We start from the raw sequence: 115343 nt of genomic DNA, 5'->3' as shown, positions 1-115343 counted from the left end.
TACTGGCGTTGAGCAGGTTGAGCGACCGTGGGGCCGCGGCCATCGAGGCTGTGGCGCCCGGGATCCGGGTATTGAGGGCTGATACCAGGGAAGCGGCAGAGCAACTGGTCGAGGAGGCAGACGTGATCTACGGTACGCGCCTGAGCGGCCCGGCTGCAGCCCGGGCCCGGCGCCTTAAATGGGTGCACGCGCCTGCCGCCGGGGTGGACCGGCTACTCACTCCCGAACTGGTATCCAGCCCCGTGCTGGTTACCTGTTCGCGGGGTCTGCATGCGCACTCCCTGTCGGAGCACACCTTCGCCCTCATGCTCGCTCTGGCCCGCCGTTTGCCCGACTTCTGGGAGGACCGGCGCTTTCGGCGCTGGGAAAGGCGGGAAGGCCGGGTCCTGGCAGGCGGGACGCTGCTGGTGCTGGGTCTGGGGGCGGTGGGGGTAGAGGTAGCCCGCAAGGGCGTCGCGTTCGGCATGCGGGTCCTGGGCATCAGGCGTGCACCGGGTCCCGTCCCCGGCGTGGAAGAGGTAGCGGGGCCGGACTCCCTGCACCGCATGCTGGGCCGCGCCGACTGGGTGGTCCTGTGCGTGCCTCTTACGGCGGAAACCCGGAAGATGATCGGGGAACGCGAACTGAAGGCCATGAAGCCCTCCGCCTGCCTGATCAACGTAGCCCGGGGAGAGGTGGTGGACGAACCCGCCCTGGTGGCGGCCCTGAAAGCAGGGTGGATTGCGGGGGCGGGGCTGGACGTATTCGCCACCGAGCCCTTGCCTCCCCAGAGCGAGCTCTGGGGCCTGCCCAACGTGGTCCTCACGCCCCACATGGGCGGCAGCATGGAGGATTACGAGGAGCGGGCCCTGGAGATATTCGTGGATAACCTGCGCCGTTTTCTCGCGGGAGAGCCCCTCTTGAACGTGGTGGACAAGCAGCGTGGCTATTGAGGGCGGTTGTGGGCGCCGCTGTCCGGGTGGTAAGATATGAAAGACTGTGGACTCGGATGTTCGTCCGGGGGGTGGGTATTTGCCCATAAGCGTTCGGGAAGTGGAGCACGTGGCCTGGCTGGCGCGGCTGGAGTTGGCCGGCGAGGAGAAGCAGGCGATGGCCGAGCAACTGGGCCGCATCCTGGACTACATGCAGAAGCTGAGGGAGGTTAGCACGGAGGACATTCCTCCCACGTTCCATGCCCTGCAGGGGATGACCACTCCCCTGCGGGAAGATCGACCGGAGCCCGGGCTTCATCCCGGCGAAGCGCTGGCGGGTGCTCCCGACCGGGTGGGCGAACTGTTCCGGGTTCCCCGGGTGGGTGACGCGGATGGTGATGGGGCGTGATCGCGCAAGCGGCGGACGCCATCCGGAAAGGGGAGTTGCGCGCTCGCGAGTTGGTGGAGTCGTGCCTGAGTCGTATCGCCGGGCTTGATGGCCTGCTGGGCTGCTTCTTGAGCCTGGACGGCGAGCGGGCCCTTGAGCGGGCGGCTCGGATCGACGAGGAGCTGGCGCGGGCCCGGCAACGGGGTGCGGGAGCGGCCGGTCCTGGCGGGATGCGGGCGGGGACGCGTGAGGCCGCGGCGGAGGCGGACGGGGTGCTGGCCGGGGTGCCGTACGCATGCAAAGACAATATTTGCACCCGGGGTTTGCGCACCACCTGTGCCTCGCGCATTCTGGAGGAGTACGTGCCCCCGTACGACGCCACCGTGGTGCACAGGCTGGCCCGGGCGGGTGCCATCCTGGTGGGTAAGACCAACATGGACGAGTTCGCCATGGGTTCCTCGGGTGAGAACTCCGCCTTCTTCCCCACCCGTAATCCCCGGGACACCACGCGGGTACCGGGTGGGTCTTCCAGCGGTTCGGCGGCGGCGGTGGCCGCCGGCCTGGTACCCTTTGCCCTGGGGTCCGACACCGGGGGTTCGGTGCGGCAGCCGGCTTCTTTTTGTGGAGTAGTGGGTATGAAGCCCACCTACGGCCGGGTGTCCCGCTACGGGCTGGTGGCTTTCGCCTCGTCCCTGGATCAGATAGGGCCGCTTACCCTCACCGTCGAGGATTGTGCCCTGGTGATGGAAGTCATCGCCGGTCACGATCCCCGCGACGCCACCTCGGCTCAAGTCTCCGTACCCAACTATCGGGAAGCGCTGGGGCGAGACGTGGGGGGATTGCGCCTGGGGGTGCCCCGCGAGTACATGGGAGAGGGGATTGAGCCCGGGGTGCGGGAAGCTGTCAACGCCGCCCTCCGGGTGTTCAGCGACCTGGGCTGTGTGGTGGAAGAATGTTCCCTCCCCCACACCGAGTACGCCCTGGCCGTGTACTACCTGGTGGCCCCGGCGGAGGCGTCGTCCAACCTTGCCCGTTACGATGGGGTCCGCTACGGGCTAAGGGTGGATGCCGGCGACATCACCGCCATGTACTCCCGCACCCGCCGGCAGGGGTTCGGACCCGAGGTGCGCCGCCGCATCATGCTGGGTACGTACGCCCTGTCCGCGGGTTACTACGACGCCTATTACCTGAAGGCCCAGAGGGTAAGGACCCTGGTCAAACGTGACTTCGAACAGGCTTTCTCCCGTTACGATCTGTTGCTTGCCCCCACCTCGCCCACGGTGGCATTCAGGCTGGGGGAGCGCACAGAGGATCCCCTGAGTATGTACATGGCTGACGTGTGCACCATTCCTGTGAACCTGGCGGGCATCCCGGCCATATCCATCCCGTGCGGGGAGAGCGAGGGTCTCCCGGTGGGACTGCAGATCATGGGACCGCCCTTCGCCGAGGTCACCATCCTGCAGGCGGCGCATGCGTTCGAGCAGGCCACCGCCGGGGCTCCCTGGCGGAAACGGGAGGGTGAGCGGCGGTGAACGAAGTCAGCGTGCGTCCCCGGGAGACGGGAGTGCCGGCGGGCTGGGAGGCGGTCATCGGCCTGGAGGTTCACGTCGAGCTTTCTACTGCCTCCAAGATGTTCTGCCCGTGTTCCACCCGGTTCGGAGCCCCGCCCAACAGCCAGGTCTGCCCGGTGTGCCTGGGCCTGCCCGGGGTCTTGCCCGTCCCAAACCGGCAGGCGGTGGAACTGGCGGTGAAGGCCGCTCTCGCCCTTAACTGCCGGGTGGCCACTTACAGCAAGTTCGACCGCAAGAACTACTTCTATCCCGACATGCCCAAGAACTACCAGATATCCCAGTACGACCTGCCTCTGGCCGGGGACGGGTACCTGGAGATTCCGGCCGGGCAAGGGTCCAAGCGGGTACGCATCCGGCGCCTGCACCTGGAGGAGGATACGGGCAAGTCCATGCATGCCGCCGATGACATTGTCACGGCCCGCTACTCCCTGGTCGACTTCAACCGGGCAGGGATCCCCCTGGTGGAAATCGTGTCTGAGCCCGATATGAGTACTCCGGAAGAGGCCCGCCTGTACCTGGAGAAACTCAAGGCCATCATGCAGTACTGCGGGGTATCCGACTGTCGCATGGAGGAAGGATCCCTGCGGTGCGACATCAACGTTTCCGTGCGGCGGCCCGGACAGGAGGCCGGGACCCGCACCGAGATAAAGAACGTGAACTCTTTCCGGGGGGTGGAGAGGGCGCTGGCATACGAGATCGCCCGCCAGGTGGAGGTTTTGGAGTCCGGCGGGGAGGTGGAGCAGGAAACCCGCCACTGGGACGAGGGGGCGGGGCGCACTCACACCCTGCGCACCAAGGAGTACGCCCACGATTACCGCTACTTCCCGGATCCCGACCTGCCGCCCCTGGTGCTGGATCCGGCCTGGATAGAAGAGATCAGAAGGTCATTGCCCGAGTTGCCAGATGCCAGGCGGGAGAGGTACATCCGGGAATTCGGTCTGCCACCTTACGACGCCGCCGTGATCACCGCCTCCCGGGCCCTGGCCGAGTTCTTCGAAGAAACGGTACGTGTCTATCCCCAGCCCAAGACGGTGTCCAACTGGGTGATGGGGGAAGTGCGCCGGTACCTGAACGAGAGTGGCCTGGAGCCCGAGGAGATTCCGCTGCAGCCTGCGGCCCTGGCCGAACTGCTGGCCATGGTGGAGCGGGGTGCCATCAACATGCGGGTGGCCAAGCAAGTTTTCACAGAGATGTGCCAGACCGGGCGCCTGGCCCCGGAGATAGTGCGCGAGAAAGGACTTGAGCAGGTGAGCGATGAGGCCCTCATCGAGAGGGCTGTGGAAGAGGCCATCGCGGCGAACCCGGCCGTGGTGGCAGACTACCGCAAGGGAAGGGAAAAGGCCCTGGGGTTCCTGGTGGGGCAGGTGATGAAGGCCACCCGGGGTAAGGCGAACCCCCAGGTGGTGAACCGCCTGCTCCGCGACCGCCTGGGACTGCCCGGGACGGAGGGGGTATAGATGGCAGGGCTCCTTACGCCGCTGGAATACAGGGGACTCGTGCTGCGCAACCGCATCGTCATGCCCCCCATGGCCTCGGACGTGGCCACCCCGGAGGGCGAGCCGACCGGGCGCCATCTCGACCATTACCTGCCCCGGGCCCGGGGGGGCGTGGGTCTGGTCATCGTCGAACACAGTTACGTGGAACTCCGGGGGCGGCTCACCCGCACCCAACTGGGCATCCACCACGATGGGCTGGTGGACGCCTTCCGCCCGCTGGTGGATGCCATTCACGAGACGGGGGCGAGGGTGGCCATTCAGATTACCCATGCGGGGGGTGCCACCACGGAAGAGGTGTGCGGCACCCGGCCCGTGGGTCCCTCGGAGGTTCCCCACCCCAGGTCGGGATGCGCTCCCCGGGCTCTGGGTGCGGAAGAGTTGCCTTCCCTCGTCGAGGCGTTCGGTGCTGCGGCCCGCCGGGCGCGCCTGGCCGGGTTCGACGCCGTGGAAATCCACGGTGCTCACGGTTTCCTTCTGAACCAGTTCCTTTCTCCCCTCACCAACCGCCGTCAGGATGGATACGGCGGTTCCCTGGAGAACCGGGCTCGCTTTCCTCTGGAAGTGGTGCGGGCCGTGCGCCGGGCCGTGGGGCCGGACTTCCCGGTGCTGTACCGGCTGGGGGCCGCGGATAACGTTCCCGGTGGTCTTACCCTGGAGGAAAGCCAGGTGGTGGCACCCTGGCTGGTGGAAGCGGGCGTGGACGTGCTGGACGTCTCCGGAGGCCTGGGGGGATCACGGCCGCCCGGGGCCCCGCCCGGATATTTCGTGCCCCTGGCGGAAGGAATCAAGAGGGTGGTGGAGGTCCCGGTGGTGGTGACGGGCGGCATCACCGATCCCTTCTTCGCCGACGGGATCGTGCGCGCGGGCAAGGCCGACCTGGTGGGGATCGGCAGGGCGCTCCTGGCTGATCCCGATTGGGCCCGCAAGGCCATTGCGTCCCTCGGCAGTTCCTGACGGTGTATGGGTGAGGGAGCGGGGGAATGGGTTGACCGGGAGGGAGGAGATGACCATGACCTTTCCCAAGGCCGATCTCTTCAAGCGTTTCCTCGCGTCACTTATTGACAGCATCATTGCCGGTGCCCCCGGATTCATCCCCGTTGTGGGTGCCCTGGTGGGGGCAGCTTACACGCTGACCAAGGACGCCCTGGTGTACGAGATCACCAGAGACGCCCAGTGGAAGAACCGTAGCATCGGCAAGAAGCTGCTCGGGCTCGAGGTCGCGAATCTGGGAGGCGGCGACATCGACCTGGTTACTTCTGCGAAACGGAACATTACCCTGGCCCTGGGGACCCTCCTCGGCGTGGTCCCCCTGGTAGGATGGGTGGCCGGTGCCGTGGTGGGATGCATCCTGGGGATCATCGAAATCGTTCTGGTACTCGTCGATCCCCAGGGCAGACGGTTGGGTGACAGGCTGGCCAACACGCAGGTGGTGGAGACGGAAAAGCTGGCACTCGCCCAAACCCAGCAACAGCAGGGTCCGCGCACATGATGGGTCGGTGCCCGCCGCCGCTGGGTGGAGCCCCTGGCGTTGCGGGCAGGGGACGAGGTGGGAGGCACGGGATTGTCCACGAGGTACTGTCTGGTATACGTCACGGCGGGCAGCGAAGAGGAGGCGGTCCGGCTGGGTGAGGCGGTTGTTTCCGCCCGCCTGGCCGCCTGTGCGAACGTCTTTCCCGGCGTCAAATCCGTCTATCGCTGGGAAGGTAACCTCGAGCACGCCACCGAGGCGGTGCTGGTTTTGAAGACCAGGATGGATCTCGTTCCCGCCCTGCGGGATGAGATCAAGAGCCGCCACAGCTACCAGGTGCCCGCCTTCCTGGTGATCCCCCTGGATCAGGTGGAGCTGGCATATGCCTCCTGGATGAACTCCGAGCTGCGGCCCACCTGAGCGCAGGCGGTGAGGGTGAATTCGGTCCCGTCGTCCATGCGCACCACCAGGCTACGCCCGTCCGGCATGGATTTCACCTCCGCGATTTCTTCTTCCTTGAGGGTAACGGTTGTGCCGGCCTGGGGCGAAGAGAGGGTGAAGGTCAGGAAGGGAGCCTGGATCGCAGGCGCAGCAACGTGGTCCACCACACAGGTGAGGTTGCTTTCCAGATTGGCCAGCCTGGCCTGCAGGTGGGCCGACCGCCCCTCCAGAAATTGCAATATGCGCTGGTAGCGTTCGCCCACGGCGGACGCCTCCTTTCGTACCGGAGAGCCTGACGGTCACTGAAGAGCTGCTGCAGCGTTGCGGATCGCCAGTCCCATCTCTCCTGTACTTTGAGCCGCCATGGGCTCCCTTATCCGTGCGGGCGGGTAGTTAATGCTGTCCGACCAGCCCCTTCACGCCGCGGAATGCGCGCACGAGCACGGCACCCAGGACCACGCTGGCGAGCCCTTGCAGGCCGTTCTCGGGTATGGTGGCGAGTGCCGGCGCGAATCCCTGGAGTACCACTACGGAAGCCAGGTAGTATCCCAGTACCATCCAGATGGCACCGGCCACCATGGCACCCACCGTGCGCGGCGACAGTGCCTGCCGGCGCACGAAGGCGCGGTGGGCGAGCAGGCCCACCAGGAGTCCTTCTGTGCCCTTTATGATCAGGGTCCACGGCGCCCACACGGCGTATCCCGTCAACACGTCAGCCAGCGCCGATCCGAGTCCCCCCGCGATGGCGCCCGTTCGGGGCCCAAACCATAGAGCTGCGCAGAAGATCACGGCTTCTCCCACGTTGAGATAGCCCTGTGTGGCCCCGGTAGGGATCTTGATGGCCATGGTGGCTATAGCCACCAGAGCCACGAACAGGGCGGTGAGGACCACTTCTTTCAACAGACTCCTGGACATGGGAAACCGTTCCTCCCCTTCCTTTGCCTTATTGGGGAGCCCGGACGGGGCTGCTAACTGAAGGGCCCCCTCCGCTGCGAGGGAGCCCTTCGGGGAAGAAGCCAGGCTAACGTGCACCTATGTGCTGCCCCGTATTCCTGGTGCCCTCTCCCATTCAGACTTTACTGTCGGCCCCGGATTCTCACCGGAGTCAACCGCTGGGGCTGATGGGCTCGTCCCCTGCCATCTGGCAGGAGCATCACCACCGGTTGGGAATTGGGAAGGCTGCTTCCCTCACCCAGCCCCGAAGGCTACCACCCGGCTGCATTATAGCACAATGATGAGCCCGGGGGGCTGCAGCAAGCAGCGCAGCAAGCAGCGAAGTTGACCTCGCGCGGCCAGGCTGTTAGGATGCCATACGGGGTGAGCGTATGTGGCCGCGTAACCATCTGTTGCTGGTCGAGGTGGGCCGGCCAGGCGGGCGCCGGTTCCTCATCCCGGTCGCCCTGGCTGTGGTGGAAGATCTGGTGCGGTCCTGGCTCGATCTGGTACACCTCACCGGCGGGGTGATCCTGCACCTGGGACTTCGACGCCTGCTCGGGCGGGGGCCGGGATGGATGTTCTCTTTGCTCGGTGACACCCTGCGGTCACGCCCCGGCAGGCCGGGCCTGGACGGGTTATGGCGCGTGTGGAGCGATGTCCGGAGGAGCGGCAGGCGCACGCTGCTGGAGTTGCGACCGGGAGGCGTGGAGGTTTCCGTGCGGTTATGGTAGAGGATCGGACTGCTCCGTGGCGACTTTTTCTTCCCTGTATTCGGGATACCTGAGCCCGTATGTGGCGGCGGAAGTGGGGTGCCTGGCCGTACGCAGGCGGGAGGCCCTGGATCTGCTGGACGACATGTTGACGGGGCTGGTGCTGGGGGGATGGATGTGGACTTGCGTGGAGTGCGGGTGCTCCTGTTTGACCTGGACGGCACGCTGCTGGGCCTGGACATAGATGCTTTCGTGCCCGTGTATTTTGGGGCACTGGCGCGCCGCTTCGATGGCATCCTGCCGGCGTCCACCCTGGTGGATGCCATCCTCGCTTCCACCCGGACCATGATTTCCGACCGCGACCCCACCCGTTCCAACCAAGAGGTGTTCTGGAGCGACTTCTTGCCCCGGGTGGGTCTTGGCCGGGAGAGACTGGATCCAATATTCACTGCCTTTTACCGGGACGAGTTCCCCTCACTGGCACACATGGCTCGTCCCCTTCCCGAAGCCCGGAAGGTCCTCGAGCATGCCGTATCCCGAGGCTACACTCTGGTACTGGCCACCAATCCCCTGTTCCCCCGGGTGGCCATCCGCGAGCGCATGCGGTGGGGAGGAATAGACGACATTCCCTTCGCCTTCATCACCGCATACGAGGACATGCACGCCTGCAAGCCGCAGCCCGAGTACTACCGGGAGATCCTGGACGTGGTGGGTGCGCGTCCGGAGGAATGTCTTATGGTAGGGAACGACGTGCAGGAAGACCTGGCTGCCTCCCTGCTCGGGATCAGGACGTTCCTGGTGGAAGGGCCTTATCTGCGCGACAAAGGGGAGCCGCGCTACCAACCCGACGCCCGCGGCAAGCTGCTCGATCTGATCCACCTGCTGTAGGCAGGCCCGGGGTGGGTTGCTGAGGGTCAGAACCGGCAGGGTCCGGGGGGAGGAGCTTTGCTTCGGGTGCCGAACTCTTACCGGGCCCCGCCATCCCGGCGCGGGCGAAGACACCTTCTGGGGGGAACCGCAGATGAAGGTCATAAAAGGCGGAAAAGTGCTAACGATCACGCGGGGAACCATCGACGGGGGCGTGGTCCTCATTGACGGGGGCAAGATCAAGGCGGTCGGCAAAGACATTCCCATTCCGCCCCAGGCGGAAGTGATAGATGCGAGCGGGTGCTGGGTCACTCCCGGCTTCATCGACGCTCACAGTCACATAGGCCTGTTCGGGGAGCCCCACGTGTGGGCTCACCAGGATGGCAACGAGATGACAAATCCGGTTACTCCCCACATGCGGGCCATCGACGCCATCAACCCGGCCGATCCCTCGTTTGCCGACGTGGTGGCGGCGGGGGTCACGGCGGTGTTCACTGGCCCCGGCAGCGGGAACGTCATCGGGGGCCTGGGGGTGGCCATCAAGCTGGTGGGGCGCACGGTGGAGGAGATGGTGATCCCCGGCACCGAGGCGCTCAAGATGGCATTGGGCGAGAATCCCAAGCGGGTATACGGGGAAGGCAAGAAGCAGCTTCCGTCAACGCGGATGGGGAACGCGGCCGTGATGCGAGAGGCCCTGGTCTCCGCTCAGAATTACATGCGCAAACTGGAACAGGCGGCCAACAAGGAGGATGCTGCACCCCCCGAGCGCGACCTGCGCTGGGAGACCATAGCCCGCGCCCTGCGCCGGGAAATCCGCGTGCGCATCCACTGCCACCGGGCCGACGACATGATGACTGCCATCCGCATCGCCGAGGAGTTCGGGTTGCTTTTCTCCCTGGAGCATGCCACCGAGGGGTACAAGATCGCGGATATCCTGGCGGCAAAGAATGTCCCGTGCGTGGTGGGGCCCCTGCTCATGAGCCGCAGCAAGATGGAGTTGAACGAGGTGACCATGAAGAACGCGGGCATTCTGGCCAAAGCGGGCGTGAAGGTGGCCATCCAGGTGGATTCCGCCTCCTCAACGCGCTGGCTGCCCGTGCAGGCGGGCCTGGCGGTACGTTACGGGATGCCCGAGGACGACGCCTTCCGGGCCATCACCATCAATGCCGCCGAGATCATGGGGGTGGCCGATCGGCTGGGAAGCCTGGAGCCGGGCAAAGACGCCGATATCGCCATCTTCAACGGGCATCCCTTCTGCACGTTCACCCAGGTGGAGAAGGTGTTCATCGACGGCAAGCTGGTCTACGAGAGGCCGGCCGACCTGGCATCGGGCCACACCGGCCCCTGCAGGTAGGGGCTGGTGGGGAAGGAGGAAGGGGTTTCAGCAATGGTGGCGGGAGTGGTGGTGGCATCCGCCAACGGGCGGGTGGGTATCATGCGGGCAGTAGAGGTGCTGCGCCGGGGAGGTTCGGCACTGGATGCGGTGGAGGCCGGGGTGCGAGAGGTGGAAGCCAATCCTGACGACCATACGGTGGGATACGGCGGTTTGCCCAACCTGCTGGGAGTGGTGGAACTGGACGCCGCCGTCATGGACGGGCGCACCCTGGCCACGGGTGCGGTAGGGGCGGTGAAGGGGTTCGCCCATCCCGTCTCCATTGCCCGGCGCGTCATGGAGGAGTTGCCCCACGTGTTCCTGGTGGGGGAAGGCGCGGAGCGCTTTGCGCGGGAGGTGGGATTTGCACCTACCGAGCTGCTGACCGAGGAAGCCCGTCAGGTCTGGCTGCGCATGCTGCGGGAGGAGGGGCAGGTGGAGGATCCCTCCCGCCTGCCCTACCTGGAGAAGATGCGCCAGTACGTGGGATGGGCCATGGATCCCGAGAAGGCGTCGCCGGGGACGGTGAATTTCCTGGCCCTTGATCGGGCAGGAAACCTGGCCGCCGCCACCTCCACCAGCGGCTGGGCCTGGAAATACCCGGGACGCCTGGGTGACAGCCCGGTGGTGGGGGCGGGACTTTACGCGGACAACCGGTACGGTGCCGCGGCCTGCACCGGGCGGGGGGAGATGACCATCAGGGCCTGCACCGCGTACAGCCTGGTGCGGTACCTCCGGGAGGGGCTGACCCTGGAAGAGGCGGGTAGACGGGCCATGGAAGAACTGGGCCACCTGGTAGATCGCTACTTCAGCACGGTGAGTGTGGTCGCTATGGACCGGTGGGGCAACCACATGGCGTTCTCCAACCGGTCAGGCGCTACCTACGTATTCATGACCGAGGATATGGAAACTTATCAGGAGAGGGAGAGAGTGTACGTTCCCGTGACCCGCGGGCGCTCACTGTGAAATTGCACACTTCTTTGTTGACATACCGGTCCGCCCGGGTGTAAGCTTGCCTGTGGATGTTGCTGAACCCTAACGGCGTCATTGCAGGAAGGTTGCGGCAAGGATGGGGGTGGGGGGCAGGTGGACAGTTTTCTGGAAGTCGTCATCTTCGTGGCGGCTGGTTTTCTTTTTGTGCCCGTTACCATGCTGGTGGGGAAGTTGCTGCGACCCCACCGTCCTTATCCGGAGAAGCTCACCACCTACGAGTGCGGCGAGCCGTCGGTCGGTAATGCCCAGATAAGGTACCACGCACGCTACTACCTGTTCGGTCTGCTTTTCCTGGTGTTCGACATCGAGACAGTCTTCCTTTATCCGTGGGCGGTGATGGTCAGGCACCTGGGAGTCTGGGGCCTGGTGGAAATGGTCGTGTTCATAGCCGTGTTGGTGATCGGCCTGGTGTACGCGTGGCGCAAAGGGGTGCTGGAATGGGTATAGCGGAGAGCGAACACCTTCCCGGGATCATCACTACAAACGTTAAGCGGGTCCTCAACTGGAGCCGCAAGAACTCGCTGTGGTACCTGCTGTTCGGCCTGGCCTGCTGCGCCATCGAGACGCCCATGGCTGCCGGTGCGGCCCGTCACGACCTGGACCGCTTCGGCATGTTTTTCCGGGCCTCGCCCCGGCAGGCAGACCTCATGTTCGTGGCGGGCACAGTTACCGAGAAGATGGCCCCCCGGGTAAGGGTCCTGTACGACCAGATGGCGGAGCCCCGCTGGGTGGTCGCGGTGGGGGCGTGCGCATGTTACGGCGGGCCCTACCGGGACGGTTACAACGTGGTTCCGGGCGTGGACAAGATCATCCCCGTGGACATCTATGTACCCGGATGCCCTCCCCGCCCGGAGGCGGTGCTGTACGGCATCCTGCAATTGCGGGCCAAGGTGTTGCGAGAAGGACTGCCGCCGGATCCCCGGTTGCTGCAGAAGGCTCGGGCAGGGAAGGTGGTATGAGTTGCCGACGCAGGTGAACGCAGAAGAACTGGCAGCCTCCCTGGGCGAGCGGTTGGGTGTAGAGGCAAAGGTGGCGGGGACGGACCTGGTGCTGGACGTGCCCCGCGAGCGGTGGAGCGATGTGGCCCGGCTCCTGCGGGACGACCCTGCCGTAGATGCCCGCTTCTTTTCGTTCCTCACCGCTGCCGACGGTAAGGATTCCATCAGCCTGGTGGTTTACCTGCGTTCGTTGAGCAGGAAGCTCTCGCTGGTGATGAAGACGACCCTTTGCCGGGAATCACCACAAGTGGCCAGCCTCTGCGGGGTGTGGGCGGGGGCCAGCTGGCACGAGCGGGAAGCGTGGGACATGTTCGGTATCCGGTTCCAGGGTCATCCGGACCTGCGCCGCATCCTGCTCTGGGAGGGGTACCCCGGACATCCCCTGCGCAAGGATTTCGTCGACCCCCGGCCGGCCCGGGAGCGGGTGGGGCCGCAGGACCGGCCCGCACTGCTGGCTCCCTGGGGGAATGTCTCCGGAGCCGGCGGTGCGGCTGTTCCCGTGGCGGGGGTCCCTGACGGTGCCCGGCCTGCCGCCGGGGCTGGGGAAGCCAGTGGCGAGGCCGAGCCGGAAGTGCTGGAGGTAAATATGGGGCCCCAGCATCCCAGCACCCACGGGGTGTTGCGGGTGGTCGCCCGCTTCGACGGTGAAGTGGTCAGGAGCGTAGAGCCGGTCATCGGCTACCTGCACCGTTGCTTTGAGAAGGTGTGTGAGGGCTGGAACTACGCTCAGATAGTTCCGTTCTGCGACCGCAACGACTACCTGGGCGCCATCACCAACGAGTGGGCGTACTGCCGCGCCGCCGAGGCACTGCTGGGCATCGAGGTGCCCGAACGGGCGGAGTACCTGCGGGTGATCACCGCCGAGTTGCAGAGGATATGCAGCCACCTGCTCTGGTTCGGTACCTTCTCCCTTGACCTGGGTGCCACCACCCCGTTCATCTATGCCTTCCGGGAACGGGAGATACTGTACGACCTGTTCGAGAGCCTCTGCGGCGCCCGGCTGCTCTACGGGTACCTGCGCCTGGGGGGTGTACGGAACGACGTGCCGCCCGGGTGGTTCACCGAGGTGGAGCGCTACCTGCGCATGCAGGAGGAGAAGCTGAAGGAGTACTACGACCTCCTCATCGACAACGCCATCTTCCTCAGCCGCACCAAGGGGATCGGGGGCATTTCCGCCCAGGACGCCATCGCCTACGGCGTTTCCGGGCCCATGCTGCGGGCATGCGGCGTCAACTGGGACCTGCGCAAGGACGAGCCCTACTCCGTCTACCCGCGCTTCTCCTTCGATGTCCCCCTCGGGGAGACGGGCGACCTGTACGACCGCTGCATTGTGCGCATGCGGGAGATCGAAGAGAGCATCCGCATCGTCCGGCAGGCCGTGGCTTCCATCCCCGAAGGGGACGTGGTGGGGAAGGTGCCTCGGGCCCTGCGCCCGCCGGCGGGAGCCGAGGTGTACGGCCGGGTGGAGGGGCCGCGGGGCGAGGTGGGCTGCTACCTGGTGTCCGACGGTTCCCCCAAGCCCTGGCGCCTGAAGTGGCGGGGACCGTGTTTCTCCAACCTGCAACCTCTTGACCTCATGGCCCGGGGACATAAGGTGGCAGACCTGGTGGCCATAGTGGGGTCTACGGACATCGTGCTGGGGGAGGTGGACCGGTGAGCATTATTTCCTCCCTCAATGCCCTGGTGGGGTCGTTGCCCGGGTTCTGGTCGCCCCTGGTGTCGGCCCTCATCAAGGTGCTCCTGGTGCTGGGCTTCGTGTTCGGCAACGAGATCATGCTCATCTGGATGGAGCGCAAGGTGTGCGGGCGCTTCCAGCGCCGCAAGGGACCCATGTACGTGGGCAGGCCCGAGGGTTGGTTGCAGAGTCTCCCGGACGTGGTCAAGCTCCTGGCCAAGGAAGACGTCATTCCGGCCCGGGCTGATCGCTGGTTGTTCGTGCTGGCGCCCATGGTCATTATGGTGCCGGCAGTGGCCCTGTTCGTTGTGATTCCCTTCGGCCCCGGCTGGGTGCCGCGGGACCTGAACATCGGGATTCTCTACCTGGTGGCCCTGGGGTCCTTCACCATCCTGTCCCTGTTCATGGCCGGGTGGGGTTCGGGAAACAAGTGGTCCACCCTGGGTGCCATGCGGGCGGTGGCCATGTTGCTGGGGTACGAGGTACCCCTGGCCCTTTCCCTGGTTGGGGTGGCCATGGTGGCGGGATCCCTGAGCCTGGTAGACATCGTGCACGCTCAGGAGCGGGCCTGGTTCATCGTGCTGCAGCCCCTGGGCTTTGCGGTCTTCCTGGTGGCGGCGGCCGCGGAACTGAACCGCACCCCCTTCGACCTGGCGGAAGCCGAGCAGGAGTTGGTGGCCGGGTACCAGGTGGAATACAGCGGCATGCGCTGGGCCATGTTCTTCGTGGCCGAGTATGCCAGCCTGATCGCCATCTCGGCCATCGCCGCGACCTGCTTCCTGGGAGGGTGGCTGGGGCCCGTGGCCTCCGGGCCCTGGTGGTTCCTGGCCAAGCTGTACTTCTTCATCTTCTTTTTCATGTGGGTGCGGTGGACTTTCCCCCGCATCCGGATCGACCACATGATGGAGCTGGGCTGGAAATTCCTGCTGCCGGTGGCCCTCCTGAACATAGTTCTCACCGGCATCGGCCTGGCTCTGTGGGGGTAGGGCCGTGGAACTGCTGGTAGACACCTGGAAAGCTGCCCGCAGCATGTTCAAGGGTCTGGGCGTGACCATACGCGAGTTCTTTTCGCCTCCGGTGACCGTACAGTACCCTGACCAGCGCCCCCGCATTTCCCCGCTGTTCCGGGGCCATCCCGTGCTCCTCTCCGACGAGCAGGGGAAGCTCAAGTGCACGGCCTGCATGGCCTGCGCCCGCGCGTGTCCGGTAAATGCCATTTCCATCGAATCGGCCCGGGGTGAGGACCGCAAGATGTACCCCAAGGTCTGGAACCTGAACATGGGGCGGTGCCTGCAGTGCAACCTGTGCGTGGAGGCCTGCCCCTTCGATGCCCTGGGGATGGCCACCCGTTTCGAGGTGGCGGCGGACAGTCCGGAAGGTCTGGTGTACGACCTGCCCTCTTTGGCCGAACTGGGTCGCACTCACCCGTATTCCCGCGTCATGGTAGGCCAGAAGCTCGGTGAGCCGGCCGTGGCAGGCCAGGCGGCGAAGGGCGGTGAGGGGAATTGAACTGGGAGCTGGTGGCTTATTACGTCCTGGGCATCCTCATTCTGTCTTCTGCCTACCGGGTGATTACCACCCCGCGCATAGTCCACGCTGCCCTGTACCTGGCCCTGACTTTGACCGGGGTAGCGGGGATATTCCTCCTGCTGGGGGCCGACTTCCTGGCGGCCACCCAGGTGCTGATTTACGTGGGGGCAGTGACCACCCTGGTCGTGTTCGCCATCATGCTCTCGGCACCACCCGAGGTGCGGGGCGCAGGCGGTCGCGGGGAGCCGGGAGCCGGGAAGAGATGGGTGGGGGCGCTGGCTGCCCTGGCGGCTCTGGGATTTGCCGCCGTGATGCTCCGTGTTTACCGGGTGGCGGGATGGCAGGTTCAGGCGGCCGCACCCATGGGCCGCACCACCGCTCCGCTCGGCCGGCAGATTTTCACCACCTACGTCATCCCCTTCGAGGTGGCCTCCGTGGTGTTGCTGGCCGCCCTGGTGGGGGCCATTTACCTGTCCACCCGCGCGCCTGCCGCGGACAGCGCTAGCCAGCCGGCGACAGGGGCGGCGGGCAGGGGCGAGCGGGAGGTCGGCGGAGTCCAGGGTGCAGAGGAGAAAGGAGGAGCGAGCCGCGGTGGTACCCCTTGAGTTTTACCTGGGCCTGGGGGCTGCCCTGTTCGCCCTGGGGCTTTTCGGGGCCCTGGCCCGCCCCAACGCGGTGCGGATTCTCATGGGCATAGAACTCATGCTCAACGCGGCCAACATTAACCTGCTGGCATTCAACCGCTACCTGCACCCGCAGGATCTGGCGGGGCAGGTGCTGGCGGTGTTCGTCATCACGGTGGCAGCGGCGGAAGTGGCGGTGGGCCTGGCCATCATCTTCCTGCTGGCGCGGCGCCGTCACGGCATCGACGTGGACCGCATCACGCTTCTGCGGGGGTGAGAGGGTGCTGGGCTACGCCTTTATCATAGCGCTGATACCGCTTCTCTCCTTCCTCGTCATAGGGTTCTGCGGGCGCCGCTTCCGCGACGGCGGCTCTCTCCTGGGCATCCTCAGCGTGGGCCTCTGCTTCCTGCTGGCGGTGGCCGTGCTCTTATCCTTCGTGGGTGCCAGGGCCGGGACGGAAGGGGAAGTGGCCTTCGACTTCAGTTATCCCTGGACGCCGGTGGGGGAGGTGACCATCCCCCTCGGTTTCCAGGTAGATGCCCTCACTGCCCTCATGCTGGTCATGGTTTCCCTGGTCAGCCTGATGGTGCACATTTACTCGGTGGGTTACATGCACGGGGATACCCGCTACACCAGGTTTTACGCCGTGCTCTCCCTGTTCACCGCGGCCATGCTGGGCCTGGTGCTGGCGGACAACTTCCTGCTCCTGTTCATCTCGTGGGAGATCATGGGGCTGTGCTCTTACCTGCTCATCGGCCACTGGTACGAGAAGCCGGCCGCTTCCGCGGCGGCCATGAAGGCGTTCATGACCACGCGGGTGGGCGACGTGGGCCTGCTGCTGGGGATCATGACCCTTTTCTCCGCCACGGGCACCTTCTCGTTCCGCGAACTGGCTGAGGCCCTGGGGGCGGGGCACCTGGATCCCGGGCTGGTGACGGCGGCGGCGCTGCTGGTATTCATGGGGGCGGTGGGCAAGTCCGCCCAGGTGCCCCTGCACGTTTGGCTCCCCGATGCCATGGAGGGCCCCACTCCCGTGTCCGCGCTCATCCACGCTGCCACCATGGTGGCGGCGGGGGTGTATCTGGTGGCACGGTCCTACGTCCTCTTTGAACACGCTCCCCTGGCGCTGACCGTGGTGGCGTACGTGGGCACGGTCACTGCGTTCCTGGCCGCCACCATCGCCACCGTCACCACCGACATCAAGCGGGTGCTGGCCTACTCCACCATCAGCCAGCTCGGCTACATGATGATGGCCCTCGGCGTGGGGGCTCCCGCGGCAGCGGTGTTCCACCTGATCACCCACGCCTTCTTCAAGGCTCTGCTCTTCTTGGGGTCGGGCAGCATCATCCACGCCACCGAACGCCAGGAAATGCACCAGTTGGGGGGTCTGTACCGGCACATGCCGGTGACGGCGTGGACCTTCTTCGCCGGCACGGCCGCCCTGGCAGGCATCCCACCCTTTGCCGGTTTCTTCAGCAAGGACGAGATCCTGGTGGGCGCCTACCACTCCCACCTGCCCGGTGTGTTCTTGCTGGGAGTGGGTACGGCCTTCCTCACCGCCTATTACATGACGCGGGCCTGCCTGCTCACCTTCTTCGGCCAGCGGCGGTCGGAGTACCACGCCCACGAATCGCCTCCGGTGATGACCGGGCCGCTGGTGGTGCTGGCTACCCTGGCCACGGTGGCAGGGTTGGGGGGCAACTTCTTCGTGCGCCTTTCCGGGATGGAAGCCCACGAGCACGCCGCCCCGGGCGTGATGGCCCTGGCCCTGGGGGCCGGCCTGGCGGGCATCGCCGCTGGTGTGGCCATATACGGGTTGCGGCTGGTGGATCGGCGCCGGGCGATTTCTGCTCTGTGGCCGCTCTACCGCCTGTTCAAAGAAAAGTGGTACTTTGACCGCATCTACTACGTCACCCTGGTGAAGCCGGCCCTGGCCCTGTCCGGGCTGCTGGCCCGCTTTGACCTGGGGGTGATCGACGGGATGGTCAACGGGGTGGGATGGGGTTCCGTGCAGATCAGCCGGGCCTCTGCCACCTTCGACCTGGTGGTGGTGGACGGAGCCGTCAACGGGGTGGCCGCGGGAACGGTGGCGGCCGGGCGGGCCGTCCGCCGCACTCAGACCGGACTGGTGCGCTGGTACGTGCTGGTCTTCGTGCTCAGCCTGGTGGCCGGTCTCTTCACCTTTTACCTGATGGGAGGGTTCTAGAGCATGTTGCTCACGCTGGCCATATTCATCCCCCTGGCGGGTGCTGCGGTGGTGGCCCTTTGGCCGCGCCATGACGAAAGGGGATTCAAGGTGGCGGCCCTCATCACCACTGCCATACCCCTGGCCATCTCCATCTGGATGGCGACCACGTTCCAGCCGGGCGGCGGCATGCAGTTTGTGGAGAGGGCGGCCTGGGTGCCCAGCCTGGGAATCAACTACATCCTGGGTGTGGACGGCATAAGCTTCCCCATGGTCTTCCTGACTGCCCTGCTCACCTTCCTGGCCTGTCTGGCCTCCTGGCAGATTTCCCCCCGGCCGAAAGACTACTTCGCCCTCCTCCTTCTGCTGGAGACGGGCATGATGGGCGTGTTCTGCGCCCTTGATTACGTCCTGTTCTACGTGTTCTGGGAACTGGTGCTGGTCCCCATGTACTTTCTGATCGGGATCTGGGGCGGCCCCCGGCGCGAGTACGCGGCCATCAAGTTCTTCATATACACCTTGCTGGGCAGCGTGGTCATGCTGGTGGGCATCCTGGCCATGTACTTTGCGGGGGCGCAGGCCCTGGGGCGTCCCACCTTCGACATGCTGGCCCTGCAGAAGGTCCAGTTCCCCTTCCGGTTCCAGCTCTGGGTGTTCCTGGCCCTCTACTTCGGTTTTGCCGTCAAGGTGCCAGTATTCCCGTTCCACACGTGGTTGCCTGATGCCCACGTGGAGGCACCCACCGCCGTGTCCGTGTTGCTGGCCGGCATCCTGCTGAAGATGGGCACTTACGGCTTCATGCGGGTGAGTCTGCCCACCTTCCCCGACGCGGCCGCTTACTTCTCCTACGCCATCGCCGTCCTGGGTGTCATCAGCATGATCTACGGGGCCTTCGTGGCCATGTGGCAGGCCGACCTCAAGAAGCTGGTGGCCTACTCCTCCGTAAGCCACATGGGTTACGTCATGCTGGGGATTGCCTCCGGCACCCCCATGGCCCTGAGCGGGGCCGTCTTCCAGATGTTTTCCCACGGCATGATCACGGGGATGCTGTTCTTGCTGGTGGGGATGATATACGACCGTGCTCATACCCGGGAGATCGCCAAGCTGAGCGGCCTGTACGCCACTCTGCCCGCTTACGGCATCATCCTGGCCTTCGCCTCCTTCGCTTCCCTGGGATTGCCCGGGCTCTCCGGCTTCGTGGCGGAGTTGTTGGTGCTCCTGGGATCTTTCCCCGTCTACCGCACCCTGGTGATCATCGGTGCCGCCACCATCGTGATCACCGCCGGGTACATGCTGTGGATGATGCAGCGGGTGCTCATGGGCCGGTCCAGGCCGGAGCTGGAATCCTTGCCCGACGTGACTGGCCGGGAACTGGCCACGGTGATCCCCCTCATCGTGCTCATCGCGGTGCTGGGCGTCTACCCGCGCCTGCTTCTGGACTTCACCAATCCCGCCCTCATCCAACTGGCGGCCCGGGTAGGGGGGATGTAGGGTGGCCTGGGCTGCTCTGGCACCCGAACTGATCCTGGCCGCAGCCTCATTGCTGCTCCTCCTGGCTGTCAGCGCCGGCGGCCGGGCCGCCGGGGAGGTCCAGATCCGCTGGGGCGGGGCGACTGCGTTTATCTTTGGGGTGGCCCTGCTTGCCCTCGTCCCCGGCCTGGGGGTGCGGGCCGACCTCTGGTCAGGGATGCTTTCCCTGGATCCCTTCGCCGCCCTCTTCCGGGGTATGTTCCTGGCGGCCGGGCTGCTGGTTGCCCTGGTTTCGATGGATTTCCTCCGCCAGCGCGCTGGCGGCCGGGGCGAATACTGGCCCCTCCTGGTGTGGGGCGTCCTGGGCATGATGCTCATGGCCTCCTCCCGCGACCTGCTGATGATATACCTGGGCCTGGAACTGGTTTCCCTGTGCTCGTACGTCCTGGCCGGCTACCTGAAGGAAGATGCCCGTGCGGTGGAGGCAGCCATCAAGTACTTCCTCGCCGGCGCGGTGGCCTCGGCGGTACTGCTCTTCGGTATCTCCCTCCTGTACGGGGTCGCCGGCAGCACGTCGCTGGATGCCATCGCCCGCGCCATTTCCGGGGCCGGCGCGGCAGCAGCCGGGGGGGCCGGGGCGGCTGCCCTGGGATATGCTGCCCTGGTGTTCCTGGTGGCGGGATTCGGATTCAAGGTGGCGGCCGCGCCCCTGCACATGTGGGCGCCGGACGCCTACGAGGGGGCTCCCACCCCCATCACTGCCTTCTTTTCGGTGGGTCCCAAGGCTGCCGCCTTTGCCGCCCTGGTGCGGGTGTTCTTTACCGGCCTGGGCGACTTGCGGCAGGAATGGGCCTTCGCCTTTGCTGTACTGGCCGTCCTGAGCATGTTCGTGGGCAACCTTTCCGCTTTGCCCCAAAAGAACATCAAGCGCATGATGGCATATTCCGCCATCGCCCACGCCGGGTACATCCTGGTGGGTCTGGCGGTGGGTACTCCCATGGGGAGCCGGGCCGTGGCCTACTACCTGCTGGCCTACCTGTTTGCCAACCTGGGGGCGTTCGCGGTCATCGTGGCCGTTTCCGCCCGGGGAGAGGAGATAGCGGACTACACCGGCCTGGCCCGCCGCTGGCCGCTTTTGGCCTGGGGGATGGTGGTGTACTTCCTGTCCCTCATCGGCATCCCGCCCACCGCGGGCTTTTTCGGTAAGTTCTACCTGTTTTCCGCTGCCCTGGAGAAGGGGCAGGTGTGGCTGGCCCTGGTGATGGTGGTGAACAGCGTCATCTCGGTGGGGTACTACTACGGTGTGGTGCGCCAGATGTTCCTGGCGGGGGAGGCCCCCGGCGCGGCACCCGTGGGCGGTGGCACCGGGCCTGCGGGGCCGGCCTGCACCGTCCCGGTCACCGGTGATGCCGGGGTCATGGGCGGGGGGCCCGCTGCCGCCGGGCGGCCCTGCCCGGCGGTGAGTGCCGTGGTGGTGGCGACCGCCATCCTTACACTGATCATCGGCATCGGATTTGAGCGCTTTCTGGCCTGGGCAGCCGTCGCCACCGCTGTCCTGCCTTAGCCTGAGTCGCTCGAGGCTGATCGCTCTACGGGCGGCGGCGGGGGCGGGAGCCGAGCAGGGCGGATAACAGCACGGCCAGGGCCAGGAGGATGACGACGGTACCCGCCCCGGACACGAAGAAGGGGCTGAGCATCCAGGCCGGGAATTTCAGGCTCCCGGCTGCGGCGCCTGCCACGACCAGGCCCGCTACCAGGACGGCGGTGCCCAGGAACAGTATGGCTAGAGACAGGCGGGTGGCCATGCGTTCCAGGCGACGCACCATTTGCTCATCTTCGAGAGTGAACCGGATGCGCAGGGAGTCGCGGTCCAGCTTGGATATCACCCGGTCCAGGCGGCGGGGGAGGCGCCGGAATACCGACCACCAGGCGCCCAGGTCGCGGCGGGCGCGGCGGAAGGCTACCCGGGGCGAGGTGCGCTGACGCAGGATCTCGCGGGCGGTGGGGCGGGCGATGTCCAGGATGCTGATCTGGGGATCGAGGTTGGTCACCACCGCTTCCAGGGTGCCCAGGCTCTTTCCCAGCAGGGCGAAGGCGGGGGGTATCCGCACCCGGAAGTGACGGGCCAGGTCAAGGGCATCCCTTATTGCCGCGACGGGGTTGACCCGTCCCAGGGAGCAGGTCACGTACTTTTCCACCAGGCTGTCCACCCGCGCGGCGAATTCCTGCTCGTCGAGTTCTGTCGCTGTCCCCAGATCGAGGACCACCTGCACCATGGTGCCCACGTCGCCCCGGACCAGAGCCAGAACTCCCTCCTGCAGCAGGTCCTGCTGGTGTGGGGTGAAGTGCCCCACCTGGCCGAAGTCCATGAAGAAGATCACTTCCCCGGGGAGCACGGCCAGGTTGCCCGGATGGGGGTCGGCGTGAAAAAGCCCGTGTTGGAAGATCTGGCGCATCATGGCCCTTACCAGCTTGCGGGCCACTTCTTCCGGCCGGTAACCGGCACTGCGGAGGGCCTCTACGTCCGAGATCTTGATCCCGTTTTCGTACTCAAGGGTGAGCACCCGGCGGGACGTCAGTTCCGAAACTACGGCGGGGATGCGCACGTCCGGGTCGCGGGCGAAGTTCTCGCCGAAGTGCCGGCAGTGTTCCGCTTCCACCCGGTAGTCCAGTTCCGCCCGGATGGTGCGGGCGAACTCCCGCATAAGGTCGCGGAGCCCGTATTCCTTGCCCCAGGTGGTGCGGGCCTCGATGATACCGGCCACTTCCTCCAGGATGGCCAGGTCCGCTTCTACCTGCTCTTCGATTTTCCACCGCTGCACCTTCACCGCCACCGCCCGCCCGTCGGGGGTGTGGGCCAGGTGCACCTGTCCGATGGAGGCGGCGGCCAGGGGCTCGGGGTCGAAGGAGGCGAAAAGGGCCTCCAGGGGTTCCCCCAGCTCCTGCTCGATCACCTCCCTGGCCCGTGAGAAGGGCATGGGCGGAGCCCGGTCCTGCAGGCCCTCCAGGTCCTGGATGATGTCCGCGGGCAGCAGGTCACGCCGGGTGCTCAGGGCCTGACCGAGCTTAATGAAGGTGGGGCCAAGTTCTTCCAGGGCGGCCCGCAGGCGATATCCGCGTGTGGCCGGGCGACGATGGGCGCGGGGGACCAGGTTGGCCAGCCCAGCCTGAACAAGGAGAAATCCCAGGCCATGACGCAGCATGACCCGGGAGATCTCGCGTAGCCTGGCCAGTTGTGCCCGCCGGGAGGCCACCCGGATCAGCTTTCCCCCCGGGCTGCCTTTTCCAGGGCGCTGATCCTGGCCTCCAGGCGCTCGATGTCGGCCCGTGTGACCAGGAGGGTTCCCAGTCGATCCAGGTTGGACCGGGTGGCCAGGCGCAGGCGCCGGCCGCGCTCGGCCAGGAGGTTCAGGCGGCGCCCGATCTCCTGGCGGCGCCGGGTCCCCTGGCCTGCCAGCTGGGTGCTGAGCCGGCGGGCGGCATCCAGGGCGTAGTCGGCGGCGCCCAGGGCCAGGTCGGCCGCCTTCAGGGCGGCTTCCGTGATCCTGTCCGCCACCCCGGTCCTGCTGGCACCTGTGCCCTCGGCGGCCGGTGTGTCGGTCCTGCCGGTGGCCGGGCCCTCGGTTGCTCCGGCTCCACCTGGCTTTTCCTCTGCCATCACGTTTCCCCTCCGTGGGCGACGGCTATCCGCTGCTCCTCATGTTCCCCGGTGCAGGCGGGGCAGGCGTCCGGTGCGGGGGGTGCGGGTCGGGTGCGGGCAAACTCCTGCAAGCGTTGCTGGATCAGGGCTGCCCTCTCGCCCCAGCGGCGGGAGAGGTCGTCCAGGTGGGAGGCGATGGGGTCCTGCAGTACGGTTTCCGCGCCCGGGTGGGTGGGATGGGCCCCCGACTCGGCCACGATCTCCCGCAGGGCCCGGGGGTTGTCGATGATGGGACAGGGCAGCAGGTAGTTGGAGTTGAAGGGCTGCCGCTTCTGGTAGGCGCGGAAGAGGGGGTTGGCCAGTACCTCACGCAAGCTCTTGTTCTTGATGTTGTCCACGGAGAAGTGGGCGAAGGCACAGGGTTCCACGTCTCCGGAAGCGGTGATGTGGAAATAGCGCCGCCCGCCCGCAATGCATCCCAGGGTGAGGTAGCCGTCGTTCCAGAAATCGGCCATCAGGTACGGTTTAGTGGTGCGGATCTCCCGCACCCTCCACACCAAGTATTCCCGCTGTTCGGGGCTGACCATCAGGTTGACGTCGGGGTCCCGTCCAATGGGGACGTAGTGGAAGCTCCAGCCGAAGAAGGCACCCTTGTTTATGAGCCAGTCGATGAAGGCGTCGGAGGTAATCTCCTCCACGTTATGCCGGGTAATGGTCACCGAGGTCCCGAATATCAGTTTCCTCTCCTTCAGCCGGTCCATGGCCGCGGAGATCTTGTCGAACACCCCGGCTCCGCGCCGGGCGTCCGTGCTCTGGCGGAAACCTTCCAGGCTGAAGCAGGGGACGAAATTGGCCACTTCCAGGATGCGGTCTGCCACCCGGTCGTCGATGAGGGTGCCGTTGGTGAACGCCATGAAAGCCACGTCCTGGTGCTTGGCGAAGAGATCAAAAAGACGCTTGTAAACGAGGGGTTCGCCCCCGGACATCACGATCCAGTAGATTCCCAATTCCTTGGCCTCGGTCACGATGCGGTCGAGGAGCTCGAAGTCCATGGTGTGGTGCTGGGCATACTCCCCTGCCCAGCAACCCGTGCAGCGCAGGTTGCACGCCTCGGTGGGGTCCACCAGGATGAAGTTGGGGATGCCGTGCCCCAATCTGCCCGCCAGGGCGTACTGGGTGGGCACACCTAAGAGGATGTTGTTTACGAACCAGTTGAAGACGATCCCCCGGTGCTGGTTGGGATGGACCTCCAGGGCCAACCGGCGTACGAACTGCATCATGGCCGGGTTCCGCCGCAGGGTCTCCGCTATTTCCGCTATCTGCCGGCGATGGGCTTCCATTATCGCCAGCCGGGTGCCCCACGACAGGATGGTGTCGACCGCCCGGTCAGGGTCTCGCCGCAAATACCCAACCAGCCACTCCATGGCCCGGCGGGCTGCGTACCGCTTGGCGCGAGTGGACAAATTCGCCCGGGCCGGTGTACTCATGACCGTTCGCCTCCTCGTTACTCCTGGTAATAAGCCACTCCCAGGACCCCCGGGCCCGCATAGGTGCCCATGACGGGGGTGAGCCCCGAGATGATCAGCTCGTCAGGCTGGAAGCGGTTTTTCACCTCCTCTGCCAGGCTACCTGCCTCGTCGGGCGAGTTGGCGTGGATGACGCCGGCGTGTAGTGGTCTGCCCGGCCTGATTTCCTCCTGCAGGCGTCCCAGGATGAACTCCAGTGCTTTAGCCCGGGTACGCAGACGGGCTACCGGTGCTACCTCTCCCCCGTCCAGGGTGATCACGGGTTTGATCTGGAGCATGGCCCCCGCCCAAGCCGCTGCCCGTCCGATGCGCCCGCCCCGGCGCAGGTACTCCAGGGTGTCCAGGGTGGCGTAGAGGCGCGATTTGCCCGCCACCTCGCGGGCCACTCGGGCCGCCTCCGGAAGGCTGGCCCCCTCGTTTGCAGCCCGGGCCGCCGCCGAGGCGGCGAACACCTGTGGCACCGAGGCGGTCAGGGAATCCACTACCTCCACCGGGACCCGAGTGAACTCCCGTGCTGCCTGCAGCGCCGACTGGTATGTACCGCTCAGCTTGTGACTCAGGGTGACCACCAGGATGCCTGCGGTGTCCTCCTGTTCGGCCAGGCGCCTGAATGCCTCGAGGAATTCTGCCACCGACGGCTGGGATGTCTTGGGTAGTTCCCGTGCCGCCGGCAGGCGGCGATAGAACTCCTCCGCCGTCATGTCGACGCCATCGCGGAAGGCTTCGTCTCCGAAGTGCACAGTGAGAGGGATGACTGTCACCCCGTGGGCGGCCGCCAGTTCGTCCGGGAAACAAGAGCAACTGTCGGTTACCACCTTAACTTTCCCCACCGATCTCCCCCCTTAGCCCTCCGGGCATCCCCAAAAGACCCAATTTTGTCTGGGGCCATCATATATCCCCTGGAAGCCGGTGTCAAGGTGGGGGATTTTCGGAGTTGCGCACGCGTGCCCCACCCGGAGGACTGCACGCGGGTGATGACGGTGGATTTGCGTCGGCGGTATAATTGCCGCAGACGGGGGGCGAGGGTATGAAGATTTGGGAGCATACGGTGCGGCGACCCGTGGCCACCACCATGCTGGTGCTGGCGGTGGTCTTGCTTGGGGTTGTCGCCCTTACGAACCTGAGGCTGGAACTTCTGCCCCGGTTGAACGCGCCCGTGGTGGCGGCCATCACCTCCTACCCGGGGGCCTCTGCCCGCGAGGTGGCTTCCCTGGTCACGGAGCCCATCGAGGCGGCAGCGGCCACTACCCCGGGGGTTACGCATTGCCGGTCGATTTCGCAGGAAGGCGTGTCGGTGGTCATCCTGGAGTTCGCCTGGGGTACGGACATGGCCGAAGCGCGGGCCAGCGTGGCGGAGCGGGTGGATCAGGTGAACCTGCCCGAAGGTGCCCGGCGGCCGGTTCTGGTCAAGTTCGACCCTACCCTCTTGCCGGTGATGTCGTTGACAGTAGCGACGGAAGGCGACCTGGGGGAGGCCACCACTTTTGCCCGCCAGGTGCTCAAGCCGCGCCTGGAGAGCATCGAGGGCGTGGCAGCCGTGGACATATTCGGAAGCAGCGAGCCGGAAATCCAGGTGGAGCTTGACCCGGCGGCCCTGGATCGCTATGGACTCACCCAGGATCAGGTGGCAAATGTGATCAGGGCTTCTAACCTGGATTGGCCCTTGGGATCGGTGCGCCAGGACGGGCGGGAGCTGGGGGTGAGGCTGTCCGGGCGCCTGGAGAGCCTGGACGACCTTCGTGATCTGGTGGTGGGATACTACCCGGCCACCCCTGCTCCCCGCAGCGCTGCCCCCCGGCCCCCGCTACTGCCTGTCAGGCTGCGTGACGTGGCCACGGTGGAACGGGGGTTTGCCCCGTCCAGCTCCGTGTCCCGGACGGGCGGGAATCCCAGCGTGGAGCTTTCCATCCAGAAGGAGGGAGATGCCAACACCGTCCAGGTAGCCCGCCGGTTGCGGAACGAACTGGACGCGATCAGGGAGGACTACCCCCAGGCGCGGATATTCGTGGCCATGGACCAGGCCCGTATCATCGAGATGTTTCTCAGCACTCTGCGCGACAACCTGCTCATCGGGGGCGTCCTGGCGGTGGTGGTCCTGTTCCTGTTCCTTCGGCACCTGGCCAGCACCTTTGCGATTGCGGTGGCTATACCCTTTTCCGTGGTGGCCACTTTCGTGCTGTTGCACTTTTCCGGCCTCACCCTCAACATCATGACCCTGGGGGGCCTGGCCCTGGGGGTGGGGATGCTGGTCGATAACGCCATCGTGGTCATCGAGAGCGTTTTCCGCCACCTGGAGCAGGGCGAGGACCCGCGGCACGCCGCCATTACGGGGACGTCCGAGGTGGCCATGGCCATCACCGCCTCCACCCTCACCACCCTGGCTGTCTTCCTGCCCGTCGTGTTCGTGGGAGGGATCACGGGCCACCTGTTCCGGGAGCTGGCGCTCACGGTGAGCTTCGCCCTTGCCGCCAGCCTGGTGGTGGCGGTGACGCTGGTGCCGGCCATGGCTGCCTACCTCTTCCGTCCCCGGCGGGGCCGGCGCGGTGCCACCCGCAGGGAAGGCGCATATGCTCGCACCCTGCGCTGGTGCCTCGGACACCGGGCCGTGGTGGTGCTTGTCGTGCTTCTTTGCCTGGGCGGTGCTGCCCACCTGGCTCCCCGCATCGGCACGGAATTCCTGCCCGTCACGGACGAGGGGGCCTTCAGTATCGACATCGCCATGCCGGCGGGAACGGGCCTGGAAGCCACCAGCGCCAAGGCAAGGGAAATCGAGCGCATCCTGGACGGGTTCCCGGAAGTGGAGCTGTATACCACCACGGTTGGTACCGGCGAGGGATTCGGGGTGGTGGCCCGAGGTGTCACGGGTGGGACTTCGGTGGCGCAGATCCTGGTGAACCTGGTACCGGAAGAGGAGCGGGAAGCCACCACCGCCGAGGTCATGGATCGGGTGAGAGAACGCGTGGAGCAGGTCAAGGGCGCCGCCAACGTCACCTTCAACATGCAGTCCTTCGCCAGTAACGCCAGCGGCATGGCCTGGAACTCCATACAGGTCTACGTGAAGAGCCTGGATCCTGACCAGCTCCCGGCTGCGGCGGACCGGGTGATGGCTGCCCTCCGAGACGTGGAAGGATTCCGTAACCCTGAGTGCAACCTCCAGGAGGCAAAGCCCGAACTGGACGTTTCCGTGAACCGGGAAAAGGCCTTGTCCCGCGGATTTACCCCCGCCCAGGTGGCTGCCGCTGTGAGCAACGCCATCAAGGGACAGGTGGTCACCAGGGTGGAACTGGGTGCTGAGTCCCTGCCCGTGCGGCTCCGCCAGGATTTCGGACGCTTCCCCACCCCCGAGGATGTGGAATCCCTGCGCATTCTGGCGCCTACCGGCCAGGCGGTAAGGCTTGCGGACGTGGCCAGTCTGTCGGAAGCACGGGGGCCGGTGAGCGTGACGCGGGATGGACAGCGGCCTTCTGCCCTCATCACCGCCCTGGTGGAGGGACGCGACCTGGGCAGCGTGACCGCCGATGTGCGGAAGGTCCTGGGCCGGCTCGACCTCCCCCCAGGGGTCACGGTGGAAATCGGCGGTGCTTCCGCCATGATGGAGGAGGGGTTCAGCGGGCTGAATCTGGCCCTGGCCCTCTCTGTAGCCCTGGTTTACATGGTCATGGCCGCCCAGTTCGAATCGGTGCTTCATCCCCTGATCATCATGTTTACCATTCCCCTCGCCTTCGTGGGGGTGGTGGTCATCCTGTACGCCACCGGGACTTCGCTGGGCATCACTGCCTACATCGGTGGCATCGTCCTCGCTGGCATCGTGGTCAACAACGGCATCGTCATGGTGGACTACATTAACCAGCTCCGGCGCAGCGGACTGGGAGCCCGGGATGCCATCGTACAGGGGGCGAACGTGCGGCTGCGCCCGGTGCTCATGACTGCCCTGACCACCCTGCTCGGGCTGCTTCCCCTCGCCCTGGCCTGGGGCGAGGGTGGTGAACTGAACGCTCCTCTGGCCCGGGCGGTGGTGGGCGGACTGACGACCTCCACCGCACTCACCCTGCTGGTGATCCCGGTCGCGTACAGCCTGCTCGCGGGGTCCTTGCGCCGCGTACCCGCCGTGGACGTTGCCACTGCCCCCTCTCCTGCCGGGGAGATGGCCGCCGCCCCTGCGCCTGCCGCCGGGGGGATCGCCGCCGGCCCCGCGCCTGCCGCCGGGGGGGTGGCTGCCGGCCCCGCGCCTGGGGCGGTTGCGGCGCCAGCTGCAGCGCCGGTTGGCCCGGACCCGTCTGCTTCTTCCACAGCGGCAGGTTTGACCCCGGTGCCAGGCGAGGCACACGCGACATCCGGCCCCGGGCAAGTGGCGTTGCGTACGGGCGAGCAGTTGACGATGGAGGAATTCTCTCAGCTCCTCGAAATATTGGGAAAGCTATTCCTGCTGGTGGCGAAAAGGGGGAACTGCACCGAGAAGCGCGGAGTCTAAACGGATAGACACGCCGTGGGGTGGGGACGCCGAGGTGCGGAGCGCGCGGTATGGTTTGGTGGCGCTGCTGGTGTGCCTGATGCTCCTGGCAGGGCCGATGTGGCGGCTACAGGCCCAGGCGGGCTACGGGCGTTTGCTTTATTTCGCCTTCCCCCGGGAGCAACCTGCCTGGCTGTTGCCGGTCAGAGTGGTCCTGGTGGAGGGCGCCAGCTCGCAGCGGGATGTGCTGGAGGCTCTCTGCCGGGGGCCGCAGCCCGGCAACGGCGTGGTGGATGCTGTCTTGCCCCGGGGCACCCGGGTGGAGCGCCTCAGCGTGGCGGGAGGCACTGCCACCGTGGATCTGCAGCTGGGGAAGCCCGAGCCACAGGGAAATCGTGTCACCCTGGCGGCGCAGGCCATCGTCCACAGCCTTTCCCAGTTCCCCCAGATAGCGAAGGTTGTGGTGCGAGTGGGGGGACAGCCCTGGCCCCGCGCCGGCTCGCGCGACAGGGATACTTCCGGGCTACACCCCGACCCCCATTTGATATTTGCAGGCTTTCCCGACCTGGAGGGTGAGCCGCGGGACGGCGCCATTTTGGCCCTGGCCCTGCGGGGGGTGTTCACCGGTTATCCGGACGGCAGTTTTCGGTCCTCGCTGGCGGTGAGCCGGGCAGAGGCGGTTAAGTCTCTGGTCGAGGCCCTTCCTGGACGCGGTCTGCCCGTCGGGATGGCGGTAGCCCCGTCGGAGTCGGATTGGTTCTCTGACGTCCCCCGGGGGCACTGGGTGCTTCCCTACCTGCGGGAGGCGGTTAGGAAGGGGATCGTGCCGCAGCCCGGCCCTGAGGAAGAATTCTCTCCGGATGCCCCCCTGGACGGAGCCACCCTGGTCCGCTGGCTCTACCGGGTGGCCGGCCCGGTGGCCGGCGGGATGACCGGGTCACAGGGGTGTGCGGAACCTGGCGGGGATGCGGCCGGGGCTTCCCAGGAGGAGGCAGAGGCGTGGCTGGTTTCCCAGGGCATCCTTGATCGTGCCCTGCATTCTTGGGCCGGCCGGGAGGCGATCTCCCGGGGGGATTGGGCCCTTATGCTGGCACGTATGTTGCGCCTGGGTGGTCCCGACCTGTACCTGGTCAGTCCCGTCTCCCAGGAGAGCCTGGAAGGCGAGGTGCTGGTGACCGGTGCGGCCCGGTGGCCGGACGGGCAGGTTGTCGTAGCCTTGCTGGATTCCCGCGGCCGGGAACTGGCAGCCCGGGTTGCCCTGGTATCTTCCGGGAAAGCCGGCACCGGATGGGGCTGGTTTGCCGAGTGGTTGCATTTCCCGCGTCCACTGACCTCCAGTGCGGGAATCGTTCAGGTGAGCCATCTGCCTCCTAGGCACGAAAATGCGGCAGGAGTGGTCGTGCGCATCCCCGTATTCATCCGTTAGAGAGGAGGCATTCCTGATGGGAGGCTGGTGCGGACGGCTGCTCCGGGTGGACCTGACCCGGGGGCGGGTACATACTGAACCCCTGGACGAGAAGCTGCTGCGCAAATTCATGGGAGGGCGGGGCCTGGCCACCTATCTCCTCCGGCAAGAGGTGCCGCCCAAAGCGGACCCTCTGGGGCCTGAGAACAGGCTGGTTTTCGCCCCCGGTGTGCTCACCGGGGTGCCGGCTCCGGGGTGCGGACGAAACGGTGTGGCTGCCCTCAGTCCCCTTACCGGGCGTCTGGGGAGTGCGGAGGCAGGCGGATTCTGGGGAGCGGAACTGAAGCGGGCTGGCTTCGATGCCCTGGTGGTGCAGGGACGCTCCCCCGTCCCGGTGTACCTGTGGATTCACGAGGGCGGGGCGGAGATAAGGGATGCCCGCCACCTGTGGGGTCTTGAGACGGCGGAGGTGGATTCCCGCCTGCGGGAGGAACTGGGTCCCCGCATCCGGGTTTGCCAGTGCGGACCGGCAGGGGAGAAGCTGGTCAGATTCGCATGCGTGGTGAATGACCTCACCCATTTTGCCGGACGCACGGGCCTGGGGGCGGTGATGGGGGCCAAGAGGCTGCGGGCCGTGGCAGTGCGCGGCGACACGCCCGTGCCCGTGGCCGACGAGGGGGTCTTCCGCCGGCTGGTGCGGGAGATGGGTACGACCTGGAGGGAAAGCGCCCGCGGACTGCACGAGCACGGCACGGCGGGGGGGACGGCCGCCCTTTCTGCCCAGGGCGGGCTACCTACCCGCAACTTTCGCGAAGGGTCCTTCCCGGGCGCGGAGAAAATCGATGGCCGCACCATGACCGCCACCCTGCTGGTGGGCCGGGAAAGTTGTTTTGCCTGCCCCATCCGGTGTAAGCGGGTGGTGAAGGCTGCCTCCCCGTATTCCATCGACCCACGTTACGGAGGGCCCGAGTACGAGACGGTGGCCGCCCTGGGGTCCTGCTGCGGGGTTGACGATCTGGCTGCCGTGTGCAAGGCCAACGAGATATGTGCGGCCCAGGGCCTCGATACTATCTCCACCGGGGTGGCGGTGGCGTTTGCCATGGAGTGCGTCGAACGGGGCGTGCTTGACGCCTGGCAGGGACAGAGCCTGCCCGGGTTCGGCGATGCAGAGGGGATGGTCGATCTGGTGCGGCAGCTTGCCACCCGCAACGGGGTCGGCGACCTGCTGGCGGAGGGGACCCTGAGGGCGGCCCGCTTCCTCGGGCAGGGGTCCGAATCCTGGGCCGTACAGGTCAAGGGGCAGGAGGTCCCGATGCACGAACCTCGCCTGAAGCACGCCCTGGGCCTGGGGTATGCGGTTTCCCCTACGGGAGCTGACCACTGCCACAACCTGCACGACACTGCCTGGGTCAGGGAAGAGTCGTCGTCCGTGAAGGAAGCCGGCGTATTGGGGGTGACCGGGCCCCTTCCCCTGCACGACCTCGGGCCCGACAAGGTGCGCCTCTTCACCTATGTGACCAACTGGCGGCATTTTCAGGATTCCGCCGTGGTGTGCTACTTCGTCCCCTGGACGTACAACCAGTTGGTGGAACTGGTGCGGGCCGTGACCGGCTGGAACACCTCCTTGTTCGAACTGGAGAAGGTGGGCGAGCGGGTGGCCACCCTCGCCCGTCTCTTCAACCTGGGCCACGGCTGGAGCCGGGATGAGGATGTGCTCCACCCCCGCTTCTACGAGCCCTTCGTCGGCGGCCCCCTGGACGGAGTGCGCGTACCGCAGGACGAATTGCTCTGGGCGCAGCGGCTGTATTACGGCATGATGGGATGGCACCCGGAGACCGGCATCCCCACCGAAGCCAAACTGGCCGAACTGGGCCTCTCCTAGCGGCGTGGCTGCAGGCCGGGTGGCAGGTATGCGGCGTGGGCGGCCAGGAGGCGATCGAGGAGTTGCCGGGCTACCTGGGCGGAGGGGACCAGGGGGTGGGAAGCGAGGGCGAGGTAGGCGAGGGGGCGGGATCCCTTGACTGCGGCTTCTATGGCCAGTAATTCGCACTCCTTGACCGTGCGTACCAGTCCGGCTGTGCCCGGCGGCAGGCCCCCTTCCACCGCCGGGGTGATCTGGTCGCGGTCCACGTGGCAGGTCAGTTCGGCCACCGCATCGGGGGGGAGGTCGGACATCCTTCCTTCATGCGGTACGGAGACCACGTGCTCCCCCGGCCGTATCCCGGCCAGAGACAGCATCAGTTCCACTGCGGCGAGGGCATAGAAAGCGCCTCCCCGCCTGTCCAGCTCGGGAGGGCGTTGGCGGACGGCGGGATTCCTGTATATCTCCAGGAGGTGCCTTTCCAGGTCGATGACCTCCTCTGCCCGGGTGCGAGCGGACGCCTTCATCTCGGCCAGCACACGGTCAGGGTGGCAATAGTAACGCAGATAGGGGTTGGGTATGGCTCTCCAGGCGGTGATCAGGTCGGAGTCCACCCTGGTGTGTTCTGCCACCTGTTCCAGGTAGCGGGACAGAATGATCGGCATGAGGTCCCGGCCGTGGCCGTCCCGGACCCCCACGAACCACCCCAGGTGATTCAGGCCCCGGTAGTCCACGTGCAGCCTTCCTGCATCTACTCCTGGCTGGTCGACCTGCAGGCTTTCCCCGTCTCTGCCTTCAGGGGGCGCCTGCTGGCCTGTCGCATCCACGCCTGCGGTGCCGGCCAGGGCCTTCGTCATGGTGATGGGGACGTTGCACAGGCCCACCGCCCGTACGTCGGCGTGGCGGTACAGGGCCTCGGTGATCAGCCCGGAGGGATTGGTGAAGTTGATGAGCCATGCCGCGGGACAGAGCCGCTCCACCTGGCGGGCGATGTTCAGGATCACCGGGACGGTACGCAGGGCACAGGAGATCCCGCCCGCTCCCACCGTCTCCTGCCCGATGCAGCCGAGTTCCAGCGGGAGGCGCTCGTCCAGCATCCGGGCTGTCATCCCCCCGACCCGCACCTGCACGATTACGAAGTCTGCACCTGACAGGGCTTCCTCGAGGGTGCTGACAAGACGGAGGGCATTTCCCAGGCCGGCGTCCTCAAGCATGCGCCCCGCCAGTCCTCCCACCGCCTCCAACCGTGCATAATCGGGGTCCATGAGGGCAAGCTCGCGCAGGGGGAAGGCGTCCCTGGCTTCCACCAGTCCTGATACCAGTTCGGGAGTGTATGTGCTCCCCCCGCCTACCACCGCCACCTTGAGGCCTCGCTCCGCCCTCGGCCCATCCAGGGTGCGGGCCTCCGCGCTGCCGTTCGTCCCCGGCAGCGGCTGGGGGCCATCTGCAGTCCCGTTTGCGCCGGCGCGGGACCGTGTGCGGCTCGCCCAGGTGGACTGCAGCGTCCGGGAGAGGGAGTCGTCAACCTGTACTCCGGCCAGTTCCAGCGCCGCTATCACCGCACCCAGCGCGGGTTCCGTCTGCAGGACGTGGATCTCCGCCTGGGGACAGGCGCTAGTGATCATACCGGTCATAATGGGGACCAGCAACCGGCCCGGTTCGCCCTGCAGCAGTGCCCCGGCCAGGACTACCGGCACGCTGGGGAGGGTGTGGAGTCTTGCCCGCTCGATGGCAACCTTTGTGGCCAGGGCCATCTCCTCGGCCGTGCGGTGCAGGATCTCGTGCGCCACCGGATCGCCTGCGGCGGCGGCCCGGAAGGCCAGGGGAGCCAGTTCCCCCGGGTGCAAGGAGCGGGTTGCTGCCCCGTACATCATGGGTGCCAGGTCGGAGGGGTCGTCCAGGTCAATTTGCTGCCTGAGGAGATCGAGCAGGGCGGTGGCCGGGCCCCGCCCGTCGTATGCCCGGGTGGCTGCCCGGATCACTTCGGCGCCGATCTGGCCTGCCCCCGCGAAGTCGCCGAAGATGTAACCCAGTCCCCCCACCTGCAGGCGGGTCCCGCCGGGGTGGAATGCCAGGCAGTTGAATCCGGTCCCGCATGCCACCACCACGCCCAGGCGGCGCCGGGTGGCGGCAACGAGGGCGATGGTGGCATCGTTCTCCACTTCCCAGCGCGGGGCAGGGTTGATGGGTTCCAGGAAAGAATGGATATAGGCAAAGTCGGCTGGCCGGTCCGCCCCTGCTATGCCGTAGTAGGCGGCGACTACGTGGGAAGGCCCCGCACCGGCCATGGCCAAGGCCCGGCGGATGGCCCGGCTTATCTCGCGGGGTGCCCGGGTCCCGGTTACCTGAAAGTTCCCGCATCCTGCCCGGCCCCAGCCCCTGACCTGGCCGGCCAGGTCAGCCACCACCGCCAGGGTCTTGGTAGCCCCCGCGTCGACGCCCAGCACCAGTCGCATCGGCGCCACCTCCATTTCCCCCGCGGCAGGCGCTCACGTGCGGACCCGGGGGCGATATGCATGCTTGGGACTTCGCCCCTCTGACACCGCAGTCCTGCTCCGGGTGCCGATTTTGCCTGTGGTGCGCCTGGGCTCCGGCGGCTCCCATTCCGCATCGGAAAGGAGGTCTGCCCATGGTGGCAGGAAAGGTCGAACTGGAAGTGGGTACCTGGCTGTTTCCCCTGCCCGTGGTAGTGGTTTCGGTGGGGGACATGCAGAATCCCAACCTGGTGACGCTGGCCCTGGTGGGGACCCTGTGTTCACGGCCTCCCATGGTGGGCATTTCTGTGCGCACCGATCGCCATTCCTACCGCATCCTGGCCGACCGGGGGGAGTTCACCGTCAACATCCCCCGGGCAGACCAGCTTCACCTGGCTGACTTCTGCGGTACCAGGTCCGGGCGCGACGTGAACAAGTTTTCCGCCCTCGGGCTTACTCCGGTGGCCGGTTCCCGGGTGGCGGCCCCCCTGGTGGCAGAATTCCCCGTGAACCTCGAGTGCCGGGTGGAGCAACGGGTTCCCTTGGGGAGTCACGAACTATTCGTGGGGCGGGTGCTGGCCGTCCGCGCCGATCCGGACGTAGTGGTAGAGGGGCTCATTGATCCGGCCCGGGTGGCTCCCCCGGTCTACGCCCTGGAAGGGTATTACGCCCTCGGCCCCCTGCTCGGCGAATACGGATTCACCCGGCGGCCGCGGTCTTCCGGATGAAACTTCCTCCCCACCTTTTGCCCGGCCAGTTTATCGAACGTACTTCGCGGTTTTCCGCCCGGGTCAGCGCAGGCCATGGGATCATACCGGTGCACGTCCCCAACAGCGGACGGCTGCTCGAATTGCTCGTCTCCGGTGCCCGGGTCTGGCTGGCTCCACCGGGCTGGCTGCATGCAGCGGCAGGCATTGGGCGCCGGGCGGTAGCGGGCTCCGTTCGGGCTGAGGCGTGGCCGCCTGCAGGTGCTTGGCAGGATACCCCGCCTGAAAGTGGAGGTAGGCGAACTGCGGCGGACCTCCTCCTGGTTGAGTCCAGGGGAGGACTGGTTTGCGTGGACGCCCGCCTGCCTCCCCTGCTGGTGGCGGAGGCGCTGGGCGCGTCCGGGTGGGGGAGGCTGGTCAGGGAACCCACCTGGGGCCGGGGACGGTTCGACCTGGCGGTGGGCGGCTGGATGATCGAGTGCAAGTCGGTGACGCTGGTGCGGCACGGCGTGGCCTTATTCCCGGATGCACCGACTGTACGGGGCAGGCGTCACCTGGAGGGACTGGCCCGGTTGGCACCGGCGGCGGCAGTGGTATTTGTGGTTCAGCGCGCCGATGCATGCTGCTTTGCCCCCAACCGCGATACAGATCCCGCCTTTGCTGCTGCCCTGGTCGATGCTGCTGGTCGCGGCGTCCTGGTCCTGGCGGGAAAATGCCGCGTCTCCCGGAAGGAAATCGTGCTGGCCGAGCCCCTCCCGGTTTGCCTGTCCGCGGTGCCGCCTGCCGGCTGACCGCGTCGGCACCGGCATCGGCCGGTTCCCCGGTATCCGGCGCCTGCCATGCAGTCAGCTAGCTGACCGTATTCCTGCGTTCCGGACTGTCAGCCGGCTGACGGTGTGCGGCAGTTGGGCGCCATACCCGGGGACATAACCTGGGGGACCGGTTTTATGTAAAGCATACAGGGGTGTAGTGTCACCTGGGTGACGGTGTTTTGCCGGACAACACAGTTACCGGGCTGACGGTCTGGACGGTGTGGGAGGAAAGGGCAGCGCCTGTGTTAAATTATGGGAGGCAAGGAGGGGTGTGCCAGGTGCACAACTGGGTGTATGTGCCAGTTGGTTTGGTGAGGGATCCGGCGTTGCCACCCGAGGCCAAGGTTACTTACCTGGTGCTGGCCAGTTTCTGCTCTCGGGCAAACAGGCGGTGTTCACCTACGCGCGAAGAACTCATGAAGATGGTCGGCGTCCGTAGCCCGACCAGCATGCGCAGTTACCTGCGGATGTTGGCGGAGCGGGGCTGGTTGGAGTTCGAATATGTGCGGCGCACGAGGCGAACGGTGTTCATCCTGCACGACGTCGAGCTGGATCGCATCCGCCGGGATCTGGACCTTATTCGGAGGCGGCTCGACCGCGCGGAGTTCAAGGGAGAGGCCATCATGAAGGAATGGCTCACTCTGACCGTTGATTCGGATGATTACACCGACAACGCCCGCCCCGGTTTCCTGGTCAACCCCCTAACAGGCGAAAGGATGGAATATGATAGATGGTACACCTGTGGCGTGGCCTTCGAATTCAACGGCCCGCAGCACTCCGGCCCGACCGAAGCGTACCCGGATACTGACAAGGCCAGGCAAACGATGGCACGGGACCTCATGAAGAGGGGTCTTAGCGAGCAGCACGAGGTCAAACTGGTGACCATCCGCCCGGAGGATCTGAGTTATACTGGCATCAGGCGGAAAGGAGAGGGATTATTGCCCCTCCGGGACATCCCCGAGGATGATCCCCGGGTGGTATTCCTGAACGAGGTCAGTGCCCTGTACCTCCGCAAGTCCGTAAAGCACGGCTGAGTTGGCAGCCGGGGGATGGAAGCATGGAGTTCATTGGCAGGCCGGTGGGCGTGGAATGGGTTCAGGAGCCGGGGTGGAAGCGGCCGATCAGCTTTACCTGGGCGGGCCGGCAGTACCGGGTGAAGGCAGTGGTGGCCCGGTGGGACGATTACGGTTTTGGTGTGGCGGCTCCGACTCGGAAGAAGTGGTATCAGAGGAGGCACCGCACCTGCTACGAGGTGGAGACCGAGGACGGGGAGCGTTTTCGGCTGTATCTGGATCGCGGGGCCGGGCGCAGGCAGTGGGTGCTGCTGGGGAGAGTGTGCCTGAGGGAACGCGGGAAACGCCAGGACGAACCCGAGCGAGCCTGACCCCTCACGGTGCAGCGAGGTGCCGCTGGTTGCGCTTCGCTGGCCGAGCATGTCCCTGGCGGGGGCTTGCCAGCCCCAAATATGGTGGTATAATGTGTGTGCCGGGTCAACATATGGGTGAAACTTTAGTGCGGTAGTATGGCTCGCCAGGCCGGATACCGCCGCGCGTCCCTGCGTCACGCAACCAGATTTGCTGCCCTGAGGTGTTTACCGTGAAGTGTCCGTACTGCGGGTTTCCCGAGAGCAGGGTTCTGGACTCTCGCCCCACCGAGGACGGGACCGTCATCCGGAGGCGGCGGGAGTGTGAGGATTGCCACCGCCGCTTCACGACTTACGAGAAGGTGGACGAGCCCCCCCTGGTGGTGGTCAAGAAGGATGGACGCCGGGAACGCTTCGACTCCGGCAAAATCCTGGCCGGTTTGCTGAAGGCGTGTGAGAAGCGCCCGGTGCCTTCGGAGCGCCTGCATGCGGTGGTCCAGGATATCGAGAAGGAATTACGCTCCCGGGGGGAGCGGGAGGTGGAGTCAAGGGTCATCGGCGAGATGGTGATGGAGCACCTGCGGGAGCTGGACGAGGTGGCCTATGTGCGTTTTGCCTCCGTGTACCGGCAGTTTGCCGACCTTAGGCGGTTTGCCGAGGAGGTGCAGCGCCTGCTGCGGGAGCGCGAGTGCGGACAGGAAGCGCCCGGTCTTGGGGGCAGCGGGAGCCACGGCAGCGGGGTCCACGGCAGCGGCGGCGGGAGTGGGGGCGGCGGCAGCGGGGCCAGCGCGCACGGCGGGGGGCCCGGCAGTGGCGATTGCGGGCGTGGCGCGGGCGGGGGGTAGGGTGCGGAAGAAGGGGGTGGATGAGGCAGGCGAGTTGGGCCCGGACGGGGAGGGGAGATGAAGTGGCAGAACTGCAGTTGAGTGAGAACGGCCTGGTGGTGTTGCGGAAGCGGTACCTGGCCAAGGATGCCAGCGGGAAGGTGGTGGAGACTCCGGAGCAGTTGTTCCGGCGGGTAGCACGGAACATCGCACTGGTGGAAGGTCTGTATCTGGTTGAGGTATATGATCCCGAGGGAGGTCAGACTCCCCATGGCGAACCGGGGACTCCGCCGGCGGGGTGGCCGGAGCGGCTGGGAGTACTGGAGGGACTGACCCGCTGGGATTGGGAGATGTTGCAGCGCGCCTACATATGGCTGGACAGGCACGGGCACATGAGGGTGCCTTTTGACGAACTGGCCAGGGTGATGGAGCGAGAAAGTGCCGGCATCCGCTCTTTCCAGGATCGGCTGTACGACGCCATGACGGAGAAGAGGTTCATGTTCAACTCGCCCACCCTGATGAATGCGGGGCGGGAACTGAGCCAGTTGTCGGCCTGCTTCGTCCTGCCCGTGGACGACTCCCTGGTGGGGATTTTTGAAAGTATCAAACATGCTGCCCTCATCCACCAATCGGGGGGCGGCACGGGCATGAGCTTCTCGCGGCTTCGCCCCAAGAACGACGTGGTGCGTACCACCGGTGGCGTTGCCTCCGGGCCGGTGTCCTTCATGCGGGTATTCAACGCCGCCACCGAAGCCATAAAGCAAGGGGGCACGCGTCGCGGAGCGAATATGGGTATCTTGCGGGTGGATCACCCCGACATTATGGAGTTCATCACCTGCAAGCAGGACAACGCCGACATCACCAACTTCAACATCTCGGTGGGGATTACGGAAGAGTTCATGCGTGCGGTGCGGGAAGACCGTGAGTACGACCTGGTCAACCCCCGTACCGGGGAGGCAGTGGGTCGCCTGCGGGCGCGCGATGTTTTCGACCGTATCGTGGAGGGGGCGTGGCGGAACGGGGAGCCGGGCATCGTCTTTCTGGATCGCCTGAACCGGGACAACCCCACCCCCGAACTGGGCGAGATCGAGAGCACCAACCCCTGTGTCACCGGTGATACCTGGGTGATGACGGGTGAAGGCCCGCGCCAGGTGCGGGAACTGGTGGGCCGGCCTTTCGAAGCAGTTATCAACGGCGTGTGCTACAAGACCGGGAAAGAGGGCTTTTTCAGGACAGCGACCAGGCCGGTCGTGAGGCTATCCACCCGGGAGGGGTACAGCGTCCGGCTCACCGCCGACCATCGGGTCCTGCGCTTGGTCGACCGTGCGCGCTACCGTATTGGCTGCGAGTGGGTCAGGGCGGGGGAACTCAAGCCCGGCGACCGGATCGTCCTGCACGACCATCGGTCGCTTCCCGGCTGGACCGGAGAGTTGAGCGAGGGTGAGGGTTATCTGCTCGGCCTGCTGGCCGGCGACGGAGTGCTCAAGAAAAATGCAGCTGTCCTGGCTGTGTGCTCCGGGGAGGAAGCGTCTGGCGGCGTGGCGGCAGGAGGGGGAGCGGTGTGGGAAGCGGTCGACGGCCCGCCCGCGCATGGGGGAGCGTCCGCGGCCATGCGGCTTGCGCTGGGGTGCGCGGAGGCAGTGCCGCACCGCATGGACTTCACCGGGTGGGTACCGCTCACCGGTTGCGGGGACTTCCGCCTCAATTCGGCTGCTTTGGAGGTGCTGGCGGGGCGGATGGGGATGCGTCCGGGCGCCAAGGCGGTTTCCCCGGAGATCGAACGCGCTTCGTCAGAGGGCTACCGGGGCTTCCTGCGCGGCCTCTTTGACTGCGCCGGCTCGGTCCAGGGGAGCCAGGAAAAGGGCGTGAGCATCCGCCTGTCCCAGAGCAGCCTTGATCTTTTGCGTTTGGTCCAGCGCATGCTGCTCAGGCTGGGCATGGTGAGCACCATCCATGAGGAGCGGCGGCCGCCTGCTGCCCGGCTGATGCCGGATGGCAAAGGACGGGCCAGAGAGTACAGGGGCACGACCCGGCACGAGTTAGTCATCAGCGGCGATAACGTGGCCGTGTTTGCGGAACGGATTGGCTTTGGCGATAGCGTCAAGGCGCGGAAGCTCGCATTGCTCCTCCGTGCCTGCCGGCGCACGTTGAACCGCGAGCGGTTCGTGGCCACCGTCCTGGCGGTCAAGGAGGACGGTGTCGAGGAGGTCTACGACGTGCGGGTCCCCGGCGTCAACGCCTTTGACGCCAACGGGATATGTGCCCACAACTGCGGGGAGCAACCTCTGCTCCCGTACGAGGCGTGCTGCCTGGGGTCCATCAACCTTTCGCTTGCGGTGAGGCCGGGCGCGGAGTCATGGGAAAAACTGCGGGTTTGGGATTTGAGGGGCGAGGAACTGCTGGCCTACGCCAGGGAGGCGATAGATTGGGATGAGCTTTCCCGGATTACCCGTCTGGGCGTCCGTTTTCTGGATAACATCATAGACGCAAACAAATACCCCCTGCCCGAAATCGAAAAGATGGCCCGGGGCAACCGCAAGATCGGCCTGGGCGTGATGGGCTGGGCGGACATGCTCATCAAGCTGGGGATCCCCTACGATTCCTCCGAGGCACTGCGCCTGGCTGACGAGGTGATGGGGTTCATCCACCGCGAGGCACGGGAGGCAACTCGCCAGCTGGCACGGGAACGGGGGGCGTTTCCAAATTTCTCCCACAGCGTGTTCCGGGACGGTCCTCCCGTGCGGAACGCCACCCTCACCACTATTGCACCCACGGGCACCATCAGCATCATCGCGGGTTGCTCTTCCGGTATCGAGCCCCTGTTCGCCCTGGCCTTCTTCCGCAAGGTTTTGGAAGGCCAGCAACTGGTCGAAGTCAACCCGATCTTCGAGGAAGTGGCCAGGAGAGAGGGGTTTTACAGCCCGGAGCTGATGCGGCTGGTGGCGGAGCGCGGCTCGGTCCGGGGGCTACCCGGCGTCCCCGAGCGGTGGCAGCGGGTGTTCGTCACCGCCCTGCAGATCGATCCCGAATGGCACATCCGCATGCAGGCCGCTTTTCAGACGCACACGGACAATGCCGTCTCCAAGACGGTGAATATGTGCAACGAGGCCACGCGCGAGGACGTGGCGAAGGTTTACTTCCTGGCGTACGAACTGGGGTGCAAGGGCGTGACCATATATCGTGACCGGAGTCGGGAGGAGCAGGTGCTGAACGTGGGCACGGTGCGGAAGGGAGAGGAGCCGCCCGGGGAGCTGCCGCGGCAGGCGGAACTCGGGCGCTCTCAGGCTGTTTCGGGCGGTGTTCCGGGCCAGGTGCGTGTGGCGCCCGAGGAGCCCGTGCGAGCCGGGGGAGAGAGCGCGGAAGAGCGCCCGGCCGTCGGCCCGGTGGTGCGGGAAGGCGCGGCAGAGCCCCGGCTTGCGGCGGCGCCTGCGGGGGGCCGGGGAGGGATTACGCCAAGGGCCAGGCCATCGGTCACCCACGGCAGCACCGAGCGCATAAGGACGGGCTGCGGGAACCTGTACGTGACCATCAATGAGGACGAGTACGGCCTGTGCGAGGTGTTCGCCTCCATGGGCAAGTCGGGCGGCTGTGCGTCATCCCAGTCCGAGGCGGTGGCCCGGCTCATATCGCTGGCGTTGCGTTCGGGAGTCCGGCCGGAGTCTGTCGTGAAGGAATTGCGGGGCATCCGCTGCCCGTCGCCTGCCTGGGTGGAAGGCGGTGGAATGGTGCTTTCCTGCCCGGACGCCATCGGCATTGTGCTGGAGCGCTATCTGAAACGGAAGGCTGCGGCCCGAGAGAATACGGCCCGGGAGAGCATTTCTCCCAACCCCGGCAGTGTCGGCCAGCATTCCTGGGATCAGATGGCAGTGAGTCTCGATCCCGTCGACAACCACATGGGTGCCTGCCCCGAGTGCGGTGGCCACCTCACTCACGAAAGCGGGTGCCTGGTCTGCCATTTCTGCGGTTTCTCCCGTTGCGGCTAACCGGGCTGCGTCGTGCAAACTAGCAGGGGGTGGTGCAGGTGGCGAGAGTCCTGCTGGTACAGCCCCGCCCCGCGGGGGGGGTGGGCTTCGGAAGTACTGCGGTGGTGGAGCCGCTGGGTCTGGAGGCAGTGGCCGGGGCCCTCCTTGACCGGCGCTGGGGTCCCCCTCACGAGGTGAACCTGGTGGACCTTTTGGCGCCGCGGTGGCTCGATCGCGCCCTGGCAGAGTTCGAACCCCAACTGTGCGGGATCAGCTGCGGGTTTACCATGGACGTTTACCGCACCAGAGCGGTGGCACGGCGGGTGAAGGAACGGCGGCCCGATTGCTTCGTGTTCGTGGGCGGGCACCACGCCTCCCTTTGTCCGGAAGACTTCTCCGGGACCGAGGTGGACGCCGTGGTGGTGGGCGAGGGTGAACTCACGGCCCGGGAGTTGGTGGACACGGTGGCCCGCGGCGGGTGCCTGCGGGACGTATCGGGCCTGGTGCTGAACACCTCCTCGGGACAGGTGTGGACGGGCGAAAGGCCCCCGGCGGCCCTGGATGATCTGTCTCCGGTGGCCCGTCAACTGACGGCTCCTTACCGCCGGTTCTACTACCTGGGTCTGCAAAAACCCATGGCCTCGGTGGAAACGGCCCGGGGCTGCCCCTACCGGTGCACCTTTTGCTCGGTCTGGAAGTTCTACCGGGGAACGGTCCGGGTCAAGAGTCCGGCCCGGGTGGCGGAGGAACTGGATGGGGTGCGGGAAGAGTATGTCCTTATCACCGATGACAACTTCCTGCTGAGCGTCCCGCGGGCGGAAGCCATCGCCCAGGAGTTGAAGCGTAACCGCATCCGCCACCGCTATACCGTCCAGGCCCGGAGCGACACGGTGGTCAAGCACCCCGACCTCCTGCGCCTGTGGAAGGAAGTCGGGCTGTACCGGGTGTTCATCGGCATGGAAAAGGTGGATGACGAAGAACTGCACGTCCTGAACAAGAAGAATACGGTGGAAAACAACGTGCGAGCCCTGGACGTGTTACGGCGCCTGGGAATAGCCGTGACCCCGTCCTTCATCGTGGATCCGGATTACACCCACCGTCAGTTCGAAAAGCTGCGTGCGTTTCTGCGCAAGTACCGGATTTCGGCGCCCTCCATTGCCGTGCTGACTCCCCTGCCGGGAACCGAGCTTTACCGCAAGTGGAGAGACCGCCTGATCACCACTAACTACGAGTTGTACGACCTGTTCCACAGCGTTATCCCAACCCGGCTCAAGCTGGAGGATTTTTATCGGGAGTTCACGTCGCTTTACCGTACTGCCGTGCGCAGCAGTTGGTACCTGATCCCCAACCTGTTCATCCTATTGCGGAACGTGATGGCGGGCCGGGTGTCCCTGCCCCACATTTGGCGTATCGCTTCGGGCGTCAGGTGTAGCCTCAATCCCCGTTTTTACCTGCGTGGCCACCTGGCCGATTTGCGCGGCCGCTCGTGAAGGTGCACAGGAGCAAGAAGGCGCGGGCGGCACCGGAGGGTTGGCGGGGCGCCGGTTGTCCTCCGGTACTGCTGCGCCTTTCTTGCGGGTGCCAGGCCGGAACCTGCAGTCCGATAGCAGGTAGCGGCCACCGGTACAGGGCTGCGGGGCGGATCGTTTGCCGGTAGGCCGGGTTGCCTGCCACCCGATGTATAGACGGGCCGGCTGGGGCAAGCGTTGCACAGCGACGGAGGAAACGGGGCCCCCCGAGAAGAACTGGTTAGGCTGGCAGGTCCGGGCGGCTGGGCAGCAGCGCCCTGTTATTCCGGGCTAGGGGGTAGCGGTGCCCTGCTGCGCTTGGGGTGCATCTGCAACGTTAGTGCGTCGCGAGGCGTCATTATGAGTAGGAACGGCGCGCCGGGAGCGGGCGGGAAGATGGTGCCCGAGGCGGCGGAATGGCTGAGGGTGTACCGGTGTGATCCCGCCCGGGCAGTGGAGCAGGCTATGCAGCGGTACGGCGACTATATCCTGCGCCTGGCGTACCTTACTCTGGGAGACCGTCACGAGGCGGAAGACGTGGCCCAGGAAACGTTCCTGCGGGCCCTGGCGAAGGGGGGTCAGTTCAGGGGAGAATGTCAATTGGGGGCCTGGCTGGGTCGCATTTGTCTCAACCTGTGTCGTGACCGGCGGCGGACGGCCGGCCGGACCATGCTGCTGGCAGATCCCCTTCCTGCCGTGGGAGAGGACGGGGAGGGGGGATGGCGCCGGGTGCAGCAGCAGCGGATGCTTGCCATGGTGAGAAGGTTGCCGCCCGTATACAGGGACGTGGTCATGTTGCACTACTGGAGTGGCTACGACACCGTGGAGATCGCCCGGGCCATGGGGGTAGTTCCCGCCACGATACGATCCCGGTTGCACCGGGCCAGGTTGATGCTCAAGACCCTGCTGGAGAAAGAGGGCTGGACCTCATGATGGGGGAGCGGGGCCAGGAATTCAGGAAGATTGAGAGCCCCTGCTCGGGTTCGTGCGAGGAACTCCTTGAGCACATGCGGGTATGGGCCGACGGGCTGGTGCCCCCGGACCTGGTTTTCGATGTTACCATGCGGCGCCGCGTGCTGGCTCAGGTGCCGGCCATTGTGGCCCGCGAGGGGCGACGCCGGGTGGTACGCGCCCTCCGGGTGGCGGCGGTTGCAGCCGCAATCCTGGTCATGCTGGGGGGTGTGGTGGTCGACCTGCGGGCCCAGGTGCCACCGGTGGTGGAGGATCCCGGGGGCCAGGGAGGCTTGGTCCTGACCGCCCGTGCTCCTGTACCGTCCGTGCGCGATGAGGCTGTTGCAGGTCGCGCCGGGTTGGCCCCGGCGCCGGAAGGGAAGGCCCAGGCAAGTTACTACGCCAAAACAGCGCCTGCCCGCGTGCGCCTGCTTCGCGTGCTGGGCACGCCGGCGGCTGCCCAGGCACGGTCCGCACTGGCGAAGGAGGACGGGAACACCGTCTGGGCGCGGGGGACGGCGGAGCCGGCGGGCCTGACCGCAGTGCCGGAAATGGAAGAGGTCCGCTTTTCCGAACCCCTGACCTATGCGGGCGAGGTATCCGGACAGGCCGTGGTGGTGACGGCCACGGGCAGGGTGTGGCGCTACGTGGGAGGTTCGCTCGTGGGCGGGGAGAACCTGCTGCCCGCCGCCGGCCGGGCGGGCAGTCTGGTACTGCTGCCTGGGAAAGAGACTCCCGTGGCCCTGTGGGTGGATTCCCAGGGGGGCTTGCGGCTGAACGGGGACCCGGCTGCCCTCAGCTTGCCCGCCCAGGTGCACCGCCTGTGCCCGGTACCGGGGGGTGGCACGGTGACGACCCTGCTCGCCGCAGGCGCCCTGCGGCAGAGGGGCGGTTACGAGGTTCAGGTGTGGTTGCTTGCCTGGCAGCAGGGAAGCCTGAGTTTCGAGGGGGTGGGTGGGCGGCCCTACCTGGCGCCCGAGCATCCCGACGTGCTGGACCTGGCGGCGTGCCGGGGTGACAGGGGCCTCACCGTGTATCTGGCGGTGCGAGCGGGGCAGCAAGAGGTGTCCTATCTGGGGGAGGGGCGGGACGGCCAGTTGCGCTGGCGGCGGCTGCCGGCACCCATCTTCCGGCCCGGGACGGCGGTGGCTTCCGCCGCGGGTACCCTGGCGGGCGTGCACCCGGAGGGGAACGACGTGGCGGTCGTGGAATGGACCCCTTCACGGGGGATGGCTGCCTGGTTCCGCCCGGGTGTCTACAGGGTGCGGCGGCTGAGCTTTCCCGAACTGGGGGACCCCCTTCGGTCCGTGTACTTCTTTGACCCCGAGGATACGGGCCAGGAGGGCCTGTTGCTGGTGGGGCAAAGCGGTACGGTAGGTTACGTGGACCCGGCCCTGGTCTCCCGGCGGTAGCCTGGGGGGTTAACTTACCGTTTGCTGCCGGGTATAATGGGTACGATGGAGATGATCCATCGTACTTTTCGTATCCGGTGGTGATTTGTCTTGGGGAAGAAGGTCGGGCACCTGCCGGGTGGCAGGTTCTACGGCTCATCCACCGTTGGGGAGCGCGGGCAGGTGGTGATCCCGGTCGAGGCGCGCAAGGAACTGGGCCTGGAGATCGGGGACAAGGTGATGGTTTTCGGAAGCCATCACGGCAACGGGCTGATCCTGCTCAAGGCGGACCTGGTCACCGAGTACTTGCAGGACCTGTTGCGGGCGGTGGGCCTGCGTGTCCTCGAGCAACCGGCCGGCCCGGAACAGCCGGGAGGGCGGGAACGCACCGGGGACGGGCCCGGAGAGCGACCGGGCCGGGAGGGTCGGGAATAGATGCGAGGGCTGCGGCGGCTGGTACCGTTCTTGCGCCCGTACCGCAATCTCCTGGCCTGCGGCGTGGTCATGATCCTGGTAGTGCCCGCCGTGGCCGCCCTTTCCCCCTGGGTGCTCATGTGGGTGGTGGACGCCATCCTGGAGCAGGGGCGTTGGAACTTGCTTCCCTGGGGCGCCGTTGCCCTGGTGGCGGTGGCGGGTGCGCAGGGGGCAGCCAGGTTCCTGCAGCGATATTCCATGCAATACGTGGCCCAGCGGGTTACATACGATCTCCGCAACCGGCTCTTCGGGCATCTGCAGCAACTTTCCTTCGGGTTTTACGACCAGGCCCAGACGGGCCAGATCATGTCCCGGCTCACCATCGACGTGGAGACGGTCAATCGCTTCCTGGCCATGGGCATCATGGGCACGGGGAACAGCCTGTTGCAGGTGATCGTCACCCTGGGCATCCTGTTGCGACTCAACTGGAGGCTTACCCTGGTATGCATGGCCGTCTTCCCCCTCCTGGTCCATGCGGTGATACAGTTCGGCAGCCGGGTGCGTCCCCTGTGGCGCCAGATTCACCAGCAGGTGGCCGTGCTGAACGCCTACCTGCAGGAGAGCCTGGCCGGCATCAGGGTGGTGCAATCCTTCGCCCGCGAGGACCTGGAGAAGGAGAAGTTCACTGCCCAGAACCGTCGCTACATGGAGATTACCATGATGGCCCTGCGCGGGCAGGCATTCTGGGGACCGTACATGAACTTCCTGGGTGCAGCCGGCACCGCGCTGGTGCTCGGATACGGAGGCCGGGAGGTGATGCTGGGCCGGCTCACCGTCGGGGGCCTGGTGGCGTTCACCTCGTACCTGGGGCAGCTCATGATACCCATCCGGCAACTGGGCTTCCTGGTCAACCTCGCCTCGCGGGGGACGGCCGCCGCCCAGCGCTTGTTCGAGTTGCTGGATACCCCGGCCGAGGTTAGAGAGAAGCCGGGGGCCCGCAAGATGCCTCCGTTCCGCGGCCACGTCCGCTTCGAGAACGTTTCCTTCCGTTACCGTTCGGGATTCCGGGCCCTGGAGCACGTCGATCTGGAGGTGCAGCCCGGACAGACGGTGGTGATCCTGGGGCCCACGGGTTCGGGCAAGAGCAGCCTCATCCACCTGATCCCGCGCTTTTATGACGTGGACGAGGGACGCGTGCTCATCGACGGGGTGGATGTGCGGGACATGACCCTGGACAGCCTGCGCCGGCAAATCGGAGTAGTGACTCAGGAAACCTTCCTGTTTTCGGCGTCCATCCGGGAGAACATCGCGTACGGGCGCCCCGAGGCCACGCTGGACGAGGTGATCAGGGCAGCCCGGGCCGCCCACATCCATGACTTCATCATGTCTCTTCCCCGGGGATACGACACGGTGATCGGGGAGCGGGGAGTGGGACTGTCCGGTGGTCAGAAGCAACGGGTGGCCATCGCCCGGGCCCTTCTCATGGATGCCCGCATCCTGCTCTTCGACGAGTCCACCTCCAGCGTGGACGCCGAGACCGAGTACCGCATCCAGCAAGAATTCACCCGGCTGTTGCGTGACCGCACCTCGTTCATCATCGCCCAGCGCCTGTCCACCGTGCGCGCTGCCGACCTGGTGGTGGTTCTCGATGAGGGCCGCATTGTGGCCCGTGGCGGCCACGACGAACTCCTCCGGTCGTGCCCGCTTTACCGCAAGATATATGAGACCCAGCTGGGCGGTTCCGAAGGGGTGCCGGCCTGATGTGGTTCGGACCTCATGATGCCCTGGATGCCGACGCCCGCCTTTCCCAGGTCAGCCGCCGTGCCTACCGGGAACTGGGGCGCTGGCTGCGGCCGCACCTTTCGTCCCTGGCGGCAGCCACGGTGCTGGTGATCCTGGTGGCTGCCCTGGGGCTCCCCGGGCCTTACCTGGTCAAGCTGGTCATCGACCGCTATATCCCGGCCCGGGATATGCGCGGGGTGCTGGGCGCCGGCGCGCTCTACCTGGCTGCTCACCTGGCCCAGTGGCTGGCCCTGTACGCCCAGGTGTACATCATGTCGCGGGTGGGCCAGACCGTCGTGTTCGATGTGCGCCAGCGCCTGTTCGCCCATCTCCTGGGCCTGGGCCCGGACTTCTGGGACCGCACCCAGGTGGGTCGGGTCATGTCCCGGGTCACCAATGACGTGGATGCCCTCAGTCAACTGATCACCTCCGGCCTGGTGAGCACGCTGGGAGACCTGGTGAGCATCGTGGGCATCATCTACGTCATGCTGCGTATCGACGCGCCCCTGGCCCTGGCCTCCTTCTCGGTGCTTCCCCTGCTGTTTCTGCTTACCTGGGGATTCCAAGGGAGGCTGGTCCAGGCCTTTCACCGCGTGAGGCGGCGCATAGCCGATGTGAACGCTAACCTGCAGGAGTCCATATCAGGTGTGCGGGTGACCCAGGCCTTTTCGAGAGAAGAGGTTAATGCGGAACGCTTCGACGAAATCAACGCTCGCAACTTGCGGGCCAACGTGCAGGCCGCCGCCCTGGAGTCTGCCTTCTACCCGGCGGTGGAACTGGTGGGAGCGGTGGGGTCGGCGGTGGTGGTCTGGTACGGGGGTTACCTCATCTCGCTGGGGGAGGTACCCCTCGGCACCGTGGTGGCCTTCCTGAGCTACCTGGCTCGGTTTTTCATGCCCATCCGGGAAATCACCCAGGTTTACAGCGTGTTCCTCTCCGCAGGGGTTTCCACCGAGCGCATCCTGGAGATCCTGGGCACCCAACCCGCGGTGAGGGAGGCCCCGGACGCGGTCGAACTGCCCAGGGTGCGGGGCGAGGTGAAGTTCGAGGACGTCAGCTTCTCCTACGAGCCCGGCCAGGAGGTGCTGCACCGCATCAACCTGGAGGCGCGGCCGGGAGAAACCGTCGCACTCGTGGGCCCGACCGGGGCGGGCAAGACCACCGTGATCAACCTGCTGGCCCGCTTTTACGACCCCCAGGAGGGGCGCATCACCATAGACGGCCATGACATCCGCCGCGTGACGCTGGCCTCGTTGCGTCGCCAGATGGGAGTGGTGCTGCAGGACAGCTTCGTTTTCTCGGGTACCGTCCGGGAAAACATCCGGTACGGCAGGCCCACCGCTAGCGACCACGAGGTGGAAGAAGCCGCGCGAGCGGTGGGGGCGGATGCCTTCATCCGCCGGCTCCCTCAGGGCTACGACACCGAGGTGGGGGAGAGGGGGGCCCGCATTTCCGTGGGGCAGCGGCAGCTCCTGGCCTTCGCCCGCGCCCTGCTGGCCGATCCCGCCATCCTGGTGCTGGATGAGGCCACCTCCAGCGTGGACCCGTACACGGAGGCCCTGATCCAGGAGGCCCTGCGCCGCCTGCTCAGGGGCCGCACAGCGGTGGTGATTGCCCACCGGCTTTCCACCGTACGGGACGCTGACCGCATCTACGTGCTGGACGAGGGCCGCATCGTGGAAGCAGGCACCCACGATGAGCTCCTGGCCCGGGGCGGCATGTACCGGCGCCTGTATGACATGCAGTTCGCCGCCGCCGCGGGGGGTGGTGCCGGTATAGCGACACGGCGCTGGAGGCCAAAATAAGCGGGACCGGGCCGGGCGGTGGTGCAGGTTTTGAGCGTCAGGAAGGAAGATCCCCTGGCTCCCCTCAAGGAGGCCATTGCCAGGGAGTTGGGGCTGTGGGACAAGGTACGGGCGCGCGGATGGGGCGGTCTGAGTGCTGCGGAGACGGGCCGCATTGGCGGTCTGCTTTACCATCGCACCCGGGCCGCCGCGCTAGAGCACGAACAGGATGACGAAGTAGGCCGCGAGCAGCACCAGGCCGAGGGGGATGCCGGTGCGGGCCCAGTCGCGGCTGCCGATGCCGAGCTTCCCCGCCGAGATGATGTTGGGGATGTTCCCGGGGATGAGCATTCCGCCGGAAATGAGGAGGCCCATCAGGATCGCCCGCACCTGGGCGTCCGTCATCTCCCGGGTGATCTCCGCCGCGGTCAGGGTAGCGTTGTCTAAGACGGCAGAGACCATGTTAATCCAGTACAGGATCTGGGGGGACAGCTTGAGCACGTACATGTCGATGACCGGCTTGAATCCTTCCCCCAAGAGGACCAGCGCCATCACGAACAGGTAGACCTTCAACGCTCTTACGATGACACCGGGGACGGTTTCACCCCGGATTTCCCGCCGCTCACCCCCGGGCGTCACTGCCCGCCCCCGCAGCAGATAGGCGGACAGGACACCCAGCGCGAGGATCCCCGGCACTATGAACTTTGCCAGCAGCCCGGCCAGGTACCAGAATCCCTGGCCCATTTTGGATGTGGCGATGGTAGAAAGGGGTTCTCCCACCGGCGTGAGCGCAGCCCCCAGGCCGATGGCAAAGCAGGCGGCCACGGTGAAGGGCACCCGGCGTTGCCTGTCGACGGGCAGGGAGTTGACGATTTCCACCAGTACCAGGGAAGCGATGATGGCGGTGATTATGCTGGACACCATGCCCAGGGCCACCACCACCAGGGCCCCGAAGAAGGGCAGGGACAGTTTGCGCACGGCCCCTTCCACTGTGGCCCCCACCTGCTTCTGGAGGAACCGGAACAGGAGCCCGGCTACCAGGACGGCGCCGGTGATCATGAGGGGTTCGCGGAGCGCGTGCAGGAAGAGGTGCACGCTGAGGGTGCGGGAAACCAGGGTAGCCGCCACCCCCATCACAAAGAGAAACGCCTCCAGGTTGTGCTCGACGGGACGGAAAACGAAAGGAAGTACCAGGACCAGAATCAGGATGGCTACGAGCCCTGCTACCACGGTGTTCGTTCACTCCCCCAAAAAAGTTTGTGCCGGCGGCCCCGTCTCGGGATCGGGCTTGCCCCCTAAATGATTATGATCCCCACCGCTCGTGTCAAGGGACCGATCCGCGACAAGAGGGGGGTCGCCGGACTGTTGCATGGGACCGGGCGGCTTGGCTAGAATACCGGTGGCTGTCCTGCGGCCCCCGGTAGCCGCCTGGGACGATAAGGGAGTGGGTGGAACTGGATCTGGCCAGGTTACAGGAGACGTTACGGGAGGCGCTGGTTCGGGCGGTGGCCGAACTGGGTGCCCGCATCGCGCCGGAGGAGGTGGGCCTGGAAACCCCGCCACGGGAGGAGTTCGGGGACCTGTCCTCCCCCGTGTGCCTGACCCTGGCCCGCACGTTGCGGCGGCCTCCCCTGGACATGGCCCGCGAGGTGGCGGAGAGCATAACCGCGCGCGTTTCGCGCGGCGAACTGCCCTGGGTGCGGGAGGTGACGGCCACCGCCCCCGGCTACGTGAACTTCCGGCTGGCAGCGGGCAACCTGGCCCTGGAGTTCCTGAGCCAGGTGGCCGAGCGGGGAGAGGCGTACGGTCGCAGCGATCCCGGCACCGGGCCCAAGGTGGTCATCGAGCACACCAACATAAATCCCAACAAGGCTGCCCATATCGGTCACCTCCGCAACGCCTGCCTGGGAGACACCCTGGCCCGGTTGTACCGGGCGCGGGGGTATCAGGTGGAGGTGCAGAACTACATCGACGATACCGGCGTGCAGGTGGCCGACATCGTGGTGGGGCTGCACCGCCTGGGTTGTCGTCCCCGGCCTGACGAGCCCTTTGACTACTTCTGCTGGGATCTTTACACCGAGGTGCAGGACCTGTACGAGCGCGACCCGGGTGCGCGCGAGTACCGCCGCCAGGTGCTCTCCCTGATCGAAGAAGGGGATAATGAGGTCGCGCGCACCGCCCGTGAGGTGGCGGAGGCCATTGTGAAGGAGCACCTTCACACCATGTGGCCGCTCGGGATTCGCTATGACCTCCTCACCTGGGAGTCTGACATCCTGCGGGCCGGGTTTTTCCGCCACGCCTTTGAAATGTTGCGGCAGGAAGGCACGTTGGTCAAAGAGGAGACGGGTCCCAACGCCGGCTGCTGGGTGGTCAAGCTCTCCGACCTGCCTGAGTTCGCCCACCTGGAAAACCCGGACAAGGTCCTGGTGCGTTCGGATGGCACCGCCACCTATACGGGCAAAGACATCGCCTACCAGTTGTGGAAGTTCGGCCTGCTGGGGAAGGACTTCCGTTATCGCCCTTACGTGCGGCAACCGGACGGGACCGTCCTGTGGACGTCCACCACCGCCGATGGCCAGGAGGGTGAATTCGGGCGGGCCTGGCGTGTGATCAACGTCATAGATGTCAGGCAAAAGTACCTGCAGGACGTCCTCCGTTATTCCTTGCGCCGGCTGGGGTTCGAAGAGGCGGCCCGCAACTCCATCCACTTCGCCTACGAAGTGGTGGCCCTCTCGCCCCGGGCCGCCCGGGAGCTGGGCCTTGAGGTGGAAGAAGACGCCGGGGCGGTGGCCATGTCCGGGCGCAAGGGGGTGGGAGTGAAGGCAAAGGACCTGCTGGCCGCCGCCGAGCGCCTGGCCCTGCGCGAAGTGGAGGCCCGCCACCCGGAATTGGAACCCTCCCGCCGGGAAGAAATCGCCCGCTCCATCGCCTGTGGCGCCGTGCGTTACTACATGGTGAGGTTCCACCCCAACACCCTGGTGGCCTTTGACTTCGACGATGCCCTGAGCATGCAGGGGAACAGCGGTCCCTACCTGCAGTACTCCCATGCCCGGGCGTGCAGCATTCTTGCCCGTGCGCGCGAACGGGGCCTGCTGGCCGTGCCCGCGGGAGAGCAAGGTTTCGGCAGGGAGCCGCAGGTGGGGCCTGCGGAAAAGGCCCTGATCCTGAAGATGATGGAGATGTCCCTGGTGCTGGGCAAGGCCTGTGACCTCAACCTGCCCTCACTGTTCGCCGATTATGCTTACGGGCTCGCCCAGGTGTTCACCGACTTCTATGAGACCACTCCCGTCCTGGCTGCGGAACCCGAGGAGCGGCGGTTTCGTCTGGCACTGGTGGACGCTTTTCGCCGTGTGATGGCCGGGGTGCTGGACATCCTGGGCATCCCGGCGCCCGTCGTCATGTAGGTGAAGGTTGTGATCCCGGCCCGGCTGCCGGGAGATCAGCGGGGCGTTCTGCCTGTGCTGTCGGGTGAGAAGCGGAGGGAGGAGCATGCGACTGACGGTACTGGGGGTTTGTGGCGGGTACCCGGCGGCGGGGAGAGCTTGTTCGGGGTACCTGGTGCAGGCAGGTCCGATCTCGGTGCTGGTGGACTGCGGCAGCGGGGTGATGGCCAACCTGGCCCGCCACGCCGACTTCCGCGGCCTGGAAGCCGTCGTCTTTTCTCACCTGCACGGAGACCACATGTCCGACTTGCTTGTGCTACGGTATGCGGTTCAGCGTGCCGTCGCTGACGGCACGCGCTCGCGGCCGCTCACGCTGTACGCCCCGCCCCTGCCCGAGGAAGAGTTCGAGCGCCTGCGCTACAAGCAGGTGCTGGATCCCCGGCCCATCGACCCCGACGAGAAGCTTGACCTGGGAGGGCTGGTGTTTCGGTTCCTGGCCGTGCCCCATACCGTGCTTACATACGCCATGTCGATAGAACAGGGGGGCAGGAAGCTCGTATATACGGGGGACACCTCCTGGCACGACCCCCTGGTGGAATTTGCCCGGGACGCCGACCTCTTGCTGTGCGAGGCGACCCTGCTCGAGGACGAGCCACGGTCGCCCGGACACCTCACGGGGCGCCAGGCCGGAGAACTGGGCCGGCGGGCAGGGGCCAAGCGCTTACTCCTCACCCACCTCTGGCCCACCGCGGATTGGGCGAAGGTGCTGGAAGAAGCCCAGGCAGTCGTGGGGGAAGCGGGCCTCCCCGTGGAACTTGCGGGTGAGGGCAGCCGTTACCAGATCTAGGGATGTCCAGGTGCCGGCACCGGAGAGATCCAGGCGTGCGGATGGCTGCCCCATGAGATCAGGAGTTGCGCGTGGCGGTACGGGGGAGGGGAGTCGCGGGCACGCCGGGGACGAATGTTGCCGTAGACTGAGTTCAGAGAGGGATATTCTTGCCTGCGTCGAATGAGCACGGAGAAACCATCGGGGGGCTAACATACCGTTGGACAAGAAGGAAAGCGCCCGGGCAGCAAGCAAAGGCGAGACGAATAAGAGGAGGGTAGCTCGCCTCCTATCCCGGGCGGCAGGTCATCTGGCACGCGGTAACCATCGTTACGCGGCCCGAGCCCTTTACCAGGCTATGGACGAAGATCCCCACAACCCGGAGATCCGTCGTCAACTGGCAGAGGTCCTCCTGGATTCCTGCGAAGACTGGATGGTGGGAGGGGCACTGGGGCGGGAGTGGACGGAGCAGCGGATGGCGGCCGTGATCGATCCCCTTCGCCCGCTCCTGAGGGGGAACGCCGACCCTGAAAGCCTGAAGTTGCTGGGGCGCATATATGCCCGCTTCCGCCGTTATGACCAGGCGGCCGAAGCCCTCAACCGCGTCATCGCCACGGGCAACGAGGACGCCGAGGCCCATGACCTCCTGGGACGCGTGTACCTGCAACTGGGCAGGCTCGAACTGGCAGCCGAGCATTTCCAGCGGGCCATGTCCGTGCAACCGCGCAACGCCTCCGCCATGGTGGGAGCGGCCATGGTGGAGATGCAGCAGGGTAGATACTCCCAGGCGGTCAGTTGCCTCCGTCAGGCGGTGGAGGCCGATCCCTCTTGCGCGGAGGCGTACTGCCGTCTGGGGGAACTGTACCTGTATCACCTGGGCAACCTGCGGCGGGCTTCCCTCATGGCCCGGCAGGCCCTGCTCGCCGATCCGCAGTATCCCATGGCCCGCCACCTGCTGGGGATGGTGCACTACCTTAGCGGCGATGTGGAACAGGCCGTGCGGGAGTGGCAAAAGACGGTTTCCGGCCTGAATGCTTACGGTCCCTCCCTGCACACCCTGGCCAACGTGGCCCTCGAGCAGGAGGATTACCAGGCGGCACGCGGGTACCTGGAGCGTCTCCTGTTCGCCTATCCCGACGATGCCGAAGCCAAGGTGAAACTGGGACTGGCCAACGCTGCCATGGGTGACTATTACGGGGCTTCCCGCCTTTGGGAGGAGGTCCGTCGTCAGGACAAGCAGGAAGGATATGCGCGGGTGTTCCTGGCCGACCTGTATGCTTCCCTGCACCGCTGGCAGGAGGCATGGGAGGTACTGGAGGAGGCGCTGGCCCTGGACTTGCCTGCCGACCTGGACGAGCAGCTGCACGATTTGCTGCTGGAGGCATACGCTCACTGCCCCATCTATGAACTGGCCGCCCGTACGGTCGATGCGGCGGTGCGCCGTTACCCCAGCGACCCGGCCATCCTGCTGGCAGCGTCCCTGGTGCACACCGGAGGGAGGAGCTTCGCCCTGGCCCGTGAGTATGCGGAACGGGCACGGCGTCTGCAGCCCGCCGACCCGGGTGTGTACCGGGTGCTGGGGGTCTGGCACATGGAGCGGGGCGAGCTGGAACAGGCCCGAGAAGTCCTGGAACGCGGCCACGCCCTTGACCGCAACGACCCCCGGACGGCATGCGACCTGGGGGAACTGCACGCCCGGCGCGGGGACTGGGAAGAAGCGGTGCGCTGGTGGGAGGACGCCTGCCGTCTCGACCCGGAGGATATGGGGTACCTGCGCCGCCTGGCCCTTGCCTACCAGCGCACGGGGAGGGCGGACAAGGCTCGCGAGGCGTGGGAGCGGTACCTGGTGGTGGTTCCCGAGGACATTGTGGCCCAGATGTTGTACGGACAGGTGTGCCTCCGCCAGGGAGACCTGGTTACGTGTGAGGCCGTGTGCCGCCGGGTAATGGCGCGCGAGCGCTCCCACCCGGTGGCGCTGACCCTGCTGGGAGCATGTGCCCTGCGGGCCGGGGATGCCAGGCAAGGTCTGCGGTACTTCAAGGCGGCCTGGAAGCACGGGCGGGACGTGTTTCTCGCCACGTGGCCCGCCCTCGACCTGGGGGGCGAGGAGACGCTCCCCCGGCTGGTTACAGCGTTGCGCAGGGGACGCTACGACCAGGCGTTCAAGGCCGACATGATGGGCCTTTTGAGCGAGGCAAGCTATACCCGGGGGTGAACGATTGCACCTCGAGGGTAAGAAGGTGGCGGTAGTCGGGCTGGGGGTTTCCAACCTGGCCCTGGCGCGCTTTCTCGTGCGCCAGGGGGCGCGGGTGACCCTCCTGGACCAGAAGCCGGCCCGGGAACTGGGCGAGCGCCTGCAGGAAGTGGCGCAGTGGCCCGTGCGCACCGTACTGGGTCCCGGGTACCTGGACGTCCTCTCCGAGGGGTTCGACGTGGTGTTCCTCACCCCCGGCATGCCCAAGCACCTCCCCCAGGTGGAGGAGGCCAGGCGGCGGGGTGCCGTGGTTTCGGGGGAAATTCCCCTGTTCCTGGAACTGTGTCCCGCTCCCGTGGTGGGCATCACCGGCAGCGCCGGCAAGACCACCACCTCCACCCTGGTGGCCCGCATGCTGGAGGCATCCGGCTACCGGGTGTACCTGGGCGGGAACATAGGAGCCCCCCTCATCGACCGGGTGCACGAGATCCCCCCTTCCGCACGGGTGGTGCTGGAGATTTCCTCTTTTCAACTGGAACTGACCGAGCGCAGCCCGCACGTGGGGGTGCTGCTCAACCTGTTCCCCGATCACATGGACGTACACTCCTCGTGGGACGAGTATGTGGCGGCAAAGCGCAGGATTTTCCTGCATCAGACCCCCCAGGATTATGTGGTCCTCAATGCCGAGGATGATGTGGTGGCGAGTCAGGCCGAAGACGCCAGGGGAAAAGTCCTGTTTTTTGGTGAGCAGGGTCCCTTCCCCCGGGGGGCATGGGTGGAAGGGCAGGGTGAGGGGCGGAAACTGGTTCTGCGCCTGCCCCGAGAAGAAGCGGCACCCGTGTGCCCGGTGGCGGCCCTGCGCCTGGTGGGCCGACACAACCTCCTCAACGCCCTGGCGGCAGCGACGGCGGCCGGGCTGGTAGGGGGGCAGCGCGCCGCCATGGCCCAGGTGCTGGGTAGCTTCACCGGGATTCCCCACCGGCTGGAGCGGGTGGCAGAGGTGGACGGGGTCCTCTACGTCAACGACTCCATCGCCACCACCCCCGACCGGGCCCTGGCTGCCCTGGCCTCGCTGCCGGGTCCCCTCATCCTGATCGCGGGAGGGTACGACAAAAAACTGGACTTCGCCGGGTTCGCCCGCGGGGTGCTGGGGAAGGTGCGCCACCTTATATTGCTGGGGGCCACGGCGCCGCGCATCAGGCTCGCCGTGGAGCAGGCGGCTGCGGAGACCGGCCTGCCCGGCCCGGGCCTGCACGAGGTGGCCGGCATGGCCGAGGCCGTCGAGCTTGCCCGCTTCCTGGCCCGGCCCGGGGATACCGTGTTGCTCTCGCCCGCGTGCGCGTCTTTCGGTTTGTTCCGCAACTACGAGGAGAGGGGGGCGGTGTTCAGAGAGCTGGTGCACCGCCTGGCAAAGGGGGCGGACCGGTGACGACGTCTGATGACGGCCGGGAGCGGGAGGCCTGGCGCGGCGGGCACCGGGGCCGGGTTCCCGCGCGCGTGCAGGCGGACCGGGAGGTCATTGCCCGGGTGGATCGCCTGCTCGAGGAGCGGTACGGCAGCGATGAGTCGCGGCTCTTGCTGGGGCAGGTGGGACGCGACCCCGTGGACGTGCTGGTGGCCACCGTCCTCTCCCAGGCCACCTCAGACCGGGCGAGCATGGAAGCGTTCCGCCGCCTGAAGGAACATTTCCCCCGCTGGGAAGCCGTCCTGGAGGCCTCGCCCGCCCAGCTGGAAAAGCTCATCGCTCCCGCCGGCCTGGGGCGCCAGAAAGCCATGCGCATCGCGGCCATCCTGAAGGCACTCAAGGCCCAGGCTGGCCGGGTATGCCTGGATTTCCTCCGCGGGGTCCCGCCTGAGGAGGCGCGTCGCTTCCTGGAGGGGTTGCCCGGAGTGGGTCCGAAGACGGCGGCCTGCGTGCTCCTGTTCGGGCTGGGGCGGGCGGCATTCCCCGTCGATACTCACGTGTACCGGGTCGCGCGCCGGCTGGGGCTGGTGCCCCCTAAGGCGGACAGGGTCCGGGCACAGAGAATCTTACAGGAGAATCTGGATCCGGATCGCTACTTCCGCCTGCACGTGAACCTCATCGCCCACGGGCGGGAGGTGTGCCGGGCGCGCCGTCCCCGGTGCCCCGAGTGCCCGTTGCGTTCCCTTTGTGACGCTGCTTCCATTCCCGCCAGCCCTCAAGCTCCATGAACTCGGCCTCGATTTCCGCGCGGTCGGGAAGGATGTCCGGGATCAGGGTGAGGTCGTGCTCGCAATGCGGGCATATCCAGCGGATAGGGGTGGTGGCCGCCGAATAGGAAAGCCTCTGGCAGTTAGGGCACCTTTTCCAGGGCACGGGTGAGTCCCCCCTTCTCTTCCTCCCAAACTTTATCACCCGTGGTATTCATCGTCAAAGGGGGAGCAAAGCTGATGGGTGCCGCCGCATTCAATCACCTCCATCTGCACACCGAATTCAGCCTGCTGGACGGGGCAGCTCGCATTGAGCAGGTGGTCCCCCGGGCTGCGGCCATGGGGATGAGCGCCCTGGCCATAACCGACCACGGTGTCATGTACGGGGTGGTGCCCTTCTACCAGGCCTGCCTGCAGCACGGTGTCAAACCCATCCTGGGATGCGAGGTGTACGTCGCCCGCCGCACCAGGCACGACCGCCAACCCAGGGTGGACGAGGATCCCCACCACCTGGTGCTCCTGGCCCGGGACCAGCAAGGTTACCGCAACCTCATGCGCCTCGTTTCCCTGGCCCACATGGAGGGATTCTACTACCGGCCCCGGGTGGACTGGGAACTGCTGGAGAGGCACCATGGGGGCCTCATCGCCCTCAGCGCCTGCCTGGCGGGAGAGGTGCCGCGGGCCGTCCTGGAGGACGGGGCGCGAGCGCGGGAGATCGTGGCCCGCTACCGCGACCTGTTCGGGGCCGATTCCTTCTACCTGGAAGTGCAAGAGAACGGCCTTCCCACCCAGCGCCAGGTCAACCGGGAGCTGGTGCGCCTTGCCAGGGAGATGGGCGTGGGCCTGGTGGCGACCAATGACGTCCACTACCTGGAACAGGCGGACGCCCGCATGCACGACGTGCTCCTGTGTATCCAGACCCAGAGCACGGTGGATGATCCCGGACGCCTGCGCTTCGGGTCTGACCAGTTTTACCTGCGCTCCCCCCAGGAGATGGGACACCTCTTCCGCGAGTTGCCCGAGGCCCTGGGGGCCACCGTGGAGATAGCGGAGAACTGCCAGGTTGAACTGCGCTTCGGGCAGCTTCACCTGCCCCAGTTCCCGGTACCCGAGGGGGAAACCGAGGCTTCTTACCTGCGTCACCTTTGTTACCAGCGTCTGCCGCGGCGTTACCCCCAGGCCCCGCCCGAAGTGATGGAGCGGCTGGAATACGAACTGAGCATGATCGAGCGCATGGGCTATCCCGGTTATTTCCTCATCGTCTGGGACTTCGTGGAGTTCGCCCGGCAGCACGGTATCCCGGTAGGGCCGGGGCGGGGGTCGGCGGCCGGCAGCCTGGTGGCATACGTCCTGGGGATCACGGACGTGGATCCTTTGCGCCACGGTCTGCTTTTTGAGCGTTTCCTCAACCCCGAGCGGGTTTCCATGCCGGACATGGACATCGACTTCTGCTTCGAGCGGCGGGACGAAGTGATCCGGTACGTGGTGGGAAAGTACGGGCAGGATTGCGTGGCCCAGATCGTCACCTTCGGCACCATGAAGGCACGCGCGGCCATCCGCGATGTGGGCCGCGCCCTGGGGCTCCCCTACGGGGAAGTGGACCGCATCGCCAAGATGGTGCCTCCCGTGCTGGGTATCACCCTGGACCAGGCCCTGGAGACCAGTCCCGACCTGGCCCAGGCATATCGAGGCCGGGAGGAAGTGCGCGAGGTGGTGGACCTGGCCCGCCAGATCGAGGGCATGCCCCGGCACGCTTCCGTCCACGCCGCCGGGGTGGTCATCGCGCCCGAACCGCTGATCGACCTGGTGCCCCTGCAGAAGACCCCCGAGGGGGCGGTGGTGACCCAGTTCCCCATGGAGGTGCTGGAGGAACTGGGCCTCCTCAAGATGGATTTCCTGGGCCTGCGCAACCTCACCGTCATCGACCACGCCGTGAAGCTGGTGGGCAGGACAGGAGAGGAAGTGGACTGGCACACCATCCCGCTGGATGATCCGGCCGTGTACGCTCTCCTGAGCCGGGGGGAAACACTGGGCATATTCCAGCTGGAAGCGGGCTGGGTTCAGGATCTCCTGCGCCAGCTGCGCCCCGCCACCTTCGAAGACATTGTGGCCATCGTGGCCCTGGTGCGCCCCGGGCCTATGGAACAGATACCCGAATACCAGCGGGCCAAGCAGGAGGGGGCACGGTATCTTCATCCTAGCCTGGAGCCCATCCTGAAGGATACTTACGGCGTGATGATATACCAGGAACAGGTCATGCAGGTGGTATCTCAACTGGCGGGATTCACCCTGGCCCAGGCTGACATCCTCCGGCGCGGGATGGCCAAGAAGAAGCCGGAACTGGTGGCGGCGCAGAGGGTGCGTTTTATCGAGGGAGCCGTCAGCCGCGGGGTAGACCGCCAGGTGGCGGAGCAGGTTTTCTCGGCCATCGAGCGGTTCGCCGGCTATGCCTTCAACCGTAGCCATGCCGCGGCGTACGCCTTGCTGGCGTATCGTACCGCATACCTCAAGGCGCATTATCCCCTGCAGTACATGGTGGCACTGCTGACGTCGGTCATGGACTCCACCGACGACGTGGCGGTATACGTCGAAGAATGCCGGCGGTTGGGAGTGACTCTGCTGCCTCCGGACGTCAACCGGGGGGAACTGGAATTCAGCATCGAGAAGGACGCAAGCGGCCGGGATGCCATTCGCTTCGGGCTGGGTGCCATCAAGAACCTGGGGCGGGCGGCCATCGAGTCCATCCTGCGGGCGCGAGAGCAGGGCCCCTTCCGTTCCCTGCACGACTTCTGCGAGCGGGTGGACACCCGCCACCTCAACCGGCGGGCAGTGGAAAGCCTCATCAAGGCAGGGGCATTCGACAGCCTGGGGGCGAAGCGAGCCCAGCTTCTGGGCATCCTGGATCAGGCCCTGGAGCGGGGGCAGGGTGAAGCACGCGGTGCAGGGCAGCTCTCATTCTTCGACCTGGGTGCAGAAGAATTTGCCGCGCAGGATCTGCTCCCGGATGTGCCCGAGTTTCCCCAGGCCGCGCTGCTGGCCATGGAAAAAGAAGTGCTGGGTCTTTATCTCTCGGGCCATCCCCTTGACCCCTTCCGTCCCCACCTGGAGAAGGGTGCCACCCACCGTTGCGCAGACCTGCACAATGCGACCGACGGCAGCACGGCTACGGTAGGGGGCGTGGTGCTGGGTGTAAAGCGCATCAGCACCAGGGCAGGGGAACCGATGGGATTCGTGGAACTGGAAGATACGTCGGGGCACGTCGAGGTGGTGGTGTTTCCGCGGGTTTTCGAGAAGTTCCGGGGGTGCCTGGTGAAGGATGCTGTTGTCCTGGTGAAGGGTACCGTGCAGCGATCCGAAGGGGAGGAGGGACAGCGGGTCGTCAAGCTGATGGCCGAAGAGGTAATCCCCCTGGCCTGCCCGGGTTCCCTGGTGGTGGAACTCCGCACGGTCGAGCAGGAGGAAAAAGCGCTCCGCGAATTGAAGGGCATTCTTGCCCGGTACCCGGGCAGTTTGCCCGTTCGGGTGGACTTCGTGAGGCGGAAGAAGGCGATTTTGGTGGAGCCGGGCCTCTGGGTGGAGGACACCAACGAGTTGCGGTGGGAGTTACAGGATTTGCTGGGGGATGGCGCCGTCTACGCCGCCGGAGAGGTGAGTTAGGACGGCAGGGGCACAATCCCGGTTACGATCCTAGACACAGGCCGAAAGGGCCGGGAGGTACCATGGGCCGGGGCAAAACGGTGACTGGGGTCTGGAAGGTGGTGCACATCGCTCCCCACCGGTCGGGGGCAGAGGCTGCCCGGGAGGCGCTGGCGAAGGAGGGCTTCATGGTCATGCTTCGCCCCGTGCAGGCCGCGGCCGGCGTGGGAGGTTCCTCTTTCGAGGTGCTGGTATTGAGGAGCGAGGCGGCGGAGGCCACCCGGATTTTGCAGGCCGTCCTGGGCAGAATCTATGGCTGTGACGCGACGTGGGGCGACTGACAGGGCGGTCTGGTGAGGGTGCAGAGTCGGTGGTGAGGGTGCAGAGTGGGTAGATTTGGGGTTCTGACGAGCGGCGGTGACGCCCCGGGAATGAATGCGGCCGTAAGGGCGGTGGTCAGGCAGGCGGTCGCGGAGGGCGCCGAAGTTGTGGGGATCGAGCATGGGTTTGCCGGCTTGCTGGCCGGTGGGTTCCGGCCCCTCCCCCTGGGGTCGGTGGGAGGCATCCTGCACCGGGGCGGAACGGTGCTGTTCACCGCCCGCTGCGAGGAATTCAAGGAACGGGCTGCCCAGGAGCGAGCAGTCGCCAACTTGAGGGCGGCGGGGATTGACGGGCTGGTGGTGATAGGGGGCGACGGCTCCTTCCGGGGTGCTCAGGCCCTCCATGAGCTGGGCCTGGCCGTGGTGGGGGTGCCCGCCACCATCGATGACGACATCCCCTTCACCGAGCATTGCATAGGGTTTGACACGGCCGTGAACACGGCAGTGTGGGCCATCGACCGCATCCGGGACACGGCCACGTCCCACGAGCGCATATTCGTCATCGAGGTGATGGGCCGGGACTCCGGCCACCTGGCCCTGGCCGTGGGACTGGCAGCGGGGGCGGAGTCGGTGGTGGTCCCCGAGTTCCCCGAGCCCATCGAGGTCATCTGCGCCAGGGTGCTGCGGGGCAGGAATCGGGGCAAGAAGCACGACCTGATCGTGGTGGCGGAAGGGGCCGGAAGCGCTTACGACCTGGCCCGGGAAGTGCAGGCCCGCACCGGCATGGAGACGCGGGTGACGGTGCTGGGGCACATACAGCGCGGGGGATCGCCCACCGCTTACGACCGCGCCCTGGCCAGCCGCCTGGGGGCGGGAGCGGTGCAGGCGTTGCAGCAGGGGATGAGCGGGGTGATGGTCGGCACCGAGGGCGGAGAAGTGAGGTTTACCCCTCTCCCGCGCGTTTTTTCCCAGCGACGCCCCCTGGATCGCCGCCTGTGGGAACTCACGCACATCCTCGCTATCTGACCGGTCGTCCGGTCAGCTAGCCCCGGCCCGGGCTCGATGCTGCAGACGTCTTCTTCCCGCCGGGAAAGCTGACAGCGGTTCCCGGCGGAAGTAAATGCAATGAAATGATGGGGTGAATGGTCGATGAGCGGGAACTGGCGGCGGACCAAGATAGTAGCCACCCTGGGACCGGCATCCTCCCATCCCGATGTCCTCCGGGGCATGGTGCGGGCCGGCATGAACGTGGCGCGCCTGAATATGTCCCACGGCCGCCTGGACGAGCACCAGGCCCGCCTGGATTCCCTGCGCCGGGTGTGCCGGGGAGAGAAAGTCACGGTGGGCGTCCTGGTCGACCTGCGCGGCCCGGAGGTGCGGGTGGGTCCCATCGCAGGAGGTTCAGTGCTCCTCGAAACAGGAGCGCGCTTCTGTCTTGTCACCGCCGCCGTCACCGGAGACAGGGACAGGGTGATGGTCAATTACCCGGGATTTCCGGGCGACGTTTCCGCGGGGCAGCTACTACTTCTGGACGACGGCAACATCGCCCTGACGGTGGAAGAGGTCGGCGGAGACGAGGTGCGCTGCCGGGTAGAGCGGGGAGGGGTGCTGGCTCAGGGCAAGAAGGTGGTGGTGCCCGGCGGCCTGCTCAATCTGCCCGCGGTCTCCGAAGCCGACCGGGAAGCCATCGCCTGGGGGGTGGCCCAGCAAGTGGACTTTTTTGCCTGTTCCTTCGTGCGCCGCGCCGCCGACGTGGTCGAGGTGCGGCGGGTGGTGGAGGAACTGGGCGGGGACCAGGAGATCGTAGCCAAGATCGAGACCCGGCAGGCTCTCGAGGATCTGGATGCCATCATGAAGGTTTCCGACGGACTCATGGTGGCCCGGGGCGACCTGGGGGTGGAAATGCCGGCCGAAGAGGTTCCCCTGGTCCAGAAGGAGCTGATCACCCGGTGCAACATGCTGGGCAAGCCGGTCATCACCGCCACCCAGATGCTGGAGTCCATGGTAGAGCGGCCAGTTCCCACCCGGGCCGAGGCTTCCGACGTAGCGAACGCCATCCTGGACGGTACCGACGCGGTGATGCTCTCGGCGGAAACAGCCCTGGGCAAGCACCCGGTGGAGGCAGTGGCGTTCATGGCCCGCATCGCCGCCCGTACCGAGGAGGCGCTCCCCTACGACCGCATCCTGGCCGCCCGCGAGCGGGGGCCCCTGGAGGCAGTGACGGACGCCATCAGCCACGCCAGCTGTCGGGCGGCCCGGGACCTGGGGGCGGCCGCCATCATTACCCCCACCCAGTCGGGGTACACGGCCCGCATGGTGGCCAAGTACCGGCCTGCCTGCCCCGTACTGGCGCTCAGCCCTCACGAGCGGGTGCGCCGGCGTCTCACCCTGGTGTGGGGCGTTCACCCCCTGCCTTCCTCCGAGACCACGGACCCGGAGGAGATGTTCTCCGAGGCCATAGCCACCTGCCTGGCGGCCGGGTACATATCCCAGGGGGACCTGGTGGTGATCACCGCCGGCATTCCGGCGGGAGTGCCGGGTACCACCAACCTCCTCCGTGTGCACACGGTGGGGGAGATTCTGCTCCAGGGACGGGGGGTGGGATTCCGCGCCGGTTCCGGCCGGGTGTGCGCGGGGCGTTCACTGGAAGAGGTGCGGGACCGCTTCCGTCCCGGCGACGTGCTGGTGGTGCCCGCGACCGACGCCGGGTACGTCCCTCTCCTGCGCCAGGCGGCCGGTTTGGTGGTGGAGGAGGGCGGTCTCAGCTCCCATGCCGCCATCTGCGCCCTGGAGATGGACCTACCGGCGGTGATTGGGGCGGAGGACGCCACCCGCAAGCTCCAGAGCGGCGCGGTGGTCACCGTGGACGCCCGCCGCGGCCTGGTCTACCGGGGTCGCGCCCACGTCCCCTGACCGGCCGCGTGCGCCTCCCCCCATGGATTCGGCACTGCAATGCTTCTAAAAAATGGTGCCGGAGGTGGGAATCGAACCCACACGGGGATTGACCCCATCCGCTTTTGAGGCGGACCCGTCTGCCCGTTCCAGCACTCCGGCTTGCCCTGTTATATTAGCAAAGCTGTGGTGCCCACGCAAGGCATTTGCAGACAGGCATTTGCAGAACACCCACGCCGGCCGTGAGCTACGACGGGGCCGGCCGCGGGAGCAGTTCTTTTGCTCCGGGCAGGAATTTTTACGGTACCCGAGAAATATCCTTCGTGTTACGCGGATTTGAAAGGAGGCTACCCGGTTGCAGTGGCGAGAGGTATGCGACGGTATTCCCGCCTACGAGCGGTTTCTGACCGTGGATGAACTGGAGGATAGTGCAGAACGCCTGCGCGAACAATTCCCGGCCCTGGTGGACCTGGTGGAAATCGGGCAATCCCGGGCCGGACACCCCATCCGGGCGCTGAAGATAGGTGCGGGGCCGCGGCGGGCGGTGCTGTTCGGCTGCCCCCATCCCAACGAGCCCGTGGGGGCCATGATGCTGGAGTACCTCTCCTGGCGGCTGGCCCAGGACGATGAGTTGCGGGAGAAGCTGGGCTACACCTGGTACCTGGTGAAGACCATCGATCCGGACGGTACCAGGCTGAACGAGGGCTGGTTCCGGGGTCCTTTTACCCTTTTTAACTACGCCCGTCACTATTACCGCCCGGCGGGGTTCGAGCAGGTGGAGTGGACCTTCCCCATCCGCTACAAGACCCTGGTGTGGGAGAAGCCCATCCCCGAGACGCAGGCCCTCATGCGCCTGATCGACCTGGCCCGGCCTGGCTTCATGTATTCGCTGCACAACGCCGGCTTCGGCGGGGTGTACTGGTACGTGTCGCGTCCCTGCCCGCCGCTGTACGAACGGTTCCACCAGATCGTCCGTGAGCAGGGACTCCCCCTCAGCCTGGGGGAGCCCGAGATGCCCTTTGCGAAGAAGTATGCCCAGGCCATCTTCGAGATGCCGGGCACGCGGGACACTTACGACTACTACGAGAAGTACGCGGGCAAAGACCCCGCCACCATCATCAGTGCGGGGACGTCCTCGGTGGATTACGCCCGCGAGGTGGCGGGGAGCTTCGTCCTCGTCTGCGAAGTGCCTTACTTCTACGACCCGCGCATCGAGGATACATCTCCGGCCGACATCTCGCGCCGGGAGGCAGTGCTGGCGTCCATCGAGATCGACGAGAAAGCGCGGAGTTACGTAGAGAACATCTTCACCAGAATCCGCGATCAACTGACCCGGCCCAGCCCCTTTGTCACTGCCCTCACCGACTTCCTGCGGCACGGGCGGGACGGCCTGGAAGCAAAGCGGCGCTGGGCCAAGAGCGATCCCGAACTGGAACGACCGGCCACCGTGGCCGAGAAGTTTGACAACCTGCAGGTCACCCGCTTCTACCGGCTGCTGTTACTGGGCCTGCTGCACCGTGCCATCGAGTACCAGCTCGCCGGCTCCTCGGAAGACCAGCGCACGGCCTCGCCCGAGGACGGTCTTGTTGCCTCCGGCTGCGGCGCCGCAGGCCAGCTGGCGCGGGTGCGCGAAGAAGTGTACCGGGAGCTCGGGGAGCGCGCAGCGGAATTGGAATCCCAGCTCAACTGGCGTCCCATCCCCATCCGCAAGCTGGTGGCGGTGCAGCTGGCCAGCGCTCTGGAGGCCGCCCGTTACGCAGCAGAAGGAGGCGAAAGGTGATGCTGGCGATCAGGGCCGGGCGCACCCACACCTGCGGCCCGCGGGGCACGCTGCCCCAGGCGGTCATCCTGATCGAAGGTGACAAGATCGTGGCCGTGGAGGAACGCCTGGATCCTCCCGTGGACGCGCGGGTGATCGATGCCACTGCTTTCACCCTGACCCCCGGGCTGGTGGATGCCCACACCCACCTGGGATTGCAGCGGGAGGGCCTGAGCGTGCCCGATGCCAACGAGGATACTTCCCCCCTCAATCCCCACCTGCGCGTGCTGGATGCCTTCGATCCCCTGGACGAGGGACTGGCGGACGCCTGCCGGGCGGGGGTGACCACCGCCTGTGTGCTGCCGGGCAGTACCATGTCCTTCGGATCGCCGGTGGAACGCATCAGCGTCATCGCCGGCCAGGGCGCCGTGGTGAAGACCTGGTGCCGGGGGGAGCCGGTGGTGCTGCGGGAACCGGCCGCCATGAAGCTGGCCTTCGGCGACCACCCCAAGCGTACGTTTTCCGAGAAGAAGGCGCCCCCGGCCACCCGCATGAACATCGTGGGCATGCTGCGGGAAAGCCTGGCGGGGGCGCGCGCGTATGCCGAGGCCCGCTCCGGCACGCGCGCCTGTGCGGAGACTCGCTCCGGCGCGGCTGCCGGCGATCAGGGGCGCCCTGGCGAGTACGACCTCAAGAAGGAGGCCCTGGTTTCCTTGCTGCGGCGGGAGTTTCCCGCTCGGGCCCATGTGCACCAGACGCAGGATATCCTGGCGGCGCTCCGCCTGGCCGAAGAGTTCGGCATCGACCTGGTGCTGGACCACGTGACGGAAGGATACCTGCTGGCGGATGCCATCGCCCGCCGGGGCATCCCCTGTGTGGTTGGTCCTCTCCCCTTCGCCCGCCGGGGGCCGGAACTGAAGAACCTTTCCCTGGCCAATCCGGCCCGCCTGGCCGCGGCCGGAGTGAAGCTGGCCATCATGAGCGACTCTCCCACGTTTCCGGCCGGGTACCTTCCCATCCATGCCGGCATGGCCGTACGGGAAGGTTTACCCTACGAGGAGGCGCTGCGGGCGATCACCATCTCCGCGGCAGAGATCCTGGGGGTCGCCGATCGGGTGGGTTCGCTGGAGCCGGGCAAGGATGCGGACATGGTGGGTTTCTCCGGCGATCCCCTGCAGGCTACCGGCCGGGTGAGCCTGGTGCTGGTATCGGGTGAGGTCGTGGTGGGAGACCCCGGCACGGCCGTGCCGGCACAGGGGGATCGGGGCAAAGGGGGAAGGTGCTGATGCTGGCCATCAGGGGTGCCACCATCTGGACGGGCACGGGCGAAACCATAATAGAAGAAGGCACGCTGCTCGTAGAAGGGGGCCGCATTGCCGGCGTGGGCCGGCGGCTCGCCGTCCCTGCGGGGGCCGGAATGGTGGAAGCGCGGGGGTTGTTCCTCGTGCCCGGGTTCATCGACTGCCACTGCCACGTGGGCATAGTCCCCGAGGAGCTGGACTGGGAGTATTCCGACGTCAACGAGACCACCGACCCGGTGACCGGACACGTGCGCGCCATCGACGGGATCGATTTCGATGATCCCGGCTTCCGCGATGCCCTGGAGGGCGGGGTGACCGCCCTGCTCATCCATCCGGGCAGTGCCAACGTGATCGGCGGCACCGATGTGGCGGTAAAGGCAGCCGGGCCCGACCTGACGCGCCGTGTCCTGCGGGACCCGGCGGGGATGAAGATGGCCTGGAGCCGCGGGGGCAAGTTCGGGAGGTTCCAGGGGAAAAACATGCCCTATCCCACCACCCGCATGGGGGTGGCGGCCATCCTGCGCCAGATGTTCGCAGAGGCGCGCCAGTTGATGGAGGGGGGCGAGGAAGCCGTTCCCGCCGCCAAAGATCCTGCCCGGCGCATGACCCTGGAAGTGCTGGCCCGCGTGCTCAGGCGGGAGATCCCCGCCCGCGTGCACTCCATGCAGCCCGTTGATTTCCACGGCCTCTTCCGCCTGCAGGACGAGTTCGGGTTCCACTTCACCATCGATCATGGGGACGAGGCTCACGTTGTGGCAGACCTGCTGGCCCGGCGGGGCATCCCGGTGGTGTACGGTCCCATCCTGGGCGACAGGCGGGTGCCCACCTACCCCCGCTCGGACCCCCAGGCTCCCCGACTGCTGGCGGAGGCCGGGGTGCTGGTGGCCCTGCAAACCGACCACCCGGTGGTGTCCATCCGCGACCTGCGCCTGCAGGCGGGGATCGCTGTGCGCTACGGCCTCCCGCCGGAGGAAGGCATGAAGATGATAACGGTTAACGCTGCTCGCATCATGGGCGTGGAAGACCGGCTGGGCACCCTGGAACCGGGCAAGGACGCCGACTTCAGCCTGTTCGCGGGGCACCCCCTGGAGCCCCAGAGCCGGGTCCAGTGCGTCTTCATCGACGGCGAGCCGGTCTACGGCTCTCTCCCCTGACGGCCGCCGCTGGCGCGGGGCCTCGGTCCCCCGCCCGATGGGGCGGGAAATGAGGGGTGGTGCACGCATAGAGTGCTAGGGTGGAGTGTGATCGCTCCTGGCACTCAGGCGGGCAGTACAGGACATCCTCATCATCCTCATCTGTCTTATCGTCCTGGCGGTGAACGCCTCCGCCTGTGACCCTGCTGCCGCAGCGGGACGCCCCGGTGCTGCGGCCGGCCCCGGCCACGCTGGTCTTGCTGGTATCCCGGCTGGTGCGGCCGCACCGCGGTCGCACCTGGTGACAGCAGGCCAGTTCCCGCCGGATTTCCTGCTGCTCAACCTGCCCTCCCTGCGGGTGCAGGTGTGGAGGGATGGGGTGCTGCAGGGATGTTACCCCGTGGCCATAGGCAGGCCTTCCCAGCCGACTCCTACCGGCATCTACCGCGTGGTGACCAGACGGCTGCATCCCACCTGGTACCCTCCTGAGGGCGGGCCTCCCGTGCCGCCCGGCCCGGACAATCCCCTGGGCTCCCGTTTCCTGGGCCTGAACCTGCCCGACTACGGCCTGCACGGCACCAACGCACCGGATTCCATCGGGCGGGCGGTTTCCCGGGGATGTATCAGGCTCTCCGAGGAAGACGTACACCTGCTCTGGCGCTGGGCATATCCGGGCATGCCGGTGCGAATAGTGTATGAGAGGATAGTGGGTAGTGTTGCCAGTTGGGGCACTGCCCTGGTGGTGTTCCCCGACCCGTACCAGACCAGCGACCTCACCCCCCGGCACCTGGCGGATCTTTGTCCCTGCCCCGAGGAAACCCTTCCCCTCGCGGAAGATGCTCTGGCCTGGGCGCCGGATGGGCCCGTAGTCCTGGTGAGTGCCTTCCCTCCTCGCCCGGAGGCACCTATCCGCTTGCTGGACAAAGGTTTCTGGCTGGCAGGGAAAGGAGTTGGGCACGAGGTGTCGAACTAGCTTCCTGGCCCTTTGAATGGAGGGGGTCTTTCTGGACAGCTACGCAGAAGGCCTCATCGAACGGTGCAGGCGCGGCAACGTAGAGGCCTTCGAGGAATTGATCGCGCCATATATGCAGAAGGTGTACAATCTCGCCCTGCGCCTGAGCCGGAACCCCGAGGACGCCAGCGACCTGGCGCAGGAGGCCCTCTTGCGTGCCTTCGTGAGCCTGCGGGATTTCCGCGGAGAGTGTGCCTTTTCCACCTGGCTCTACCGCATCACGTTCAACGTGTGCCGGGACGAGGCCAGGCGTCGCCGCCGGCACCCGTCCCTATCGCTCGATGAACCCCTGGCTTCCGGCGAAGGCGAGAAGAGCCCCCGGCAGCTCATCTCGCCCACCGGCGATCCGGTCGAGGAGGTGGAAACCCGGGAGGTCCGCGATGCCATCTGGGAGGGCATCCGGTCCCTGAGTCCCGAGTTCCGTGCCGTACTGGTGCTGCGAGACATAGAGGGTCTTGCATATGAGGAAATCGCCCAGGTGCTGGATATCTCCCTGGGAACGGTGAAATCCCGGCTCAACCGGGCCCGCAGTGCCCTCAAGGCAAGGTTTGCCTCTCAGGAACTTTTTTCGGGACAAAACGTCAGTAGGGACAGAGGGAGGCCCAGTCGTTGAACTGCCAGCAGGCACGCAATCTCCTGTCCCTGTATATAGACGGTGAGCTCCCGGCGGCGGAGCGGGCGCGTCTGGAGGACCACCTGGAGCAGTGTGACGAGTGCCGGTGTGAGCTAGCGGAGCTGCAGGCGCTCGTAAGTGCTCTCGGGGCGCTGCCCCGAGAACCTCTTCCGGCTGAGTTCGGGGAGCAGCTGCACGCCAGGCTGGTGCGCAGGTCGTGGCGACTGGTGTGGGCCCGCCTTTTGCCCGGTCCGGTTGCCTTCTACCCGGCTTGGGCGCGCGTGCTGGCTGTGGCCTGCCTGGTGGTATTCCTGGGTTCCAGCCTCATGGTGGTGGCCGGCCTGGGTCGGGGTTGGTGGTCGCCTGCGGAGAACCCCTTCCTGGCGCCCTCGTTCGCCTCCGGTGTCGAGGGTGGACCGGGTTCTCCCGTCTGGAAGGGAACTCCGCCCGGGGACGACCGCGTCTTGACCGGCAGCGAGGTGGCCAGCAGCGACCGTACCGCCGGGTTGAGCCGGACGACCGGTCCGGTGATCGCGCCTGACGTGCGTCCCCAGCTGGGCGCAGGCGGGGCCTCGGTGGCGGTGGGCCAGGTACAGGGGATGCAGGTTGCCCTGCAGGGCAGGATGGAGCTTCAGGTGGCGAATATCGAAGAGGCGGTATCTCGCCTCACCACCCTGGCCGAGCAGGCGGGTGGCTACCTGCAGGATTCCACGGTTACCTCCCAGGACGGCGGGCGCCAGGCCGTGGTGGTGGTGCGGGTCCCCGGGAAGTCGTTGAGCGGGGTCATGCAGCAGGTCAGTGCCCTGGGCCGGTTGCTGGGCCAGAGGGTGACCACCCGCAGCCTTACCCAGGATTGGGTGGACGCGGAAGCCCGCCTGCGCATCATGCGGGAGCAGGAAAAAGCCCTCACGGCCCTCATGTCCGGGGCGCGCAATATTGACGAGGTGCTGCGCATTCAGTACGAACTCTACCGTTTGCAGGGTGACATCGAATCGCTGGAGGCCCGGATGAAGTACCTGCAGGAAGACCTGGACATGGCCGCGCTGCAGGTGGTGCTCCGGGAGGCAGGCACCGCGCTGGGTGCCTGGCAGAGGGCCCAGGTGGCCTTCCTGGGGACGGTGAGAGCCATGGAGCGGCTGGGGCAGGAGGCAATCGTATACGTGGCCCAGGCCTTCCCGGTTGTGTTGCTGGCCGGTCTGGTGTGGCTGGTGTATGCCCGGTTCGGGCACGGACGCCGGCACCGCTGACTGCGACCGTCGGAACGAGCGGGCCGGGTGTGGCTCACCCGGCCCTTCGATTTTCCTGGCCGCGTGCAGATTGCTGACGGGGGCTGGTGAGGGCCGACGGATTGGTACTATACTGTAGGCGGTGGACGAGCCCGTGGCAGCAACCTGTGCGGGGCACGGGGGCACAGCAATCAGGTGGGGGTGGTAACATTGGCCCGGGAGCGCATGGTCCTCATCGACGGGAACAGCCTGGCCCACCGGGCTTTTTGGGCCCTTCCCGATCTCAGGACCTCTGAGGGTGTACCGACCAGCGCCATTCACGGCTTCCTGGCCATGCTGCTCCGCCTCGTGGAAGAGGAGCGACCTGCGTACCTTGCGGTGGCCTTCGACCGGGCCGAACCCACCTTCCGCCACGTGGAGTACGAGGGGTACAAGGCCCAGCGGGGGGGAAGCCCCGAGGAGTTCCGGGCTCAGGTACCCCTGCTCAAGCAGGTGCTGGAGTCCTTGGGGGTGCCCATCTTCGAAAAAGAGGGCTACGAGGCGGACGACATCCTGGGGAAGCTGGCCCGCGAGGGCAAACGGGCAGGGGTCCAGGTGATCATCGTCACCGGGGACCGGGATGCCCTGCAGCTGGTGGATGAGGACGTCCATGTGGTGCTCACCCGGCGCGGCATCACCGAACTCGCCCGCTTCGATCGTGAGGCGGTGGAGCGGGAATTTGGCATTTCCCCCGCGCAGGTACCCGACGTTAAGGGGCTGATGGGGGATGCCTCGGATAACATACCCGGTGTGCCAGGCATCGGAGAGAAGATCGCCTACCGGCTGATCCAGCGCTGGGGTACCCTGGACGCCGTTTTGGAGCATGCCCACGAGGTTGAGGAGAATCGGCGGGTCAGGGAGGCGCTGGCGGCCCACCGGGATCAGGCCTTGCTTTCCCGGAAATTGGCCACCATAGACCCGGACGTCCCCCTGGAAGTCGACCTGGAAGCGTGCCGCTGGCAGCCCGGGGACCTGCAGGGGGCGGAGGATCTGTTCCGCAAGCTCGAACTGCGCACGGTCTGGCAGCGTCTGCTCACGCTCCTGGGTAGGGCCGACCGTCCGGGCGAGCGGGCAGACGGTGCCGATGCGGTAGCGGGTGTCGGAGGGCGGGAAGGGTTTGCCGGCGTGGTGCTGGTTAATTCGGTTGAGCAGCTGGGAGAGATCTGGCCGGCATTCCGGGCAGCCTGCGTCCGCGCCACCCTGGGGATCGCTGCCCACCTGGAGGGTTCCCCGCCAGTGCGGGCGTCCCTGGCCGGGCTGGGGCTGGCGGCCCCCGGGCATGTCGTCTACGTGGCCATCGCCCCGGAAGGACGGGGGGATGGCGTGCCCTGGGAGGAGTTGCGGGGGCGGGTGGCGCCCCTGCTCGAGGACGAGGCGCTGCCCAAGAGCGGCCATGATCTCAAACCGCTGGTGGTCTGGCTGCTGGGCCGGGGTATCCGCCCGCGTGGCATCGCCTTCGATACCATGCTGGCGGCCTACCTGCTCGATCCCACCCGGTCCGGTTACCCGCTGTCGCACCTGGCGGAGCAGTTCCTCGGCACGACGGTACCCGCGCGGGAGGACGTCCTGGGCAAGGGCCGGCAGGCCATCCCCTTCCGCGCCCTTGATCCCCGCACTGCCGCCTCCTTCCTGGGGGGACAGGCTGCTTGCTGCCGCGACCTGGTTTCTCCTCTGCGCGCCGAGCTGGAGGCGGCCGGGCTTGCCCGGCTCATGGACGAGGTGGAGATGCCCCTGCTCCTCGTGCTGGCGGAGATGGAGCAGGTGGGCGTGCGCGTAGACCTGGATAGGGTGCGGGAGCTGGCTGACGATTTCGGGCGCCGCATCGAGGCGGTGGCCCGGGAAGTTTACCGTTTGGCGGGGTGCACCTTCAATATCAATTCCACCCACCAGTTGCAGGAGGTCCTGTTCGACAAGCTGGGCCTGCCGGCCAAGCACCGTACCAAGACCGGGTATTCCACCAGCGCGGAGGCCCTCGAGGAGTTACGGGCCGTTCACCCGGTGGTGGAGAAGATCCTCGAGCACCGCACGCTGGTGAAACTGAAGGGGACTTACCTGGACGGCATGCCCGCCCTGGTGAATCCGGCCACGGGCCGGGTCCACACCACCTTCAACCAGGCGGTAACGGCGACGGGACGGCTCTCGTCCAATGACCCCAACCTGCAGAACATCCCGGTCCGGGACGAGTTGGGCCGGCGCATCCGCCAGGTGTTCATCGCCGAGGACGGCTGGCTCCTCCTTTCCGGCGACTATTCCCAGATCGAGTTGCGGCTCCTCGCCCACGTATGTGGTGACCCCGGCCTGGTGGAGGCATTCCGGGCCGGTGAGGACATCCACCGGCGCACGGCAGCCGAGGTGTTCGGGGTTCCCCTTGATCAGGTGACCGACGAGATGCGGTTACGGGCCAAGGCAGTCAATTTCGGCATCGTATACGGTATCAGCGACTTCGGGCTGGCCCAGCAGCTGGGCATCGGTCGGAGCGAGGCCCGGGAGTACATCGCCAGCTACTTCCTGCGCTACCCCGGGGTGCGCAGGTGGATTGACGAAGTGGTGAGCACGGCGCGCACCCAGGGCTTCGTCACCACGCTGATGGGACGCCGCCGCCAGTTGCCCACCATCTTGAGCCGGAATCCTCAGGAGCGGGGGTTTGCCGAACGGACGGCCGTCAATACCCCCCTGCAGGGGAGTGCGGCCGACATCATCAAGCTGGCCATGGTGAGGCTCCACCGCCAGCTTCAGGAGCGGGGCATGCGGTCCCGCATCATCCTCCAGGTCCATGACGAACTAATCCTGGAGGTGCCCCGGGAAGAACTCCCCGAGGCCGGTGGCCTCGTGCGCTCCTGTATGGAGCAGGTGATGGAACTGGCAGTTCCCCTGCAAGTGGACCTGAAGGCGGGTCCTACCTGGTACGACCTGTCTGCCCTTTGACGCCGCCATGCCCGAGTTGCCTGAAGTGGAAACCATCCGGCGCACGCTGGTACCGCACCTGTTGGGGCAGGTGGTGCGGCAGGTACGGTTGCTCACCCCTTCGGTGTGGCGGGGCCAGGATCCGGCGAAGGTGGCGGGGAAGCGCGTGGCCTCTCTTGACAGGCGGGGGAAGCACCTCCTTATCTTCCTGTCTCCGCCACCCCCCTCACCAGGATCGTCTGAGCCGGTGGAGATGGTGCTGCACGTGCACCTGGGGATGACGGGGCGGCTCATTTTCGTTCCACGGACAGAGGAGCCCGGCGCCCATCTCGACCCGGAGGAGATCTCCGGCCGGCATGTGCATGCGGTGTTCGCCTTCGACCGAGGGGAACTGTGTTTTTGGGACCAGCGGCGCTTCGGCTACCTGGAACTGTTGCGTGCGGATGCCCTGGAGTCGCATCCCCGGCTGCGGTTGGGACCCGAGCCCCTGGATGAGGAGTTTATGCCGTCCGTGCTGCAGAGGATGCTGGCCAGGCGGAGGGCTCCGGTGAAGGCGGTGTTGCTCGACCAGCACATACTGGCCGGGGTGGGGAATATATACGCAGATGAGGCCCTGCACCGGGCAGGAGTCAACCCCCTGCGCCCGGCCGGGGGACTCAAGCCCGTCGAGGTGGAGGCTCTCCGGCATGCCCTGCAGCAGGTGCTCCAGGAAGCCATTGCGGCCCGGGGGACCACCTTTTCCGACTACCGGGACGGCGAAGGGCAGCCGGGCGAATTCGTGTCCCGCCTGCGGGTGTACGGGAGGGAAGGGGAGCCCTGCCCTCGCTGCGGGGCCACCATCGCCAGGCAGCGGTTCGGAGGTCGAAGCACGTACTTTTGTCCCCGTTGCCAAAAATAGCCACGCGAGGCAAATCCATGCCTGAATTTCGTTGGGCCGGGTGGCCGCCGGGGCGCCGGGGCCTGGTGGCCCGAGCCACCGTGCGGCAGGCCGGGGTGGCGCTGCTGGTCGTGCTGATGGGCGTGTGGGGGGCGGGGTGCCTGAGGGAGCCGTCCACCACCGCGCCCGCCGTGCGGGTTCGCCAGGGGGGAGTGGTGAGGGAGGCGCTGGTGGGGCCGGTGGTATCCCTCGATCCCCGGGAGGCCACCAGCCCGGCGGAAAAGGTCCTGGTGGGTTTGCTCTTCTCTGCTCTGGCCGGGGTAGACGGCCGGGGTGAGGTTTTTCCGGATCTGGCCGTGGGGTGGGTGGGTGGCCGGGGAGGCGTGTACTGGACCGTGCGCCTGCGCCCCGACGCGATGTGGCACGACGGGCAGCCGGTCACCGCCGACGACGTGGTGTTCAGCCTGCACTCCCATCCTGAGCTTCTGCCCGGGCTTACCTGGCAGAAGGTGGACAGCCGTACCATCCGCTTCTTCCTGAAATATCCCGATGCGGGTTTCCCGTATTGGCTGGCCACCGTGCCCGTCCTGCCGGCGCACCTTCTGGCTGATGGTACCGGGGCCGCGCAAGATTTCGCCCGTCGCCCGGTTGGGACGGGGCCGTTCCGCCTGGGCACGTGGGAGGGAGACGAGATAGGCCTGCTTCCCCACCTGCGCTACCACCGGGGGCGTCCCCACCTTGACAGGTTTGTCGCGCACATATACCCGTCCCTCGCCCGGGCGAGTCGAGTCCTCATCCAGGGCGAGGTGGACGCCGGTCCCGTTGTGCCTTCGGACCTGGAACGGGCGCGGCAGGGGGGATGGCGGGTGTTGGAGACCCACCAGCCTTATTACGTGGCCCTGGCTCTCAACTGCAGCCGCCTGGATGCCGGGGTGCGGCGGGCCATATCCCTGGCCATCGACCGCCACACCCTGGTGCGCGAGTTGGCCACCGGCACGGCGGGCGGGGCGCCAGGGGGGGCCAGTGGGGTTTACGGACTGCGCGAGGCGGTTTTCCCCCTGCCCCTCATTTCCTGGGCATATCCCGCTGAAGTCCCCGCAGGAGCATACGACCCGGCCGGGGCGCGGGATCTGCTTGCCGGGGCGAAGGAAATCGCTCCCCTGAGCCTGCTGCTGCCGCGTGGGGATCCAATCCGGGCCGAGGCTGCCCGCATCATAGCCGCCTACCTGGGGCGGGTGGGCCTCCGGGTCAGGGTGGTCGCAGAGGAGCCTGCTGCCTTCGTGGCGCGGCTTGAGCCCCCGTTCGATTACGACCTGGCCCTGGTCCCCGAGCCTTACCCGGCCAATCCCGACCTCACCCCCCTCCTTCACTCCCGCCAGACCCCGGCCGAGGGGCGAGGCGGCAACATATTCTCCTACCGCGAGCCGGCTATGGACGTCCTGCTCGACCGTCTGCGGCAGGAGCTGGACGTCCCCACGAGGAAATCCCTGACCCAGCAGGTGGCCTACCGGCTCGGTCAGGATGTTCCCTTCATCCCCCTGTGGACGGAGAGGGTCTTCCTGGGCGTGCGGGCGGGGCTCACCGGCCCGGTGGCGTCGCCTTTCGGGTGGCACTGGAACGTCCACGACTGGTGGTGGCGCGAGGGTCCGTAGCTGGTGAGGGGGTCGAGGTGGCCTGCTGGTCATAGGAGTCACGGGGGGCATCGCCTGTGGAAAGAGCACGGTGGCAGCCATGTTGCGGGAGTTGGGCGCCACCGTGCTGGATGCGGACCAGGTGGCGCGCGAGGTGCTGGCCCCGGGCAGTCCGGTGCTGGCCCGGGTGGCGGAGCGGTTTGGGCGCGGCATCCTTCGTCCCGATGGATCCCTCGACCGCGCCCGCCTGGCGGATATCATCTTTCACGACCGGCAGGCTCGGGCCGACCTGGATGCCATCACCCATCCCTCCATCATCCGCCTCATCCGCGAGATGGTGGAACAGGCCCGCCAGCAGGGCGTGGAGGTCCTGGTCATCGATGCGCCCTTACTGCTGGAAGCCGGTATGCGCGACGCGGTGGACGAGGTCTGGGTGGTGACCTGCTCGCGTCAGCAACAGATCGAACGCCTGTGCAGGCGCAACGGTCTTGCCCCGCAAGAGGCGGAAGCACGCCTGCAGGCCCAGATGCCCCTCGAGGAGAAGGTCCGCCTGGCCGACCGCGTCATCCACAACGACGGCTCCCCGGACCGGACCCGCGACCAGGTGCTGCAGTGCTGGCAGGAAGCCACGCGCGACGCGCCCCATCCCCACCGCTGCGACTGAGCCGCCCTGAATGGCGGCTGGGACGGTTGCCCTGGGTGGGATTGACACTGGTAGGCAGCATGTGGTAATCTCGCGTACGGTCGTGTACGGGAGGAGGTGCGGACATGTTCAAAATCCGCGAGGAAGGTGGCAGCATCTAGGTCCGCCCGGCCCAGGTGAGGCTGTCCGGGCCCCTGGCCGGAGCGGGAGGGGCATTGCCCTGGCTCCAGCCGGAGGGTCTTCGTTTTTCTGCAGGAGAGCCGGGGCAACCCGGCTCTCTTCTTGCTGATGGGAGGTAAACCATGCTCGCCATAGAAACGGAGAAACTCACCCGCACCTTCCAGGTCCGGGGCGAGAAAAAGGAGAAGCGACCGGTCGCCGCCGAGGATAAGCCGCCGGCCGCCGCGCAGGAGGAGCCGTCCGCTGGCGCCTGCGCCAGTAACGCCCGCGGCCGCGGGCGCCGGTTCTGGCCAGGAGGGCGGCGGAGTCGGGTGGTGCGAGAGATCAGGGCGCTGGAGGGGGTCGACCTCCAGGTGAGGGAAGGAGAACTATTCGGCCTGCTGGGCCCTAACGGAGCGGGAAAGACCACGCTGATCAAGATCCTGGCCACCCTGCTTTACCCCACGTCCGGCCGCGCCCTGGTGGGCGGTCATGACGTGGTGAAGGAACCGATGGCGGTCAAGCGCCTGATCAACATGGTTTCCGGCGGCGAATCGGTGGGATACGACGTCCTCACCGTGCGGGAGAACCTGTGGATGTTCTCCCAGTTCTACGGGATCCCTTCCCGCGAGGCCCTCCGCCGCATCGACGCCCTCATGGCCAGGCTGGACCTGGCGGAAAAGGCCAGCACCCGCATCAACCGGTTGTCCACCGGCCAGAAGCAGAAGATGAATTTCGCCCGGGGATTCATCTCCGATCCCGCCGTCATCTTCCTGGACGAGCCCACAGTCGGCCTGGACGTGAACGCAGCCCGCACCATCCGCGGCTTTATCCGGGAGTGGATTGCTGAGTGCCCCGGACGAACCGTCCTCCTCACCACCCACTACATGGCGGAAGCGGACGAACTCTGCGACAGGGTGGCCATCATCGACCGGGGCCGTATCCTGGCCTGCGATTCCCCGGCGGCCCTCAAGCGATCCCTGGGCCGGGAAGTGGTCATCCGCCTGGAGGTGGATGGTCAAGCGGTTGCGGACGAGCGCCTGGCGGCCACGGTTGCGGCCTGGCCGGGGGTGAGGTCGTCCCGTCAGCGGGTGGTGCCGGGGCGGGGCGTGTGCGAACTCACCCTCGTCCTCGCAGAGGACGCCGCCATCGTGCCCGTGATGGGACGCATGGACGAGGCGGGCATCCGCGTGCGCGCATTCCGCAAGGAAGAACCCACCCTGGAGGACGTCTTCGTCTCTCTGGTGGGCAGGGGTCTCGAGGAAGAAACGGCAGGTGAAGACCATGCCCGGGGCGAGCCTTGACAGGAGACAGCCGGGAGCGGCCCTGCCCCGTGCGAGCATGACGTCCTACCTGGTGGACAACATGCGGGCCCTGTGGGGTCGTGCTTACGTGCGGGTGGTGGGCACCAATCGGGAGTTGTCATGGGTGTTCTTCGATACATTCCTGCCCATCCTGGCCGTGGCCGCTTACGTATACATCTACCGCTCCCTGCAGGCCCCGGAAGTGTTCGTGGGCTACGCCGTGTTAGGAGGGGCTATCTCCGCGTACTGGTTGCACGTCCTGTGGGGCATGGGGTCGACATTCTACTTCGACAAGCAGAGCGGGCAACTGGAGCTGTTCTTCATCGCCCCCATCTCCCGCATGTCCATCCTGGGCGGCATGGCCCTCGGCGGCATCGTTCAAACCACGGTGCGGGCGGGGGGCGTGCTGGCGCTGGGCAGCCTTGCTTTCGGGGTGGAGTACCGCACAGAGGCGCTGGGCCTCCTGCTGGCCGCCTTCCTGGTCACCCTCGTTGCCCTGTACGGGCTGGGCATGGTGTTTGCCTCCCTCTTCCTGCTGCACGGTCGGGAGGCCTGGCACCTATCCAACCTCCTGCAGGAGCCCGTATTCCTCCTTTCGGGATTCTACTTCCCCGTGAAGGCCCTGGGCTTCTGGGTGGCCGCCCTGGCCTCGGTGGTGCCCCTTGCCCTGGGACTGGATGCCCTGCGTCAACTGGCATTCGGCGATGCCGGGATGGGGTTCCTGCCCGCCGGGGTGGAGGTAGCGATCAATGCTGGCCTGGCCGTACTGTACCTGGTCGCCGCCTCGCTGGCTCTGGGATACATGGAACGGGTGGCCAAGCGGGAAGGGAGGCTGACCATGCGATGGCAGTAAACTCAGCCGGGGGCTCCCATCCCCGTGCGGTGGCTGACCTGCCCTGCAAGCCCGGCGATCCGGCTTGCGTCCGCGGGGGGTGGTGGCACCTCATGCGCACGGGGGCCTGGCTGGGCTGGCAGATCGGCTCCAACTGGACGGATCCCTTCCTGTTTGCGGTCTATTCCATCTTCCGGCCCGTAGCCCAGGGGCTCATCCTGGTCTTCATGTACCTGGTCATCTCCCGGGATGCCCTTTCCTCGCCCATGTTCGCCCACGTGTACCTCGGCAATGCCTTCTTCGTCTTCGTGGGGCAGGTCATGATGGGGGTGAGTTGGTGTATCTGGGAGGACCGTGAGTTTTTCCGCACCTTCCGGTACATCTACATCCTCCCCGGACGGCTGCAGTGGTATGTAGTGGGGCGAGCGGCTGCTGGCGCGGCCATCGGGGGCCTTTCGGTAATCATTCTGCTCGCGTTTGGCCGCCTGTTCCTGGGGATACCCCTGTACGCGTCGCGGGTGAACTGGGCGTACTTCCTTCCCGTCTTCGTACTCGGAATCCTCACCTGCGCCGCCCTGGGGATGGCCCTGGCTGGCGTGTACCTGGTGAGCGCCCGGCATGGTGGTGTGTATTCGGAAGCGCTGGCCGGAATGTTCTACGTCCTGGCGGGAGTGGTTTATCCGGTCGACATCCTCCCGGGATGGGTGCAACCTCTATCCCAGGTTCTACCCCTCACCTGGTGGATCGAGGGACTGCGGCGAGCCTGCCTGGGTCGCGGCATGACCACCGGGGCCCTGGCCTGGGCCTCCGACGGCGTGATCCTGGCGATACTGCTGGGGACAGCCCTGGTTCTGGCGCTGGTGTGCCTGGCGGTCTTCGTGGGCTGCGAGCGGCTGGCGAGGCAGCGCGGGCTCCTGGACATGGTCACCTCCCACTGAACGCCGACAGCGTGCCCGGAGAGATGTGCGCTGGTCTCCGGGTGTGCCGCAGACTGACATCAGAACCGAAGACGGCCAGTGCCGAAGACGGCCAGTGCTTGCGCGGCGGGCGGGCTTGTGCTATCATACTGGCAGGTGCCGAAGTGGTGGAATAGGTAGACACGCGGTGTTCAGGGCGCCGTGGGCGCAAGGCCCGTGTGGGTTCGAGTCCCACCTTCGGCACCAAAAGTTTTGAAAGCTTTTGAGCCGCAACGGTTTCTGCCGACGGTTTTGGGGGCAGTCGGGCGGGGCCGGGGGAGCCGCCGGGCGGCCTTTACTTTTCCTCCGAGGCCCGCCCGGCGGGCCCCTCGCCGCGGGCTCGCCAGGGCTCCCACGTCAAAGGAATAAGCTTTGGGCGGTGAGCGAGGAATCCACCACGGGCGGGGCGAACCTGGAAAAGTGCGCCCCGCCGTCTTTTGGGTACGGTTCGGTGACCTCACAGGGCGAGGCGTACGGTGGGGCTGTGCGATGTTGAGTAATCCGTGCAAAGGCAAGCTTAACACCGGCGTGCAGGGGCAGACGAGTGCTTTCTGCGCGCGCGGAGGGGGTGTCACTTCGTGGCTAAGAGGTGGGGACTAGCATTGGGGGCCGGCGGATTGTACGGCCTGGCCTACGTGGGCATGTTCAAAGCGCTGGCCGATGCTGGGCTGCGGCCTGACCTGGTCTCGGGAACCAGCGCCGGAGCAATTGCTGCGGGGCTGTATGCAGCTGGAGTGGCCCTGGGCGACATTGAGCGCGAGTTAAGACGGATGGCGGTGCCATCGAGGTTGGTGGTGAAGGGAATTCCGGCTATCGCCAGGGGTCTTAGCACACGGGCGGGAATGGTCGACGGCGACGTCATCGAGAGGGAACTTGACCGTCTCCTTGGAGGGCGTAGCCTGTCGGACGTGGATCCGCCGGTGGTTATTGAGGCGGTGGACATCGAGACCGGGGAACTGGTGATCATGTCGACGCTGGAAAACCCTGGCGTCCTGCCCTTGGCACGCACCTGCTGGCTTACGGACGTTCGGGTGTCCGAAGCAATCCGGGCGAGCATCTCAATACCGGGCGTGTTTGTGCCAAAGCGGCTCGATGGTCGAAAGCTGGTGGATGGCGCCGTGCGTGACATGGTTCCCACCGCGGTCCTGAGGGCTTTGGGGGCAGAGTTCGTGGTAGCGGTCGACCTTCTATCAGGGCAGGAAGAACCGGTTGAAGTGGACAACGCGGTGGAAATAATCGCACGCGCCATAGGTTTGCTCGAGCGGGAGGCAATCCGCGCACGGCTGGCCTCTCTCGCGGACGTGGTCATCGCGCCAGTGTTGCCGCCCCCGTCCGCGTCGATGGCCAGAAATATCGAACGATATAGCTCCGCGGGGGAAGAGGAGACACGCAGGTACATCCCCCAGATTCTCCGGCTCCTGGCCGGACCCACTTCCGCTTGATGCTGGACTGGGGGTTTGCAGGGACGGCCGTTCTGGTGAACGGCTTCCTGGATGGGGGACCCGAGCGGGGAGAGTCCTGGTCCAAGTCTTTGCCGCGTCGTTGAAGAAGGAGGCAGGTGCTGCCAGCGAGAATCCCCGGTCTTGAGGAGAATGCTCCTCATTACCGACGAACTCTTCGGCGAGAGCTGGATGGAGGGCTACCGGACCAAGCAGGTGGCGACCACCCTGCGGGCGGTCTGTTGTGCCCTGCCCCGCGAGCTGGGACGTGAGGCGTCACCCTTCGTCCAAGCAGACGGTGAGGGTTCCGCGGTACCGGATGCCGGGGAGGGTCAGAATTGAGGACACCAAGGGACTATTGGGACGAGTCTGTGCGCAGGGCGGCACACGCCAGCGGATCGGCCCGACCGTCGGTGTTCGAAGGGCCCCGGCAGGCCTGCCGCACTTTCCTGGCCATGCTGCCGGAAGGAGGGCGGGTCCTGGATTTCGGCTGCGGCTTGGGTCGCAACGCTCTTGCCCTCGCCAGGCTCGGTTATCGCGTGGCGGTGGCGGATATCTCGGCAGAAGCCGTCCGCCTTTGCGAGGAGAGGGCTTCGCGGGAAGGTCTCAGTCTGGAGAGATGCAGCTACGAGTGGGGCAATATCGATGCGGAAACAGAGTCGTTCGACGGTGTACTGGCCTGGAGCGTACTCGATCACATGACGCTCTTCGAGGCAAGGCTGGTGGTGAGGGAATTCGCGCGCATCACGAGGCCGGGCGGTGTCCTGCTCTGTTCGTTTGATGGGGAGGAGGAGGACCAGGGGGCCCCGCCCCACGAGGTCCTGGCCGACGGCACCATCCGCTACACGGGCGGGGAGTGGGAAGGGATGCTGTTCCGGGTCTACCAGAACGATGAGATCGCTGCCCTGGTTGAGGGGGCGTGGCAGATCCTGGACTTCGCGGGTTCGGATCGTGCTGAGCAGAGGATCATCCTGTGCAGGAAGCGCGGATAGGCGAGCCGTACGGGCCCAGGAGGATGGCCATCAGCCGCGGGAACTAGACAGCAGGAGATCCACCAGCGCGGGGAAATCGTCCACGCAACAGTCTGCCTGCCGGGCGAAGGCAGCGAGTTCCTCCGGGGAACGTAACCCGTTCACTGCTACCCAGCGGCGCAGGAAGACGACGCACCCGAAACCGGCCCGCTTCGCCCCCACCAGTTCGCCGTCGCCCCCGTCCCCGACGAAGGCCGCATCCGCCGCTGCCACACCGAGAGCCTCCAGGCACATGGCGAACGCCCGCGGGTCGGGCTTCTCCACCCCGGTGAAGCAGGAGAAGCAGGTCCGGTCCACCAGCGGGCGGAGGGGCGAGCGCGGCCACGCCGCGATTTCACGTGCGTCCACGTTGCTCAGCACGGCGATGCGCATCCCCCGGCCCCTGAGGTTCCGCAGGGCATCGAGTACCCCAGGGTCGGGTTCCAGGATGGCCCTATCCTGGTACCTGCCCAGGCACTCCTCCGCTTCCTGCAGAGCCTGCTCGGACGCGGGCAGGCCCCTGGACAGGGCGTATTCCCGGATGAGCGTCCGCACGGAGAGAGACGAATCGGTGTTGCGCTGGTGCCTGGTCAGGGCCCAGTAGTGCGTAAACTCGGCCCGGGGAAACCCCAGCAGGTCGGCGACGGCGTGTGACCGCACGAAGCCTGGAGGACGAAACTGTTCGGGATCCACCAGGGTGTGAAACAGGTCGAATACCACCGCGTTCATGATTCCCACCCCCCATGGAACGGTGGCCGGCATTGGGGCCCCTGAAAGCCCCCGGGTTGTGCCGCCTGGGCCATTGACTCCCGCCGGGCACGTCGTCACTGCGGCCCGCGGGCCTGACAGTTACTCCCTCTTGCCCCGCCGGGTCCTCCTGGGGCGCGCCAGCATGCGCAGGATGCTGTCGCGTACGGGTTGATACGCCTTTCGTGGCAGCGCGCCTATGTATGCGGTAACCCGCGCGAGGTCCACAGCTCTGGTCTGATCGAGCAGTGCAAGGGAGTTGCCAGGAGGGCCTGCAGTTCCTGCGGCGACGCGGGGGCGTGACCCTCTTAACCATCTTGGTTCCTCTGGTCAACTATTACGACACCAACGCCGGGCTCGTACCGGAGCGGTTTGCCTTTGGGCGGCCCACCTGGCCCCCAGTCATAGGGCTCCGCGTCGCTGAGGTGGGCCAGATCAACCTCCTCGGGTGTAAGGAGTCCGACCAAGACCATCACCTCAACCGGTGGACCCCTTGGCCGGTGCCCTCGTCACCACGGAAAGGAAGGTCTGCTGGTACATTACCCTAGCCTTTGCTATCTGTCAATTTCTTGTTCCTGAGCAGATCCTGGTCGCTATGCGGGACCCCTTCCGCTTTTGAGAATGGGGGTGATGCGCGTGAAGCGTTGAAGGTATCTGCCGTACCGGCGAGAATATTGCGCTGCGACAGTAGGCATGCGTTGGGCTGCTCCGAGGTCCCGTTGCGGTCGTGTGTCGGCGGACGCCTGACGCGTGCAGCGGGCATCCGGCGAGGCCGGTGGCGCGGGGGTGAGAGGGTGGCGATCGTGGAGGGGGAGCGCCTGGGCAAGCGGTACCGGATGACCTGGGCGGTGAGGGAACTCGATCTGGCGGTGGAGGAGGGGTGCATATTCGCGCTCCTGGGCCCGAACGGTGCGGGCAAGACCACCACGGTGAGGATGCTCACCACGGCCATCCCGCCCTGCACCGGGACCGCCAGGGTCTGCGGGTACGACATACGCACCGAGTCATTCCAGGTGAGACGTCACATTGCCCTGGTTCCCCAGGGGGGAGGGCTTACCCACCAGTTCAACGTGTTCGATAATATCTGGCTCTACCTGGTATTGCGGGGCCTCTCACCGTGGAAGGCCAAACGCCTGGCGCGCGAAGCCCTGGAACGGTTCGACCTGGCCGCCCACGCCCGCAAGAGGCCGTCGGAGCTATCGGGTGGTTTGCGGCGTCGGGTGGACGTGGGCCGGGTGCTTGCCCTCCCGGCAAGGGTGGTCTTTCTGGACGAACCCACCACCGGGCTGGATCCTGTGGCGCGGCGGGCGGTGTGGAGCAGCATACGGGAGGCCCGGGAACGGGGGTCCACGGTGTTCCTCACCACCCAGGACATGGACGAGGTGCAGGAGCTGGCTGACGAGGTCTGCTTCCTCCAGGAAGGCAGGGTGGTCTGGCGGGGCTCCAAGAGCGCCCTGCTCGACGAGTTGGGGCAGACCAGTGCCACCCTGGTCGTGGAAGGCTCGGGACAGGGACCCGCCGGGGGTGTCCCCGGGCTGGTGCAAAAGGTGAGGATGCTGGACGGCGTCCTGCGGGTGGAAGCTGTGGCGCACGAACCGCTGACCCTGCGCCTGCAACTGCAGGGAAACGGCGCCTGCCTGCCCCAGGTGATCTCACTCCTGTACGGGTGGGGCCACCGGCTGGCCGGGCTCCAGGTGGGGGCTCCCACCGTGGAGGAGGTCTACCTGCAACTCTTCGGAAGGAGGGACACCCGTGCTTAGGGAGTTCGGGCTCGTCTTTTACCGCGACCTGCAGGGCCTGCTGAAATGGCCCCTGCGGCTCACCGTCCTGGTGGGACCGATCCTGTCCTTCCTGCTGTTCGCCCCCGCCCTGGGCCGGGCGGTGGGGAGCATCCGGGTGGGGACTGTGGAGATGAACTATGCCGCTTTTGTCGTACCGGGCCTGCTGGTGACCAACTCCATGACTCTGGCCCAGCAGGCCTGCTTGTCGGTATGGATGGACAAGATCACCGGTCAGCTTGAGGTGCTGTTTGCCCTGCCTCTCCGCCGGGCTACCCTGCTCGCCTCGGGTGCGGCGAAGGCCGTCTTCGACGTGATCCTGGTGAACTCCGCCCTCATGCTCATATCCGTCCCGGTGCTGGCCGGCCAGGTGAGTTGGTCCCTGCGCGCGGTCCTGCAGGTATGGGGGGTGTCAGCACTCTCCGCCACGGCCTGGGCCCTGTTTGCCATCGGCGCCTCAGCCATTATCGAGCGCAGCGAGTCCTTCAACCTCTTCATGAACCTGCTCATGACCCCCCTGATGTTCACCTCCAGCGCCTACTACCCCCTGGCGGCTATCCCCGACTGGATACGCCCCCTGGCCTACGTGAACCCCCTGACTTACGCCGTCAACCTGCTCCGCGGCCTGTTCAGCGGTGCCCGCGGCTGGCTGGGCGTCGACCTCGCCGTGCTGCTCATCTTCCTGGCCCTGTCGGCTGCCTTGGCCGCTATCCTGTACCCCCGCTCCATCAAGTAACGGCCCCTCACCTCCATGCCGTGTCTGGGCATGGCGGTCATGCTGCACGTGGGGCGGCTGGTTTGGACCGCGCCGGACCGCCGGTAGGGGTTATCGCATCCGCACCGGGGTTCACACCCCCTCCTAAGCACCACTATTTCCGCCGTGGGATCGCAGCGGCGCGCCCGCACGGCCGCCTTGGAGCCGCTGGCCACCCCGCCTACGATGACGATCCTCCTGGGCATCCTGTGCTTCCTACCATAGCTTGCTTCATTTCCTGCACGAACTTAGACACCAGGGGTTTCCACTCCCGCCGCGAGCTCAGGAGCTGCACCAGGCGAGAGCCCACGATCACCCCGTCCGCGATCCGGGCCACCTGCGCCGCCTGCTCCGGCGTCGAGATGCCGAACCCCACGCACAGAGGCTGGGAGGCCCACTTCCTCACCCGGGCTACGAACTCGCCCAGTCCGGGCGGGAGGCTTTCCCGGGCGCCGGTGACCCCCGTGACCGAAACCAGGTAGATGAATCCCCGGGAGCGCTGCGCCACCTGGCGGACGCGCTCTTCTGTGCTGGTGGGAGCCAGGAGGTAAATGAGGTCCAGGCCGTGGCGCGCGGTGGCCTCCTCCAGCTCGATCGCCTCCTCGGGAGGGAGGTCGGGGACGATGAGCCCGTCCACGCCCGCCCGGGCGGAAGCGGCGCAAAAGGCTTCTAGGCCGTAGCTGAGGATGGGGTTGAAGTAGGTCAGGAAGAGGAGCGGCAAGCGGACGCGCTCCCGCAACCGGGCGGCCACCTCCAGACACCGGCCGGGGGTAACGCCCCCCTGCAGGGCCCGGAAACTGGCCTCCTGAATGGTCACGCCATCGGCCACCGGGTCAGAAAAGGGAATCCCCAGCTCCACCAGGTCGGCGCCGCTTTCCTCCAAAAGGGGTACCGCTTCCAGGGTCGTCTCCAGGTTGGGGTGCCCCACGGTAAGGTAGGGGATGAGGACGGTGCCCCGGCGGCGAGCGAAGGCAGCTGCCACCCGGCTCATAGTTTCACCCCCCTCGCCCCGGCCACGATGTCCATATCCTTGTCCCCCCGGCCGGAAAGGTTGACGAGGATAACCCGGTCCCCATCCAGGGAGGCGGCCAGCTCCGCCGCGTAGGCCACGGCGTGGGCCGGCTCCAGGGCCGGCACGATGCCCTCCGTCCGACAGAGGAGCTCGAAGGCCTCCAGCGCCTGCCGGTCGCCCACCGCCACGTATTTCACCCGACCGGTTTCCTTCAGGTAACTGTGCTCGGGTCCCACCCCGGGGTAGTCCAGGCCGGCGGAAATGCTGTGGGTGGCACCGATCTGGCCGGCCTCGTCCTGCAGCACGTAGGACTTGGCTCCGTGCAACACCCCCACCCGCCCCGCGACGAGCGAGGCGGCGTGCTGGCCGGTCTCCAGTCCCTTCCCGCCGGCTTCCACCCCCACCAGATTCACCTCGGGGTCGGCCAGGAAAGCGTGGAAGATGCCCATGGCGTTGGAGCCGCCTCCCACGCAGGCCACCACGTAATCGGGGAGGCGGCCGAGCAACGCCAACATCTGCTCCCTGGCTTCCCGGCCGATGACCGACTGGAAGTCACGCACCATCATGGGGTAAGGGTGGGGCCCCACCACGGAACCGAGGAGGTAATGGGTGGTGCGGACGTTGGTCACCCAGTCGCGGAAGGCCTCGTTGATGGCGTCCTTCAACGTCTTGCTCCCGGCCGCCACCGGCCTGACCTCCGCCCCCAGCAGGCGCATGCGGAACACGTTGAGAGCCTGTCGGCGGACGTCTTCCTCGCCCATGTACACCACGCACTCTAGCCCCAGCATGGCGCAGGCCGCCGCCACCGCTACCCCGTGCTGCCCGGCTCCCGTTTCCGCGATGATCCGTTTCTTGCCCATCCTCCTGGCAAGCAGCGCCTGGCCCAGAGCGTTGTTGATCTTATGGGCGCCGGTGTGGGCCAGATCCTCGCGCTTGAGGTAGACGCGGGCTCCTCCGCAGTTTTGGCTGAGCCGTCGGGCGAACCACAGGGGAGTGGGCCGCCCCGACCAGCGGCGCGAGTGCTCCTCGAACTCCTGCTGGAAGGCCGCATCCTCCCTGGCCTCCCGGTAAGCCTGATCAAGCTCTTCCAGGGCCGGGATCAGGACCTCAGGGACAAACCTCCCCCCGAAGGGGCCGAAGTATCCCCTTTCGTCGGGGAGCGAAAAGCGCTCATTCGCCAACCCACTCATCTCCCTTCCCCCGGGCAACGACGCACCGCTGCCACGAACTCCCGCACCTTGAGCGGGTCCAGACGCCCCTCGCGGGTAACCCCGGTGAACACATCCACGGCGAAGGGCCGTACCCTGCGGATGGCTTCCCCCACGTTCCCGGCATCCAGCCCGCCGGCCAGGAGGAGCGGCCGGGGCCAGATAGCATCCCGGAGGTGCCGGGCCACCTGGAAGTCCACCGTCCTCCCCGTGGCCCCCACCTTACCCTCGTGGTAACTGTCCAGCAAGATGGCATCAGCTCCGGCCTCCAGATACCCGGCAACCAGGGCTTCCAGCGCGCCGCCCTCCGGCTGCGCGAGCGCGCGGGCTCCCTGCAGGTGCACGGTCTTGACGACGCGCACGGGGACCTTCTCCTTGAGGGCGGCCACTTCCTCCGGGCGGTTGAACCCGTGCAGTTGCACGGCATCTGGGCGGACGTGCTCCACCAGGCGGTGCACTTCCTCTACCCGCTCCTCGGTGAGGACGAGCACAACGGAAATCAGGGGAGGGATGCGGGCGGCCAGCCTCCGGGCCTGGGCGCGGGACAGGTTGCAGGGCAGGACCTGCTTGACCTCGGTGATAAGCCCGATGGCGTCCACCCCCGCCTTCACCAGCAGGTCGATGTCTGCCTCCTCCCGGCTGCCGCAGACCATCACCCTGGTCACCGTCCTCCCTCCCCGGCGCCTTTCTCCCCAGCGTCTTGCTCCCCGCCACTCTCCTCCCCGGCCCGCACGAAGCTGGCCACGGCGTCCGCCGGCTGCTCGGCCAGGAGGAAGGCAGTGCCCACCAGGACCGCATCGGCGCCCGCCGCCAGGGAACGCCGCACGTCCGCCGGACTCCGGTGGGCGCTTTGGCTCACGATCACCGCCTCCCCCACGACCCGCCGGTAGCGAGAAATCATTTCCTGGTTGACGCGCACCACGTTTTCCCCTCTCTCCAGTTCGTCGATGTCCTTGTTGTTGATGCCCACCAGCCGCGGCGCGGAGTCAGCTCCCGCCAGGTAGCGCAGGTCTTCCGGCCCCCGGGTCTCCACCAGGGCCAGCATGCCCCGCCGGTGCGTGTAGCGCAGGAGGTCGGGGAGCCGGTCGTCCAGGTGATGGGCGATGAGCAGCAGGGCCACCCGGGAGAGGAAAGCGGGGCATACCGCCGCCACCAGGGCGGCGTAATAATCGACCCCCGCCTGATCGAGGATGAAGTCCTTGATCAGCAAGGGCAGGGAGGTGGCCCGTAAAACGGCGGGGACATCCGCCTCCGGCTGACCCCCGAAGTGCCGGCGCTCGGTCACCAGCGAAATCCCCGCCGCCCCGCCCTCTTCGTACCACCCGGCCAGGAGAGCAGCGTCCCGATCGTCCCGACCCCGCCCTTCTTCGGCCAGCTTGGGAATCAGGCGCTTGATTTCAGCGATTACCGGCGCTACTCCCCGGCGCCGGGCCTGCGCTATCGCTTCCACCAGGTTCAATTCCGGGCACCCCTTAGCTCGCGGGCGCAACTCCGGATCTCCTCCAGCTTGGCCAGGGCCCGGCCGGACTCCAGGGTCTCCCGCGCCAGCTCCATACCTTCCTCCAGAGAACTCGCTTTGTCCGCCACCACGAAGGTGGCCGCCGCATTGAGGAGCAACATATCCCGCCGGGGACCGGTGTCGCGGCCGGTGAAGATGTTCAGGATAACCTGGGCGTTGTACTCCGGGCTGCCTCCCCGGACCTCTTCCAGGGCGCAGCGTCTCAGGCCAAAATCCTCCGGAGCGACGGTGTAATGCTCGATGCGTCCTTCCCTGACCTCCGCGATCTTGGTCTCGCCGAGGAGGGAAATCTCGTCCACCCCGTCCAACCCGTGGACGATCATGGCATGGGTGAGGCCGATCTCCCGAACCACCTCGGCCACCTGCTCCACCAGCTGCGGCTGGTAGACACCCAGCACGTGCCGCCTGGCGTCGGCGGGGTTGATGAGGGGGCCGATGATGGTGAAGAAGATGGTCTTGATTCCCAGGTCGTTCTCGGGCCCGAACACCTTCATCATCACGGGATGGAAGCGGGGCGCGTACAGAAAGGAAAAGCCCACCTGCTCGATGAGCCTCTCCGCCTCCCGAGGCTCCAGCTCCACGGGTATGCCCAGAGCCTCCAGCACGTCGGCGCTCCCCGAGGAGGCCGAGATGGAACGCGAGCCGTGCTTGGCGATCTTCACCCCGGCGGCCGCGGAGAGCAGGGCGTTGGCGGTGCTCACGTTGAAAGTGGTGAGCCCGCCCCCCGTGCCGCAAGTGTCCGTCAGCTCGCCGTTCACCCGGGGCTTGATGGTCACGCAGGCCCGCCGCATCGCCCGGGCGATGCCGGCTATCTCCGCCGTGGTGGGGCCCTTCATCAGGAGGGCCATCAGGAACCCCGCTACCTGGGTGGCAGGAAAACGATCCTCCTTGATCCCGAAGACCACCTCGTCTATCTCCGCTTGATTCAACTCCAACCCCTGGGCCAGCTTCCGCAGGATACTCTTCACCGCGATCATCCTCCTTTCGACCCCCAGCCCATCGCGCCGCCGCAGCCCCGCTGGTCCATAAAAAAGACCTCTCGCCCGGTATAAGGGCGAGAGGTCGGAACCTTCGCGGTGCCACCTTACTTGGTCGCCGCCCGTGGCGGCTGACCATCTCTGACGGGTACGGCCGGACCACGGCGATACCCTGGGCTTCGCTAACGGTGCCCCTCCGGCAAAAGCTACTAGACTACCAGCCGTTCGCCTGCAGCTCCCGAGTCCATTCGCCCCGAGCTCAGCACCGGGCTTGCACCTTCCCCCGGCTCTCTGCGCCTCGCTTCGGGGTTACTAGTCTCGTTCCCCGCCTCTGGGCGATATGGGGTTGTTGACGCTAAGTTACACCTCTCCCCCCACCCTTGTCAAGTGTCCCGCGGCTTCATTACCCCGGCTCCCGCCGCCGGTTTTGGGATCTGATCTACGACCTGGCCGACGGCGGTACCACCGTTCTGGTTACCACCCACTACATGGACGAGGCCGACTACTGCGAACACCTGGGGGTGATGCTGGGCGGGCGGCTGGTGTCCTTCAGCGGACGGGCGGCCAGGAGCAGGAGGAGAAGCGGTCCGGGGCGAACGTCCCCCGGGGGGCGATGAGTTGCCGGATCACCGCAGGTTCCTGGCCGAGGCGTTACGAGAAGCCCGGAAGGCCTGGGCCGAGGGTGAGATCCCCATAGGTGCGGTCATCGTGGACAGGTCAGGCCGGATCATCGCCCGGGGTCACAACCAGATGGCCCGCCGGCGCGACCCCACCGCCCACGCCGAAGTGGTAGCCCTGCGCCGGGCCATTTCCCGCCTGGGCCCGGAGGCGCGCTCGGACTGGACGCTTTACAGCACCGTGGAGCCCTGCCCCATGTGTCTGGGCATGGCGGTCATGCTGCACCTGGGGGGACTGGTTTGGGCCGCGCCGGACCGCCGCGCGGGCGCTGCGGACCTGCTCGGGGCCAACCCCTATATGCGCAGGCACCGCGATGGCATGGAGGTGGTGGCCTGCCCGGACCCGGTCCTGGCGCAGGAGTGTGCGGATCTCCATGCCCGGTACTGGCTGGCCCGAGGCAGGCCCGACGTGCTCGAGCCCGCACCCGAGGTGTCGACCGCAGAGCCGGGCGGTCAGACGAGTCCTTTGGCCTGAAGTTGCTGCCGCACTTGCTGGCGGAATGTGTCGGAGTTCGGTGCCCCTTCCAGGGGCCGGCCGTCGATGTAGATATTCTCTTCTCCGAAGGCGAGGGCATCCGCCCGGTTGCTAATGTAGCGTTCGGTCGTCACTACCCGGGATGACATTTCGCGGCCAATGTCCAGCATGCGCCTGTAGGTGAGCATCAGCCACGGGCACCGCATGGAAAGAACCGCTTCCACGTGGACGGCGGAATCGGTCCCCCGGGGCGCCCTTTGCGCCGGTGCCAGGGATACGCGTGCGGCCGGGTTGTTCGCCCTGAGCAGGAGGATGTGATCCCCGCGCGTCTCCACGGTCCTGAACCCGTGCTTCTCGTAAAAGGAAACCGGGATCCAGTCGGGGAAGGTGAGGGCGGCCACGCCGGCCGAGCCCCGGGCCGCATCCAGGGCGCGGCCGAGCAGTGCCCTGCCTATGCCCTTTCTCTCCGCCGGGGGCAGTACCCACAGGCAGCGGATCACCCACAGATTGCTTCCTTCGAGGGGCAGGGGAGCGGCCTCGATCGGCATTACCTCGACACGCCCCACCGCCCTTCCCTTCAGAAACGCTCCGAAAACCCTGGCCCCCATTGCCTCCGCCTGCGCGTGCGCCGCTGCGCTTCGCTGTAATACCGCGTCCAGGGCGGGCCCCTCCTTGAGGCCGGCCGGCAGGCACATCCGGTTGACCTCGTCGATCGCAGCCGCCGCCACCTCTCTCACTTCGAACATACTCCACCCCCCTTGCGAACCGACCGGCGGGCGGAACCTGGCGTTGCCCTTTCGGCGCTCGGCAGCCGAAATCCCCGGGAGGGTGTCACCGGGTCACGAGGAATAGCAGGGCGAGAGGGGTGAGAAGAGCCCCGCCACCACTGCTCCGCCGGGCGAACCGGTACTGGTTCCCGGTGCCGCTCCCACCAGGGCGTGCGACGTAAAGTACATGAACACACCACCGCCTCCGCTTATTCCCCGCGGAGCGGGCGGCTTCCTCCCCTGTGGCAGAGACGCCGGTTGCCTGTCTATCACCGGAGTCTGGTGACCCTACATGGCGAGGCGTACGGTTTCATTCTCCTGCAACTGGAATATCGCTTCTTCGCGGCCGGACTCCACGTTGTAGTAGATCAGGAAGACGTCTCCGGGGGCCCCGTCCTGACCGCCCATGCTTGCTTGCACTTCATAGGTGAGTACCTCCCGGTCGGCACCGATGGGGATCAGGGCCAGGGAGACCCGTTGCACCTTCATGCCCGGATTGACCAGGGCCGCAGCTTCATCGGGGGCAAACCTGGGCTGCGGAAGCTTGCGTACCCCGCTCTGCTGCCAGTAAGCGACGGCGTCCAGGCCCGATATGCGTCCTGTGTCCAGCCCCACCCTCACTTTGATGGTCTGGCGGTACATAACGATGGTCCCCGCCGGTGCCGGAGCTCCCGTATCGGCAGGCCAGTCGGGGAGGGAACCATCGGGGCGCAGCAGGGGAGCAAAAGAGAAGGTTAGCTGATCTCCTTCCCGCAGCCAGCCCGTCACCACCGCGGGAGGGAAGCCGCGCGTGCGCAGGAAGTCCGTGGCCACGTGCAGCGCTCGGGCCCGGTCGATGGTGGGGGTACCGACGGTGCGCTGGTCGAGCATCCACAGGATGTGACCACCGGCCTGACTGACGTCCACCACTATTTCGCGGTTGGTTCCCGCAGGCCGGAAGCGTACGGAGTAGGCGGGCACGGGCCCGGTGACCGCACTTACGCCGGCCAGCCTCACCTCCGGTCCCAGCCCCAGGAAAGCGCGGGCGAGCGTGGCCGCCTGGGTGGCATTCACGGGGGCCCCGGGAAGCGGGGTGGGCTTGAGTTGCTCCAGGTGTTCGGAGAAAGGACCATCGTATACCAGGCCGGGGAAGCTTTCCAGCTGGCGGGCTGCCGCCTGCAGCCAGCTGCGGATAACCTCCGGGCTGGGGGCGCCCTCGGTGGTTCCCTGTTCGGCAGCCTGGGCGTGCGCTGCGCCGGGAGATGAGGTGGTGGGTCGGCCTGCAGAATGCATGGCCTGCGCTACCTGACCGGCCAGGTTATGCAGGTCAGCTAGGATGTTGCGTTGGTCCGGTGAAAGGGGTTGTCCCCGCACGAGCTGCTGCGCCAGGATCTGGCAGTATCCGCTTACCTGCTTGAGGAATTTCTGGGCCACCCCCAGATCGTGCCCCGCCGAGGGGAGTTGGGCCAGGTTGAGACCTGCACCGTCCGCCTCGGCCGCGATACGGGAAAGGAGCATGATCTGCCGATCACGGGCAGAACTGGCCAGGGCCTTGGCCAGCAACACCTCCAGGTTCTCCACCTGGGTGAGGAACCCCGAGTAGGCCATCTGCCGGGACGCCCGCAGGGCTGCCTGGGCCCTGGTCAGGGCCAGGTGTTGTTTGGCCACCCACGGGATCCCCAGCCCCACCGCCACGGCCAGCAGGGCGATGAGAGACCACCTCAATATGTCACGCCGCCGTTCCATTCAGGCATCCTCCCAGGGGCTTTTGTCTCCCCAGCCTCCCGGTCCTCCCGGCCTACCAATCTGCCCCGGCATGCTGGCCCGGACGTCAACGGGCAAAGACATGGCTTCCTATCCAGCGCACCACCGGCCGGCTCCACACCCAGGGGTTGACGGGCTTGGCTGGGTTCCAGAAGTAGAGGCTGCCGTATGTGGGGTCCCATCCGCTCAGCGCCGCCTGAGCGGCCTGGATGTCTTCATTGGTGATGGGGGTGTACCAGATCCGTCCGTTGTCCACCGATTCAAAGGCGCCAGGCTGGAAAATTACGCCCGAGAGGCTACCCGGGAACCTGGGGTTCTTCATCCGGTTCAGGATCACCGCCGCCACTGCCACCTTTCCCTCGAACGGCTCGCCTTCTGCCTCGCCGGCTATGATGCGGGCGAGCAGGTAGACGTCATCGGAGCGGGAATACCCGCGGGAAACCGTGTACCGCGCGGGCGCGGCCAGGCCCAGAGCGGCCCAGGTGGCAGGACCCACGATACCGTCCGGTGTTAGTCCATTGGTCTGCTGGAAGTACACCACTGCGGCATACGTCTGATAGCCGTAATATCCGTCGATGGGCCCGAAGTAATATCCCCACTCGCTCAGTCGTGACTGCAGGTTCACCACCCAGGGGCCGGTGTCGCCCCACCCGATGGTCGGCTGGGCGGATGCATCCCCCACCAGCGTCAGGGCTGAAGCACCCACCGCCAGCAACAGCCCCAGCCCGGCCGCCAGCGCGCGCCGCTTCCACGAGGGTTCTCCTGCTCCGTTCATGGCCGGTGCAGTCCTCCTCAATCGTAGCGCGGTGTTCCCGTCGCTTTGTTAGCGTGCGCCACCGCTTCATTTTCATTCCTCGCCTTGCGGTTGCCATGGTGAATGTACTTGGAGCCGAGCTGGCGTTGACAGGGCAAAGTCCCGTGTTATAATGTTCCTTGGAACGCAGGTGTCGGAGTGGCGGAACTGGCAGACGCGTACGTTTGAGGGGCGTATGGGATATCCCGTGGGGGTTCAAGTCCCCCCTCCGACACCAAAGCCACGGTTATGAACGGTTTCGGGGCGAGAATGCCCGGCAAAGCAAGGCGCATCGGAGCCCCAGCCGTATGGATTCAGCAAATGGCCCCCCTCGGTACTGGACGACCGGAGCCAGACAGAGGGGGGTGCCTGTTTTGCCGCAGTGTGTGGGCTGCAGGCTTAGCGGAGGAGGCGGAGGATCCGGGGGATGCTGGCGCGGGCGGCCTCCTCGCCCAGGCGGATGTGTTGCTCGATGGCTTCGCGGTCTAACGAGGAAAGGGGTGGCAAAACCGGGGTGATTGCCACATCCGCCCAGGTGTCCAGGCGGTCTCGGACGATCTCGCGTTCCAGGAGGCCCAGGGCCCTCATGATCACCTGTGCGAAGCCGTTCACCTCGACCCGCTGCTCCTGTCCGGAGAGCAGATCTACCGCCGCCACCACCTGAGCCCCCATGGCCCTGAGTACTGCGGTGGGGACCATGTCGCGCACGCCCCCGTCCACCAGGATCCGGCCCGCCAGTTGTTTGGGCACGAACACGCCGGGAATTGACATGCTGGCGCGCATGGCCTGGGAGAGACGGACGTCGGTGAGGAAGACGGTGCGGGCCAGGGGCATGGGACCCGAAGGCACGAAGGATGACATTATTACCAGTTCGCCTGTCTCGATATCCACTGCCTCGATGGCCACGGGGGGCCGGGCGTCCGCCAGAGTGCGTCCCCCGGTGAGGCGCTCGAAAGTGCTTTCGATCAGGTCGCCCTGGATGATCCCGGTGCGGGTCAGGATAACCCCGGGCACCATACTGCGCAATCCCCCGGCGAAGTCAAGCATCTGGGGCGTGGCCATGCTGGCGATCGTACTGGCTGTATCCTGCAGTTTGGCTCCCGCCGTATAGAGGCCCGCCGCAATGGCTCCCGCGCTGGTGCCGGCCACCAGGTCGGGACGCAGCCCCGCCTCCTCCAGGGCCCGGAATACCCCCAGGTGGGCGATTCCGTGCAGCCCGCCGGCGCCCAGGGCGAGTCCCCATTTCTTGCTCACCTGCTTCACCTCGCAGGTATGCTATGCAATACCGGTGGTACCGGGTGATGGCAGGCGGGGCCCGCTCGGGCGCCAGTGCGGGGCGCTGAGGCCGCCGCAGTCAGCGGGGCATCCTGAGGTACCAGTGGAGGATGGGATCGCCGAAGAGCATGGCGGCCAGGCAACCGGCCGCGATGAAAGGGGCAAAGGGGATGTAGTCTTTCCTCCTCTTCTTACCCAGGGCCATGAGGATCAGCCCCACCACGGCCCCGAAGATGAAGGCCAGGAAGAGGCCCAGGAGGGAGTACTGCAGGCCCAGGAAAGCCCCCACGGCAGCCGCCAGCTTGACATCGCCCCCGCCCATGCCGCCCCGGCTGAGCATGGCGATGACCAGGAACAGGCCCCCGGCGATGGCCAGTCCCAGCAGGCTGCTGGTAAGGTGGGGGACTTGCACGGCGGCGGACCAGGCCAGGGCGAAGGCGATGGCGGGGATGGTGAGCCGGTTGGGGATGAGGCGCAGCCTCATGTCGGTGCCGGCAGCGGTGATGAGGATGGCGGCCAGGACAGCATATCCTGCGGTGCGCCAGTGGAGGCCGTGCACGGCGGCCAGGGCGGCGAAAGTCGCCCCGGTCACCGCCTCCACCAGGGGGTAGCTGGCCGGGATGGGAGCCCGGCAGTACCGGCAGCGGCCGCGCAACAACGCCCAGCTCAGGATGGGTACCAGGTCACGGGGGGCCAACCGGTGGCCGCAGGAGGGACAGTGCGAGGAGGGACGCACCACCGATTCCCCCCGGGGGAGCCGCCATATGAGGACATTGATGAAGCTTCCCACCACCAGGCCCAACACACCGGCCAGCGCTGCCAGCATCCTCATCCCTCCTGGCGGATCCAGCGAGAGCCGCTCCCGGTGGTCTCTTTCTTCCAGATGGGCACGATTTCCTTGATGCGGTCGATGGCGTGCCGGCAGGCGGCGAAGGCGTCCGCACGGTGGGGTGCTGACACCGCTATCACAACGCTGTCCTCGCCCGGGTGCAGCCGACCGTGACGGTGTACGATGTGCACGCCCCGCACGTCCCAGTTGCGGTGGATTTCCTCGCCGATGGCGGCCAGTTGTTCCTCCGCCATTTCCGGGTAGGCCTCGTATTCTACCTCCAGGGTCCGGGTATCCCCCGTCCACTCACGTACGGTACCGATGAAAATGACCACCGCACCTGCTTCGGGGTGCCGTACCGCATCCACCGCCTCTCTCACTTCCAGCGGCGCCGGGGTTACCCGGTAGTGGCTCCCCCCGCTGACGGGGGGGACGACTGCCACCACGTCGCCCGGCGCCAGCACCCGATCCAGGGGGGCGAACCGCCGGTTGACGGCGAGGAGGAACTCTTCCCTGTACCTGGCCAGCCCGGGATGTCTGCGGATTATCTCGTCCCAGGCCTGGCCCAGGGTGGTCCCTTCCGGGACGTCGATGGCCGTCTCCGCCGCCCCGGCCAGGTCGCGGGCCAGGGCGAAGAACTTGACCTCGATGTGCACCTGCTGCCTACCCCCCGTATGCGGAGAACCCGTCCTGGGGATGTACCCCAGCTGCCCCAGGTGGGCGCATCTCCCTGTGGTACCCATTCTAACGTGCCGGCCGGTGGCCGGTCAATTTGCTGCCAGGGAAAGGAGGAAAACCGGGAGGTGAGGGTGAAAATACACGGTGGGAGGCCGCCCGGGGGGTGGCGTGATTGCCATACGAAATGAGTACGTTCCGAGGGTTCCTGCTGGCAGCCGGTGTGATCATGCTGGGCTGCCTTGTTGTTTTGCCCGATCCCTGGTGGAGACGCTGCGCAATTCCGGCGGGAGCCTCCCTGCCCCAGGATGATTTTTCCCGTCGGTGAGCCCCTGAGTCCAATACTGGAAAGGGACGGTGGTGCAGGTTGATCAAGGGTTGGCCCATCCCCAGGTTGTACGAGGGGATGACGATAGCGGACATTACTGAGTTCCTGTTCCTGGAAGATGAGCCGGCGGTCGCCGAGCTCATCTTTGTATTCGGGGGCCGCAACGAGGCTCGAGCCCTGCGAGCTGCCGATCTGTACCGCCGGGGGCTGGCTCCCCGGGTGCTCATAGCGGGCGGTTACAATCGGGAACTGGGGCAGACGGAGGCAGAATTCCTGGGCCGCCTGGCCCTGGAACAGGGGGTGGCGCGGGAAGATCTCATCCTGGAAATGCGTTCCGCCAACACAGAGGAAAACGTCGCCATGGGGCGGGAATTGCTCGAGAAGTTGGGGCTTTTGCCGCAGGATACGGTGCTCCTTGTGTCCGCACCATTGCACATGCGCCGGGCCCGCCTCATCTTCGAGCATTATTTCCCCGGGGTAAGGGCTCTGTGCTGTCCGGACGGGCGTCCGGAGGTAAGGCGGGACAACTGGTGGCAGTCTGAAGAGGGAAGGCGGCTGGTATTCCGGGAACTGGAAAAGGTGCGCACCCTCCAGCAGCGCGGCGAGATGTAGGCCGGCCTCTCGCAGCGCGTTTACCCGGATGCCGGGCACCCCTGTCCCCCGTGCCCGGACCACGTGGCGTTTGTTCTCTGTATCGCTGGCAGCGGAGCAGGAGATACTACCAGCGCATCGCCGGGGGCGGGTAATCCGGCACGGCCGTCCTTGCCGGGAACTCACTTCTTTTGTTATAGTAACCTGGGGGCACACTCCCGTGTGGTACATTGCGATCGGGGCTGTCCTGTTCATATGGCTGGTTATAGCCGGGGCAGTCAACCTGGCCACCGGATACCGCTACACGAAGTCCAGTCTGGCAGGATTGGCAGGTGTGTTCGCGGGCAGTGCGGCGGCTGCCCAGGTGATATCCCGGGCGCTGCTTCCCTCTTCCAGCCGTACCGTCCAGGTGCTGGCGGGCGCAGCCATCACGGTTCCCCTGTTCATCCTGCTGGGGACGGTGATGGCTGAAGTCTGGAAGCACTCCCGGGGCAAGCCCACCGTGGACGAACTGGAAGGATGGAAGCGGCGCGAGGACGAGTGCCTGGTGCGGCTCGCCGAGGTGGAAAGGGAACTGGAAGCGCTTGCTGCCCGGCAGCGAGAAGTGGAGCACGCCAACCGGGAGAAGATGGACCGGCAGTGGCAGCTGCGGGCGGCGGTGGAGAAGTGGGAGCAGGGTGGCGGAGTGGCCCGCATCCGGGCTACCAAGGTGCAGCAGTGGCAGCAGGAGCTGGCCGGCCTCTCCGAGGCGGAACTGGAGCGGCGCCGGCGGGAAGTGGAGGGCCTGATGGTGGGGGAGGCGGATCCCGTCCGCCGCGAGCAGTTGCAGATCCAGGGATATCTGGTGGAACTGCAACTTCTGGCCCGCACCCTGGCCCAACCCAACCGGCAACTGGACGAGTTGCGCCAGCGTCAGGGAGCCCTGAATGCTGAGAGGGATGCCCTGCGCCAGGATCTGCTCCGCATCCGGCAGGGTCTGACCGACTGGCGGCGGAGGCGGGATCTGCGGTCCGAGGAGCCCACCCGCCTGGAGTAGTGCTTTGGCGAGCGCAGGAGGTGGGGCCGATGAGTCAGGTGGCCACCTACAGCACGGAGATATGTCTGGGACAGCCGGAGCCGGGCCGGTCCATTGAACAGTTGCCGGGATGGGAGATCCTGCGGCAGGCCGTGGAGACGGTGGCCGAAGAAAAAGGAGGCCGGGTCACGCGCCGGATCGCTGATTACTTTGGCCGACATTACGATGTGGACTTCGCTCTGATAACCCCCGAGTTCCCCCGGGGTTTGGGGATCAAGGTCTCCCGGGCAACGGGAGAAGTACGGTTCATGTACGACGCCTACGGGGGATACGAGCAGGTGGTGCGCAGCCTCTGCGAGGCCATCCAGCAGAATTACAGCGCCCTGGCCGTTGCCCGTGCCCTGCAGGAGATGAACTACCAGGTAGAACTGGAGGAAATCACCGACCAGGGTCCCGATCGCAAGCTGGTGCTCGTGCGCGGGACACTGTGATTCCGGGCCGGCCTGGCCCGGGCCCGGTGCTATGGCCGGGTGCCTTTGGGAAATGTGCTGCTCATGATGGGGGGTGAAGGGTTGCCCCGCGAGATTCAGGTGACCGTGGACCGGCAGGGGCGGATCACCGTGGATTTCATCGGTTTCCTGGGGAAGGAGTGCGAGGACGAGGCGGAGATGCTCCGCCGCGCCCTCCGGTCCATGGGGCTGGTGGCCCTCCCCCTGCAGGTGAGGATGAAATCCGAGGAAGAGACGGCCGCCGAGACCAGGGAGCCCGAGGAAGAACGGGAAGGGGCCCGCCGGCAGGTGGGCACCCGGTGAGCCGCCCGCGGGCAGGGGACCCCGTGAGCAGGCCGGCATGCGGGCAGGCGGCGTGCGGGCGTCCGCAGGTGCCGGACGGCGTTCGCGGCACCGCAGAGGTCAGACCCTCCATCGTCGAGGTGGTGGTGGGTCCTTCCGGCCTGGAGGTGTACGAGCGGGCGGGGGAAGGGGCGGTCGAGGCGCTGGAGCACAGGCTGCGCGCCCTTGGCCTGGTATTGCGGGTGCGCCGGCGCGCCGTTTGCGGCTGAGGGAGCGGGTTGCGGCGCGGAGCGAACCGGGGTTTTATCGCCCGGATTGCGGTTGGCGAACGGAGGGTGGCCAGAGTTGTCCCTGTATCTCCAGTTGGATACCGGGTGGATAGCGCGGGGTTTGCTCAAACGCAGGAGCAACTACTCGCCCGTGATCGTCTTTGAGACCTCGGATCCCAAGCGGCTGCATCAGCTCAAGGAGTACCTGTTGCGGCAGCCGGAGGCGCGCTACGACTACATCTTCGTGTACGACCAGTGGGAGGGGCTGGGCCGCCTGGTGGATTCGTCCTCGGGTCCCCAGTTCGAGCCCTTCCGCAAGAAAGTGGGGGCGAGCCCCCTCGCCCAGCGCGTGGGTACCCGGGAAGACACCGGTATCCAGCTTCAATTCTTCAAGGCCGCCCTCAAAGAGGTGGATTCCCAGCTCAAGAGCTGGCGCACATGTTTCATTATCCAGAACCTCTCCGAGAACCGGGAACACGAAACGGGCCTTTGCAGCGCCCTGCGGGCGTGGGCCATCGACCCCGCCGTGATCGCCAAGGGATCCACCGTCATCCTGGTGACGGCCGATGCCGACCGCGTGCTGGATGATTACACCCGGGAACTGACGGTTATCGTGTCCGTGGATCCCTCCAGCCGGGAGGAACGTGCCCATATGGTGAGGACCACCGCCCGGGAGCTGGAAGTCCCCCTGGAGGATGCCCGGGTGGAAGAGATCGTGATGGGCACCGGCGGCCTGAACCTGCACCAGATGGAGAGCGTGCTTCTGGAGTCGTACTTCCGCACCCAGTGCTTCGACCTGCGGGTGATCAAGGACCTTAAGTCCGAACTGGTGAAGAAGTCGGGCGTCCTGGAGGTGCAGGAGCCCGCCCTGGGTTTCGGGGACATCGGCGGCTACGATGTGATCAAGGATTTCATCCATAAGTACGTCATCAACGTGCTCAAGTACGCGGATCGGGCCCGCCGCTACGCCCTCCCCCTTCCCAAGGGCATCCTGTTCTTCGGCCCGCCGGGAACTGGCAAGAGCCTGTTCGCCACTGCCCTGGCCAGCGAGGTGCAGCTCCCCTTCATCCACCTGGTGACCGAAAACATCTATTCCAAGTGGCTGGGCGAGTCGGGCCAGAAGATGAAGAACGCCATCACCCTGGCGGAAAAGATGTCTCCGGCGGTGGTATTCGTGGACGAGATCGACCGCTTCGGCCGCCGGGGCGTGGCCACCGACTCCGCGGGGGAAGAAACCCGGCGCGTGTTTTCCCAGTTCCTGGAGTGGCTGGGGAAACCCGACCGGGAGGCCATCATCGTCGGGACCACGAACGTCCCCGACCAGCTCGACGAGGCCTTCTTGCGCACGGGGCGTTTCGACTACAAGATACCCTTCCTTTACCCCGGGGAGGCGGCCCGGCTGGACATCCTCCTCGTCCACCTGGGGCTGAAGCCGGGCACCTCGCGCCGGCGGCCGCCGCTGGCCATCCCCGAGGACGGGTTGCGCCGGTTCCTGGCCGAGGAGGTGGTTCCCCTCACCACCAACTTTTCGGGGGCCGAACTTGAGGAACTGGTTACCCGTGCCAAGCGGCTGGCTTTCGATCGGGGCGCGGACGGGCTGGAGGAGATCGACTTCCTGCGGGCAGCCAGGACGTTCCGGGTAGACCATCGCCACCGCGCGCAGGTGATCGAAACCTGCCTGGCTCAGGCGCGGCGGTACACCGACGACCAGGCCTTCCTGGATGCCGTGGAAGAAGAGATGGGGGTCAGGGTCTGAAAACCGGCGGGTGGTTCCTGGTCATTGTGCTGGCGGGGTACGGGCTGCTGGGAATCCTGGATTTCCTGGCGGCCACGAGGGGCGGCCTGAGGGTTGCCCTTGCCTACGAATACCTGCTTTCAGGGGCCGGCGTGGCATTCTTCTGGTGGTATCGCCGCCGTGACCCCGGGAGAGGGCGGGGGTTGGGCGACGCGCGGGCGCAGGCCGTGCTGGTACCCCTTTGCCTGTTCGCCGCCATCATGGCTTTGCGCCTGTACATATTCGGCACCACGGGGCAGATCTGGGGCAAAGGGCCCATGCTGGTCCTCACCCTGGCGGCGGCGCTGGGGTACGAGGGCTGGAACTGGGAAGACCTGGGGTTGCGCCGCCCGGGGCTGGGGAAGCAACTGGGACTGGGGCTGCTGGCCTGCCTGTGGATCTGGGTGCTGATCACGGCATCCTACCTGCTGGCGGACCTGGTGTTCGTGGGCTCATTCCGGGTGGGGTGGGCGAAACCCGAGGTCGCCGGTCTGGCCGTTCTGGGGCTGACCTTCAGGTTTCTGCAGGGGAATTTCGCTGAGGAGCTGTTCTTCCGGGGCTACCTCCTGCGCAGGTGGGAGCAGCCCCTGGGACAGCTGGGCTCGCTCCTCGGCCAGGCGCTGCTCTTCGGGATATTCCACATCAACTACCACCTGTTCCCGCCCCAGCCCCTGCCTCTCCTGATGTACGTCCTGTTTTCGGGCGGGTTCGGCCTGGCCATGGGAGTCATCACGCGGCGCACGGGGACCCTCCTCCCCGCGGCCATGGCCCATCCCTTTTACAACCTGACCATTGCCTGCGGGCTGGCCAGTCCCGTTTCCACCTGGATTGTCCCGCCCTGGGTGCCTGTGGCCGTGGTGCGGGCCTCCACGTACCTGATCCAGCTGGCCCTCTTCTGGTGGGTGCTTCCCCGGCTCATGGATTGGTCGGGCCGGATGCTTGCAGCCTCACCACCCGGGGACGATATCCCATGTCCGCCATCAGCCGCTCGTATTCGCCGGGCTGCACCTCCTGGGGGCGCTTCCCGAGCAGGGTGACGAAGATCGCCTCCAGAACGTTGGTCCCGAAGGAGCGACCCTGGAATTCGGGGGTGGTGGTGAGCAGCAGTTCCGCGCCCGTCTGCCGTAACTCCTCCACATCCTTTGTCGTCACGGTGTTGGTGATCACTACTTTGCCGGGCAGCGAGTCGGGCAGCCGCCGGTAGATGTAGTGCCAGTCCCCCGCGATGATGTCGGCCTCCTGGTAGTAGCGGGTAAAGGGGGGCCGGGCGCGGCGTTCCGTTTGCTTTTGCCCGGTGGGGTAGAGCATGCTCATGGGAAGCTGGGTGATGATGGGAGCCAGCAGGGCTGCCGCCCACCGCAGTCCGCTCATGGTGCGCAGGGGGATGTTGAGGCCCAGGGTATAGAGGAAATCCCCCATGATCAACCTGCAACCGGCCCGGTCCAGGCTCTCGGCCAGGCCGTAGGCGTCCACGGCGCACACCACGAAGGCGGTCCTGCCGGCCAGGGGATACCTGAGCTCCGCCTGCAGGTATTCAACGGTGAGCCGCTGCACGGTGTTCTTCAGGCCGGAGCCGTCCGCCATGGGCGTTACCCGCGCGGCCTCCACCAGGGGGCGGCTGGCCCGCAGGCGGAAGCGCCGGTCTCCCACCACCAGGTACACGTCGGTACCTCCCATGCCGAAGGCGTCCACCTTGCCGTCCAGTTCGCGGATGAGCTCCACCGCCTTGCGGAGGTCCCCGTCGGTGCCCCGGCGTTCGATGAGGAACCGCTCGCCCAGGATTTCTGCTTCCGCCACGTGGTCGCGGCTGGAGGAGCCCAGGGAAACACTTACTATTCGTTTCAAGGCCGGCGCCCCCTTACAGTTTGTACCCAAACCGGCGCAGCAGGGCCTTGCGTTCGGCAATGTCCCCTTCCGTTTCGGTTCCCCGGACGGGGAAGCCGTCGATCACACCGGCCACGCCCCGGCCCTGGCCGGTCTCGGCTACCAGTACCTGCACCGGGTTGGCGGTGGCGCAGAAGATCCGGCACACCTCGGGGACCTGCTTGATGCTGTTCAAAACGTTGATGGGAAATCCCTGGCGCATGATGATCAGGAATATGTGCCCGGCCCCCAGGCGCAGGCAGTTCTGCCGGGCCATCTCCACCAGTTCAGGGTCGTTGCCCGTCCAGCGGACCAGGCAGGGGCCGGATGCCTCATTGAAGGCGATCCCGAACCGGATACTGCCCCCGGCGTTGGCCATGGCCTCGTGGAGGTCCTCCACCGTCTTGATGAAGTGGGACTGCCCCAGGATGATGTTGGCATCCTCGGGTTTCTCGATGGGTACCAGGTCCCAGCGGATTTCCGCCATTTGCCCACCCCCTCGCGTGAGATCCTCGGTGCTATTCGGCATCACGCTTAGCATAACCTGCTTGGCCGGGCATTTCATGCCATCCCGCTGCCCAGGGCGGGGGGCCGGGTGCTGTGCTGGGTGCGGGGGAGGCGCGTGGGACCTTGTTTCGATGGTCACAAAGGCTCCGTGTCAGAATGTGCGAGGAAATCGCCAGAGAGATTCAAGTGACTCGTGATAGGCGTCACCCCCTATGTCATGGTTTTGCAATACTTCCCCGGTATAATGTGACCCAAACCACAAGTTGACCGGCAAGTTGGAATTCACGGAACGGACAGACCGGTAGCGGTGGCAATCCCGTGGTGGGAAGCGGTGAGAGCGGCGCTGGTTCCGGAGTAGGCACGGGAGAGGGCAGCAGGGACGGTTTCGCCCGCAGGGCCGGGAGTACCTGACGGCGGAAGAGGGAAAGGCCATGGCCTGGAGCTGGAGCCTCATCCCCCATATATCGGGACGGTCCATGGCAGGGGCACGGTAAAACCTGGCGGTTTGCCTGCCCCTGCCCCATTTGATGCGGCGGAGGAGGGCACAAAGTGGAGACCAGGACCGGCGTGTACGTTTGCCACTGCGGTACGAACATCGCGGGCACGGTTGACGTGGCGGCGGTGGCGGAATATGCCCGGGGGCTGCCGGGGGTGGCCGTTGCCCGTCACCACGAGCACATGTGCAGTGACCCTGCGCAGCACATGCTCAGGGAAGACATCCGCGAGCTGGGCCTGAACCGGGTGGTGGTGGCGGCCTGTTCCCCCCACATGCACGAGCCCACTTTCCGGCAGGCCTGCGAGGCGGCCGGGCTCAACCGTTACCTGTTCCAGATGGCCAACATCAGGGAGCATTGCTCCTGGGTCACGGTGGACAGGAAGCAGGCGACGGACAAAGCGAGGGCGCTGGTGACGGCGGCAGTGAGGCGGGTGGCCTGGCACGAGCCCCTGGAAACCAGGCGGGTCCCGGTTAACCCGGCGACCCTCATCGTGGGCGGCGGCATCGCGGGCATCCAGGCGGCGCTGGAGATCGCGGCCGCCGGCTACCAGGTGTACCTGGTGGAGCGCCAGCCCAGCATCGGAGGCCAGATGGCCCAGTTCGACAAGACCTTCCCCACCCTGGACTGTGCGGCCTGCATCCTGACCCCCAAGCTCAGCGCGGTGGCCAGGGACCCGCGCATCCACCTCTTCACCAACAGCGAGGTGGTGGAGGTCTCCGGGTTTGTGGGCAATTTCAAGGTGAAGATCCGCAAGCGCGCCCGCTACGTGCGGGAAGACAGGTGCAACGGTTGCGGCGTGTGCTGGAACATGTGCCCCGCGGTGGCGGTGCCGACCCAGCGCCGCATCCGCAAAGGCGTGGCAGTGATCAAGGTCATTGGTGATGGCCGCAGGGAGGGGTAAGGGAATGGTCGACCGGGTGGAAGAGATCCTGGACCGCTACACGGGAGAAGAGGGGAGTCTCATCCAGGTTCTGCTGGATGTGCAGAACGAATACAACTGGCTCCCCGGCGAGGTTCTCGAGCGGGTGAGCCAGAGGCTGGGAGTGCCGCGCACGTATCCATACCGGGTGGCCAGCTTCTACAAGGCATTGAGCCTGGTGCCCCGGGGGCGGCACCTGGTGAGCGTCTGTCTGGGCACAGCCTGCCACGTGCGCGGAGGCCAGACCATCCTGGAGAAGGTGGAGCAGGTGCTGGGGGTGCAAGCCGGCCGGACCACCCCTGACTCCAGATTCACCCTGCACAGGGTCAACTGCCTGGGGTGCTGTGCCCTGGGCCCCGTGATGGTGGTGGACGGGCAAACCCACGGCAAGGTCACCCCCGCCCGGGTGGAGGAGGTCCTCCGCCAGTACGACTAGTCCCTGGCGGTGCTCCACGGATGAGGACTGCTCCGGAGGATGTTCGCAGTGGGGGGCGATGGAGTCAGGGCTGCCGCCACGGGGTGGCGGTTGCCCACGGGGCGGCGGCCGAGGGAGGAGGGGAAGGCGATGCCGCTCGGGTCCCTTGAGGAACTGGCCGAGTTGCGGGCGGCCCTTTGGGCCGCCAGGGACCCGCGCCGGGCGCGCTTGGCGGTGTGTTGCAACGGGTGCACCCCCTATCAGGCTGAAGAGCTGGTTTCCGCGTTCGCAGAAGAGATAGCCAGGCGCGGGCTGGAGGCGGAGGTGGAGGTGGTGCGGACCGGGTGTACGGGCCCCTGCCGGCGGGGCCCGGTGGTGATGGTGTTCCCGTTTCAGACAGGCTACCTGGACGTGCAGCCGGCCCACGTCCCCGCCATCCTTTCCCAAGTCCTGGCCCGGAAGGAGGCTGGTGAACTAGGCCATGGCAAGGCTCATGTCACCTGGGGATTTGGAGGCCTTGCGACAGGACATCCTGGGCCGTCGGGACCCTGCTAAGCCCTGCGTGACCGTGTGCGCGGGCACCGGGTGCCTGGCGGTGGGGGCAGCGCAGGTGGTTTCTGCCTTTGCCGAGGAGTTGCGCAAGAGGGGTCTCGAGCAGGCAGTGGATCTGCGCCCCACGGGATGTCCGGGCTTCTGCGAGAAGGGTCCCATCGTCGTCATCTACCCCGACGAGATCTTGTACGTGCAGGTGAAGCCGGGGGACGTGTCCCAGATTGTCTCCCAGACGCTGATCGAGAAGAAAATCGTAGACCGCCTGCTGTACCGCGATCCCACGACCGGTGTCACCCTGGTCAAGGAGAGCGAAGTACCCTTTTACAAGCACCAGACCCGGCTACTCATCGCGAACAACAGCCGCATCGATCCCCGGAGCGTTGACGACTACATCGCCCTGGGCGGCTACTCCGCTCTGGCAAAAGCGCTGACTTCCATGACGCCCGAGGAGATCATCGAGGAGATCAAACGGTCGGGCCTGCGCGGCCGGGGCGGAGGGGGCTTCCCCACCGGCCGCAAGTGGGAGGAATGCCGGCGGGCGCCGGGCGAGCCCAAGTATGTGATCGTTAATGCCGACGAGGGGGACCCCGGTGCCTTTATGGATCGCAGCCTGCTGGAGGGGAACCCCCACGGCGTGCTGGAGGGGCTCATCATCGGAGGGTACGCCATCGGGTCGCACCAGGGGTACGTGTACGTGCGTCACGAGTACCCCCTGGCGGTGGAGAACGTGACCCATGCCATCCGCCAGGCCGAGGAGTACGGCCTGCTGGGCCGGAACATTCTGGGCAGCGGCTTCGACTTCACGGTGAAGGTGCACCGGGGAGCGGGCGCTTTCGTGTCCGGGGAGTCGAGCGCTCTCATGACCGCCCTGGAGGGCAGGGTGGGAGAGCCCCGACCCAAGCACATCCACACCGTGGTGAGCGGCGTTTGGGGCCGGCCGAGTTGCCTGAACAACGTGGAGACCTGGGCCAACGTGCCCCTGATCATCAACCGGGGGGCGGACTGGTTCGCCTCCATCGGCACGGCGGGCAGCAAGGGCACCAAGATATTTTCCCTGGTGGGCAAGGTGAACAACACCGGCCTGGTGGAGGTGCCCATGGGCATCTCCCTGCGGGACATCGTCTACCGCATCGGAGGTGGGATACCCAAGGGGAAGAAGCTCAAGGCGGTGCAGACGGGCGGGCCCTCGGGTGGGTGCATCCCGGAGAGCCTCATGGACGTGCCCGTGGATTTCGACGAATTGACCAAGCTGGGCTCCATGATGGGTTCCGGCGGCATGATCGTCATGGACGAGGATTCCTGCATGGTGGAGGTGGCCCGCTACTTCACCGACTTTTTGTGCGACGAGTCCTGCGGCAAATGCCTTCCCTGCCGGGAAGGGCTGCGCCGCATGCGGGAGATACTCACCGACATCACGGAGGGACGCGGCCAGGAAGGCGACGTGGAACTGCTGGAAGAACTGGCCGGGACGGTGGCCGGTACATCGCTGTGCGCACTGGGCAAGACGGCCCCCAACCCGGTCCTTACGACGCTGCGCTATTTCCGGGACGAGTACGAGGCCCACATCAGGGAGAAGCGCTGCCCCGCTTTCGCCTGCAAGGCCCTCACCTCGTACTACATCGATCCCCAGAAGTGCAAAGCCTGCATGATCTGCCTGCGCAACTGCCCGGCGGAGGCGATCAGCGGCGGTAAGGGGCAGGTGCACGTGATCGACCAGGCGCGCTGCACGCGCTGCGGCACCTGCTATGACGTGTGCCCGTCCCGTTTCGGGGCGGTAACCCGGGTTTCCGGCCAGCCGGTGCCTGCCACCCTGGTGCCCGGCAAAGTAGCGGCAGGCAGCGACTGAGAGGGTGGCACGGGAAGGGGGGACGGCTGTTGAGCACATTGGCGTTGAATATCGACGGCAGGAAGGTAATTGCCCGCGAAGGCATGACGGTCCTGGAGGCAGCCCGGGGGGCCGGGGTGGAGATCCCCACCCTGTGCTACCATCCGGCGCTCAGCCCCTACGGGGCCTGCCGGCTCTGTACGGTGGAGATCACCAGCCGGGGCAGGTCGTCTCTGGTGACCGCCTGCACCTACCCCGTAGAGGCAGAACTCGAGGTGCACACGCGAAGCGAACAGGTGGTGGCTGCCCGTCGCATGTTGATAGAACTCCTCCTGGCGCGCTGTCCCGATGCCCCCGTCGTGCAGGACCTGGCCCGCGAGTACGGGGTACCCCGATCGCGCTTCCGTGGTGGCAAGGCGGAAGAGCCCTGCATCCTGTGCGGACTGTGCGTGCGCATGTGCGACGAGGTGGTGGGGGCCAGCGCGATCACTTTCACCCAGCGGGGAGTTGACCGGGAAGTGACCGTGCTCCCCCGCATATCCGAAGAGTTGTGCGTGGGATGCGGGGCCTGCGCCCGCGTTTGTCCCACCGGATTGATCGTGCTGGAAGACGTCCAGGGCCGCCAGTTCGTGTACGGGGAGTCGCTGCTGGGCCCCAACGCCGCCATCCGGGTCCCCTACACCTACGCAGTCCCCAACGTCCCCACCATCGACCGGGAGGCGTGCATCCACTTCAAGACGGGAAGGTGCAGGGTGTGCGAGCGGTTCTGCGACCGCGAGGCCGTAGACCACGAGATGGCGGACGAGTACGAGGAAATCGAGGTGGGCAACATCATCCTGGCCACCGGGTACCAGCAGTTCGACCCCACCGAACTGGTCCAGTACGGCTACGGCCGCTACCGCGACGTCCTCACCGGCCTGGAGTTCGAGCGCCTCAACCACGCCAGCGGTCCCACGGGCGGGCAAATCAGGCTGGCTGACGGCCGGGTGCCCGAGGGCGTAGCGATCCTGCACTGCGTGGGAAGCCGGGACGAGCACTTCCACCGCTACTGCTCGCGGGTGTGCTGCATGTACTCCCTGAAGTATGCTCATCTCATCCGCGAGAAAGTTCCCGGCGCGCGGGTCTACCAGTTCTACATCGACCTGCGCTGCTTCGGCAAGGGATACGAGGAGTTTTACAACCGGTTGCAGGAGGAAGGCGTCAACTTCGTACGGGGCCGCGCCGCAGAGGTCACCGATGTGGCGGAGGTACCCGGCGAGCGGGGTAAGCTCATCGTCCTCTGCGAAGACACCCTGGTGGGGAAGGTGCGCCGCATCCCGGTGGACATGGTGATCCTCAGCTGCGCTGTGGAGCCCCAGGCCGATGCAGAGCAGGTGGCCAGGTTATTCGGCATCAGCCGCAGCGCCGACGGCTTTTTCCTGGAGAGGCACCCCAAGCTGGATCCGGTGGCCACCATGAGCGACGGGGTGTTCATCGCCGGTTGCTGCCAGGGCCCCAAGGATATCCCGGATACGGTGGCCCAGGCCTCGGCCGCGGCCGCCCGCGCCCTTGCCAATGCCGTGCGGGGCACGGTGGAAATCGAACCCACCACGGCCGTGATAGAGGAGGAAGTGTGCGGCGGTTGCAGGTCCTGCAACGCCCTGTGCCCCTTCGGGGCCATCTCTTTCGTGGAAGAAGCCAGGGTGTCGCGGGTGAACGAGGCCCTGTGCAAGGGGTGCGGCGTGTGCGCGGCGGCCTGCCCCAGCGGGGCCATCAAGCCCCGGCACTTCACCATCGAGCAGGTTCTGGCCGAAATCGAGGGGGTGCTGGCCTGAGCACCGACGGGCGAGGCGCTTGGGTACAGCAGCCAAGTGAGGAAGGCGAGGTGCATCGGCGTGAACGACCTCAGGGAGGAACTGTACCGACTGCCCGGCGGGGAAAAGTTTAACCTGTGCATACAGTGTGGCACCTGCTCAGCCTCGTGTCCAAGCGTTTCTGCCATGAGGTACAGCCCGCGCCAGGTGATCGCTCTGGTCAGGGCCGGCATGGTGCAGGAGGTCCTGCACAGCAATGCCGTGTGGATGTGTGCCTCATGCTACATGTGCACCGTGCGATGCCCGCGCGATATCCAGCCCACCGAGCTCATGCATACCCTGCAGCTACTGGCAGCCCGGCTCGGGCTCATCGCCGACCGCAGCCCCGCGCCGGCTTTCTACCGGGCCTTCCGGGCATCGGTGAAGGCGCATGGGCGGGCTCACGAGTTCGGCATCATGTTTAACTTCCTCCTTGGCCGGCCCGGGAAGGCCCTCAGGATGCTACCCGTCGCCATCAGTCTGTTTCGCCGGGGCCGCCTGAGCCTGCGGGTGCCCCGCACCAGAGGGGCGAGCGAGCTGGCCACGATCCTGAGCGCACTCCGTCAGGGCGGGGAGTCAGAGACCCCAGCAGCACTGACCGTGGCGCAAGGAGGCGTCAGCGCATGAAGGCGTACAGTTACTTTCCCGGGTGTTGTTGTGATGAGGGTACTGGGGTGGCGTACGGGATTTCTACCCGCGCCATCGCCGCCCCGCTCGAGATCGAACTGCGGAGGCTGGCCGACTGGAACTGTTGCGGTTCAGCCCCTATGTGGGCCCTGGACTCCGCTGAAGGGGCATGTGCCTCCCTCCGCAACCTGGCCCTCGCCGAGCAAGCGGGCCTGGACCTGGTGACTCACTGCAGTTCCTGCTACCTGATGCTGAGGAAGGCCCACACAGTCTTCACCCGTGACACCGCCCTCAGCTTTCAGCTCAGGCGCGCGCTGCGTAGCGCTGGACTCGAGTACGGCGGCCGCGTTAGAGTGCGTCACCTGGCGGAGATCCTCCTGGACGATCTCGGCCCGGAGGCCATCTCCCGCCGGGTGCGTAAGAAGCTGACCGGGCTGCGCGTCGGGTGCTATTACGGCTGCCAGACAGTGCGCCCTCAAGGTATCGACCACCCCGAGTTCCCCACCCGCCTGGAGAGGCTGGTGGCAAGCCTGGGGGCGGATGCCGTAGACTTCCCCTTCAAGACCCGCTGCTGCGGTGCATCACTCATGTTTTCCGAAGACGGCCTTGCCCTTTCACTGGTCAGGAAGATCCTCGAGAGCGCCACCGCCAGAGGCGTTCAGTGTCTGGTGACGGTGTGCCCCTTCTGCCAGATCAACCTGGACGCCTTCCAGCGCCACGTGAACGGACGCTTCGGTACCCGTTTCAACGTGCCGGTACTGTTCCTGACCCAGCTCATAGGGATAGCGCTGGGCCTTGAGCCCCGCTCGTTGGGGCTGGAGAAAAACATCGTGTTGCCGGCACCGGTGCTGGCGGCGTACGTGGGCTGAGGCGCCCGCTACCGCACAAGTTGAGGAGGTGGTACCGTTGGCTGCCGACCGCACGAGTGCATCTGGCCAGCTGCTGTCGGGTTTTGAACCGCGGATCGTGGGGATCTTCTGCAACTGGTGCTCTTACGCCGGAGCCGACCTGGCCGGCGTTTCCCGCCTGAAGTACCCGGCCAACCTGCGCATCGTGCGGGTGATGTGCTCGGGCCGCGTGGAACCCACCATGGTGCTCAAGGCGTTCGCCTGTGGGGCGGACGGCGTCCTGGTGGCCGGCTGCCACCCCGGCGACTGCCACTACCAGCAGGGCAACTATAAGACCCTGCGCCGGGTACCCCTCCTGGAGCGCACCCTGGCCCAGTTCGGCATCCACCCCTCCCGCTTCCGCCTGGCCTGGATCTCGGCCAGCGAGGGCCACAAGCTGGTGCAGGTGGTAAGCGAGATGGTGGAACAGGTGCGGGACCTCGGTCCCCTGCCCCGCCGCTGCTTCCCGGAACCAGACTGGTCAAGTGAGGTGGCCTGGGTAGAGGCGGGCGACCGGGCGTCCATGCCGGGTGGTGACGTGGAGGTGGCGGCAGGAGGTGAGGGCGGTGAGTGAGCAGAACGCGGTGGACCGGCCCGGGGACGCCGTGGGCGGGACGGGCGGCGAGGCCCGCCCCCGGGAGAAGCTGAAGTTTGCCTTCTGGTGGGCGGCTT

At 66.4% G+C, this 115343-nt stretch carries 101 protein-coding genes, 3 tRNA genes and 3 pseudogenes (1 of these 107 running past the window's edge); 84 read left to right on the top strand and 23 right to left on the bottom strand.

Going from position 1 to position 115343, the window contains the following annotated elements:
- The 7 genes from AB1446_13060 to cutA all read left to right on the top strand — a co-directional run.
- Positions 1-932 carry the 3' portion of a D-2-hydroxyacid dehydrogenase gene (locus tag AB1446_13060; protein ID MEW6547813.1) on the top strand. It extends 16 nt beyond the left edge of the window, so 932 of the gene's 948 nt are visible here — the last part of the coding sequence; its start codon lies off the left edge, out of view; it ends in the stop codon at positions 930-932.
- A gap of 79 nt (positions 933-1011) precedes the next feature.
- A complete protein-coding gene (gene gatC, locus AB1446_13055; GenBank protein MEW6547812.1) occupies positions 1012-1320 on the top strand; it encodes an Asp-tRNA(Asn)/Glu-tRNA(Gln) amidotransferase subunit GatC in 309 nt (102 codons plus the stop codon).
- Complete coding sequence (gene gatA / locus AB1446_13050; GenBank protein ID MEW6547811.1) at positions 1317-2831, top strand: Asp-tRNA(Asn)/Glu-tRNA(Gln) amidotransferase subunit GatA; 1515 nt, start codon at positions 1317-1319, stop codon at positions 2829-2831. The genes gatC and gatA overlap by 4 nt, the downstream gene beginning before the upstream one ends.
- The gene (gatB, locus tag AB1446_13045; GenBank protein ID MEW6547810.1) at positions 2828-4327 is read left to right on the top strand and encodes an Asp-tRNA(Asn)/Glu-tRNA(Gln) amidotransferase subunit GatB; all 1500 of its coding nucleotides are present in this window, start codon (positions 2828-2830) and stop codon (positions 4325-4327) included. Before gatA ends, gatB begins: the two co-directional genes overlap by 4 nt.
- Positions 4328-5320, top strand: coding sequence for an NADH:flavin oxidoreductase (locus tag AB1446_13040; protein MEW6547809.1), 993 nt, complete (start codon positions 4328-4330; stop codon positions 5318-5320).
- A gap of 55 nt (positions 5321-5375) precedes the next feature.
- Positions 5376-5855, top strand: coding sequence for an RDD family protein (locus AB1446_13035; protein MEW6547808.1), 480 nt, complete (start codon positions 5376-5378; stop codon positions 5853-5855).
- Positions 5856-5927: 72 nt separating this feature from the next.
- Positions 5928-6254, top strand: coding sequence for a divalent-cation tolerance protein CutA (gene cutA / locus AB1446_13030; GenBank protein ID MEW6547807.1), 327 nt, complete (start codon positions 5928-5930; stop codon positions 6252-6254).
- Here the strand turns inward: cutA and AB1446_13025 are convergent.
- Both AB1446_13025 and AB1446_13020 read right to left on the bottom strand, forming a co-directional pair.
- A complete protein-coding gene (locus AB1446_13025; protein ID MEW6547806.1) occupies positions 6200-6538 on the bottom strand; it encodes a hypothetical protein in 339 nt (112 codons plus the stop codon). The two genes, cutA and AB1446_13025, sit on opposite strands and share 55 nt — an antisense overlap.
- A 130-nt stretch (positions 6539-6668) precedes the next feature.
- Positions 6669-7190, bottom strand: coding sequence for an ECF transporter S component (locus AB1446_13020; GenBank protein MEW6547805.1), 522 nt, complete (start codon positions 7188-7190; stop codon positions 6669-6671).
- A gap of 410 nt (positions 7191-7600) precedes the next feature.
- Between AB1446_13020 and AB1446_13015 the strand changes: the two genes are divergently transcribed.
- The 16 genes and pseudogenes from AB1446_13015 to AB1446_12940 all read left to right on the top strand — a co-directional run bounded on the left by AB1446_13015 (position 7601) and on the right by AB1446_12940 (position 21199).
- A complete protein-coding gene (locus AB1446_13015; protein ID MEW6547804.1) occupies positions 7601-7942 on the top strand; it encodes a hypothetical protein in 342 nt (113 codons plus the stop codon).
- 16 nt (positions 7943-7958) lie between these two features.
- Complete coding sequence (locus AB1446_13010; protein MEW6547803.1) at positions 7959-8165, top strand: hypothetical protein; 207 nt, start codon at positions 7959-7961, stop codon at positions 8163-8165.
- Complete coding sequence (locus AB1446_13005; protein ID MEW6547802.1) at positions 8099-8809, top strand: HAD family hydrolase; 711 nt, start codon at positions 8099-8101, stop codon at positions 8807-8809. The genes AB1446_13010 and AB1446_13005 overlap by 67 nt, the downstream gene beginning before the upstream one ends.
- Before the next feature lie 133 nt (positions 8810-8942).
- Entirely contained in the window at positions 8943-10142 is a 1200-nt protein-coding gene (locus tag AB1446_13000) for an amidohydrolase (GenBank protein ID MEW6547801.1), read from the top strand.
- 6 nt (positions 10143-10148) lie between these two features.
- Positions 10149-11126 (top strand): N(4)-(beta-N-acetylglucosaminyl)-L-asparaginase, encoded by a 978-nt coding sequence (locus AB1446_12995; GenBank protein ID MEW6547800.1) that lies wholly within the window; start codon positions 10149-10151, stop codon positions 11124-11126.
- 120 nt (positions 11127-11246) lie between these two features.
- Positions 11247-11600, top strand: coding sequence for an NADH-quinone oxidoreductase subunit A (locus AB1446_12990; GenBank protein ID MEW6547799.1), 354 nt, complete (start codon positions 11247-11249; stop codon positions 11598-11600).
- Positions 11591-12112 (top strand): NADH-quinone oxidoreductase subunit B family protein, encoded by a 522-nt coding sequence (locus AB1446_12985; protein ID MEW6547798.1) that lies wholly within the window; start codon positions 11591-11593, stop codon positions 12110-12112. Before AB1446_12990 ends, AB1446_12985 begins: the two co-directional genes overlap by 10 nt.
- 13 nt (positions 12113-12125) lie before the next feature.
- Positions 12126-12539: pseudogene (locus AB1446_12980) on the top strand (NADH-quinone oxidoreductase subunit C).
- A gap of 198 nt (positions 12540-12737) precedes the next feature.
- Positions 12738-13808: an NADH-quinone oxidoreductase subunit D gene (locus AB1446_12975; GenBank protein MEW6547797.1), complete on the top strand. Its 1071-nt coding sequence runs from the start codon at positions 12738-12740 to the stop codon at positions 13806-13808.
- Positions 13805-14812: an NADH-quinone oxidoreductase subunit NuoH gene (nuoH, locus tag AB1446_12970; GenBank protein MEW6547796.1), complete on the top strand. Its 1008-nt coding sequence runs from the start codon at positions 13805-13807 to the stop codon at positions 14810-14812. The genes AB1446_12975 and nuoH overlap by 4 nt, the downstream gene beginning before the upstream one ends.
- Before the next feature lie 4 nt (positions 14813-14816).
- Positions 14817-15335, top strand: coding sequence for an NADH-quinone oxidoreductase subunit I (locus AB1446_12965; protein ID MEW6547795.1), 519 nt, complete (start codon positions 14817-14819; stop codon positions 15333-15335).
- Positions 15332-15961, top strand: a complete 630-nt coding sequence (locus AB1446_12960; protein MEW6547794.1) for an NADH-quinone oxidoreductase subunit J — start codon at positions 15332-15334, stop codon at positions 15959-15961. Before AB1446_12965 ends, AB1446_12960 begins: the two co-directional genes overlap by 4 nt.
- Positions 15948-16256, top strand: a complete 309-nt coding sequence (gene nuoK, locus AB1446_12955) for an NADH-quinone oxidoreductase subunit NuoK (GenBank protein MEW6547793.1) — start codon at positions 15948-15950, stop codon at positions 16254-16256. Before AB1446_12960 ends, nuoK begins: the two co-directional genes overlap by 14 nt.
- A gap of 4 nt (positions 16257-16260) precedes the next feature.
- The gene (gene nuoL, locus AB1446_12950) at positions 16261-18186 is read left to right on the top strand and encodes an NADH-quinone oxidoreductase subunit L (GenBank protein ID MEW6547792.1); all 1926 of its coding nucleotides are present in this window, start codon (positions 16261-16263) and stop codon (positions 18184-18186) included.
- A 3-nt stretch (positions 18187-18189) separates the two neighbouring features.
- Positions 18190-19656, top strand: coding sequence for an NADH-quinone oxidoreductase subunit M (locus AB1446_12945; GenBank protein MEW6547791.1), 1467 nt, complete (start codon positions 18190-18192; stop codon positions 19654-19656).
- 1 nt (position 19657) lies between these two features.
- Positions 19658-21199, top strand: a complete 1542-nt coding sequence (locus AB1446_12940; protein ID MEW6547790.1) for an NADH-quinone oxidoreductase subunit N — start codon at positions 19658-19660, stop codon at positions 21197-21199.
- A 25-nt stretch (positions 21200-21224) separates the two neighbouring features.
- Here the strand turns inward: AB1446_12940 and AB1446_12935 are convergent, their stop codons facing one another.
- The 4 genes from AB1446_12935 to AB1446_12920 are packed head-to-tail and all read right to left on the bottom strand — an operon-like array spanning position 21225 to position 25631.
- Complete coding sequence (locus AB1446_12935; protein ID MEW6547789.1) at positions 21225-22889, bottom strand: AarF/ABC1/UbiB kinase family protein; 1665 nt, start codon at positions 22887-22889, stop codon at positions 21225-21227.
- A gap of 5 nt (positions 22890-22894) precedes the next feature.
- Positions 22895-23293, bottom strand: coding sequence for a hypothetical protein (locus AB1446_12930; protein ID MEW6547788.1), 399 nt, complete (start codon positions 23291-23293; stop codon positions 22895-22897).
- Positions 23293-24762, bottom strand: a complete 1470-nt coding sequence (locus tag AB1446_12925) for a radical SAM protein (GenBank protein MEW6547787.1) — start codon at positions 24760-24762, stop codon at positions 23293-23295. Before AB1446_12925 ends, AB1446_12930 begins: the two co-directional genes overlap by 1 nt.
- 17 nt (positions 24763-24779) lie before the next feature.
- Positions 24780-25631 carry a DegV family protein gene (locus AB1446_12920; protein ID MEW6547786.1) on the bottom strand — a complete coding sequence of 284 codons (852 nt, stop codon included), beginning with the start codon at positions 25629-25631 and terminating at the stop codon, positions 24780-24782.
- Between the two features lie 197 nt (positions 25632-25828).
- Between AB1446_12920 and AB1446_12915 the strand changes: the two genes are divergently transcribed.
- From AB1446_12915 to AB1446_12905, 3 genes are read left to right on the top strand one after another with little or no spacing between them, the layout of a single operon-like run.
- Entirely contained in the window at positions 25829-29272 is a 3444-nt protein-coding gene (locus AB1446_12915; protein ID MEW6547785.1) for an efflux RND transporter permease subunit, read from the top strand.
- A 34-nt stretch (positions 29273-29306) separates the two neighbouring features.
- On the top strand, positions 29307-30677 hold the full coding sequence (locus tag AB1446_12910; protein MEW6547784.1) for a GerMN domain-containing protein: 1371 nt from the start codon (positions 29307-29309) through the stop codon (positions 30675-30677).
- A gap of 16 nt (positions 30678-30693) precedes the next feature.
- Complete coding sequence (locus AB1446_12905) at positions 30694-32538, top strand: aldehyde ferredoxin oxidoreductase family protein (protein MEW6547783.1); 1845 nt, start codon at positions 30694-30696, stop codon at positions 32536-32538.
- Here AB1446_12905 and AB1446_12900 read toward each other — a convergent pair.
- Positions 32535-34973 carry a BadF/BadG/BcrA/BcrD ATPase family protein gene (locus tag AB1446_12900; GenBank protein ID MEW6547782.1) on the bottom strand — a complete coding sequence of 813 codons (2439 nt, stop codon included), beginning with the start codon at positions 34971-34973 and terminating at the stop codon, positions 32535-32537. The two genes, AB1446_12905 and AB1446_12900, sit on opposite strands and share 4 nt — an antisense overlap.
- 176 nt (positions 34974-35149) lie before the next feature.
- Between AB1446_12900 and AB1446_12895 the strand changes: the two genes are divergently transcribed.
- From AB1446_12895 to AB1446_12835, 13 genes and pseudogenes are all read left to right on the top strand, one after another.
- A complete protein-coding gene (locus tag AB1446_12895; protein MEW6547781.1) occupies positions 35150-35719 on the top strand; it encodes a flavin reductase family protein in 570 nt (189 codons plus the stop codon).
- A pseudogene (locus AB1446_12890) lies at positions 35716-35865 on the top strand (hypothetical protein). Before AB1446_12895 ends, AB1446_12890 begins: the two are co-directional and overlap by 4 nt.
- Before the next feature lie 183 nt (positions 35866-36048).
- Positions 36049-36489 carry a DNA/RNA nuclease SfsA gene (locus AB1446_12885; GenBank protein ID MEW6547780.1) on the top strand — a complete coding sequence of 147 codons (441 nt, stop codon included), beginning with the start codon at positions 36049-36051 and terminating at the stop codon, positions 36487-36489.
- Positions 36490-36788: 299 nt separating this feature from the next.
- Complete coding sequence (locus tag AB1446_12880; GenBank protein ID MEW6547779.1) at positions 36789-37544, top strand: ArsR family transcriptional regulator; 756 nt, start codon at positions 36789-36791, stop codon at positions 37542-37544.
- 23 nt (positions 37545-37567) lie between these two features.
- A complete protein-coding gene (locus AB1446_12875; protein ID MEW6547778.1) occupies positions 37568-37894 on the top strand; it encodes a DUF6504 family protein in 327 nt (108 codons plus the stop codon).
- Positions 37895-38106: 212 nt separating this feature from the next.
- The gene (gene nrdR, locus AB1446_12870) at positions 38107-38718 is read left to right on the top strand and encodes a transcriptional regulator NrdR (GenBank protein MEW6547777.1); all 612 of its coding nucleotides are present in this window, start codon (positions 38107-38109) and stop codon (positions 38716-38718) included.
- 62 nt (positions 38719-38780) lie between these two features.
- Positions 38781-42680 carry an LAGLIDADG family homing endonuclease gene (locus tag AB1446_12865; GenBank protein ID MEW6547776.1) on the top strand — a complete coding sequence of 1300 codons (3900 nt, stop codon included), beginning with the start codon at positions 38781-38783 and terminating at the stop codon, positions 42678-42680.
- Between the two features lie 38 nt (positions 42681-42718).
- The gene (locus AB1446_12860) at positions 42719-44149 is read left to right on the top strand and encodes a radical SAM protein (GenBank protein MEW6547775.1); all 1431 of its coding nucleotides are present in this window, start codon (positions 42719-42721) and stop codon (positions 44147-44149) included.
- 378 nt (positions 44150-44527) lie between these two features.
- Complete coding sequence (locus AB1446_12855; protein MEW6547774.1) at positions 44528-45100, top strand: RNA polymerase sigma factor; 573 nt, start codon at positions 44528-44530, stop codon at positions 45098-45100.
- On the top strand, positions 45097-46530 hold the full coding sequence (locus tag AB1446_12850; protein MEW6547773.1) for a hypothetical protein: 1434 nt from the start codon (positions 45097-45099) through the stop codon (positions 46528-46530). The genes AB1446_12855 and AB1446_12850 overlap by 4 nt, the downstream gene beginning before the upstream one ends.
- Positions 46531-46620: 90 nt before the next feature.
- On the top strand, positions 46621-46944 hold the full coding sequence (locus AB1446_12845; protein ID MEW6547772.1) for an AbrB/MazE/SpoVT family DNA-binding domain-containing protein: 324 nt from the start codon (positions 46621-46623) through the stop codon (positions 46942-46944).
- The gene (locus AB1446_12840; GenBank protein ID MEW6547771.1) at positions 46945-48684 is read left to right on the top strand and encodes an ABC transporter ATP-binding protein; all 1740 of its coding nucleotides are present in this window, start codon (positions 46945-46947) and stop codon (positions 48682-48684) included.
- On the top strand, positions 48684-50510 hold the full coding sequence (locus tag AB1446_12835; protein MEW6547770.1) for an ABC transporter ATP-binding protein: 1827 nt from the start codon (positions 48684-48686) through the stop codon (positions 50508-50510). Before AB1446_12840 ends, AB1446_12835 begins: the two co-directional genes overlap by 1 nt.
- Positions 50511-50702: 192 nt before the next feature.
- On the opposite strand, the gene AB1446_12830 is transcribed toward AB1446_12835, so the two are convergent.
- Complete coding sequence (locus AB1446_12830) at positions 50703-51719, bottom strand: DUF1646 family protein (GenBank protein MEW6547769.1); 1017 nt, start codon at positions 51717-51719, stop codon at positions 50703-50705.
- 218 nt (positions 51720-51937) lie between these two features.
- Here AB1446_12830 and AB1446_12825 point away from each other — a divergent pair, with 218 nt between their 5' ends.
- The 9 genes from AB1446_12825 to pyk all read left to right on the top strand — a co-directional run bounded on the left by AB1446_12825 (position 51938) and on the right by pyk (position 65933).
- A complete protein-coding gene (locus AB1446_12825; GenBank protein ID MEW6547768.1) occupies positions 51938-53893 on the top strand; it encodes an arginine--tRNA ligase in 1956 nt (651 codons plus the stop codon).
- Between the two features lie 85 nt (positions 53894-53978).
- Positions 53979-54719: an MBL fold metallo-hydrolase gene (locus tag AB1446_12820; protein ID MEW6547767.1), complete on the top strand. Its 741-nt coding sequence runs from the start codon at positions 53979-53981 to the stop codon at positions 54717-54719.
- 199 nt (positions 54720-54918) lie between these two features.
- Positions 54919-56913 (top strand): tetratricopeptide repeat protein, encoded by a 1995-nt coding sequence (locus tag AB1446_12815; protein MEW6547766.1) that lies wholly within the window; start codon positions 54919-54921, stop codon positions 56911-56913.
- Between the two features lie 4 nt (positions 56914-56917).
- Positions 56918-58321, top strand: coding sequence for a UDP-N-acetylmuramoyl-L-alanine--D-glutamate ligase (gene murD / locus AB1446_12810; GenBank protein MEW6547765.1), 1404 nt, complete (start codon positions 56918-56920; stop codon positions 58319-58321).
- A complete protein-coding gene (gene nth, locus AB1446_12805) occupies positions 58318-59085 on the top strand; it encodes an endonuclease III (GenBank protein MEW6547764.1) in 768 nt (255 codons plus the stop codon). The genes murD and nth overlap by 4 nt, the downstream gene beginning before the upstream one ends.
- 219 nt (positions 59086-59304) lie before the next feature.
- Positions 59305-62721 (top strand): DNA polymerase III subunit alpha, encoded by a 3417-nt coding sequence (locus tag AB1446_12800; protein MEW6547763.1) that lies wholly within the window; start codon positions 59305-59307, stop codon positions 62719-62721.
- Between the two features lie 80 nt (positions 62722-62801).
- Positions 62802-63041 carry a glutamate decarboxylase gene (locus tag AB1446_12795; protein ID MEW6547762.1) on the top strand — a complete coding sequence of 80 codons (240 nt, stop codon included), beginning with the start codon at positions 62802-62804 and terminating at the stop codon, positions 63039-63041.
- Positions 63042-63086: 45 nt separating this feature from the next.
- Entirely contained in the window at positions 63087-64046 is a 960-nt protein-coding gene (pfkA, locus tag AB1446_12790) for a 6-phosphofructokinase (protein ID MEW6547761.1), read from the top strand.
- Positions 64047-64169: 123 nt separating this feature from the next.
- Complete coding sequence (gene pyk, locus AB1446_12785) at positions 64170-65933, top strand: pyruvate kinase (GenBank protein MEW6547760.1); 1764 nt, start codon at positions 64170-64172, stop codon at positions 65931-65933.
- 53 nt (positions 65934-65986) lie between these two features.
- Here the strand turns inward: pyk and AB1446_12780 are convergent.
- A tRNA-Leu gene (locus AB1446_12780) sits at positions 65987-66074 on the bottom strand.
- A gap of 193 nt (positions 66075-66267) precedes the next feature.
- On the opposite strand from AB1446_12780, the gene AB1446_12775 reads away from it, so the two are divergent.
- The 17 genes from AB1446_12775 to AB1446_12695 all read left to right on the top strand — a co-directional run bounded on the left by AB1446_12775 (position 66268) and on the right by AB1446_12695 (position 84732).
- Positions 66268-67692 (top strand): M14 family zinc carboxypeptidase, encoded by a 1425-nt coding sequence (locus AB1446_12775; GenBank protein MEW6547759.1) that lies wholly within the window; start codon positions 66268-66270, stop codon positions 67690-67692.
- The gene (locus AB1446_12770; protein ID MEW6547758.1) at positions 67692-68957 is read left to right on the top strand and encodes an amidohydrolase; all 1266 of its coding nucleotides are present in this window, start codon (positions 67692-67694) and stop codon (positions 68955-68957) included. The genes AB1446_12775 and AB1446_12770 overlap by 1 nt, the downstream gene beginning before the upstream one ends.
- Positions 68957-70126 carry an amidohydrolase gene (locus AB1446_12765; GenBank protein MEW6547757.1) on the top strand — a complete coding sequence of 390 codons (1170 nt, stop codon included), beginning with the start codon at positions 68957-68959 and terminating at the stop codon, positions 70124-70126. Before AB1446_12770 ends, AB1446_12765 begins: the two co-directional genes overlap by 1 nt.
- Before the next feature lie 280 nt (positions 70127-70406).
- A complete protein-coding gene (locus AB1446_12760) occupies positions 70407-71078 on the top strand; it encodes a L,D-transpeptidase family protein (GenBank protein MEW6547756.1) in 672 nt (223 codons plus the stop codon).
- Between the two features lie 16 nt (positions 71079-71094).
- Complete coding sequence (locus tag AB1446_12755; protein ID MEW6547755.1) at positions 71095-71730, top strand: sigma-70 family RNA polymerase sigma factor; 636 nt, start codon at positions 71095-71097, stop codon at positions 71728-71730.
- Complete coding sequence (locus tag AB1446_12750) at positions 71727-72977, top strand: DUF4349 domain-containing protein (protein MEW6547754.1); 1251 nt, start codon at positions 71727-71729, stop codon at positions 72975-72977. Before AB1446_12755 ends, AB1446_12750 begins: the two co-directional genes overlap by 4 nt.
- 189 nt (positions 72978-73166) lie before the next feature.
- Positions 73167-75920, top strand: a complete 2754-nt coding sequence (gene polA / locus AB1446_12745) for a DNA polymerase I (GenBank protein MEW6547753.1) — start codon at positions 73167-73169, stop codon at positions 75918-75920.
- 7 nt (positions 75921-75927) lie between these two features.
- Entirely contained in the window at positions 75928-76797 is an 870-nt protein-coding gene (mutM, locus tag AB1446_12740) for a bifunctional DNA-formamidopyrimidine glycosylase/DNA-(apurinic or apyrimidinic site) lyase (GenBank protein ID MEW6547752.1), read from the top strand.
- Positions 76798-76814: 17 nt separating this feature from the next.
- Positions 76815-78428 carry an ABC transporter substrate-binding protein gene (locus tag AB1446_12735; GenBank protein ID MEW6547751.1) on the top strand — a complete coding sequence of 538 codons (1614 nt, stop codon included), beginning with the start codon at positions 76815-76817 and terminating at the stop codon, positions 78426-78428.
- Between the two features lie 22 nt (positions 78429-78450).
- Positions 78451-79071, top strand: a complete 621-nt coding sequence (coaE, locus tag AB1446_12730; GenBank protein MEW6547750.1) for a dephospho-CoA kinase — start codon at positions 78451-78453, stop codon at positions 79069-79071.
- Positions 79072-79352: 281 nt separating this feature from the next.
- Positions 79353-80513, top strand: coding sequence for an ABC transporter ATP-binding protein (locus tag AB1446_12725; GenBank protein MEW6547749.1), 1161 nt, complete (start codon positions 79353-79355; stop codon positions 80511-80513).
- Complete coding sequence (locus AB1446_12720; protein ID MEW6547748.1) at positions 80494-81366, top strand: ABC transporter permease; 873 nt, start codon at positions 80494-80496, stop codon at positions 81364-81366. The genes AB1446_12725 and AB1446_12720 overlap by 20 nt, the downstream gene beginning before the upstream one ends.
- A 92-nt stretch (positions 81367-81458) precedes the next feature.
- Complete coding sequence (locus AB1446_12715) at positions 81459-82283, top strand: ABC transporter permease (protein MEW6547747.1); 825 nt, start codon at positions 81459-81461, stop codon at positions 82281-82283.
- 137 nt (positions 82284-82420) lie between these two features.
- Positions 82421-82508, top strand: a tRNA-Leu gene (locus AB1446_12710).
- Positions 82509-82879: 371 nt separating this feature from the next.
- Complete coding sequence (locus tag AB1446_12705) at positions 82880-83743, top strand: patatin-like phospholipase family protein (protein MEW6547746.1); 864 nt, start codon at positions 82880-82882, stop codon at positions 83741-83743.
- Positions 83744-83884: 141 nt separating this feature from the next.
- Complete coding sequence (locus tag AB1446_12700) at positions 83885-84082, top strand: hypothetical protein (protein MEW6547745.1); 198 nt, start codon at positions 83885-83887, stop codon at positions 84080-84082.
- Positions 84079-84732: a methyltransferase domain-containing protein gene (locus AB1446_12695; protein MEW6547744.1), complete on the top strand. Its 654-nt coding sequence runs from the start codon at positions 84079-84081 to the stop codon at positions 84730-84732. Before AB1446_12700 ends, AB1446_12695 begins: the two co-directional genes overlap by 4 nt.
- A gap of 30 nt (positions 84733-84762) precedes the next feature.
- Here AB1446_12695 and AB1446_12690 read toward each other — a convergent pair whose 3' ends face one another.
- Positions 84763-85479, bottom strand: a complete 717-nt coding sequence (locus tag AB1446_12690; protein MEW6547743.1) for an HAD family hydrolase — start codon at positions 85477-85479, stop codon at positions 84763-84765.
- Positions 85480-86291: 812 nt separating this feature from the next.
- Between AB1446_12690 and AB1446_12685 the strand changes: the two genes are divergently transcribed.
- Together AB1446_12685 and AB1446_12680 are read left to right on the top strand one after the other, a co-directional pair.
- Positions 86292-87257, top strand: coding sequence for an ABC transporter ATP-binding protein (locus tag AB1446_12685; GenBank protein ID MEW6547742.1), 966 nt, complete (start codon positions 86292-86294; stop codon positions 87255-87257).
- Positions 87250-88011, top strand: coding sequence for an ABC transporter permease (locus tag AB1446_12680; protein ID MEW6547741.1), 762 nt, complete (start codon positions 87250-87252; stop codon positions 88009-88011). The genes AB1446_12685 and AB1446_12680 overlap by 8 nt, the downstream gene beginning before the upstream one ends.
- 199 nt (positions 88012-88210) lie before the next feature.
- On the opposite strand, the gene trpA is transcribed toward AB1446_12680, so the two are convergent.
- Genes trpA through trpD form a run of 5 tightly spaced genes read right to left on the bottom strand, consistent with a single transcriptional unit; the run spans position 88211 to position 92736 of the window.
- Entirely contained in the window at positions 88211-89020 is an 810-nt protein-coding gene (trpA, locus tag AB1446_12675; protein MEW6547740.1) for a tryptophan synthase subunit alpha, read from the bottom strand.
- Positions 89017-90231, bottom strand: coding sequence for a tryptophan synthase subunit beta (gene trpB, locus AB1446_12670; protein ID MEW6547739.1), 1215 nt, complete (start codon positions 90229-90231; stop codon positions 89017-89019). Before trpB ends, trpA begins: the two co-directional genes overlap by 4 nt.
- Positions 90228-90914: a phosphoribosylanthranilate isomerase gene (locus tag AB1446_12665; protein MEW6547738.1), complete on the bottom strand. Its 687-nt coding sequence runs from the start codon at positions 90912-90914 to the stop codon at positions 90228-90230. The genes trpB and AB1446_12665 overlap by 4 nt, the downstream gene beginning before the upstream one ends.
- A complete protein-coding gene (locus AB1446_12660) occupies positions 90911-91738 on the bottom strand; it encodes a hypothetical protein (GenBank protein ID MEW6547737.1) in 828 nt (275 codons plus the stop codon). The genes AB1446_12665 and AB1446_12660 overlap by 4 nt, the downstream gene beginning before the upstream one ends.
- The gene (gene trpD, locus AB1446_12655) at positions 91705-92736 is read right to left on the bottom strand and encodes an anthranilate phosphoribosyltransferase (protein MEW6547736.1); all 1032 of its coding nucleotides are present in this window, start codon (positions 92734-92736) and stop codon (positions 91705-91707) included. Before trpD ends, AB1446_12660 begins: the two co-directional genes overlap by 34 nt.
- 627 nt (positions 92737-93363) lie before the next feature.
- On the opposite strand from trpD, the gene AB1446_12650 reads away from it, so the two are divergent.
- On the top strand, positions 93364-93897 hold the full coding sequence (locus AB1446_12650) for a nucleoside deaminase (protein ID MEW6547735.1): 534 nt from the start codon (positions 93364-93366) through the stop codon (positions 93895-93897).
- Here AB1446_12650 and AB1446_12645 read toward each other — a convergent pair.
- From AB1446_12645 to sleB, 3 genes are all read right to left on the bottom strand, one after another.
- Positions 93876-94643 (bottom strand): GNAT family N-acetyltransferase, encoded by a 768-nt coding sequence (locus tag AB1446_12645; GenBank protein ID MEW6547734.1) that lies wholly within the window; start codon positions 94641-94643, stop codon positions 93876-93878. The two genes, AB1446_12650 and AB1446_12645, sit on opposite strands and share 22 nt — an antisense overlap.
- 309 nt (positions 94644-94952) lie before the next feature.
- Positions 94953-96389 carry a PepSY1/2 domain-containing protein gene (locus AB1446_12640; protein ID MEW6547733.1) on the bottom strand — a complete coding sequence of 479 codons (1437 nt, stop codon included), beginning with the start codon at positions 96387-96389 and terminating at the stop codon, positions 94953-94955.
- A gap of 85 nt (positions 96390-96474) precedes the next feature.
- Complete coding sequence (sleB, locus tag AB1446_12635) at positions 96475-97182, bottom strand: spore cortex-lytic enzyme (GenBank protein ID MEW6547732.1); 708 nt, start codon at positions 97180-97182, stop codon at positions 96475-96477.
- A gap of 171 nt (positions 97183-97353) precedes the next feature.
- Here sleB and AB1446_12630 point away from each other — a divergent pair.
- Positions 97354-97438 (top strand) — tRNA-Leu (locus AB1446_12630).
- A 161-nt stretch (positions 97439-97599) separates the two neighbouring features.
- On the opposite strand, the gene AB1446_12625 is transcribed toward AB1446_12630, so the two are convergent.
- The 3 genes from AB1446_12625 to AB1446_12615 all read right to left on the bottom strand — a co-directional run bounded on the left by AB1446_12625 (position 97600) and on the right by AB1446_12615 (position 99960).
- Positions 97600-98454 carry a patatin-like phospholipase family protein gene (locus tag AB1446_12625; GenBank protein ID MEW6547731.1) on the bottom strand — a complete coding sequence of 285 codons (855 nt, stop codon included), beginning with the start codon at positions 98452-98454 and terminating at the stop codon, positions 97600-97602.
- Positions 98455-98554: 100 nt separating this feature from the next.
- Positions 98555-99301 carry a prepilin peptidase gene (locus AB1446_12620; protein MEW6547730.1) on the bottom strand — a complete coding sequence of 249 codons (747 nt, stop codon included), beginning with the start codon at positions 99299-99301 and terminating at the stop codon, positions 98555-98557.
- 2 nt (positions 99302-99303) lie between these two features.
- Positions 99304-99960, bottom strand: coding sequence for a molybdenum cofactor biosynthesis protein MoaE (locus AB1446_12615; GenBank protein ID MEW6547729.1), 657 nt, complete (start codon positions 99958-99960; stop codon positions 99304-99306).
- 386 nt (positions 99961-100346) lie between these two features.
- Here AB1446_12615 and AB1446_12610 point away from each other — a divergent pair, with 386 nt between their 5' ends.
- The 7 genes and pseudogenes from AB1446_12610 (at position 100347) to AB1446_12580 (ending at position 105523) form a co-directional block, all read left to right on the top strand.
- The gene (locus tag AB1446_12610; GenBank protein MEW6547728.1) at positions 100347-100919 is read left to right on the top strand and encodes a YdcF family protein; all 573 of its coding nucleotides are present in this window, start codon (positions 100347-100349) and stop codon (positions 100917-100919) included.
- A gap of 199 nt (positions 100920-101118) precedes the next feature.
- Positions 101119-101934, top strand: coding sequence for a hypothetical protein (locus AB1446_12605; protein ID MEW6547727.1), 816 nt, complete (start codon positions 101119-101121; stop codon positions 101932-101934).
- Positions 101935-101963: 29 nt separating this feature from the next.
- Positions 101964-102404, top strand: a complete 441-nt coding sequence (locus AB1446_12600; GenBank protein MEW6547726.1) for a hypothetical protein — start codon at positions 101964-101966, stop codon at positions 102402-102404.
- An 81-nt stretch (positions 102405-102485) separates the two neighbouring features.
- Positions 102486-102725 carry a hypothetical protein gene (locus AB1446_12595; GenBank protein MEW6547725.1) on the top strand — a complete coding sequence of 80 codons (240 nt, stop codon included), beginning with the start codon at positions 102486-102488 and terminating at the stop codon, positions 102723-102725.
- Between the two features lie 23 nt (positions 102726-102748).
- Positions 102749-102973, top strand: a complete 225-nt coding sequence (locus AB1446_12590; GenBank protein ID MEW6547724.1) for a hypothetical protein — start codon at positions 102749-102751, stop codon at positions 102971-102973.
- Between the two features lie 76 nt (positions 102974-103049).
- A complete protein-coding gene (locus AB1446_12585) occupies positions 103050-104729 on the top strand; it encodes an ATP-binding protein (protein MEW6547723.1) in 1680 nt (559 codons plus the stop codon).
- 239 nt (positions 104730-104968) lie between these two features.
- Positions 104969-105523 (top strand): annotated as a pseudogene (locus AB1446_12580) (CPBP family intramembrane glutamic endopeptidase).
- 139 nt (positions 105524-105662) lie between these two features.
- On the opposite strand, the gene AB1446_12575 reads toward AB1446_12580, so the two are convergent.
- Entirely contained in the window at positions 105663-106592 is a 930-nt protein-coding gene (locus AB1446_12575) for a quinate 5-dehydrogenase (GenBank protein MEW6547722.1), read from the bottom strand.
- Positions 106593-106605: 13 nt separating this feature from the next.
- Entirely contained in the window at positions 106606-107097 is a 492-nt protein-coding gene (locus tag AB1446_12570) for an adenosine-specific kinase (protein ID MEW6547721.1), read from the bottom strand.
- A gap of 569 nt (positions 107098-107666) precedes the next feature.
- Between AB1446_12570 and AB1446_12565 the strand changes: the two genes are divergently transcribed.
- From AB1446_12565 to AB1446_12530, 8 genes are all read left to right on the top strand, one after another.
- A complete protein-coding gene (locus AB1446_12565; protein MEW6547720.1) occupies positions 107667-108515 on the top strand; it encodes an FAD-dependent oxidoreductase in 849 nt (282 codons plus the stop codon).
- A gap of 4 nt (positions 108516-108519) precedes the next feature.
- Positions 108520-108969, top strand: coding sequence for an NAD(P)H-dependent oxidoreductase subunit E (locus AB1446_12560; protein ID MEW6547719.1), 450 nt, complete (start codon positions 108520-108522; stop codon positions 108967-108969).
- Positions 108970-109017: 48 nt separating this feature from the next.
- Entirely contained in the window at positions 109018-109503 is a 486-nt protein-coding gene (locus tag AB1446_12555) for a (2Fe-2S) ferredoxin domain-containing protein (protein MEW6547718.1), read from the top strand.
- A complete protein-coding gene (locus AB1446_12550; protein ID MEW6547717.1) occupies positions 109430-111346 on the top strand; it encodes an NADH-quinone oxidoreductase subunit NuoF in 1917 nt (638 codons plus the stop codon). Before AB1446_12555 ends, AB1446_12550 begins: the two co-directional genes overlap by 74 nt.
- Before the next feature lie 29 nt (positions 111347-111375).
- Positions 111376-113139, top strand: a complete 1764-nt coding sequence (locus AB1446_12545) for a 4Fe-4S binding protein (GenBank protein MEW6547716.1) — start codon at positions 111376-111378, stop codon at positions 113137-113139.
- A 60-nt stretch (positions 113140-113199) separates the two neighbouring features.
- A complete protein-coding gene (locus tag AB1446_12540; protein MEW6547715.1) occupies positions 113200-113784 on the top strand; it encodes a 4Fe-4S dicluster domain-containing protein in 585 nt (194 codons plus the stop codon).
- A complete protein-coding gene (locus AB1446_12535) occupies positions 113781-114653 on the top strand; it encodes a CoB--CoM heterodisulfide reductase iron-sulfur subunit B family protein (protein MEW6547714.1) in 873 nt (290 codons plus the stop codon). Before AB1446_12540 ends, AB1446_12535 begins: the two co-directional genes overlap by 4 nt.
- 73 nt (positions 114654-114726) lie before the next feature.
- Positions 114727-115245 (top strand): hydrogenase iron-sulfur subunit, encoded by a 519-nt coding sequence (locus tag AB1446_12530; GenBank protein ID MEW6547713.1) that lies wholly within the window; start codon positions 114727-114729, stop codon positions 115243-115245.
- Positions 115246-115343 lie beyond the last annotated feature (98 nt).

Source organism: Bacillota bacterium (genome assembly GCA_040757085.1).
In the GTDB taxonomy this organism is placed as follows: domain Bacteria; phylum Bacillota; class Sulfobacillia; order JACIYH01; family JACIYH01; genus JACIYH01.
The sequence above is the reverse complement of the archived record's forward strand: the minus strand, read 5'-3'. Positions and strand labels throughout refer to the sequence as shown.

Excerpts from the sequence above, each read along its gene's own strand:
- AB1446_13040 (MEW6547809.1), top strand. The coding sequence starts at position 4,328 with ATGGCAGGGCTCCTTACGCCGCTGGAATACAGGGGACTCGTGCTGCGC.
- AB1446_13035 (MEW6547808.1), top strand. The coding sequence starts at position 5,376 with ATGACCTTTCCCAAGGCCGATCTCTTCAAGCGTTTCCTCGCGTCACTT.
- AB1446_13020 (MEW6547805.1), bottom strand. The coding sequence starts at position 7,190 with ATGTCCAGGAGTCTGTTGAAAGAAGTGGTCCTCACCGCCCTGTTCGTG.
- AB1446_13015 (MEW6547804.1), top strand. The coding sequence starts at position 7,601 with ATGTGGCCGCGTAACCATCTGTTGCTGGTCGAGGTGGGCCGGCCAGGC.
- AB1446_13000 (MEW6547801.1), top strand. The coding sequence starts at position 8,943 with ATGAAGGTCATAAAAGGCGGAAAAGTGCTAACGATCACGCGGGGAACC.
- AB1446_12985 (MEW6547798.1), top strand. The coding sequence starts at position 11,591 with ATGGGTATAGCGGAGAGCGAACACCTTCCCGGGATCATCACTACAAAC.
- AB1446_12975 (MEW6547797.1), top strand. The coding sequence starts at position 12,738 with ATGGGGCCCCAGCATCCCAGCACCCACGGGGTGTTGCGGGTGGTCGCC.
- AB1446_12945 (MEW6547791.1), top strand. The coding sequence starts at position 18,190 with ATGTTGCTCACGCTGGCCATATTCATCCCCCTGGCGGGTGCTGCGGTG.
- AB1446_12930 (MEW6547788.1), bottom strand. The coding sequence starts at position 23,293 with ATGGCAGAGGAAAAGCCAGGTGGAGCCGGAGCAACCGAGGGCCCGGCC.
- AB1446_12925 (MEW6547787.1), bottom strand. The coding sequence starts at position 24,762 with ATGAGTACACCGGCCCGGGCGAATTTGTCCACTCGCGCCAAGCGGTAC.
- AB1446_12915 (MEW6547785.1), top strand. The coding sequence starts at position 25,829 with ATGAAGATTTGGGAGCATACGGTGCGGCGACCCGTGGCCACCACCATG.
- AB1446_12905 (MEW6547783.1), top strand. The coding sequence starts at position 30,694 with ATGGGAGGCTGGTGCGGACGGCTGCTCCGGGTGGACCTGACCCGGGGG.
- AB1446_12900 (MEW6547782.1), bottom strand. The coding sequence starts at position 34,973 with ATGCGACTGGTGCTGGGCGTCGACGCGGGGGCTACCAAGACCCTGGCG.
- AB1446_12875 (MEW6547778.1), top strand. The coding sequence starts at position 37,568 with ATGGAGTTCATTGGCAGGCCGGTGGGCGTGGAATGGGTTCAGGAGCCG.
- AB1446_12855 (MEW6547774.1), top strand. The coding sequence starts at position 44,528 with ATGAGTAGGAACGGCGCGCCGGGAGCGGGCGGGAAGATGGTGCCCGAG.
- AB1446_12850 (MEW6547773.1), top strand. The coding sequence starts at position 45,097 with ATGATGGGGGAGCGGGGCCAGGAATTCAGGAAGATTGAGAGCCCCTGC.
- AB1446_12840 (MEW6547771.1), top strand. The coding sequence starts at position 46,945 with ATGCGAGGGCTGCGGCGGCTGGTACCGTTCTTGCGCCCGTACCGCAAT.
- AB1446_12835 (MEW6547770.1), top strand. The coding sequence starts at position 48,684 with ATGTGGTTCGGACCTCATGATGCCCTGGATGCCGACGCCCGCCTTTCC.
- AB1446_12820 (MEW6547767.1), top strand. The coding sequence starts at position 53,979 with ATGCGACTGACGGTACTGGGGGTTTGTGGCGGGTACCCGGCGGCGGGG.
- AB1446_12800 (MEW6547763.1), top strand. The coding sequence starts at position 59,305 with ATGGGTGCCGCCGCATTCAATCACCTCCATCTGCACACCGAATTCAGC.
- pyk (MEW6547760.1), top strand. The coding sequence starts at position 64,170 with ATGAGCGGGAACTGGCGGCGGACCAAGATAGTAGCCACCCTGGGACCG.
- AB1446_12770 (MEW6547758.1), top strand. The coding sequence starts at position 67,692 with ATGCTGGCGATCAGGGCCGGGCGCACCCACACCTGCGGCCCGCGGGGC.
- AB1446_12765 (MEW6547757.1), top strand. The coding sequence starts at position 68,957 with ATGCTGGCCATCAGGGGTGCCACCATCTGGACGGGCACGGGCGAAACC.
- AB1446_12755 (MEW6547755.1), top strand. The coding sequence starts at position 71,095 with ATGGAGGGGGTCTTTCTGGACAGCTACGCAGAAGGCCTCATCGAACGG.
- mutM (MEW6547752.1), top strand. The coding sequence starts at position 75,928 with ATGCCCGAGTTGCCTGAAGTGGAAACCATCCGGCGCACGCTGGTACCG.
- AB1446_12735 (MEW6547751.1), top strand. The coding sequence starts at position 76,815 with ATGCCTGAATTTCGTTGGGCCGGGTGGCCGCCGGGGCGCCGGGGCCTG.
- AB1446_12725 (MEW6547749.1), top strand. The coding sequence starts at position 79,353 with ATGCTCGCCATAGAAACGGAGAAACTCACCCGCACCTTCCAGGTCCGG.
- AB1446_12720 (MEW6547748.1), top strand. The coding sequence starts at position 80,494 with ATGCCCGGGGCGAGCCTTGACAGGAGACAGCCGGGAGCGGCCCTGCCC.
- AB1446_12715 (MEW6547747.1), top strand. The coding sequence starts at position 81,459 with ATGCGCACGGGGGCCTGGCTGGGCTGGCAGATCGGCTCCAACTGGACG.
- AB1446_12690 (MEW6547743.1), bottom strand. The coding sequence starts at position 85,479 with ATGAACGCGGTGGTATTCGACCTGTTTCACACCCTGGTGGATCCCGAA.
- trpA (MEW6547740.1), bottom strand. The coding sequence starts at position 89,020 with ATGAGCCGGGTGGCAGCTGCCTTCGCTCGCCGCCGGGGCACCGTCCTC.
- trpB (MEW6547739.1), bottom strand. The coding sequence starts at position 90,231 with ATGAGTGGGTTGGCGAATGAGCGCTTTTCGCTCCCCGACGAAAGGGGA.
- AB1446_12645 (MEW6547734.1), bottom strand. The coding sequence starts at position 94,643 with ATGTTCGAAGTGAGAGAGGTGGCGGCGGCTGCGATCGACGAGGTCAAC.
- AB1446_12640 (MEW6547733.1), bottom strand. The coding sequence starts at position 96,389 with ATGGAACGGCGGCGTGACATATTGAGGTGGTCTCTCATCGCCCTGCTG.
- sleB (MEW6547732.1), bottom strand. The coding sequence starts at position 97,182 with ATGAACGGAGCAGGAGAACCCTCGTGGAAGCGGCGCGCGCTGGCGGCC.
- AB1446_12620 (MEW6547730.1), bottom strand. The coding sequence starts at position 99,301 with ATGCTGGCAGCGCTGGCCGGTGTGTTGGGCCTGGTGGTGGGAAGCTTC.
- AB1446_12600 (MEW6547726.1), top strand. The coding sequence starts at position 101,964 with ATGAGTCAGGTGGCCACCTACAGCACGGAGATATGTCTGGGACAGCCG.
- AB1446_12570 (MEW6547721.1), bottom strand. The coding sequence starts at position 107,097 with ATGGCGGAAATCCGCTGGGACCTGGTACCCATCGAGAAACCCGAGGAT.
- AB1446_12560 (MEW6547719.1), top strand. The coding sequence starts at position 108,520 with ATGGTCGACCGGGTGGAAGAGATCCTGGACCGCTACACGGGAGAAGAG.
- AB1446_12550 (MEW6547717.1), top strand. The coding sequence starts at position 109,430 with ATGGCAAGGCTCATGTCACCTGGGGATTTGGAGGCCTTGCGACAGGAC.
- AB1446_12535 (MEW6547714.1), top strand. The coding sequence starts at position 113,781 with ATGAAGGCGTACAGTTACTTTCCCGGGTGTTGTTGTGATGAGGGTACT.